Raw genomic sequence first — 97,891 nt, 5'->3', positions numbered from 1 at the left:
GCTGTCCGCTGCGGCCTCGAGCTTCTCAACGGCTGCGCTGCCACCTTCGGCCGCAACGGCGTCGAACGCCGTCGTGCGAACGGTGATGACCTTGATCGGATCGACCGATTGGACCGTTGCGATCGCGTTGCCCGCGTAGATCGGACGCTCGAACGTGTCCGGCGCATCCACGGCAGTGATGTCGCTGATCTGCGCGACGTCGAGCTTCGCGGCAATACGCGGCGTGACGTTCTTGCCCGCTGCCGTTGCCGGCGCGAGGATGTGCGAGTAGTTCTTCGCAATGGCGAGAACCGTCGCTTCGACGTTCTCGGCAAGACCCTGTTCGAGTTGCGGCGCGTCGGCGAGCAGCACCTTTGCAACGCCCGCGATCTTCGCGGCTGCGTCCGCTGCTGCTTGCGCGTTGTGGCCCGCGATCAGCACGTGCACGTCGCCACCAATCTTCTGTGCTGCTGCAACGGTGTTCAGCGTCGCGGCCTTGATCGAGTGATTGTCGTGTTCAGCGATTACCAGATTCACCAGATTCGTCATTTTCGTCTCGCTCCTTACAGCACCTTGGCTTCGGTCTTCAGCTTCTCGACCAGCGTCTTCACGTCCGGCACCTTCACGCCTGCGCTACGCTTGGGCGGCTCGGCAACCTTCAGCGTCTTCAGACGCGGCGTGACGTCAACGCCCAGGTCTTCAGGCTTGACCGTTTCGAGCGGCTTCTTCTTTGCCTTCATGATGTTCGGCAGCGTGACGTAGCGCGGCTCGTTCAGGCGCAGGTCCGTGGTGACCACTGCGGGCAGCGTGAGCGACAGCGTTTCCGCGCCACCGTCCACTTCGCGCGACACGGTAGCCTTACCGTCTGCAACCACGACCTTCGATGCAAACGTCGCTTGCGGCAGGTTCGCCAGCGCGGCGAGCATCTGGCCGGTCTGGTTCGAATCGTCGTCGATGGCCTGCTTGCCGAGGATGACCAGTTGCGGCTGTTCCTTGTCGACCAGCGCCTTCAGGAGCTTGGCGACAGCCAGCGGCTGCAGGTCTTCGTTCGACTCGATGAGGATCGCACGGTCCGCGCCGATGGCCAGTGCCGTGCGCAGCGTTTCCTGCGCTTGCGTCACGCCCGCCGAAACGGCGATGACTTCCGTCGCCACGCCCGCTTCCTTCAGACGCACCGCTTCTTCCACGGCGATTTCATCGAACGGGTTCATCGACATCTTCACGTTGGCGATATCGACGCCCGTGCCGTCCGACTTCACACGAACCTTCACGTTGTAATCGACTACGCGCTTAACAGGTACAAGTATCTTCACTTCATGCCTCCATCCACATGGAACTAGATAACGCCTTTATCCTTCAACCCGGCCACCTGCTGCGCCGAATAACCGAGCAGCGACTGCAGGACCTCCTGTGTGCCTTCGCCCAGTTGCGGCGGCGCGTGCCGCACGGGCAGGCGTTCGCCGTCGAAGCGCCACGGCGGCGCGAGCACGGGCGTCGTGCCGCTTTCGGTATGCGGATGCGGCTGCTGCGTGACGAGCCCGCCCTGCGTCGCGCGCGCCGAAAGCAGCGCCTCGCGCAAGCCGGCCACTTCGCCGCACGGAATGCCCGCACGCGCGAGGCGTTCGAGCAGGAGCTTGCGCCCACGGCTGCCCAGCTCGCGCGTGAGTTCCGGCACGAGCGTGTCGCGGTTCTGACCGCGCAGGATGTTGGTCTTGTAGCGCGCGTCGTCGGCGAGATCGGCGCGCTCGATCACTTCGCGGCAGAAGCGCTCGAACTGCGCGTTGTTGCCCACGGTGATGACGAGCGGACCATCGGCCGCATCGAACACGCCATACGGCACGATCGACGGATGTGCGTTGCCGTAGCGCGGCGGGTCTTCGCCGATCAGCAGCGCTTCGAGGCCGTAGTAGGCGGTAATCATGAGGCCGCAGTCGAACAGCGCCATTTCGATATGGCGTCCGCGTCCCGTGCGCTCGCGCTCGTACAGCGCGGCGAGCATCGCCTGCGCCGAATACATGCCCGTGAAAAGATCCACGGCCGCCACGCCGAATTTGAGCGGCGGCTGGTGGGCCTCGCCGTTCATCGCCATGAGGCCCGTTTCGCCCTGCACGACGAGGTCGTAGCCCGGGCGTTTGGCTTCCGGTCCCGTGCGGTCGTAGCCCGAAATCGAGCAATAGATGAGACGCGGGTTCTCAGCACTCAACTGCTCATAGCCAAGCCCGAGCTTTTCCATGCCGCCGAACTTGAAGTTCTGCACGACGATGTCGCTGGTTTTCGCCAGATCGCGCACGATCTGCTGGCCTTCGGGCGTTTGCAGATCGAGCGTGATCGAACGCTTGTTGCGATTCACGCTGTTGAAATACGCCGTCTCGGTCTTGCCGACTCGCACGCCCCAGTCGCGCGTGTCGTCGCCGCGGTCGGGATGCTCGATCTTGATGACTTCCGCGCCGAGGTCGCCGAGCACCATCGCGCTCCACGGCCCGGCCAGCACGCGCGAAAGATCGAGCACGCGCACGCCCGATAGCGGCAAGCTGCTTTTGTCCGTCTCCATCAACAGGCACTCCTGATTCGTTGTTGGGGCGGCGCTTCGCGCTCGCCCCTTCATGGCTTACGCCGCCTCGTGCCCCAATGCGATGTAGCGCGCGAGATGATGATCCTCGTCGCCGAGCTGATGATCGATCATCACGAGCCGCTTTGCATAGTGCGCGAGCGGCAATTCCCACGTCATGCCAATGCCGCCATGCAGCTGGATCGCTTCTTCGGCCACGCGCGCGCCAATGCGCCCGATCGTGTACTTCGCCGCCGAAAGCGCGCGCTCGCGCTGCGTGCGCGGTGCGTCGATTGCAGCCGCCGCGTTGATGACCGCAGAGCGCGCCTGCTCGATTTCGAGCAGCACGTCCGCCATGCGATGCTGCAACGCCTGGAAGCTGCCGAGGGGCATGCCGAACTGCTTGCGGGTGCGCAGGTATTCGAGCGTGAAGTCGCGTGCGATCTCCATCGCGCCCACCGCTTCCGACGCGAGTGCCACGATGCCGTAGCCGCGTGCGTGTTCGAGCGTCGCGAAGCCGCTGCCTTGCGCGCCGACGAGCGCGTCGGCGTTCACCTTCACGTTGTCGAGCGTTACTTCCGCTGCGCGGCCGCCGTCGATCTTCGCGTAGCTGCGCACGCTCACGCCCGCTGCATCGCGTGGCACGAGAAAGAGGGAGATGCCCGCTTCGTCGAATTCGCTGCCCGAGGTGCGGGCCGAAACGAGCAGCATGTTTGCGTGTTCCGCATGCTGCACGACGCCCTTCGCGCCTTGCAGCACCCAGCCATCGCCGCTTTTCTCGGCACGCGTCGTAACACGCGCGTCCTCGTAATGCGAACCCGGCTCGTCGTGCGCGAGCGCGGCGATTTGCGTACCGTCGATAAACGACGCAATGCGAGCGCGCTGCGCCTCGCTGCCCGCATGCGCGAGCGCACGGCCCACGATCAGCGTATCGAGGAACGGCTCGACCACGAGCGCGCGCCCGAGCGCTTCGAAGACCACCGCGATATCGAAGCCAGCGCCGCCAAAGCCGCCATCGGCCTCGTCGAACAGCGCGCCGATCACGCCGAGTTCGGCGAAGCGCTGCCACATGTCTGCGCTAAAGCCTTCCGTGGAGCGCGCGATTGTATCGCGCGTAGTGAAGCCGTATTGCTCCGTAGTGAAGCGGTTGAGCGTATCCGCAAGCATGCGGCGGTCTTCTGTGTGCTGGAAGTCCATGGCGTGCCTCTCAAAGACCGAGAATCATCTTGGAGATGATGTTCTTCTGAATTTCGTTGGAGCCGCCGAAAATCGACAGCTTGCGGTTGTTGAAGTATTGCGCTGCAGCGCTGGCGGCTTCGTCCGGGCCGATTGCCTCGCCCGCATAGCCTTCCTCGAGCGCTTCCTCGACGAACGGCGCCGCATACGGCCCCATCGCGCGGCGCAGCAGCGACGAAATCTCCTGGCGGATCTCGGTGCCGCGAATCTTGAGCATCGAGCTTTCCGCACCGGGCACGCCGCCGCCCGCAACGGCTGCGATCACGCGCAGGTTCGTCGTCTTCATGTTTTCCAGATCGATCTCGACTTTCGCAAGACGTGCGGCGAACTGCGGATCGTCGGCAAGCGGCCTGCCGTTGCGCGTGACTTTCTGCGCGGCGCGCTTCAGACGCGCGAGCGCCGCCACCGAAAAGCCCACGCCCGCGATGTTCGTGCGTTCGTACGTGAGCAGATATTTCGCGTAGGTCCAGCCCTTGTTTTCTTCGCCGACGAGATTTTCCACGGGCACGCGCACGTCGGTGAAGAACACTTCGTTCACCTCATGTTCACCGTCGAGCGTGACGATGGGGCGGACTTCGACGCCCGGCGTGTTCATGTCGATCAGCAGGAAACTGATGCCTTCCTGCTTGCGCACGTCGGTTGCGGTGCGCACGAGGCAGAAGATCATGTTCGCGTAGTGGCCGAGCGTGGTCCACGTCTTCTGCCCGTTCACCACGTAGTGGTCGCCGTGGCGAACCGCTGTGGTGCGCAGCGAGGCGAGGTCCGAGCCCGCGCCCGGTTCCGAGTAGCCCTGGCACCACCAGTCGGAGCCGTCGAGAATGCGCGGCAGCCAGTAGCGCTTTTGCGCCTCGCTCGCGTACTTGATGAGCACGGGACCGAGCATGTTCACGCCGAACGGCACGATGCGCGGCGCACCGGCAATCGCACATTCGTTCTCGAAGATGAACTTCTGCACGGCGCTCCATCCGGGGCCGCCGTATTCCTTCGGCCAGTGATTCGCGAGCCAGCCTTTTTCGTGCAGGATGGCGTGCCATTGCGCCATGTCGTCGCGGGTGAGGTGGCGGCCGTTGCTCACCTTGTTCGCGACGCGCTGCGGCAGGCGCTCCTTCAGGAACGCGAGCACTTCGCCGCGAAACGCCTCTTCTTCGGCGGTGAATTTGAGGTCCATGTGTGAAAGCTCCTTCAGACCGTTTGATTGAGGCTCGCGAAATTCTCACCGCGCTCCACGAGTTCGACGAGCAGCGGCGAAGGACGCCAGAACAGCGGATCTTCCTTTGCGTACGTGCGGATATCGGCGAGCACGTTGGCGAGGCCCACGGTATCGGCGTACTTCATCGGGCCGCCGCGATAGCGCGGGAAGCCGTAGCCGTAGAGCAGCGTGACGTCCACGTCGAGCGGGCGCAGCGCGATCTTCTCGAACACGACGTTCGCGCCTTCGTTCACCATCGCGGCCATGTAGCGGCGCATGATCTCTTCGTCGGTGAAGCTGCGCGGCTCGATGCCGGCGCGCTCGCGCTCAGTGCGGATGATGGATTCGACTTCGGGGTCGGGCGTGCCCGTGCGTGCGCCTTCGGGGTAGAGGTAGAAGCCGCGGCCCGTCTTCTGGCCGAACCAGCCGCGTTCGCAAATGCGGTCGGCGATCTGCACGTAGCGCGCCTTCGGGTCGCGCGTGGCGGCGCGGCGCTTGCGCGTGGCCCAGCCAATGTCGCCGCCCGCGAGATCGACGACCTGGTACGGGCCCATCGGGAAGCCGAAGTCGCGTACAGCCTTGTCGATCTGATACGGCGAGGCGCCGTCTTCCATCAGATGGTCCGCAGCCGTGCGGAATACCGCGAGAATGCGATTGCCGATGAAGCCGTCGCACACGCCGGCGCGCACCGGCACCTTGCGCAGCTTCTTCGCCAGCTCGAATGCGGTGGCGACCACGTCGGCGCTGACCTGCTTCGGCACCACGATTTCGAGCAGCTTCATGATGTTGGCGGGCGAGAAGAAGTGCAGGCCCACCACGTCCTGCGGGCGCTTGATGCTGGCCGCAATGGCGTCGATGTCGAGATACGACGTGTTGGTCGCGAGCACGGCGCCGGGTTTGCACACGCGGTCGAGTTCGGCGAACACGGCCTGCTTCACGGCCATGTCCTCGAACACGGCTTCGATCACGAGATCGGTGTTCGCGAGCGCATCGTACGAGGTGCTGCCGCTGAAGCGCGCGAGGATCTGTTCTTTCGCTTCGGGCTTCATGCGGCCCTTGGCGATGAGGCCGTCGTAGACCTTTTCCACATGTGCGCGGCCGCGAGCGAGCGAGGCGTCGTCGCGTTCGATCATCGTCACGGGCAGGCCCGCGTCGAGCACGGCCACGGCAATGCCCGCGCCCATCGTGCCGCCGCCGATCACGCCGACGGTTTCGATCGCGCGCGGTTTCGCGCTCTTCGTTTCAGGGGCTTTCTGCACTTCGCGCTCGGCGAAGAAGGCGTGCACGAGGCCCGCGCGCTGCGGGCTTTCGAGGCATTCGAGGAACTGCTTGCGCTCGAAGCGCAGGCCTTCGTCGAACGAAAGATCGAGCGCAGCCTGCACGCAATCGACGATCTTCAGCGGCGAGAAGAGACCACGCGACTTCTTCGCGGTGTCGGCGCGCGCGGCATCGATTGCGGCTTGCGCTTGCGCGCGGTCCGCGAGCGCCTGGGCGTCGCGCGTGCGGCGCACGTGCGCATGGCCAGCCAGCAGTTCCTGTGCGTAGGCGAGGCCTTCGGCGAGAATGTCGTCGCTCGCGCCTACGCGATCGACGAGGCCGAGCTTGTGCGCTTCCTGCGCGCTAGCGTGACGGCCGCTCAACATGAGCGAAAGCGCGGCTTCCGCGCCGATCAGGCGCGGCGTGCGCTGCGTGCCGCCTGCGCCGGGCAGCAGGCCGAGTTGCACTTCGGGCAGGCCGAGTTTCGCGCCGCCAACGGCCAGGCGGTAGTGCGCCGCGAGCGCCACTTCGAGGCCGCCGCCGAGCGCCGCGCCGTGAATGGCGGCGATCACCGGCTTGTGGCAGGCCTCGATGCGGTTGCACACGTCGGGCAGCGCGGGCGGCTGCGGCGGCTTGCCGAACTCGCGAATGTCCGCGCCGGCGATGAAATTGCGCCCCGCGCCGACGATCAGCACAGCCTGCACGGCGTCGTTCGCTTCGGCGTGCTCGATGGCGGCGGCGAGGCCGCGGCGCACGTCCACGCCCAGCGCGTTCACGGGCGGATTGTCCACGGTGACGAGCAGCACCTTGCCGCGCAGTTCGTGAGTAACGGGGGAGGCGTTCACGGGATCGGATGCCATGGGGGTGCTGTCTCCATAATGAGGGCCGGACTGGCGGGCCGTGCTGGTGGCCCGGGCGGCAATGTTTCATGTTCGCGTCGATTCTCAGCGCGTCAGGGGCAATTGACAATCCCATCGCTCGTTGACAGACTGTCAAAATATCTTTGACAGTGAATGTTGCCATGGACGTCAACGCGCTGACCCTGCTCGTCGAGATTCTCGACGCGGGCAATCTGAGCGAGGCGGCGCGCCGGCTCAAGATGAGCCGCGCGAACGTCAGCTACCACCTCAATCACCTCGAGAAGTCGATCGGCCTGCAGCTCGTGCGCCGGACCACGCGCCGTGTCGAGCCGACCGAAATCGGCCTGAAGCTTTACGAGCACGGCCGCTCGATCCAGAACGCACTGCTCGCTGCGCGCGAGTCGGTCTCCACCCTCGGGCAGAGCCTGCAGGGGCGCGTGCGGCTTTCGGTGCCGAGCGGCTACGGGCAGCTCGTCATGTCGGACTGGCTCATTCAGTTCAAGCGCATGTACCCCGGCATCGTGCTCGACGTGATGTTCGAAAATCGCGTGGAAGACCTGCTGCGCGACGAAGTGGATATCGCCGTGCGCGTGATGCACGAGCCGCCGCAGAACCTCGTGGCGCGCGACATGGGGCCGGTGAAGTACATCGCGTGCGCGTGCACGGAGTGGGCCGAAAGGCACGGTATGCCGCAAACGCTGGAAGACCTGGCGCGCGCACCCGTCATCACGGCAACCGTGGTGGGGCGGCAATTGCGGCTGGCAGGCTATTTGAACGAGGACCGGCACGAGGTGTTACTCGAGCCTTCGATCATTTCGGAAAACTTTCTATTTTTGCGGCAGTCGATTCTGGCGGGACTCGGCGTGGGCATCGTGCCCGACTATGTGATGCACGACGACATTCGCCAGGGCGCTGCTGTCACGTCGCTCGATGCCTGGCGCTTGAGCATTTTCGGCACGCACATGTACATGCTCTACATGCCGAACCGGCATCACACGCGGGCGGCGTCCACCTTCATCGATTATGTGCTGGGCGAGGCACGCAAGACGGGGCGCGGTGCGGACGCGTGAGAGGCGCATATTGCATTGAGCATGCCCCACGCGCCGCGTGCGACGTTCGATGGCGGCTTTTACCGGCGTAAAAGTCCACGCCTGTATTCAGGAATCCTGTGCGGCGTTGTTGTCCGGGCTCGCGTCTTGCGCTCGGTTGACGGTGGCGTCCGGCCGCCCGCGGGTGGCGGACGAAACGGCTACGCGTTGCTGAATGCCTGCCTTCGTGAGCATATGCGCGCTAATAGGCGCGGTAAGAAACAGGAACGCAGGTATCAGCACTTCATGCAGGCTCGCGAAATTGTTGTGCACGCTGAAGTAGACCACGGAAGCGAGCACGACGCCGCCCACGCCGAGCGTGGTCGATTTGGTCGGCCCGTGCAGGCGCATGTAGAAGTCAGGCAGGCGCGCGAGACCGATTGCGCCGATCAGCGTGAACGCGCTGCCGAGCAGGAGCACCACACAGACAATGGCTTCGATAACCGTTTGCATGACGAAGTCGCCCTAGTTCAATTCGATGATGTCGCCGCGCTGCAGGTACTTCGTGAACGCAACGGTCGCCACGAACCCCATCACCGCGATGAGCAGCGCGATTTCGAAGAAGACCGTCGAGCGCAGCATGATGCCGTAGACGACGATCAGCGCGATCGCGTTGATATTGAGCGTGTCGAGCGCGACGAGGCGGTCGGGCAGCGAAGGCCCGCGCACGAGGCGCACGAGCGTGAGCAGGAACGCGAGCCCGAGGATCGCGAACGACACCGGAATGACGATGGCTAGCATGCGAAGATCTCCATGAGCGGGGCTTCGTAACGGGACTTGATCAGGGCGACGAGCGCGGCCTCGTCTTCGAGATCGAGCACGTGGACGACGAGGCGCGTGCGGTCGTCGGAGAGTTCGGCGCACAGCGTGCCGGGGCTCAGCGAGACGATGCTGATGAGCGACGCCAGCGCGATTTCGTGGGTGCTGTCGAGCGGCACTTCGATGAAGGCGGGGCGCAGGCGTTTCATCGGGCCGAGCACGAGCAGCGCGACTTCGAGATTCGCCACGAGGATGTCGTAGAGCACGTGTCCGAGGAGCCGCACGAGCAGCCACGGTTTGCCGAAGCGCACGGGCGCGAGCCACAGCCCTTCGCCCACGGCGAAAGCGATCACAGTGCCGAGTACGAAGCCGAGCAGCAGGTTGCCAGGCGTTGCGTCGTTCATCAGCAATACCCAGCACACGAGCAGCACGATCGTGAGCCAGGGGTGCGGAAAGAGCCTCTTGAGCATGTCAGCTTCCTCCGCCCTGTGATGTTTGCGGCGCTTGCGCGGGCAGGATCGCGTGAACGTAGGCTTCGCGATCGAGCAACTGCGCGGCGGTGGCGTCGAGATACCGCTTGAGCGGTCCCGCGAACACCGTAGCGGCCACGACGCCCGCGAGCAACAGCGCGCACGCGGCGAGCTTGGAGCGGCTGCCGCGCGGCGCGGCGGCGGGCGCGCCGTCGTAGGCGCGGGCGGCGGGTATCGCCCACAGCAAACGCGTGCCCGTGCGGCTCAAAGCGACGATCGATAGCAGTCCGGCGATCAGCACGGCGGGCCAGAGCACGACAGCCTGCGAAAGCGGCGTGGCGGCGAGCACCATGGCCTTGCCGAGAAAGCCCGAGAGCGGCGGTAGTCCAACCGCGCCCACGGCTGCCGCGAGATAGAGCACGCCAGCGAGGTTCGAAGGCCAGGGCGCGGGACGCCTTTCAGGGGGCGCGGCCGTGGAAGGCGTTGCAACCGGCTCGCCGTCCGCTTCGGGCGTGATGGCGGGCGCGGTGGCGTCGTCGAGCGATTCGAGCGAGGCGGGCTCGCGCGTTTCGGCTGCAGCGGGCGCGGTCGGGGATTCGGTTGTTTCGGACTCCAGTGTATCGGCGAGCATGAACAGGGCGCCCGTACACAGCGTCGTGCTGATGAGGTAGTAAAGCAGCGCGCTCCACGCGAGCACGGTTTGCAGCGTGACGGCGGCAATCAGCAGACCGACCGAGACCAGCACGAGAAAGCCTGTCGTGGTCTTGAGGCTCGATACCGCAAGCGCGCCGAGCGCGCCATAGATAATCGTCGCAATGGCGAGCCACCACGCCCATTGATGCAGGAACGCGTCGAGCACGCCGCCCGCCGCGCCGAACACGAGCGCGTCGCAGCGAAGCATCGCGTAGATGCCCACCTTGGTCATGATCGCGAACAGCGCGGCCACCGGACCGATCGCGCTGCGATATGCCTGTGGCAACCAGAACGACATTGGGAACACGGCGGCCTTGAGGCCGAATACGAGCATGAGCGTTGCGCCCGCGAACTGCGCGAGCGGCAGCGACGCGGCGTCCAGATGCGCGAGCCGCTCGCCCATGTCGGCCATGTTGAGGGTGCCCGTGAGGCCATAGAGCACGCCCAGCGCAATCAGGAAGAACGACGAGCCCACGAGGTTCAGCAGCATGTAGTGCAGGCCGTTGCGCACGCGGCGGCGCCCGCCGCCGTGCAGCAGCAGCGCGTACGAGGCGATCAGCAGCAGTTCGAAGAACACGAACAGGTTGAAGAGATCGCCGGCGAGAAACGCGCCGTTCAGGCCCATCAGCTCGAACTGCACGAGCGCGCGATAGTAGCGCCCGCGCCGGGCGTCGGCGCTCGTGGTGCCGAGCAGGCAGCAGCACGCGAGCAGCGCGGTCAGCACGAGCATGAGCGCGCCGAGCCGGTCGATCTGCAGCACGATGCCGAACGGCGCGGGCCACGCACCGAGCGCATAGCTCGCAATCTGCCCCTGCGCCGCGAATTCGGCGAGCGCCACCGCGATTGGCAGCAGCGCGAGTGTAGCGATCACGTTGATCGCGCGCTGCAGGCGTTTCGCGCGCAGCGGCAGCGCGACGATCGCACCGGCCGCAAAAAGCGGAATGAGGATAGGGAGAATGAGAGCGTGGTTCATTCGCTGCGCATCTCCAGGCCCTTGCGGTGCGCCTTGTCGCCGTCGACATGGTCGGTGCCGTCTATCGCGAGCGCGCGCAGCGCGAGCACGACCGTGAAGGCCGTCATGGCGAAGCCGATCACAATGGCGGTGAGCACGAGCGCCTGCGGCACGGGGTCCGCATACTGGGCGCCCGGTACGATCACGGGCGGCCTGCCGGCGGAGAGCCGCCCCATGCCGAGCAGGAACAGGTTGATCGCGTACGAGAACAGCGTGATGCCGAGGATCACCGGCAGCACGCGCGCGCACAGCAGCAGGTAGATGCCGCTCGCGCAGAGTACGCCGAGCGTAATGGCGAAGGCGGCTTCCATCAGCTTTTCTCCACGGATTGCATGTCCTTGTCGCGTACGCCCAGGTGCGAGACGATCGTGAGCGTCGTGCCGACCACTGCGCCAAGCACGCCGAGGTCGAACAGCATGGCTGTGCTCAATTCGACTTCTCCGATCAGCGGCACATGCAAATGGCCGAACGCGCTGGTGAGGAAGGGCTGGCCGAACACGATCGCGCCCACGCCCGTTGTGGCCGCAACGAGAATGCCGAAGCCCGCGAGCGCACGATAGTTGATGCGGATGCGCGACTCGGTCCACAGCACGCCGCTCGCCACGTACTGCAGCAGAAGCGCAATGGAGATCACGAGCGAGGCGATGAAGCCACCGCCCGGCAAGTTGTGTCCGCGCAAAAAGATGAATACGGCGACGAGGATGGTGAGCGGCAACATGAGGCGCGCAAGAATGGCCAGCAGCAACGGATGCGATTGCGACGACCACGGCAGGCCGCCCGGCCCCGTGTCGGGCGACTTCAGGCGCAGGCCGCGCAGCAGTGCCTTCACGGCGAGCCCCGCGACCACGAGCACGCTGATCTCGACCATCGTGTCGAAGCCCCGGAAGTCCACGAGGATGACGTTCACGACGTTGTGGCCGCCGCTGCCCGGTAGCGCATTCGCGAGAAAGTACTGGCCGATGCCGTCGATCGGTGCGCGCGTCATCACCGCGTATGCCACGCCAGCGATTAGCGCACCGCCCGCGAGTGCGAGCACCGCATTGCGCGCCCGCGTGAACGGAGGCTGTTCCGCGCGCTGCACGACCGGCAGAAAGTAGATGGCGAGCACGAGCAGCAGCACCGTGACCACTTCCACGGAGATTTGCGTGAGCGCGAGGTCCGGCGCGGAAAAACGCACGAACGCGAGCGTGACGAGCAAGCCGCACGTGCTCAGCATCACGAGTGCATAGAGCGTATTGGCGCGTACGAGCACGACACCCACCGCCATCAGCGCCATCAGCACGAGGCCGACGAGCGTCATCGCGTCGAGTGGCGCCGAGCGGTACGCGCCGTCGAGCGCCGGCAGGGCGAGCAGCGCCGCGCCGGGCACGATCAGCATTGCCGCAACCATCCACGCGAGATACGACGGCAGCGAACGCGTTTCAAAGAGATTCACCACGTAACCCGCGGCCTTTTCGAGCTGCTGCACGAAACGGTCGAAGCCTTCGCTCGCGTTCATTTCGGAGAGCACCGAACGATGGTGGCGGAACGCGTCGCGGCGATAGAAGAACAGCAGGGCGCCGCCCACGAACGACACGCAGCTCATCAGCAGCGGCAGATTGATGCCGTGCCACAAGCTCAGGCTGTAAGTGGGCACGACGCCGCCCAGTGCGAACCAAGCCGCCGATTCGAGCATCTTGCCAATGGTCTGCTCCGGCACGAGCCCCACGAGCAGACAGATCACGACGAGAATCTCGACAGGCAGCTTCATGAAGCGCGGCGGCTCGTGCGGCGGGTAGTGCGGCAGGTCGTGCGGCGTTTCGCCGTCGAAGAACACGCCCCACACGAAGCGCAGCGAGTACGCCACCGAGAGCCCCGCCGCAATGACGGCGAGCGCGGGAATGATCCAGTTGAAGTCGCCGAGCAGTCCTTGCGCGAGCGTTTCGCCAAAGAACATTTCCTTCGAGAGGAAGCCGTTGAGGAGCGGCACGCCCGCCATGGCGAGCGACGCCACGGCGGCTAGCGCGGCGGTATGCGGCATGAAGCGGCGCAGGCCGCGCAGACGGCCGAGATCGCGCGTGCCCGTTTCATGGTCGATGATGCCCGCGGCCATGAAGAGCGAGGCCTTGAAGACCGCGTGGTTGAAGGTGTGAAAGAGCGCGGCGACGGTGGAGAGCTGCGTGTCGAGGCCGAACAGCAGCACGATGAGTCCGAGATGGCTGATGGTGGAATACGCGAGCAGCCCCTTGAGATCGCGCTGCACGAGCGCCATGGCCGCGCCGCCCGTGAGCGTGACGAGGCCGATCAGGCTCGTCACGTAGAAGAACCAGCCAGTGCCTTCGAGCACGGGGTAAAAGCGCGCGATAAGGAAGATGCCGGCCTTCACCATCGTCGCCGAATGCAGGTACGCCGAAACCGGCGTGGGCGCCGACATGGCATGCGGCAGCCAGAAGTGAAACGGGAACTGCGCCGACTTCGTGCAGGCCGCGAAAAGAATGAGCAGGAGAATGGCGGGATACAGCGGATCGCGCTGCACGAAGCCCGCATGCGCGAGCACGACGTCGAGGTCATAGCTGCCGCAAACGTGGCCGAGCAGCAGTACGGCGGCCAGTAGCGCGAGGCCGCCCGCGCCCGTGATGGTGAGCGCCATGCGCGCCCCGCGCCGCGCTTCGGGGCGTGAAGGCCAGAAGCCGATCAGCAGGAACGACACGATGCTCGTGAGTTCCCAGAAGATCACGAGCAGCAGCAGGTTGTCCGATAGCACGACGCCGAGCATCGCGCCCATGAAAAGCAGCAGCAGCGCGTAAAGGCGCGGCAGCGACTCGCTGCCGGCGAGGTAGTAGCGCGCGTAGACGAAAACGAGCAGGCCGATCGCGAGCACCAGCAGCGCGAACATGAACGAGAGGCCGTCCAGACGCAGCGCGAACGAAAGGCCGATCTGCGGGATCCAGTCGGCTTGCCAGTGCAGCACGCCATGGGTGGCCATGCCTACGCGTTCGCTGCCCAGCACCCCGAGACCGAAGAGCGCGGCCGCGAATGCAATCCAGGTGCCGGAGGCGGGCGCGTGACGCCCCGCGAACGCGACGAGCGCCGCGGCGACGAACGGTAAGACGACGAGCCACCCCATTGCCATTCGACACTCCCCCGTGAATCCGGCTGGGCGCCGGGCCGGCGCGCCGCAGTTCACGATCATAGCCGCAAACGGGGACGGAGTTCATTCATGTGGCATGAATGCACCCGCAGGGTGTCATGCGAAAGACATGTGCGTTAGCGCCTCTGACTGGAGGGCTCGTCAATGATCTTCACATCGGCCAGACGAAGGTCTCGTGAGCGCGTGTCGCCTTGCCGATGTCCACCGTACGCCGCTCCGTGTTGCCGCCATGGCTCGCGGTGATCACATAGCGGCCGTCCGGAATCGAAACGAGCATGAACGGGCCGCGCGTGCGCGTGGAAAGGAGCGGTGTGCCGTGCATGTCGGCGATCTTTACGGGGACGTCCGCGAGATATTCATTGCCGTCGGCGGATTGCCGCGCGAATTCGAGCGAGAGCGGATAGCGATGCATCGCGGCTTTGAACGCCGCCGACTGGTCGCTGCCGACGCCGCCGGACAGATACGCAATCTCGCCGCTGTGCTGGGCGGGCGGCAGCATGCCCGCCGTTGCAGTCGTGATGTCCGCATTGTCTGTTGCCGGGGTTGCCGCCCACGCACCCGGCGCGCCGAACACCACAGCGAGCGCGAGCGCCGCGCCGATCCACGGAGTTGAGCGTGCTTTCATTTTCCACCTCCATCGATTCGTTGACCGGATGCCGGCACGCGTGTCGCGTGTGCCGGACGGATCGAGGGTAGGCAGGGCGGCTTAAAAGTCGCTTAAAGCCAGCGCTTTTCACGCCGGATGCAAAGAAGGCCGTTGCCCGCGCGCGGCGGAAAACGGCCTTCGTGATTTCATGACGGCGCTTACATCGTCATTGCGGAATCATGCCCGTCAGCACATAAGCCTGAATCAGCGTCACCACGCCCACCACAGCCGCGAAGAACAGGCTGTGACGCACGGTGAAGCGAAACAGCGACGACTCCTTGCCCACAAGACCCGTTGCCGCGCAAGCCACCGCGATCGACTGCGGCGAGATCATCTTGCCGCTTACGCCGCCCGAGGTGTTGGCCGCGACGAGCAGCGTGTCCGACACGTTGATCTGATGCGCCGTGGTGTGCTGCAGCGAGCAGAACAGCGCGTTCGACGAGGTATCGGAGCCCGTGAGAAACACGCCGAGCCAGCCGAGGAACGGCGAGAAGAACGGGAACGCGGCGCCGGTGCCCGCAAGCGCGAGGGCGAGCGTGGACGACATACCCGAGTAGTTCGCGACGAACGCGAAGGCGAGCACGAGGCCGATGGAAAGCACGGGGCGGCGCAGTTCGCCGAGCGTTTCGAAGAAAGCGGCCACGGCGGCGCGCGGCTTCATGCGCAGCAGGATCACGGAGAGGATCGCCGTGATCATGATCGCGGTGCCCACGGCAGAGAGCCAGTCGAGCTTGAATACGGCTTCATAGGGCTTGGGCGTAGCGACGATCGGCGCCGTGCGCACGACGAGTTGATCGAGACCCGGCACGTGCAGGCTCAGAATCGTGCCCGCGAGCGGACCCTTCGCTGCGAAGAGCGCCTTGAACGGCTTGACGCTCCACACGGTCACGATGGCCGTGAGCAGAATGAACGGCGACCACGCGCGCACGGTTTGCGCGATGCTGTACGGCGAAGCCTGGCGGCCCGAAGCGGCCGCGCGCGAACCGCCTGCGCCGCCGCCAAAACCGCCCAGCGCAGCCGCACCGCCGCTCACCTTCACGCTCGTGCCTTGTGCAGCCCGGCGCGGCTGCCACACGTTGAGAAACGCGGCGAGCGCAACGAGGCTCACGAGCGCCGAGGTGATGTCCGGCAGCTCAGGCCCGATGTGGTTCGACGTGAAGTACTGCGTCACAGCGAAGCTGCCGCCGGCCACGAGCGCGGCGGGCCACGTTTCCTTCACGCCGCGCTTGCCGTCCATGATGAAGACGAGCCAGAACGGCACGAAGAGCGAAAGCAACGGCAGCTGGCGGCCAGCCATTGCGCCGATCAGGAACGGATCGATGCCCGTGACCTGGCCCGCGACGATGATGGGAATGCCCATCGCGCCGAACGCGACCGGCGCGGTATTGGCGATGAGGCACAGACCGGCGGCGTAGAGCGGCTCGAAACCGAGGCCGACGAGCAGCGCCGAGGTGATCGCCACCGGCGCGCCGAAACCCGCCGCGCCTTCCAGGAACGCGCCGAACGAGAAGCCGATCAGCAGCAGTTGCAGGCGCTGGTCGTCGGTGATCGAGAGCACCGAGGCGCGGATGATTTCGAATTGCCCCGTCTTCACGACGATCTTGTAGAGGAACACCGCGGTGACGATGATCCACGCGATCGGCCAGATGCCGTAGGCGAAGCCAAAGCCCGCGGAAATGAGCGCCTGGCGCACGGGCATGCCGTACTCGAAGATTGCCACGGCGAGCGCGAGCAGCAGGGTGATCGCGGCGGCGACATGGCCCTTCATGCGCAGGCCCGCGAGCGCGACGAAGAAAAACAGAATGGGAATGGCGGCGACGAACGCGGATAGCCACAAACTGCCAAGCGGTGTGTAGATCTGATACCAGGGTTGCACTACGGTCTCCTCCGACGATACGGGTAAAAAACATATGTCAGTTCGTCAGGCGCGCATTTACGATTTATTTCGCATGCCTGACGACATGAACGCTATTGCGGCTGATCGCGTTCGCGCAGCAGGTCGTGCAGGCTGCGTGGCGCGGGCTTGAGCGGCGTGCGATGCTGCGTCCAGCCCATCTGCTGTGTGGGGGCGAGGCCCCGCAGGCGCGTCACGGCCCAGCGCAGCGCGCGGTATGCGCGCGGATGCGCGAATGCGCCGCTCCAGAAGCGCCAGATGAATTGCTCGCTTCTGCTGTGATTCGCGCCCTGGCCGCGCAGAGGATGCGCGACGCTTTCCTCGGGGTCGCGGTTCGCTTCGGTGCGCAGGCGCACGAGCAGTTGCGGAATCGGAATGCGCACCGGGCAGACTTCGCCGCACGCGCCGCACAGGCTCGAAGCCGTGGGCAACTCGGCGGTCGCGTCGAGCCCGAGCAGATGCGGCGAAATGATCTTGCCGATCGGCCCCGGGTACGTCGTGCCATACGCATGCCCGCCAATGCGCGTGTACACCGGGCAGTGATTCATGCACGCGCCGCAACGAATGCATTGCAACGTGGCGCGCAATTGCTCGTCGGCGTAAGCCTGGCTGCGGCCATTGTCGAGCAGCACGAGATGCACTTCGCGCGGCCCGTCTTTCTCGCCTTCGCGGCGCGGGCTGCTGATCAGGTTGAAATACGTCGTGATTGGCTGGCCCGTGGCCGAGCGCGTAAGCAGGCTCGAAAGCGGCACGATGTGCTCGAGCTTCGCCACCACCTTCTCCATGCCCATGATCGCGATATGCACGTCGGGCACCGTGGTGGAAAGGCGGCCGTTGCCTTCGTTTTCCACGAGCCAGAGCGTGCCCGTGTCGGCGGCGGCGAAGTTCACGCCGGAGAGGCCGATCTGCGCATCCACGAAGGCACGGCGCAGCGCGCGGCGGCCCGTTTGAATGAGTGTGTCCACGTCTTCCGTAAAGGGCGTATCGGGAATGTGTTCTTCGAACAGGTGCCCGATATCGCCCTTCGTTTTGTGGATCGCGGGCATGACGATGTGCGAGGGCTTTTCGCCCGCGAGCTGCACGATGTACTCGCCCATGTCCGATTCGATGCAGTCGACTCCGCGCGCTGCGAGGTAATGGTTGAGCTCGATTTCCTCGCTCGCCATCGACTTGCCCTTGATCACGCGCGTGGCTGCGTGCCGCTGCGCGATGCCGTGGACGATGCGGTTGGCTTCGTCGGCGGTCTCGGCCCAATGCACCTGAATGCCGTTCGCGCGCAGTGTCGTTTCCAGTTGCTCGAGCAATTCCGGCAGGCGCGCAAGCGCGTGCTGGCGCACGGCTTCGCCGAGGTCGCGCAGGGCTTCGAGTTCGTCCGCTTCAGGAAACTGTGCGGCGCGCTTGCCTTGCAGGAAGTCCATCGCACCGCGAAAGCTCTTGCGCAACTGCGGGTCGTCGAGCGCCGTGCGTGCACGCTGGCGGAATTGCGCGGTCGGGACGAAATGCAGCGTGTTTTCCTGGGGCGTTTGCGTGTTCGTGCTCATTGGGCGGCTCCGTGCTGCGCACACGTTGCGTGATCCTCATCCGTTACGACGACGACCCACAGCGCGCGCGGGCCGTGCGCGCCATAAGCGGTGGTCTGCTGAATGTCCGAGGTCTTCGAAGGCCCCGAAATCATCACGAGATTGGTGGGCATGCCGCCGCTCCAGCGTTCGGCCGCCACAGCGGCGTGCAGGTCCGCATGCAGCGTGCGCGTGTGGATCAGCGCGACGTGCAAAGGCGGCACGAGCGAGACCGTGCGCGGCGCGTTCGCGTCGGGCACGACTACGAGCGTGCCCGTCGCCGCGAGGCCTGAGCGCGCGACCGTGAAGCCCGCGTCGATGGTGTCGAAGAGTTCGCTCTTCCATTGCTCGATCGGCTGCGCATAGCTGCGCGCCTGCACGGCAGGCGGGAGCGCTGCCGTGAGCGCTTGCCCTTCGGCGCATGTGGTGTCGAGCAGCAGGCTGCGCACGCCGGCAGCTGCCAGGCGCCCGGCGAGATCGGTGGCCCAGGTGGCGGCGCTCGCGCAGATCACCTCGGCGTGCGCGGCCTCGAGCATGCGCTGGAACTGCGCGACGCGTTCGTTCAGCGCAAGCGGCGCGTGTGCGCGGCGCTCCGCGAAATGCGCGTCGATGCGTGCACCGAGCGCTTCGACCGACGTGGCGGGCGCGGCGGGTGCATGGGCGCGCAGGCGTTGCAGCATGCGCGCACGCGCGCTCATCGAATCGACGCTCATGCGGCCTCCCCGCCGGTGCGGCGCCAGAGGAAGGAGGCCAGGTGCTCCACGGCGAGCGGCGCGCCCTTGTGCGCCGCCGCGTGGCCGATGTTGAGCAGGCAGCCGCAGTCGGCGGAAACGAGGCGCTCGCAGCCCGTGGCGCAGGCCGAGGCGATCTTGTCGGCGACCATCGCGCCGGAAATGTCGGGGTGCTTGAGCGAGAACGTGCCGCCAAAGCCGCAGCATTCCGATTCGCGCTCGTGGTCGATGCGCGTGACGCACGGCAGCGCATCGATGACTTCAACGCCGTGCACGCGCGTGCCCATCTCGCGCCGCGCGCCGCATGAGGTATGCAGCACGACGCGCTCTTCGGACTGCTGGACGGAGCCCTTCGCGCCATACGCGTTGAAATCGACGTTCAGCACGCGCGCGAGGAATTCCGTGAGTTCGTACACACGCTCCGAGAGTTCGTGAGCGCGCGCGGCGTTCGCGGCGTCGTCGTCGAACAGCGCGGGCCAGTGGTGGCGCATCATGCCCGCGCATGAGCCCGAAGGCACGATCACGGGCCACGGCTTTTCGAAGAGACCCAGCTGCGCGAGCGCGACCTCGCGCGCCTGGCGCGGGTTGCCGCTGCTGTACGCGGGCTGGCCGCAGCAACTCTGGCTGCGCGGGAAATGGACCGTGAGGCCCTCGCGTTCGAGCAGCTTGACCGCGTCGAGACCGGCTTGCGGCACGAACAGGTCGACGAGGCAGGTGGCGAACAGATAGACGTCGGTGGGGCGCTCGGTGGGGTATTGCCGTGGCTTCATGTCTCGCTCGGTGTCTTTGCGCGCTTTCGCGATCTGCCCTCGCGGGCCAGGGGGGCCGTGAAGGTTGAAGACAAGCGCGGGTTTGGGCGCATAATTCCCGCTTCTGGCGAGTGGTTCAAACTGGTTGGACCACCCGCCGCAAGCGACAACGAGACTCGGGATGGCACGGGGGTGGCACGAGGATGGCAATCAGGGACAGGGCGGGTACGCGCGGGCGTGTGGAAACCGTGATGCGCCGCATGGAGACGGCGCTGCTCGACGGCACGTGGCGCGCAGGAGCGAAGCTGCCCTCCGAGCGGGTGCTCGCGCTGGAGTACGACGTGGCGCGCAACACGGTGCGCGAGGCGATCCAGCGCCTGGCCGCGCGCGGCCTCGTGCAAAGCAGGCCGGGAGCGGGCGTGTTCGTGACCGACCAGCTGCGCACGGGCTTTGCGTCGCCCTGGGGGCAACTCGTGGCCGATCATCCGGCCTTGCGCGAAGACATCCTCGAGTTTCGCCGCGTGCTGGAAGGCGCGACCGCGTATTTTGCGGCGCTGCGCGCGAGCGACGAGGACATCGCGCGCATTCGCGCGCTGCTGCAGGAACTGGAGCGCACGCGCGAAGTGGACGACAAGGCCGCCGAGGCCGACACCGACGCGAAGCTGCACGAAGTGATCGCGCAGGCTTCCCACAACGCGATGTTCCTGCATCTGCACACGAGCGTGCTGGGCGTGCTGCGCGAGCACATCACGATCAACGGCACGGGGCTGCGCGTGCAGAACGAGGACGCGCCGGACCAATTGCTGCTGCAGCATCGAACGCTTTGCGATGCGATCGTCGCGCGGCGTCCCGAGGAGGCGCGCACGGCCATGCAGACGCATATCGACTTCGTGCGCACGCGGGTGGGAGAGGAGATCGGCTGGCCGGAAAGTGGTCCAACCAGTGACGGAGCCGTGCGCACCGCGCAGGCCGGCAAGACGCTGCGCAAGACCACTCGCAAGGCGCCGGGCGGCGCAGAGCAAAAGCCAACGGCTCGCGCACGGCGGGCGAACGCTGCTAAAGTCGACTGATTGGGTCGACGGGCCGCAGTGCGGGTCTCACGCGGTGCCTGGCCACCAGAGCAGGAGGAGCCGATGAACGAGAGTGCCGCGCAAATCGTGGCGTTGAGCGCCGTGACGCTGACCGTCAGCGATATCGCGCGGTCGGTGCCGTTTTACGAGGCGCTCGGCTTCGTGCAGAAAGCCGGAGCCGTAATACCGGGCTTCGCGTCGTTCGAGCTGGGCGGCGGTGCGGCGGGCGTTTGCTATCTGAATCTGCTCGAGGGGCCGCACGGCGCGGTGAACGGCTGGGGGCGCGTGATTCTCTACGTCGCCGACGTGGACGCCTTCTACGCCCGCGCGCTGGCGGCCGGCGCGAAGCCCGAATTCGCACCGCGCGACGCGCCGTGGGGCGAGCGCTATTTCCATCTCGTCGATCCGGACGGCCATGAGTTGAGCTTCGCCCGGCCGCTCCCCTGAGCCGGCCCAATGCATTTGAAATATTCGTGACACTCGCTGCGCCGATAGTGGCGCGAGTTGCCAGCATATCGACCAAGGAGAGAGTCGCCATGAATGAATTCGACCGCACGATGGACGCCGAACAACAGGATGCGCAGCAGCAGGAGGCCGAACGGCACCGCCGCCGCCGTCTGGATGAGGAACTCATCGACGCCTACGACGAAGAGCTCGAAATGGAGGTCGACGACCGGTTGCAGGAAAGCGGCCTGCAGATCAGCGACGAGGCGCGCGCGCTGCGACGCGTCTATTTCCGCGAGCTGATCCGGCTGCAGGGCGAGCTCGTCAAGCTGCAGGACTGGATCGTGAGCACGGGGCACCGGCTCGTCGTGATCTTCGAAGGGCGTGACGCAGCGGGCAAGGGGGGCGTCATCAAGCGCATCACGCAGCGCCTGAACCCGCGCATGTGTCGTGTGGCCGCGCTGCCCGCGCCGAACAACCGCGAGCGCACGCAATGGTATTTCCAGCGCTACGTGCAGCATTTGCCGGCGGGCGGCGAGATGGTGCTGTTCGACCGCAGCTGGTACAACCGCGCGGGCGTGGAGCGCGTGATGAACTTCTGCACCGACGACGAATACGAAGAATTCTTCCGCTCGGTGCCGGAATTCGAAAAGATGCTCGTGAGGAGCGGCATCCAGATCGTCAAGTACTGGTTCTCGATTACCGACGACGAGCAGGAAGTGCGCTTCCAGAGCCGTATCGACGATCCACTCAAGCAGTGGAAGCTCTCGCCGATGGACCTCGAAAGCCGCCGCCGCTGGGAGGCCTATACGCACGTGAAAGAAGTGATGCTGCAGCGCTCGCACATTCCCGAGGCGCCGTGGTGGGTGGTGCAGGGCGTGGACAAGAAGCGCGCGCGCCTGAACTGCATCCACCACTTGCTGAGCCAGGTGCCGTATCACGAGATCGAGCATCCGCAAGTCACGCTGCCGGCGCGCGTGCATCATCCGGATTACATTCGCCAGCCGGTCGCAGAGCAAATGATCATTCCGGAGATTTATTGACGGGTTGCCCGCTTTTGGCCTGATCGAAAGCAAACGCGACGATTTTGGGGTGCCCATGGCGAAGTAACATATTTGTTACTTCGCCATGGGATGCCGGCTCGACTTTTACAGTGAGCGCGTCGAACGCAGCATCTATGCGCTGCCGAAAATGCTCGCGGTGCGCTTCGTGGCGCTTGCCGAGCGCATGGAGCAACACGGTCCGAACCTTGGAGAGCCGCACACCAAAGCGATGGGTGACGGCTTGTTCGAACTCCGCCTCAAAGCGGCGGAAGGTCTTGCAAGGGTGTTCTACTGCGCAATGGTGGATCGTCGTGTCGTGATGCTTCATTGCTATGTGAAGAAGACGCAGCACAAGGAACCGGAAATTGCGTGCAAGCGGCACCAGGAGGTAAAAAGTGGGAACCTTTAGGGAAATGCGCGAGCGAGTCCTCGCTGATCCCGAGGCGCGGGCGGAATACGACCGGTTGAATCGCGAAGAATTTGCGCTGCTCGACCAGATGCTGGCTGCCCGCCATAAAGCAGGATTGAGCCAGGCACAGGTCGCCGAGCGCATGGGTACGAAAGCGCCGGCAATCACACGTCTCGAACGCGCATTGGCATCAGGCGAGCACTCGCCTTCGATCGACACATTGCGCAAATATGCGCAGGCGTGCGGCAAGACGCTGATCATCTCGATCGTCTGAATTCAGGCATTCGATGAAAAAAAGCCGGACTCCCCAAGGGGAGCCCGGCTTTTTCATGTCCGTTCGCACTCAGAACAGGTGCTTGAACACCCAGTAAAGCGCGCCCGCCAGCACGATCGATGCGGGCAGCGTGAGCACCCACGCCATCACGAGGCTGCGCACGGTGTTCCATTGCAGGCCCGAGCCGTTTGCGGCCATCGTGCCCGCCACGCCCGAGGAGAGCACGTGCGTGGTCGAGACCGGCAGGCCGTACACGTCGGCCGCGCCGATCGTCACCATCGCCACGACTTCCGCGCAGCCGCCCTGGCCGTAGCTCAGGTGCTGCTTGCCGATACGCTCGCCCACTGTGACCACGATGCGCTTCCAGCCCACCATCGTGCCGAGACCCAGCGCGATCGCCACGGCCACTTTCACCCACGTCGGGATGAATTTCGTCGCGTGGTCGATCTGGCTGCGGAAGTTGTTGATGGCCTTCGCGTCGTCGGCAGAAAAGGCCACGGCCTTCTGTTTGTCGAGCAGGCGGATCGCTTCGGAAATCACGTACATGTTGTTGCGCACGTTATCGACGACCGATTGCGGCACCGCCGCGAGCGAGCCATAGCCGTGCACCTGGTCGGCCACCTGGTTCGACAGCGCGGCGAGCGCGGGCACCGTCGTGCTCGAGATCGTACGGCTGCCGATGAAGCGCTCGACTTCGGCGCGCGGCACGGCGGGCGCGGCCACGCCGTTCGTGTAGCGTTCGAGCGCGCGCGTGGCGTCGTGTGCGACGGCGATGAAGGTCTGCGTTTGCTCGGCCGTCACGGCGCGGTTCAGCGCGTAGGCGGTGGGCACCGTGCCGATCAGGATCAGCATGATGAGGCCCATGCCCTTCTGGCCGTCGTTGGAGCCGTGCGCGAACGACACGCCCGTGCAGGTGAGAATGAGCAGCGAGCGGATCCAGAACGGCGGCGGCTCCTTGCCCTTCGGCTCGGAGTAGAGCTCGGGCACGCGCACGACCGCCTTCAGGATGAGCAGCAGGAGGCCCGCCAGCAAGAAGCCGACGATCGGCGAAAAGAGCAGCGACTTGCCCACGCCGAGCGCCTGGCTCCAGTCCACGCCGCTCGTGCCGTTGGCGCCGTGCATGAGCTGGTTCATGAGACCCACGCCGATGATCGAGCCGATCAGCGTATGCGAGCTCGACGAAGGCAGGCCGAAGTACCACGTGCCGAGGTTCCAGATGATCGCGGCAATGAGCAGCGCGAACACCATGGCGAAGCCCGCGCTGCTGCCCACCTGCAGGATCAGTTCGACGGGCAGCAGCTGCAGGATGCCGAAGGCCACCGCGCCGGTGGAGGTGAGCACGCCGAGAAAATTCCAGGCGCCCGACCAGATCACCGCGATATTGGGTGAAAGCGAGTGCGTATAGATGACGGTTGCGACCGCATTCGCGGTATCGTGGAAGCCGTTCACGAACTCGAAGCCGAGCGCGATGATCAGCGCGATGCCGAGCAGTACCCAGGGCATCGCCGAGCTTTCGCGCACCGGCGAGAGGTCGTCGGCGAGATGCATCCCCACGTACACGGCGCCGATGGCGATGACAATGAGAAATGCGAGCAGGCTGACATTGCGCCCTCGCGCGGGGGCAGTGCCCGGTTGCGGTGACAGGGAAAATTCTGGCATGGCGGGCGGGCTCCTGGGGGAGGGAGGGGGCAGAGGTTTCGCCTTCGATCCTGAACCGCCCAGGTGTCCGTTTGATGACGGTTTTGTGCCAGCCATGCCCGACGCATGTCCGATGGATCGGCGCCCTGTCCACACGCGCCATCGGTAAGAGGATTGCGTTGATGCAAAAGCGGGTTCTTTCGTTGCGCCTGCGGGTGCGCCGCTGGGCCGTCGTTCGGGCGAAGGCGGCGACACGCCTGATCGGCAACTATCCCTTTTTCGCAGGGTTATCCGGCACGCTCATCGCGACGGCGATGGCGATCCTGACCTACGCGGCGCTCTACGAGGGCCGCGCCGAAGAACTGCGCCACGCGCAGGAGAATTCGCACAATCTCGTGCAACTCATCAGCAACGACATCGCCCGCAACGTCGAGATTTACGACCTGTCGCTGCAGGCCGTGGTCACGGCCGCGCAGCAGGCGCAAACCTGGAATTTGCCCGAGGCGCTGCGCCAGCGCGTGCTGTTCGACCGCGCGACGGCGGCGTCGAGGCTGGGCGGCGCTTATGTGATCGACGCCACGGGCCATGTGAAGGCCGCGCGCAGCAACGCCCTGAATGCTTCGGAAGCCGGCATTTCGTTTGCCGATCGCGATTACTTCATTGCGCAGCAGCGCGACCCGCAAGCTGGCCTGTTCTTTTCGAAGCCGTACCATTCGCGCCTGCGCGGCGGCGTGCTCACCCTCGGCCTCACCCGCCGCATCAATGCGCCCGACGGCTCGTTCGCGGGCGTCGCGCTGCTCGGGGTGCGTCTCGACTACTTTCAGCACCTTCTGGAGCGCATCAATCTGGGGCCGGGCGGTCACCTCTTCATATTGATGCGCGACGGCACGGTGCTCGCGAGTCAGCCGCCGTCGCTGGGCGGCGCCGGATCGAACTATGCGGACCTGCCGAATTTCGCGGTCTTTTCCCGTCGCGGCGCCGGCAGCGATACGCTGCGCTCGGCGCTCGACGGCGTGGAGCGCATCTACACGTTTGCGCACGTAGGCGACTCGCCGTTCATCGTCGTTGTGGCGCCCGCCGTGGACGACGTGCTCGCCGGCTGGAGGCGGCGCAGCTATATCGCGCTGGTGGTGACCACGGTGTTCGGCGGCGCGTGGGTCGCCGTGTCATGGGTGCTTGCGTTCGCGCTGCGCGACAAGGTGGTGGCCGAGGGCGAACTCATGCGCCTGGCGGTTACCGACCCGCTCACGGGTCTTGCGAATCGGCGCGCGCTCGACAGCCGTCTCGCGGCGGAATGGCATCACGCGGTGCGCGAGCGCACGCCGCTTTCCGTGCTGTTCTTCGATATCGACCACTTCAAGCTCTTCAACGACACCTACGGGCACGCCGCCGGCGACGAGGTGCTGGCCTTCGTGGCCGGGCGCATCGCTTCGGGGTCGCGGCGCGCAACCGACCTCGCCGCGCGCTTTGGCGGCGAAGAGTTCGCAGTGGTGCTGCCGGGCACGGCGCTCGACGCCGCAACGCGCGTTGCGGAGAAGATCCGCAAACGCATCGAGTCGGACAATCTCACGCTAAGTGGTACGCACCATGGGTGCGTGACGGTGAGCGCGGGGTGTGCGAGCTGCAATCCGCCGGAGGGCGGCAGCAGCGCGAAGCTGCTGGCCGCCGCCGACCGCCTGCTGTATGAGGCCAAGGAAGCCGGCCGCAACCAGGTCCGGTCGCAGCAATGGACGGGAGAGGGAGCGCAGCCGCTGGTGGATTCCGAGGCCGGAACCCGAGGCCGTGATGCGCCCGCAACCCGGGGCTGAAGCGCGCCGGCATCTCGTGCGGCGCGCGACGCCCTCCATGCCGCTCAGCGCGCGGATTTCGACAGCCGGTGGCCGAGGCCCAGGTTCGAGACGATCTGCCACGTATAGACGCGCGAATAGTGCACGCCGAACTGCCGGCCGATCAACTCGCGCACGCGGCTGTTGGTCCACGCATCGCTCGCGAAGCCATGCTCTCGAGCGGAGCCGTGCAGGGCGCTCGCGATCCAGCCTAGCGCGGCCTGATCGAGCACAGAGGGACGGCCGCCCACGCTCATCTGCTGGAGCGCGGCCAGTCCGCCGTCCTCGACGATGGACTTGTAGCGCCTCACCGTCTGGGCGGAGAGGTGGAGTGAGTCGGCGACGCTATTCACGGTCGCGCCTTCCATCAACATCTGGCCGGCGGCCATTCTTCTCGCGACGCTCGGCAGGTTCTCGGTTCGGGTAAGCATGTGTTCACTCGTCGACGAAAGATTCCGGACACGCGGCATTGCGGATGTGCCGCTCCTGTAACCCTTCCTGCAAGCGGGTCTTGTCGCTTGCCATGAACCCCGGCGCCGGTGCGGTGACGCGAGAGCCATGACGGACGGCGAAATCGACGCCCGGTGAAGGGCGCTTGTTGCGAAACGCCTCGGTGTTCCGCAGCGGATATTAATAATTGTTTTTGTAGGGAATGTGTATAGCTAGCGGAAAAATAGTCTGCTTGACTTGTGGATAATCCTGAACTAATGGGAAAAAACAACCGGTTCGCGTTGCTCAACAATGGGGGCTGGCATTTCGCATTGATCCCGCAATGCGAAGTTTGCTCCCATTGCAGCAAGATAACCTGACTTATTTGCTCAATCATTGAAAAGCAACATTGTGCGCTGTTTTGTATGATTAATTCACCGTTCGGCGGATATTTCGCCGGATCGACTCTATTCAATATGGATTAAATCGCGGGAGTGGTGGCTGGAGATGTTTGTTAGCGTTTCAGGCTGCTGTCCGGTAAAAATCACCGCCGCCCGGCATGAGTGACGATGTCAGCGGGGCAATTTCAGGGAGTGATTTGATTTTTTTGTGCAGAATGTTTTTCGCAAACATTTCGAATCGATTCGAATGCGGATTGGATTCGAATGAACGAATGCAGAATGCCGGATTTGCCGCGCAACGTATCGCGTAGCGAAACGGGTCCCTGAATCCTGTCGGGCCGCCAAATGCGCGCGCTTTTCGTCAAGCGACGCGCGGCATGGGCGGCGGCCCGCTTTCTGGCCGCTGCGGATGAATAAAGAACTCGATGAAAAAGTAGGTCGTTTGTTGCGCCGCGCCGCGAGCCGCCGCTCGCTCGTGCCGTATGGCGCGTTTCACGCCCTGTTCGCGGGCGACGTGCCGTTGCGCGAGCGTTACGAAAAGCTCGAGGCGGCCGCGGCCGCGTTGTGCGAGCCGAGCGAGGCCGACTATGCGTCGCTGCTCTCGACCGATTCGGGCCTGCCCGGGCCGGACTTCTACACGCGCTTCAAGCGCCTGCATGCCGAGCGCTATTACGCGACGCTCGGCGCGGACCGGCACCGGATGCTGCGGCTCGCCGAAAAACGCCAGCTTGCGAACGAGGAACGCGAGCGCGTGTATGCCCACTATCTGCGCTGTGCTGCCGAAGAAGCCTGCATGAACGGCGTGTGATCCGCGCGAGCGGTGCCGCGTCGTTCTCTTGCCATTGACGATCCACGAAAAGGAGTTGCCACATGTCCACGCGCAATCGTTCTTCCGCGCCGCTGCTCGGCGCTGTTCTCGTGTTTGCCCTCGGCGTGTCGACGCCGCTGCTTGCGCAGACGGCATCCGATGCCGCGCCTGAAAGCGCGCCGAACGCCCAGCTGCAGATCGGCGAGGTTCAGACCACGGCCACGGTCGTGAGCATCGACGCGGCCACCAATTCGGTCACGCTGCGCGGTGCGCGGCGCAACCTGGTGACGGTCGCGGTCGATCCCACCATCGGCGACGTGAGCAAGCTCAAGCCGGGCGATCACGTGAATATCCTCTACAAGGAGGCATTGCTGCTGCGCGCCGAAAAGGTGGCGACGAGGGGTATCCGTTCGCGCGTCGATACGGTCGCTACCACGCCCGCTTCCGGTGGCGTGGCGGCCACGGCGCACAGCGTTCAGGTGGTTGCGACGGTGCAGAAGATCGACCGCAAGAGCCGCAAAGTCGCGTTGCGCGGACCGACCCGCACGGTCGTGGTCGTCGCGCCGCCGGACGTGCCGCTCGAATCGATCAAGGTGGGCGACAGCATTCGCGCCGACTATGTGAGCGCGACGGCGGTGCAGGTCACGCGCGACGGCCAGAAACTGCAGTGAGGCAATGACGCGTGGGCGGCGTGCCAGGCAAGGGCGCTAGTCCACGCGATTGCGGTCGCGCACGAGGATCGTGACGTAGATCGCCGTGCAGACGATGATGACGGCCACGCCGGTAATCACCTTCTGGTGGTCGAAGTTGATGAGGCCGACCACCGCGATGGCGATGCCGGCGGCGGAGCCGAGCGTGCCCATCGCGGCCACGAAAATGCGCATCTTGCTCCAGACGCGATGGCGCCGCTCGGGACCTGCGCCTTCCATAAATCGATGCAGTCGATCAAACATGGCGGCTCTTCCGGGTTGGGTAGAAGTCGGTCATGCGGGCACGATTGAATGAGCGGCCCTGACCAGTTCACGCACAGTTCAAGTATAGCCAGCCCATTATTACGCGTTCTTTCATTTGCCTGCACGCTATCGCGCCGTAACCCCGATCGCTTTTTGCGCAGGTTTAAGTTTGGCTTAATTTTCGCTCGCGATGATGGAGCCGTCGGGTCGATTTGATAGTTCGATTCGCGGTTGTTCTTCACGTCCCCTGTTGGCCGCCGATTCGTTCGGCGGCCTTTTTTTTGCCTGCCCTCGACGTTTGCTAGCGTCGAGCCGCGCGCATTCAAGCCTTATTTGTGATTGGTCGCGAGCGCGCCCGCGCTGTTCGCGCCGCCGAAAAGCTGCGTCAGATATTGCTGGTTGTTGTTCATGATCGACATGAGGTTATTGAGCGCGGTGAACTGGCTGTTGAATTTCGCAGTGAGCTGGGTGGCGCGCGCCTCGAGCAACGACGACTGCTTCTTGATGTCGTCGAGTTCCTTGTTGATGGCAGTGCTGCGCCGCTCGATGATGCCGCTCGATTGCACGTAGGGCGTGATGGCGCTGCTCAGTTTCGCGGTCATGCCGCTGCTGCCAAACAGCGCTGCAATCGCGCGATTGCCCGGTTGCAGCGCATTCTTGAACGTATCGTCGTCGATCTCCAGCTTCCCGCTCTTGTCGAGCTTGATGCCGATCTCGCCCAGCGAGTGGGTTACGCCGTCGTTGCCCTTCACGCCCGCCGATACGGCGGCCGGCAAACTCGACGCGAGCGTGCGCGCGATCGAGTCGCCGAGCAGCGCGCCCGCTTGTGCGCTGCTCGTACCGGTGGCGGCCGTGTAGGAGGTCAGCCCGTTCAGGGCGTCCACGTAGCTGTTGTACGCCTTCACGAAGTCGCGGATGGACGTGCCTGTCGCTTCGGTGTCGGGGGCGATGGTGAGCGTTTGCTTCGTGCCCACCGAAGCGCTTTCGAGCTTGATCGTGATGTCGCTCACCACGCCCTCGAGCGTGTTGCTCGCGCTCGTGACGCGCGTACCGTCTATGTGCAGTTCTGCGTCGCCGGCTGGCTCGACTTCGCGCATCTGCGAGGAAGCGAGGCGCGTATCGACGCCCGTGCCCGCCTGCACGTCGATCGCGTTGGCCGCGCCGGTTTTGTTCGCGCTCAGCACGAGGTGCTGACCGTCGGCGCCATTGACGATCGACGCCGTGACGCCGGGGTTGTCCTTCGCCCGGTTGATCGCCGCGGCGACATCGGTGAGCTTGTTGCTGCCCGCGGCGATCGTCAGATGCATGGACTTGCCGCCCATCGAAATGTCGAGGCTGCCCTCGCCGAGCGTCTCGCCCGTGGCGAAGCTATCCGAGGTGAGCTTGTGCGCGCTCGCCAGGTGATCGACCTCGACCGTGAAGCTGCTCGCCACCGCGCTCTTGCCGGCAACCGCGCTCAACCCTTTGTCCTTTTCGCTCGTCGTGACCGTGAAGCGTTGCAGCGCGGCGCCGTCCTTGAACGGCTCGAGTGCGCTCTGGAGCGAAGCGAGCGCCGACTTCAGCGTGCCGAGCGCTGAGAGCGTCGTGTTGCTGGCCGTTTGCTTCGCGCTGAGGATGGCGCTTGGGCCCGCGATCTTCGCGTTGACGAGCGCCTTGACGAGCTGGTTGACGTCGAGCGTGGAGTTGGTCGCGCCGCTGATGATCGACTGGGCGGCGTCGCTCAGCGCGCTGTTCGCGCTGGCGGTGGTGTTCGTGATCGTGCTTGCCATGAAAGAAGTCCGTTCGTTCCGGTGCGTCGAGTCGACGGAGCGCGCGAATGCGCGGCCATGCTTTCATTACGGCAAGCTTTCATGAAACTTAATGAAAGATTTGAAAAGAATTTGAAAAGTTCTGCCCCGCCCTCGCGGCGGCGGCCGGGCGCCCGCCTCAGACGTGCTCGGGGAAGCCCGAGCGGCCTTGCGTGAGATCGGTGAGCGTGCTGCGCGCGGCGTCCACGGCGGTGGCGGGCAGCTGGATCGTGAGGCGCACGGTCATGGCGTATTGGCTTTCCACGAGCGTGAACTGCTCCTGGTCGATCCAGTGACGCACGCGGGTTTCGTCGGGGTAGCCGAGTTCGACCGTGAGGCGCGCCTGCGCAATGCGCTCGACGCGCGCGGCCCCCTGCAGGGCGGTGGCGATGGCGTCGGTATAGGCGCGCACGAGGCCGCCCGCGCCGAGCTTCACGCCGCCGTAGTAGCGCACCACGGCCGCGAGCACGCCGTCCAGGTCGTGATGGCGCAGCACTTCGAGAATCGGGCGCCCGGCGGTGCCGGAGGGCTCGCCGTCGTCGGACATGCCGGACTGGCCGCCCGCGAGCAGGGCCCAGCAAACGTGCGTGGCAGTGGGATGTTCGTCGCGCAGACGGCGGATTTCAGCCATGGCCGCTTCACGGTCGGCCACGGGAATGGCGTGCGCGATGAAGCGGCTCTTGCGGATCTCGAGTTCCGCGGTGACGGGATGGGCGAGGGTGAAAGTCGGCACAGGCGGGTTGGCACGGCAGGCGAAACCACCATGTTAGCCGATGCGCACCGACCGGATTTCGACGTCCGGCCCCATATCTTGCCAGTTTGTGTAATGGATCTTTGCGCGGGATGCTAGTGACGCCCTGGCTTTCAGGCCGGATAATGCTCGGCATGACGGATCTAGCTCTGGCTGGAGCGAAGCCGAACTCCTCATTCGGTGATCCGTCATAGTCCTTTCTCTCGCGGCGCCGTTGCGGCCGACGCGAATCCCCAAGCGCACAGAAGCCAAAAAAATCCCCGGTCGGACTGAGTCACGACCGGGGGTCACAAGGCTCGCCTGTTCTCAAGAGGCAATCCCACATTACGTCCGCAAAATTGCGTCCGCAATCGGAAAAAAAACCTGGTGCGCTTCGCGTTCGGCGCGCGCTAGTGTTCTCACGGGTGCCAAAAAAAATCCCGGCCATCGCTGGCCGGGCAATGAGAATACACCGTGCGCTCCGGGGAACGAAACGCCCGACAACGTTACTAGCGGGCCGTGCGACCGGCAACACTTTCGCATTACCTTCAATTACTGACGTATGCCTTTCGGGTGGCGCCCGGCGCCCGGCGCGGCGGGCTGGAATGGCCGTGTGGCGGGCATTGTCGGAAAATTATTTCGCATGCCGAATGATATTTGCGCCTGAGTGCGCACATGGCTGAGTAAGGTGCTGAAATGCGCCGAGGCCGATCTCCCCTCGGGAAGACCGGCCTCGGTGTGCCACCTCCGGCGCCGCCAGGGAAGGCGGCCCGTCGATCAGGCGTACGTTATCAGTAACGCGGCGGGGGCGGCGGACGATGGTCGCCGTCACGATAGTGCGGGGGGCCCGGATCGTGCGGATGATGGTGCATCCACTCGTCGTGCGCCCAGTAACGGTGGCCGTCCCAATAACGGTCATCGTGCCAGCCGATCGAGACATGCGCGTCCACCGGCATCATGTGCGGTTGGCCGTATTGCGGCGTCGATTCGGCACGCAGCCCATACGGTGCGGATTGAGCGAAGGCGCTCGATGCGCCCATCAATGCGCCGCCGGCGATCAGTGCTGCGGCGATGGCGCGGGCGGGGGTCTTCCAGCTCTTGGTATTCATGAGTTACCTCCTCTTTGGTTGCGTCGTCAGTCACGCGGCATCGGGATGCCTTTGTGTTGCGACCACGGATCAAAGCTTATCGGCCCGAAGCGGAGGAAAACGTGACACCTTGTAAGCTTTCGTTTCATACGATTCTTCATGCCCGAAGGGCCGTTTTGACAGTTGGCCCTTGATGCAAAAAGGATTAAGCGCCACGCCTGACAATCGCAAACAGGTCCCGCACGGTCGCGTTGTCAACTGGCGTTACATTCGGGCGGCGCGCGCCGCCCGAATGCGTCACCTGTACCGGCCGGCGGGTGCCGGTGTCGTTTTTACCGAGGTGTTTTCGGCGCGTCTTGCGTGCCGGCCAGATCGATGGCGCTTTGCGAACCTAGTTGCGCGCGCAACTCATATTTCTGGATCTTGCCCGTGGCCGTGCGCGGCAGTTCGCCAAAGCGCACGGCGCGCGGCACCTTGAAGTGCGCGAGAAAGAGCCGGCAGTGCGCGATGATTTCCTCGGCCGTGACGCTCGCGCCAGGCCGCAATTCGACGAACGCGCAAGGCACTTCTCCCCACTTCGGGTCGGGCATCGCCACGACGGCGGCGAGCGCGACGGCAGGGTGGCGATACAGCGTGTCTTCGACTTCGATGCTCGAGATGTTCTCGCCACCCGAGATGATGATGTCCTTGCTGCGGTCGGTAATGCGCACGTAGCCGTCGGGCGTCATCACGCCGAGGTCGCCCGTATGGAACCAGCCGCCGCGGAACGCCTCTTCGGTCGCGCGCTCGTTCTTCAAATAGCCCTTCATGCAGATGTTGCCGCGGAACATGATCTCGCCGAGCGTTTCGCCGTCGGCGGGCACGGGCTCCATCGTCTGCGCATTGCGCACGCTCACGCCGCTTTGCAGGTGATAGCGCACGCCCTGGCGGGCGGCGAGGCGCGCCTGTTCCTCTTCGGGCAGCGTCTGCCAGCGCTCCTGCACCGCGCACACGGCAGCGGGACCGTACACCTCGGTCAGACCGTACACATGCGTAAGCTCGATGCCGATCGCCTTCATCTTCGCGATCACGGCCGGTGGGGGCGGCGCGCCGGCGACCATCGTGCGCACGGTGTGCGCGATGCCATCGCGATACTCGGCGGGGGCGTCGGCAAGCGCGCCCTGCACGATGGGCGCGCCGCAATAGTGCGTGACGCGCTCGCTGCGAATGAGGTCGAACACGAGCTTCGCGTCGAACTTGCGCAGGCATACGTTGACGCCCGCGCGCGCGGCGACGGTCCACGCGAAGCACCAGCCGTTGCAGTGAAAGAGCGGCAGCGTCCAGAGGTACACGGCGTGCTTGGGCATGTCCCATTCGAGGATGTTGCTCACCGCGTTGAGGTACGCGCCGCGATGGTGATAGACCACGCCCTTGGGGTCGCCCGTCGTGCCCGAGGTGTAGTTCAGCGCAATCGCGTCCCATTCGTTGCTCGGCGTCACCCAGGCGTACTCGGGATCGCCCTGTTCGAGGAACGCTTCGTAGTCGGTCGCGCGCGGGAAGAACTCGGGGTCGGCGGGCGCGATGTCGGCCACGCTGATGATCTTGAGGTTCGGAAATTCGAGCGCCGCACGTTGCGCGAGCGCCGCGAATTCGGTATCGACGATCAGCGCTTTCGCTTCGCCATGGCGCAGCATGAACAGCATGGTTGCGACATCGAGCCGCGTGTTGAGCGTATTGAGCACCGCACCGAGCATGGGCACGCCGAAATGCGCCTCGACCATTGCGGGGATATTGGGCAGCAGCGCCGCCACCGTGTCGCCGCGGCCGATGCCCGCCCGCGCGAGCGCGCTCGCGAGCCGCCGCGTGCGCGCATACGTTTCGCGCCAGGTGCGGCGGACGTCGCCATGGACCACGGCGAGGCGCTCGCCATAGACTTCGGCCGCGCGGGCGATGAAATCGATTGGCGTGAGCGGCACATAGTTGGCTTCGCGTTGTGCGAGCCCTTCTTCGTACGGGTGCAACATGGCGGTGTCTCCGGTGTCGATCGCCGATGCCGGCTCGAAAGCCGTGCCGCGGCGTGTCGCAGGTTTGTAGGTATGATTCGCGCTACCGTAGCAGGGCCGCGCACGCCAGTCTGTCGCCGGCGCGACAGAGCGGGTCGCGAGAGCGCTGCAACTCACGATCCGCTCGACAATATCGACCCAAAGATTGACCTAACTCCAGGAAAGCGCGATGTCGCAATCCATTATGCCCCCGGACGGGACACCGCCCGCCCGCGATTCGTGGCGCGAAGGCGAGCGCATCGACGCAGCGAACATGGCGCGCCTCGCCGCCTTGTTCGAGCGCTGCGTGTGGTTTCGCGCGCTTGCGCCCGAGCATCGCGAGTGGGTGCTGGCGTCCTCGCATGCCCAGGGTTATGCCGCGGGCGCGATCGTCGCCGCGCGCGAAGCCCCCTCGGACTGGTGGCTCGGCGTGAGTTCGGGCCTCGTGAAGCTGGCGATTTTCAATGCTTCAGGGCGCGGCTGCACGTTTTCGGGTGTGCCGCATGGCGGCTGGTTCGGCGAGGGGAGTGTGATCAAGCGCGAGCCGCGCAAGTACGATGTGATTGCGCTGCAACCTTCGCTCGTCATGGCCGTCGCCACCGAGACGTTCCACCGCCTCATGGACTGCAGCCTGCCGTTCAACCGCTTCGTGATCCATCAGCTCAACAATCGCATGGGCGAGTTCATTGCGCTGATCCAGAACAGCCGTCTGCTGGACGTCGACGCGCGCGTTGCGCAGTCGCTCGCGCAGATGTTCAATCCCGATCTCTACCCCGAGACGGGTCGCGCGCTCGACATCTCGCAGGAGGAGATCGGCATGCTGGCGGGCGCGTCGAGGCAACGGATCAACCAGGCCCTGCAGACGCTCGAGCGCCGGGGGCTCGTCGCGCTCTCCTATAACCGCGTGGACGTGCTCGATCTCGACGGGCTGCGCGCGTTTGGCCGCGACCAGATTTGAGGACCGCAGAAGTCCTTATCAATCTTGCGAGGAATAGAAGACTCTCTCCTGCGTAAGCCGGTTTTTATGCGTGGCCGCGCTACGTAGACTTTGCTCATCGAGTTCATACGGAGAGCAAGGTGAAGAACGCAATGCTACGCGTGGCGCTGGTTTCGATGATGGCGATCGTTCCGGCGGTGTCGTTTGCCCAGGCCAACAGTACGCAAAACACCGCGCAAAACGGCCCGGTGACGCGCGCCCAGGTGCTGCAGGAACTGGTCGATCTGGAGTCGGTGGGCTACAACCCGGCTTCGGCGAATGACGTCAACTATCCGGAAGATGTGCAAAGCGCCATGCACAGGCTTGCCGAAAAACGCGCCAACGAAGCGCGCCTCGCGCAGGCGCGCCAGCAGCAAGAACAGGTCGCGCGGTCGGGTTACGGTGCGCCGCCTGCGCAGAACGGCGAAGCCGGTGCGGCCGCCGCGGTGTCAGGCAGCGAGCCGCCGCCCGCTTATCGCCACCATTGATTGCGACGCTAACCGCGCCCAGAGCCAGGCTTCGCGCCGTTCGCGCCCTTGGCGCTCTCGGGTGCGGCCGCGACATCGGGCGGCACGCCGAGCAGTTGCAGCGTGCCTGCCGTCACACCGGAGAACACCGGTCCCGCGACCGTGCCGCCATAGAACGCCTTGCCCGCGGGATCGTCGATCATTACCGCCACGATCACGCGCGGCGCGCTCATCGGCGCCATGCCCACGAAGAGCGCGCGATAGCGGTTCTTCGCGTAGCCCGCGCCGATCTGCTTGCGCGCGGTGCCCGTCTTGCCGCCCACGCGATAGCCATCCACGTTCGCCGCGCGCCCCGTGCCGCCGTCGCTCGTCGCCATTTCCAGCATCTTGCGCATGGCGGCGGCCGTGGCCGGGGTCGTGACCGCGCGCGTGGCCAACGCCGTTGAACCGCCCGCGCCGGCTGGCGCATCGCGCAGCAGCGTGACCGGATGCAGCGTGCCGTCGCCGGCGTAGGCCGTGTAGATCTGCGCCATCTGCAGCAGCGAAGTGGAAAGGCCGTAGCCATACGCCATCGTCGCCTGTTCGATGGGGCGCCAGCGCGCCCACGGCCGCACGCGGCCAGGCGCCACGCCCGGGAACGTGACACCGGGCTTCTGCCCGAGTCCGTACTCCTGATACTTGTCCCAGATGGTTTGCGCGGGAAGATTCAGCGCGAGCTTGGCGAGTGCGATGTTGCTCGACTTCTGGATCGCTTCGGCCACGGTCATGCGGCCATGATTGGACGTGTCGTGGACCGTCGCAGGGCCGATGCGGTAAGTGCCCGGCGAGGTGTCGATGATCGTGTTCGCGTTGACCTTGCGCAGGTCCATGGCCAGCGAAACGACCACGGGCTTGATGGTCGAGCCGGGCTCGAACGTGTCGACCACGGCGCGGTTGCGCAGCTGCTTGCCCGTGAGACGCGCGCGATCGTTCGGGTCGAACGACGGCCAGTTCGCGAGCGCGAGGATCTCGCCGTTCTGTGCGTCGAGCACGACGACGCTGCCCGCTTCCGCATGGTTTTTCGCCACGGCTGCCTTGAGCTGCGTGTACGCGAGCTGCTGCACGCGGCGGTCGATGGTGAGTTGCACGGTGTCGCCGTTGCGCGGCTGCACGCGCTCGCGCGGCTCGGAGACGACGCGCCCGAGCCGGTCGCGGATCACCTCGCGCTGCCCCGGCGTGCCGCGCAGGCGCGCGTTCGCCGCAAGTTCGATGCCTTCCTGGCCGGCGTCTTCGATATCGGTGAAGCCCACCACGTGCGCGGCCGATTCGCCTTCGGGGTAATAGCGCTTCGAGTCGGCGATCAGGGTGATGCCGCCGGTGCCCATCTCGTCGATGTGCTCGGCGGTGCTGGCGTCCACCTGGCGCTTGAGCAGCACGAAGGAGCGGTCGCCGGCCACACGCCGCTCCAGCTCCGCGAGCGGCATGTCGAGCAGGCGCGCGAGCGGCGCGTGCGCGGCGGCGTCGAGCAGCCGCGGGTTCACCCAGACTTCGAAGGTCGCGAGGCTCACGGCCAGCAGCGCGCCGTTGCGATCGACGATGCGCCCGCGCATGGCGTCGAGCTCCAGCGTGCGCTGGTAGCGCTTTTGACCCTGCTTCACGTAAAAGCCGTGATTGGCGATTTGAATCCAGAACGCGCGCCCGGCCAGCGCCGCGAACGCCGCGAACGTGATGAACACAATGAACTTCGAGCGCCACGCGGGCAGGCGCGGCGCAAGCATCGGGTGACGGGTCGCGGCCGCGTGCGGGTCGCGCGGCGGTTTCCTGGAGCGGATCATCGGCAAGGCGGGGTGGCTTGACAGAATTATATTGTAAACATTGTGTAATTTAATTGAAATGATAGGTGCGCACGGCCACGAGACGATTGGGCGCGCGTTGCGCGCCGTCATGCGGCGCGAACGTTGGGAGAGAGCGGGAGGGGCGTAAAGCGAACCGGGCCGCGAAAGCGGCCCGGTGGGAAGGGAGAGGTACAGGCGGCGAAGTGGCGCCGCGGCGGGCAGAACGAGTTAAGCGTGCATCGGCAAGCGGAAGCTCGCGATCGACTCGCGCAGCACGCTCACCTGATCCTTGAGCGAATGGGCGGCGGCGGCGGCCTCTTCCACGAGCGCCGCGTTCTGCTGCGTCACCTGATCCATCTCGCCCACGGCGCGGTTGACCTGCTCGATGCCGGCGCTCTGCTCGCGCGACGCGTTGCTGATCTCTTCGAGGATCTCGTGCACGCGTCGCACCGACTGCACGATCTCGGTCATCGTCGAGCCCGCGTTGGTCACGAGCTGCTGGCCTTCGGTCACGGTGCCGGTCGACTTTTCGATCAGCGCCTTGATCTCCTTGGCGGCGGTGGCGGAGCGCTGCGCGAGGCTGCGCACTTCGGCGGCCACCACCGCGAAGCCGCGGCCTTGTTCGCCGGCGCGCGCCGCTTCCACGGCCGCGTTCAGCGCGAGGATGTTGGTCTGGAACGCAATGCCGTCGATCACGCCGATGATGTCGCCAATCTGCTGCGAGCTCGTCGTGATGTCACCCATGGTGCGCACCACGTCGTCGACCACGGCGCTGCCGCGCGTGGCGACGTCGGCGGCCTGGCTCGCGAGCGACGCCGCATGCTGGGCGCTATCCGCGTTCTGGCGCACGTTCGCCGTCATCTGATCCATGCTCGATGCGGTCTGCACGAGCGCCGCCGCCTGCTCCTCGGTGCGCTGCGAGAGATCCGTGTTGCCCGCCGCAATCTCGTTCGCGCCCACGTTGATGTTTTCCGCGCCGCTGCGCACGCGCGAGACGGTTTGCACGAGCGCCGTCTGCATCGTTGCGAGCGCACGCATCAGGCTCGCCTCGTTCGTGCCCTGCACCTGCAGGCGCAGCGTGAGGTCGCCCTGGGCGATACGGTTGGCTGCGTCCACTGCGCCTTCCAGCTCGCCGCCGATGCTGCTGCGCACGCTCTTCACCACGAGCACCATCACCGCGGTGGCGGCGGCACCCAGCAGGAAGGTCACGCCAAGCCAGCGCAGCAGGCTGTCGAAGAACTCGGCGCGTACGTCGTCCATGTACATGCCCGTCACGATCACCCAGTCCCACGGCGCGAAGCGTCGGCCGTAGCTCGTCTTGGGCACCGGCTCGCTATGGCCGGGCTTGGCCCACAGGTAGTCGAGGAAGCCGCCGTTCGGGCCGCTCGCCGCGCTCACGAGTTCGGTGAAGACGTGGGTGCCGGCCGGGTCGGTGAAGTCGGTGAGCTTCTTGCCGTTCAGCTCCGGCTTGATCGGGTGCATCAGCATGACCGCATTCGAGTCGTTGATGCTCAGATAGCCGTCCGAGCCGTAGCGGATCGAACCGATCACGGCGAGCGCCTGCTTTTGCGCGTCGGCTTCGGGCATGACGTTGCGTTGCGAGAGGCCGTAGTAGTAGTTCGTCACGCTCATCGCTTCTTCAACGAGCGTCGTGAGTTGCGCGCGCCGCTCGCGGACCATCGCCTCGCGGCTTTGCCAGGCGCCAAAGGCGACGATCAGCAGCAGGCCGATCCAGAGGATCGCGATCATCGAGCGGAGCTTCTTGTTGAGTGTCATCTTCTGCATGGTCGGTCGGGTATTCCAGAGAGGCTGCACGGCGGGCACAACGCAGGGGGAGAAACGAGGCCGTCTGTGTGTGTTTACGGCCCCCGCAAACGTGCGCGAGACCCAGGGGGAACCCTGCTTAGGCAGCGTTTCTTCATACAAATCAACGATCTTTGATCTGGCGCATAAGGGCGCATGTGACGCCGCGCTGAAACCCACGCGAAAACGCCGATAAAAGCCACAAATTTCACTGTATCTCCATGATTTGCCACTCTTTGCGGTGATCGACTGCGGATAGGAATCATTTCCGATATAGTCGCGACTTTGCACCCGGCCGGCCCGACTTCGAGGCCCCGACGAGGCCGGGATGAAGGACCTTTCCCAACGATGCGACGCGCACGGCGCAGCCCCCGCTGCCGCCCTCATGACGTCCACTGGAGTAACAAGAATGAACGCACGCGAACCCGCCCTGGTCCCCGCCGCTGTCGCCACGTCGCGCAGCGCGCGGCTGCGCCAGATGCTGACCAGCAACGAACTCGAATTCCTGATGGAAGCGCACAACGGCCTTTCCGCACGCATCGCGCGCGAAGCGGGCTTCAAGGCGATCTGGGGCTCGGGCCTCTCGATCTCTGCGCAGTTCGGCGTGCGCGACAACAACGAGGCGAGCTGGACCCAGGTGGTCGACAACCTCGAGTTCATGGCCGATGCGAGCGACTTGCCGATCCTGCTCGACGGCGACACCGGCTATGGCAACTTCAACAACGTGCGCCGTCTCGTGCGCAAGCTGGAGCAGCGCGGCATCGCCGGTGTCTGCATTGAAGACAAGGTGTTCCCGAAGACCAACAGTTTCATCGGCGGCGAAGCGCAACCGCTCGCCGACATCGACGAATTCTGCGGCAAGATCAAGGCCGGCAAGGACTCGCAAACCGACGAGCACTTCTCGATCGTCGCGCGTGTGGAGGCGCTGATCGCGGGCTGGGGCATGGACGAAGCGCTCAAGCGCGCCGAGGCGTATCGGCAGGCTGGCGCGGACGCGATCCTCATCCACAGCAAGCTTTCGAAAGCTGACGAGATTCTCACGTTCGCGCGCGAGTGGGCGGGCCGCGGGCCGCTCGTGATCGTGCCGACCAAGTACTACAGCACGCCGACCGACGTGTTCCGCAAGGCGGGCATCAGCACGGTGATCTGGGCGAACCATCAGATTCGCGCGGCTGTTTCGGCCATGCAGGCCGTCACGAAGACGATTTACGAAACGCAAACGCTCGTCGATGTCGAAGACCGTATTGCTACGGTCAACGAAATTTTCCGCCTGCAGGACGCCGACGAATACTCGGAAGCCGAAGACCGTTACCTTTCCGCTTCGTCGCGCGGCGCGGGCTCGGCGATCGTGCTGGCCGCGAGCCGCGGTTCGGGCCTCGACGCCTACACGGAAGACAAGCCCAAGGTCATGCTGCCCGTGGCGGGCAAGCCGCTGCTGCGCTGGCTCGTCGATGCGTTCAAGAAGCAGTCGGTCAACGACATCACCGTGGTGGGCGGCTACAAGGCCGAGGCCATCGACACCGCGGGCATCAAGCTCGTGCGCAACGAGCGTTTCGCACAGACGAACGAACTCGCTTCGCTCGCGTGCGCGGTTGGCGCGCTCGACAACGACACGGTCATTTCGTACGGCGACCTCGTGTTCCGCAGCTACATCCTGCGCGATCTCGTGGAAAGCGAAGCGGACTTCAGCGTGGTGGTGGATTCGTCGCCTGACTCGGAGAACAGCAGCACGCGCGACTTCGCGTGGTGCTCGGCCGCCGACGAGCGCGACCTGTTCGGCAACAAGGTGTTCCTCGAGCGGGTGGCGAGCGAACCGGCCGCGAACGGCTCGGCGGCGCATGGCCGCTGGATCGGTCTCGTGAACGTGCGTGGCGCGGGCCGCGCGAAGCTCGCGAAGAAGCTCGCGCAACTGCAAACGCGCGCCGACTTCGACACGCTCGACATGCCCGCGCTGCTCAACGCGCTGATCGCAGACGGCGAGAAAGTCGAAGTGCAATACGTGCACGGCCATTGGCGCGGTGTGAACGACCTCGAAGACTTCCGCCGCGCGGGCGATTTCGCCCACGCGCAAACGCCGCTGGGCGCGGAGGGCCAGGCATGATCGAAGCCGCACAGTTCGTCGAAGCGGCGCGCTCGCGCGGCTTCGAGTGGTACGCAGGCGTGCCGTGCTCGTACCTCACGCCGTTCATCAACTACGTGCTGCAAGACGACTCGCTGCACTACGTGAGCGCGGCCAACGAAGGCGACGCGGTCGCGGTCATCGCGGGCGTGGCGCTCGCGGGCAAGCGCGGCATCACGATGATGCAGAACTCGGGCCTCGGCAACGCCGTGAGCCCGCTCACTTCGCTCACGTGGACATTCCGCCTGCCGCAACTGCTGATCGTGACGTGGCGCGGCCAGCCGGGCGTCAGCGACGAACCGCAGCACGCGTTGATGGGCCCTGTCACGCCGCAGATGCTGGAAACGATGGAAATTCCGTGGGAGACGTTCCCCACGGAAGCGGATCAGATCGCGGCGGCGCTCGACCGCGCCATCAGGCACATGGACGAAACGGGCCGCCCGTATGCGCTCGTCATGCAGAAGGGGAGCGTCGCGCCCTACGAACTCAAGGGCGGCGGCGCCATGCCGGAAAAGCATGCGCTGCCCGTCGCGCAGACAAAGTGGACCGGAAAGACGCCTGATCAACTGGCCACGCGTCAGCAGGCGCTTGAGCGCGTGATCGCCGCGACGCCTGCCGAGTCGACGGTAGTCGTCGCCTCGACGGGTTTCTGCGGCCGCGAACTCTACGCGCTCGACGACCGCTCGAACCAGCTTTACATGGTGGGCTCGATGGGCTGCGTCACGCCGTTCGCGCTCGGCTTCTCGCTTGCGCGGCCCGACCTGAACGTGGTCGCGCTAGACGGCGACGGCGCGGCGCTCATGCGCATGGGCGTGTTCGCCACGCTCGGCGCCTATGGCCCCGCGAACCTCACGCACGTGCTGCTCGACAACGGCGCGCACGACTCGACGGGTGGCCAGGCCACCGTGTCGGGGCAGGTGTCGTTCGCGAACGTGGCTGCCGCGTGCGGTTACGCGGACGCCGTGGAAGGCGACGACCTCACCACGCTCGACAGCGTGCTCGCCGCCGCGCGCGAACGCGCGAAGGGCGCTTCGGGTGTCGCAGGCACACGCTTCGTATGCCTGACGATTCGCCGCGGCACGCCCGACGGCCTGCCGCGCCCCACGATCACGCCGCCCGATGTGAAGACGCGCCTCATGCGCCACATCGGCGCGCTCGCTTACGAGTCTGCCAAATAAGGAATTCACGATGCTGCTGCTCAACCCCGGCCCGGTCACGCTGACCGAACGCGTGCGCCAGAGCCTTCTCCAGGAAGACCTGTGCCATCGCGAAAGCGAGTTCTTCGACGTGCAGGAAGAGGCGCGCACGCGTCTCGTGGGCGTCTACGATCTCGACCCCGCGCAGTGGCAGGCCGTGCTCATGACGGGTTCTGGCACGGCTGCGGTCGAAAGCATGATCTCGACACTCGTGCCTGCGACCGGCAAGCTGCTGATCGTCGAAAACGGCGTGTATGGCGAGCGCATTACGGCCATCGCGAAGCAGTACGGCATTGCGCATGAGGTCGTCAAGCACGACTGGATGCAGGCGCCGGACCTCGCGCGCATCACGGCCGCGCTCGACGCCGACAAGGCGATCACGCACGTTGCGATCATCCATCACGAAACGACTACGGGCCGCCTGAACGATCTGCGCGCGCTGGGCGAAGCGTGCCGCGCGCGCGGCGTGCAAATGCTTGTGGACGGCGTGAGCAGCTTCGGTTCCGAAGCGATCGATTTCGGCGACGCGAGCATCGCGGCGGTGGCCGCGACGGCGAACAAGTGCCTGCACGGCGTGCCGGGCGCGGCCTTCGTGGTGGTGCGCCGCGCGGCGCTCGCACAGGCGCATAGCCGCACGTACTATCTCGACCTCAAGCGTCTTGCCACGCTGCAGGATCAGCGCAACACGCCGTTCACGCCTTCCGTGCACGCGTATTACGCGCTCGTCGAGGCGCTGCGCGAACTCGCCGATGAGGGCGGCTGGCAGGCGCGTCACGCGCGCTATGCGGCGCTTTCGGAGCAGGTGCGTGCGGGGCTCGCCGCACGCGGCATGGAGAGCGTGCTGCCGAAAGATGAATCGTCGGTCGTGCTGCGCGCGTTCCGCCTGCCCGCAGGCGTCGATTATCCGTTGCTGCATGACGCGCTCAAGGCGCGCGGCTTCGTGATCTATGCGGGGCAAGGCGGCTTGTCGGCGGAACTGTTCCGCATTTCGACGATGGGCGACATTCACGCCGCCGATGTCGAGCGCTTGCTCGCGGCGTTCGATGAAGTGACGCGCTGAACGTAAGCATGGCGAGCGAGCGGTTTCGCGCCCGTCCAAAAAAAGGCCTTGCAGCGAGTGATCGTTGCAAGGCCTTTTGTTTTGTCACGCGCGTTTGTTTGCGGATCAGTTCGTGGCGCGCTCGCGCGTGCCGATCGTGCTGGCCGTCCTGGCTTGCTTCGCGGGCTTGCGCCGCGCACGCGCTTTCTTGAGCCAGATGAGTACGCCGGTCACGCTAAGCATCGCCACGACGAGACCGGTGAAGCTGATGGCGATACGGCCCGGCAGCCCGGCGATGCGACCCGAGTGCAACGGAAACTGTGCCTGAAGGAAGATGTCGCCAGCGCTGCCTTTGCCGGGAATCTGCCTGCCGAGCACGTCGCCCGTGCGCGCGTTCATCATGAGCCAGGCGTTGCCGAGGCCCGCGTCGCCGTGATCCATGCCGGGTGCGTAGTAGCCCACGCCATACACGCCGGACGTGGGCAGCCCGAAGAGTCCGCCCGGCGGCGCCGTGATGCCTTCGCGGCGCCCCACGTCGGCGGCTTCGCTCACGATACGTTCGCGCGCGGTCGTGGCCTCTGCGGGCGTGAGCGCGGGGCCAGGCGCCACGATGCGGAACGGGTCCGGCGCGAGTGTCGAGAAAACCGACACCACCGGGCGCACGACCTGCGCGCCGAGATTCATCGAAATGGACGTGACAGCCACGACGATCAGGAGTCCCCACAGCCACACGCCGCCCGAGCGGTGCAGGTCGAAGGTGAGCGCATAACCGCCGCGCTTCACGCGAAACGCGAGCGACTTGCGCCAGCTTTTCAGGCTCGGGAAAGCGAGCACGATCGCGATGAAGCCGTCGAGCAGCCACACGATCCCCACCACGCCCATCGTCCAGACGCCGAAGTCGATGCCCATCTTCGTCGGCATGAACAGCGTGTAGTGGAGCTGGTAGAGGAACGGAATCAGGTTCTGGCGCGCAAGCGATGCCTTGCCCCACATGCGGCGCCCTTGCTCTTCACCCGTTACGGGGTCGAGTGCGACCTGATTGAAGTCGAGCGCGTAGGGCGCCTCGCTTGCAGGATCGACGCGCGGCGCCACCAGCGCGATCCAGGTATGGCCGGGCTCGACGGCAAGCGGCATGAAGGTTACGACCGCGTGCGGTTCTTCGGCCTCGAGGCGCTTGGCGAGTTCAAGCGCAGACAGCGGCGTGCCAGGCGTCGCGCTACGGAAGAACGACGGGTTGAGCAGCGCGTCGAGTTCGTGGTCCCACGCGATCACCGCGCCGGTGAGTCCGGCGAGGAACAGGAAGGCGGCGGTGCCAAGACCGAACCAGCGGTGCAGGCGGACCAGCAGCGGTCTCATGCGAAACCTCGGCTCGCCCGCCAGCGTGCGCGGGCGAACGCGATGACGATTGGGCTCACGGCAATCTTGAAAAATACTGCAAATAGGAATCGTTTGCATTCTACGGATCGACCGTCGAAGGCGCAAGCTTTGCGAAAGGCAGGGATATGGGGACGGAAGAAAGGCGGGGCGCGCAGGAAGCGCCGCGGCGCTTGCGAGCCGTCGTCGCGAGCGCCGTTACGGCCGTGAGGTGAGACGCCAGGCGCTGGCGGCCGGGCGTGCCATCAGCCGGTCAGACGGGGTCCTTGTCCGGCGGTCCCTCGGGCTGCTGGGGTTCGTCGTTGTGATGGCCCGGCGCCGGCGGGCTGAGCGGGTCGCGTTCGGGGTCCCGTGTCGGATCGGCGAGCGGATCGGGAAGCGGGTTCGTGTGCGAGCAGATCATCGCGAGGTCCTCTTGCGCTAAAGCGGACGGCTGGAAGGTGCGCGTCAGCTTATAGCCTAGGCGATCGTTTGCATGCCAGGCACTCGCAATTGAACAATCGAACCATCTCAGCGCGGGGGGCGCCGAATCAAAGCCCGTTGAGGTCGGCTGGCGTGTCGACGTCGCGCAGAATGCCGGGGTCGTCGACTTCGACTCGCGTGAGCGGGTGCGCATTCAGCAGGGCGCGTGCGCCCGCGTCGCCATCGAGCGCGACGAGCGCTGCGCGATGCGGGTAGCCGAAGCCCACGGGATGTCCGCGCTGACCGCGATAGAACGGTGCGACGAGCGACGCGCCGTCGTCCAGCGCACGCGCCACAGCTTCGATCGATGCGACGGCAATGCAGGGCATGTCGGCCAGCGCGACGATCCAGCTTTCCGCGTCATGATCGGTTTCCACGCCGGCAGCGAGGCTCGCGCCCATGCCGCGCGCGGCGTCGGGCGCGAACACGACGTCGCAGCCCGCGTCGTTGAGCACGTGCGCGAGCGTTTCCGCCCCGGGACGCACCACGGCGATCACTTTGGGCACGACACGCAGCAGCCGTTGCGCGGACTCGCGCGCGACGCATGTGCCTTCCGGCAGAGGGGCGAGGAGTTTGTTGCGCAGACCGTTGGGATCGAAGCGCGAGCCGGTGCCGGCGGCGAGCAACACGCCGGTGGCGAACGAAGCATAGGCCATGGGTGTGAACGCCCGCGAAGAGGGGGAGCAGTGATTGTGCGGCGCAAGCGCGCGCGAGGCAAGCCCCGCCCGCGCTATTTGCCTTGCGCCGCAAGGATTAGCCGCTCATGCACTATGCGGGTGCAGGATCGTCCTTGCAGGCCGCACAGTGCCGGTCATACGAGCGAATTCATCTGCGGAACGACCTTGTCGAGCGTGATCGGCAAATCGCGCACGCGCACGCCGGTGGCGTGATACACGGCGTTTGCAATGGCCGCAGGCACGCCGGTTATGCCGATCTCGCCGATGCCGCGCACGCCGAGCGGATTGAAGCGCAGATCCGGCTCGCCCACGAACAGCACGTCCAGCTCGCGGATATCCGCGTTCACGGGCACGTGATACTCCGCGAGATTGTTGTTCGCAATGCGGCCCATGCGCGTGTCGAAAAGCCCCTCTTCGTGCAGGGCCGTGCCCACGCCCCACACCATGCCGCCCATCAACTGGCTGCGCGCGGTCTTTTCGTTGAGCACGCGCCCTACGTCGTACGCGCCGACGATGTGCGCCACGCGTATCGTTCCCGTATCGGCATCGACATGCACTTCGGCGAACACCGCGCCGAATGAGTGAAACGCGTACTGCTGCTTTTCCGCGCCGGGCCTGGTCGCGACCTGCGCCTCCAAAGGCTGTCCGCCCGCGCGTGCGATGACGGCGGCGGCCGGATCGCGGCGCGAGCTGTCGCTGCGGCTCACGACCCAGCCGTCCTGCACGCTCACGTCGTCGTTGGCGAGACCGTAGACGGGCGAGCCGCGGTCCGCGCGCGCGAGCGCGACGAGCTTGTCGCGCACGGCGGTGCACGCGGCCTGCACGGCGGGCGAGACGCTTGCCGCCGACTGCGAGCCGCCCGAAACCGGCGCTTGCGGCAAGGTCGAATCGCCCAGCGCAAAGTGGATGCGACTGGGCGGGAAGCCGAGCGCGTCGGCGGCCACCTGGGTCATGACCGTGTAAGTGCCGGTGCCGATGTCCTGAGTGCCCGACGCGACCATCGCAGTGCCGTCGGGCAAGATACGCGCCACGGCGGCGGCTTCGCTGCGATTCGCGGGGTAGGTCGCGCTGGCCATGCCAAGGCCGATGAGCGTATTGCCGTTGCGCATGGCGCGCGGCGTGGCGATGCGCCGCGACCAGTTGAAGCGTTGCGCGCCCGTTTCATAGCATTGGCGCAGCGCTTTCGACGACCACGGCTTGCCGTCCTGCGGCTCGCTTTCGGCGTAGTTCTTCAGGCGCAACGCAACCGGGTCCATCTTCAGCTGCCATGCCAGTTCGTCCATGGCGGATTCGAGCGCGAATGAGCCCGTGGTTTCACCGGGCGCGCGCATGAAGGTCGGCGTGCCGACATTCAGGGGTACGACACGATGGCTCGTGCTGCAATTGGGCACCGCGTACATCATGCGTGTGATGAGGCCGGACATCTCGAGCCAGTCTTCGAACGAGGACGTGTGGGCGAACGTGTCGTGGCGGAGGGCCGTAAGCGTGCCATCCGCGCGCGCGGCGAGCGAGAGATGCTGCTCCGTGTGCGGGCGCGAGCCGACCGAGCCGAACATTTGCGGGCGCGCGAGCGCGAGGCGCACGGGGCGCCCGGTCTGCTTCGCGGCCATTGCGCACAGGCTAACGTGCGACCACGACGAGCCCTTGGAGCCGAAGCCGCCGCCGAGGAACGGCGAGATCACACGCACGTTGTCCGGCGCGATGCCAAACACGGCCGCCACTGCGTTGCGCGCGCCGCTCACGCCCTGGGTGGCGTCGTAGAGCGTGAGGTCGGGGCCGTCCCAATGGGCCAACGTCGCGTGCGGCTCCATCGGGTTGTGGAACTGCGTGGGCGTCGTGTAGACCGCGTCGAGCCGCACCGCACCTTCGTTCATGCCGGCCTCGACGTTGCCGCGCGTCGATTCGACCGGGCGGCCCATCGGGCTTGGCGGCGCGTGCGCGTCGCCCTTCGCGCGGTTGAAGTCGAGCGTGGCCTGCGTTGGCGAGTAGGCGATGTCGAGGTGGCGCGCGGCATCCGTCGCGTGTTCGAGCGTGTCGGCCACGACGACCGCGACAGGCTCGTTGCTGTAGCGCACGACGTTGTCCTGCAGCAGCGTGAGGTGGCGTCCGGCGGGCGGCTTGAGCGGCGAGCGCCCGCCGTTGGGCAGGCGCATCGCGTTCTGGTACGTCATGACGAGCAGCACGCCGGGCATGGACTGCGCACGGCTCGCGTCGATCGACGCGATCGTGCCGCTCGCCATCGTGCTGGTGACGAGCACGGCATGGGCAAGCCGCGTTTGCGGGAAATCGCTCGCGTAGAGGGCGCCGCCCGTGACCTTGAGCATGCCGTCGATGCGGTCCATCGGTTGTCCGGTCAGCGTGCTCATGCAATCTCTCCGGTGTTTTGACCTTGCGTGCCGGCTGCGGCGAGCAGCGTCGAACGAATGATTGCGCGCTGCGCGAGCCCGACCTTGAAGGCATTGCCGCTCAGCGGTCTCGCCTGGGCGAGTTCCGCCGCTGCGGCTTCGCGTAGCGTCGTCGCGCTGAGTGTTTTTCCCGCGAGATGCTGCTCCGCCACGCTCGCGCGCCAGGGCCGATGCGCGACGCCGCCCAGCGCGATGCGCGCCGCGCGTATGCGGTGGCCGTCGAGTTGCAGCGCGCTCGCGACGGAGACGAGCGCGAAAGCATAGCTCGCGCGGTCGCGGACCTTGAGATAGTGCGAGTGCTCACTGAACAAGGGCGGGGGCAAGTCGACCGAAGTGATCAGTTCACCTGACTGAAGCGTTGTGTCGAGATCGGGCCGGTCGCCAGGCAAGCGATGAAATGAGGCGAACGGAATCGAACGTTGACCACGCGGCCCGCTCACCTGCACGGTGGCGTCGAGCGCCGCGAGCGCGACGCTCATATCGGATGGATTGACGGCCACGCATTGCGCGCTCGCGCCGAGGATCGCATGCATGCGGTTGAAGCCGCCAACCGCCGCGCAGCCGCTGCCGGGCGCGCGCTTGTTGCATTGGGAGAAAGCGGTGTCGTAAAAGTACGCGCAGCGCGTGCGTTGCATGAGATTGCCGCCCACGGTCGCCATGTTGCGCAGTTGCGGCGAAGCGCCTGCGAGCAGCGCCTGCGAGAGCAGCGGGTATTGCGTGCGCACGAGCGTGTGATTGGCCGCGTCGCTGTTGCGCACGAGCGCGCCAATGCGCAGGCCGCCGTTGGGCAGCGTTTCGACTTGATCGAGCGTCTCGATGCGCGTGATGTCGATGAGCGTCACCGGATGCGCGACGCCGCCTTTCATGAGATCGAGCAGATTCGTGCCGCCGCCGATGAACACCGCGCCGGGTCGCTGCGCGGCGGCGATCGCGCCGTTCACGTCGGCGGCGCGCTGGTACGAGATGGCATCCATGTTCGTGCCTCCGTGACTCAGGCGCTGGCCGTGTGCGCGTCGCGCACGGCGGCCACGATGTTGACATAGGCGCCGCAGCGGCAGATGTTGCCGCTCATGCGCTCGCGTATTTCGGCGTCGCTCAGTTGCGCGGGGCGTGTGCGCACGTCGGGCGTGGCGGCGCTCGCCGTACCTGCTGTGAATTCGCTCAGGCATGCCGTTGCCGAGCACAACTGGCCCGGCGTGCAGAAGCCGCACTGGAAGGCATCGTGTTCGACAAAGGCACGCTGCACAGGACTCAGCGCGGCCGCGCCCGCGAGCCCTTCGACTGTGGTGATGCGCTGACCTTCGTGCATCACCGCGAGCGTGAGGCAACTGTTGATGCGCCGTCCTTCCACGAGCACCGTACATGCGCCGCACTGGCCGCGGTCGCAACCTTTCTTGGTGCCGGTGAGACCCGCATAGTCGCGCAGCGCATCGAGCAGCGTAACGCGCGGTTCGATATGCAGCGCATATTCGCGGCCGTTGATATCGAGCCTGACCGGTTGCGCGGGTGCAGGCGGCGGAGCTTGCGTTGGGGCGGTGGCCGGTGGCGCGTTCTGCGCATGCAGATGAGGCGTTGCGCTCAGTGCGGCAGCGGCAGCGGCCGATTGCAGGAAGCGGCGGCGCGTGACGTCGGCGGGCGCGCGCGAGGGGGAAGCCTGGGAGGCGTCGTCGCTATCGCACGGCGCATCGAGGGGACGTTCGTTGGACATGGCGTTCTGCGGACTCCAGAATGAAGACGGAACGTGAACCGGGGACTTCAAACGCGGGACTTCAGGCGCCGGCCGCGCGGGGTTGCGCAGGGTTTCTTCGCGCAGCGGGGTGCGTCTTTCGTGCAGCAATTCCAATGCCGCGGCCGCTCAGCCGGGCATGGCAGAACTGCAAATTGCACTTCTCGAACCCGAAAGTAAAGCGCTTGCGTGTGAATTTTTCGCTGCACATTGCTTGATGGCGCAACGCTGTCCCATGACTGACGCCAGCCCGGCGCGAAGCTGGCGCAGTGGACAGAAATGCCGTGCTGCAAGAGGAAAAAAGCGTATTGAAAGATCGCGAGCGGCGATCTGTTCTGCGAGATACTACGCGCGGTCTTCCTGGAGGTAGCGATGCACGAAGGCGATCGCCATGCTGCCTTCACCAACGGCGGAGGCCACGCGCTTGACCGGGCTCAGCCGCACGTCGCCGCAGGCAAAGATGCCGGGCACGCTCGATTCGAGCAGGTAAGGATCGCGGCGGTGCGACCAGCGCCCGGCTTTCACGGCATCGTCGCCGGTCAGCACGTAGCCGCGTTTATCGCAGGCAATCTCGGGCGGCAGCCAGCCCGTTTCCGCGTCGGCGCCAATGAACACGAACAGGCCGCCGCATTCGCGCCGGCTCACGCTTGCGCTGGCCGTGTCGAGCACGTCGATGGCGTCGAGATGCGTCTCCCCGTGCACGCCGACCACTTCGGAATTCAGCTCGACGCGCACATTCTCCTTGCCGGCCAACTGCTCGACGAGATAGCGCGACATCTTGTTCTCGAGCGATTCGCCACGCACGACGAGCGTGACGGCGCGCGCATGATTGGCGAAGTACAGCGCGGCCTGTCCCGACGAATTGCCACCGCCGATCAGATACACGTCGAGTCCGTGCGTTCCGCTCGCTTCGCTGCGCGCCGCGCCGTAATAAATGCCCTTGCCGATGAAGCGGTCGAAGCCCTCGATCGCCAGGCGCCGCCACGTGACGCCCGTCGCGAGAATGAGTGTGTGCGCGCGCACCATGTCGCCGCCGTCCAGATGGACTTCGCGCGCGGCGGTATCCACACGCGCGACGGCGCGCGTGACGAGGATCTCCGCGCCGAGCCGCCTGGCTTGCTGCAATGCGCGGCTCGCCAGTTCGTCGCCGGAAATGCCGCCAGGAAAGCCCAGATAATTCTCGATGCGCGACGAGGTGCCGGCCTGGCCGCCCGGCGCTTCACGCTCCACCACAATGGTACGGAGTCCTTCCGACGCACCATAGACAGCGGCGGCAAGCCCGGCCGGGCCGCCGCCGATGATCAGCGTGTCGTACTCCGTGAGGCGTGGCTGGGTTTGCAGCCCGAGGCGTTCCGCGAGGTCGCGCGTCGCGGGGCGGCTTAGCAGCGTGCCGTCGGCGAGACGTAACGTCGGGCAGTCCTGCTCTTCGGGGCACGGCCCGCTCCAGCGCGCTTTGAGTTCGGGCGCATCGGGCGTCATCCACTCGCAGCTGATCTGGTTGCGCGCGAGGAACTGGCGCAGATTCGCGCAGGCCGGGTCCCAGCGCGCGCCCACGAGCGTCACGCGCGTTTTCGGCGGCTCAGCGGAAAGGCCCTGCAAGCCGCCTATGCGTTCGCGCGCGAGCGCGCCCATGCGCGTGGCGACGTCGGACGAGGCGGCGGCCAGCGAGTAGTAGTGCTGCGCATCCACGCGCATGACGCGCGAGGGCAGGGCCGCGCGATACGCGCCCGGAAAGGGCGAGCTGAGCGCGAGCGGCACCTCGCCGAAGATCGTGCCGGGCAAGCGCCACCCAAGCGTGCGCTCGACGCCGTCGAACAGCTTCACGACCTCCATCTTGCCGGACAGCACGGCATACAGCGCGCGCTCGCCGCCTTCATGCACGGCGTATTCGCCGGGATTCAGATGCAGATCCGCGGAGGTTTGGGCGAGGCGTTCGAGTTCGGCTTCGGGGAGCGTGGAGAAAAGCGGGACCGCGCGGATTTCGTCTGGAGTCAGCATGGCTTCGCAAGTAGCGGGCAAGCAGGAAACGACGATGGGACAGCGGCGTGAGGACCGTGCCTGGGTGTGGCGGCGCGGCCGTTTTTTTGACGTCTCATGCAGTATAGCTGGCGCGCATGCGGTCGCTTTCCTGGGGTTTCCTGGGTATTCCTGGGTTCGCCTGGTTGTTATCGACTGACGAATTGCGCACGCGTTTCAATCGAGAGGATCGCTAACCATGCCGCCGGTAGTCAACGCGGCCACGGTTTCGCGCAGCCACACGAGCGCGGGGTCGGCGTGATTGCGCGGATGCCATGCCGCATGCATCGAAAAGCCGCGTGCCTCGAACGGCAGCTCGAACAGGTCCACGCGGTCCCGGTAGCGCGCGATGAGCCGGTAAGGCAGCGTCGCCACGTAATCCGTGCGTGCAAGCACCTCCGGCACGAGCGTGAAGTGCTGCACCGAGTGCGCCACGCGGCGGCGGCGGCCAAGCGCTTCGAGATGCTCGTCCATGAAGCCGAAGAAGCTCGCGCCGCTCGTGGAAACGAGCACGTGCTCGAGTGCGCAATAGCTGTCCAGGTCGAAGGCGGTGCCGCCGCGCGGGTGCCCTTTGCGCTGCGCCACGACGAAACGTTCGTCGTAGAGCTTTCTGGCCTTCAGCGTGGGCGGCACCTGCTGCGCGGAACCGAGCAGCAAGTCGATTTCGCCGCGCTCGAAACGCTCCGCGAGCGAACCGGATTCAATGGCGATGAACGCCAGCTGCAGCCCGGGCCCAGCCACGCGCGGCCATTCGATCATCAGCGGCAGGCCGAGCACGGCCACGCACTGGTCGCTTGCGGCGACCACGAAGCGCCGCGTGCCCGTGAGCGGATCGAAGGCCGGCTCGCGGCGCACCACGGTTTCGAGCGTCTTGAGCGCCGCATGCAGCGGCTCCATTAGTTCGAGCGCGCGCGCCGTGGGCGTCATGCCGCGGCCAGTGGCGGCGGGAATGAGCAGTGGGTCGTCGAAGAACTGGCGCAGTCGCGCGAGTTGTGCCGAAACGGCCGGTTGCGTGAGATTCAGGCGCGCGGCGGCGCGCGTCACGTTCGACTCGGCGAGCAGGGCGTCGAGCGACACGAGCAGGTTCAGATCGATGCCGGAGAGATTAATCACGGTGATAGGTGGAATGTCGGCGATTGATTTCAAGAATACGTCTCGCTCGCCTAGAGTTCAATCCGTCAGATCAGCCGTGAACACCCTTTCCACCAGGAGAAGTCATGAAAGCATGGATGCTCGATCAACCGGGCCAGCCGCTCGCGCTGCGCGAGGTGCCGCAACCCGAAGCGCGCCGCGGCGCGCTGCTGGTGGGCGTGGAGGCCGTGCCGCTCTTGAGCTACACGCGCCAGTACGTGCAGGGCAAGCTGCCCTACGGCTACCCGCCGGGGCCGTTTTCGCCCGGGACCAACGCCATCGGCCGGGTGCTTGCGGTCGGCGAAGGCGTGTATGGCTATCGCGCAGGCCAGCGCGTGGCGCTGAGCCCCTACTGGATTGCCGACGAAGCGCTGCGCGAGCCCGCTCAGGCGCTGATCGGGCTGACGGCGATCAGCCCTGACAGCGCACCGATGCTCGGCGATTTCCCGCACGGCACGCTGCGCGAGGCGGTCGAGTTTCCGGCCTCGACGGTGTTCCCGCTCGACGGCCTCGATCACGTACCTTCGGCGCGGCTCGCGGCGCTCGGCAAGCTCGTGGTGCCGTTCGGCGGGCTGCGCCGAGGCCGGCTCGCGGCAGGTGAAACCGTGGTGGTGAACGGTGCAGCCGGCGCGTTTGGCTCGGCCGCCGTGCTCGATGCGCTCGCGCTCGGCGCGGGCCGTGTCGTTGCGCTCGGCCGGCGCGCCGCGGCGCTGGCGCCGCTCGAGAAGCTCGGCGGCGGTCGCGTGGTGACGGTGGCGCTCAGCGGCGAGATGGCGCGCGACGTGGAGGCCATCCGCGCCGCCGCGAACGGCGGGGCCGATCTCGCCTTCGACATGGTCGGCCACGCCACCGACCCGGGCGCCACGCTATCGGCGCTGCGCAGTCTGCGCCGCAATGGCCGCATGGTGCTGATGGGCAGCATGGAGGTGGACTTGCCGATCAAGTATGGGGAGATGATGCTCAACAACTGGGAGTTGATGGGTCACTTCATGTACAGCGGCGCGGACTACCGCGCGCTGATCGCGCTCGTGCAGTCGGGCCAGTTGCCGCTCGATGCGATCGAAGTGGAGCGCCACGCGTTCGATGCGCTGGAGACCGCGATCGACGCGGCGGAAAAGGCCGAAGGGCTCACGTGCGTTGCGGTGTGCACGTCGTAAAGCGCACACGCTCCCAAAGCCAATCGGCCCGCAAGCGCGACTGACGCTTGCGGGCCGATTTCGTTGCGAGTGCAACGAGTTTTAGTCGATGCCGTGGAACACGGCGTCGTCCGGGCCGAGGTAGGCGGGCGGACGCCACACTGCGTCGCGCATCGAGTGCTGCACGAGATTTTCCACGCCCAGCAGCACCGCGAAGATCGCCATGCGCACCGGAATGCCGTTGTCGGTCTGGCGGAAGATCGCGAGGCGCGGATCGTGGTTCAGATCGGTCGAAAGATCGTTGGCGCCCGGGCGGCTGTCGCGCGGCAGCGGGTGCATCACGAGCGTTTCGGGGCTGCAGCACTCGTCCATGGTTGCCTGGTTGATCTGGAATTCGGGCGTGTAGCCTTCGAACGACTCGTCGGCGAAGCGCTCCTTCTGGATGCGTGTGGCGTACACCACGTCCGCGCCGCGCAGACCTGCGCGCAGGTCGTGCGTTTGCTCGACCACGTGTCCATTGGTCGAGATCTTGTCGACGATGTACGCCGGCATTTCGAGCTGCGGCGGCGAAATGAGCGTGAACTTGATGCCGCGATACAGTGCGAGCAGCTTCACGAGCGAGTGCACCGTACGGCCGTACTTGAGGTCGCCCACGAGCGCGATATGCGCGCCGTCGACGATCTTGCCCAGACGCGAGAACTCGCGCTGGATCGTGTAGAGGTCGAGCAGCGCCTGGCTCGGGTGTTCGCCGGGACCGTCGCCGCCATTGATCACGGGAATGTTCACCGCGCGCGCGAATTCGGCCACCGAGCCTTGATCAGGATGCCGAATCACCATCGCGTCCACGTAGCCGGCCATCACGCGGCTCGTGTCGTAAATCGATTCGCCCTTGGCCATCGAGGAGAACGTGAAGCCGGTCGTGTCGCACACCGAGCCGCCCAGGCGGCAGAACGCGGCACCAAAGCTCACGCGCGTACGCGTGCTGGCTTCGAAGAACAGGTTGCCGAGCACCGCGCCTTCGAGCACGCGCGAGATTTTCCGGCGGCGCGCGATGGGCTGCATGATGTCGGCCACGCGGAACAGGGCTTCGACGGAGTCGCGCGAGAACTGGTCCACGGAAAGCAGCTGCGGCTTGCCTTCGAACTGCATCTGGCTCGCGAGCGAACGCGAATCTACGCTTTGCGTATAGTCTTCGCGCGGCTCGCCATTGCCGACGATTTCCGAAACGAAGCGCTCGACGATCTCCGGCATGGCGCGCGATTCCTGCGACTCCTCGGGCAAGAGCCAGGTGTCGAGCGCGCGACGCGATACGCCGATGCGGCTCGCGAATGCGTCGCGGGTCATGTTCAGACGCCGCATGGCGTCACGGAGGAAGGCTTGTTGCGGAACGCTCATGCTGGCACCCGTGAGTTCTGGTTGATGTACGCGGTGCGTATATTAGTTCGGCGGTGCGAGAAGTCAAGTTCTTTTGTCGGAAGAGCGCTCGAGGGGCGTTACCGCGCCCGCAAAATCGCCGGTCAAGCCGTGTGGCCCTTAATTTGGGATAGCGCTTTTTGCGACGCCACGATAATCGACGTTTTGAATTTTTCCGGGCCGGCGTCCGCCGGCCGTGGCAGCCAAAGATGTCCGCTTTACCTCCCGCATTGCGCTCCCGTTGTGTGAGCGTGCGACCCGCACGGTCCTCACGGAGCCAGCCATGAAATTGCCGTGGTCCAGCTCTGCCGGTGACCTCACCAAGGGCGACGTCCGCTTCGTCACGCACGAGACAGCGCGGCGCGCTGCGATCGCCTCGGCGTGCGCGGCGGCCGTGCTTGCGCTCGCCGGCGGCGTGGCCATCGGCCATTTCGCGCGCGCTCCGGTCGCGTCCGGTCCCGCCGGGGCGAATCAGCATCACTACGTGGTCGGTGAAATCGGGCGCATGGACGCCTCCATCGCCTTGCTCGATCCGCGCATCGAGCGGCTCGCGGCAGAACTCGCGCAATTGCGCCAGTTCGACCAGCGGCTGCGCGCGCAACCGGCTCGCGGCGCTGCAACGGCACCCGCGCCCGCGCGCTCGGGCGACGAAGGCAACGACGCCGACGGTGAGGGCGGCCCCGCGCTCGCGCCGCGCCGCTGCGTGGAGGCGTCCGCCGCGCAGGCGAACGCCAAGGCAGTCAACGGCGCAATCGACTGCATGGCCGCGACGCTCTCCGCACTCGAGCAGGCCGCCGCCGAGCACGAGGCGGCATGGGACGCGTTCCCGGGCCGCCGCCCGCTCGATGGCGGCCGCAACGGCTCGCCGTTCGGCAATCGCATCGATCCGTTCACGCAGCGTCTGAGCTTTCATCCGGGCATGGACCTCGTTGCGCCGACTGGCACGCCGATCCTCGCCGCGGCGGGCGGCCGCGTGATCTTCGCGGGTCCGAAAGCGGGCTACGGCAATGCCGTCGAGATCGACCACGGCAACGGCTTCGTCACGCGTTACGGCCATGCCTCGAAGATCGACGTGCGGGTGGGCCAGATCGTGCTGCCCGAGGAGCATATCGCCGACGTGGGCTCGACGGGCCGCTCGACGGGCCCGCATCTGCACTTCGAAGTGCTCGTGCACGGGCAGCCCGTCAATCCCGCCGACTATCTTGCACTCTTCGTTGCGCCCATCAATGGCTGATCCGCGACGTACCCCGCGCACGCATACGAATGCCGATCGCGCTTACGAATTGCAGCCGGTGCGCTCGCTGGCGTGGCGCGTGGGTGGCGCGACGCTTTGGGCCGTGCTCGCCGCGACGGCCGGTGCGGGCGTGACGGCGTGGCTGCTCAAGCCGCAAGCCGAGCCGAGTTGCCCCGTGGTCGCGCCCGACGCCTTGAGCCGCGAACTCGGCGACACGCAATTGCGGCTCGAGCAGGAGCGCGCCGCGCGCGCCGCGCTGCAAACCACGGCGCAAGGCGCGCAGGCCACCATCGCGAAGCTGCAGGCCGAACTCGTGTTCCTGCGAAACCATGGCGCCGGTTCGCGCTGAGCCTCGACGAGCGCCGCACATCTTCATCGACACTCACACCACACGGTAGCTTTCCATGTTCAGCAACAAGAAAAAGCCGCAAGCCGGCATCGAGCAAACCAAGCTGGCGACGCTGATCGCACAGGACATCGCGATCACGGGCGACCTCGAATACGCCGACGGGCTGCGCCTCGACGGCCGCGTGCACGGCAACGTGTCCAGCAAGCCCGGCGCGAAAACGTTGCTCGTGCTGAGCGAGCGCGGCGCGATCGAGGGCAACGTGCACGGCTACGATATCGTGGTGAACGGGCGCATAGAGGGCGACGTGATCGCCGATCACTTCGTCGAACTGCAACCGAACGCGCACGTGGTCGGCAACATCTACTACCAGCAGTTGCAGATGGACTGCGGCGCTTCGGTGGACGGCAAGCTCACCAAGCGCGATCCCGGCAGTAGCAGCGATAGCGGCGACATGCAGAGCCTGCTGCTCGATTCGCCCCAGTTCGAGGTCCTGCCGCGCGAGTGAGCGCGAGTGAGTACGAACCGCGCGCCCGCAAATGCGCGATCTCGGTTACACTGCGCGACATGCCACGTCACCCGCTCCGTCACGATCTGCCGAATGTCACCGCCGCCACGCGCGCGGTGTCGTCGCTCGCGCAGGCCGCATCGGTGTGGCTGAAAGCCAAATCCAAAAAACAGCCGCTCATCTGACCGGAGTCTGCTGTTCCGTCAGATGTGCGACGGAACAGCCAGTCGAAGGCGCCCGGCCTTCCGCCTCACTCCCGGCTTGCTTCCCTCCTGCGCACCGCTGAGCGGACCTTCCATACGGTCGAGTTCAAAGGAAAGTCATGTCTGAGTTTTCGGGTATCTGGATTCCGCTCATTACGCCGTTCAACGCCGGCGCGGTCGATCATGCTGCGCTCGACACGCTCGTGCGCCATTACGTCGAAGCCGGCGTGGCCGGCTTTGTCGCGCTCGGCACGACCGGCGAACCCGCCGCCCTAAGCGACGCAGAAGCCGACGACGTACTCGCCACCGTGCTGGCCTCGGCCGGCGGCCTGCCGGTCGTGGCGGGCGTGAGCGGCAATCACACGGCGGCGGTGTGCGAACGCATCGCCGCGCTCAATGAGCGGCCCATCGCGGGCGTGCTGGCGGCGGCGCCTTACTACATCCGTCCGGCGCAGGCGGGCGTGATCGGCCACTTCGCCGCGCTCGCCGATGCGAGCCGCAAGCCCCTGATCATTTACGACATCCCCGCGCGCACGGGCGTGCGCATCGAGTTGCCGAGCCTGCTCGAACTCGCGGCGCACGAGCGTATCGTCGCGGTGAAGGACTGTGGCGGCTCGCTCGACAAGACCCTCGCGCTGATTCTCGACGGCCGTTTGCAGGTGCTCTGCGGCGAGGACATCGACATGTTTGGCGCGATGTGCGCGGGCGCGAGCGGGGCGATCGCGGCGTCGGCGCATTGGCGGCCGGAGCGTTTCGTGGCGATGGCGCGCGCGTTGCAGGAAGGGCGTCTCGCCGATGCGCGCGCGATCTGGCACACGCTTGTGCCGCTCGTGCGCGCGGCGTTCGCGGAGCCGAATCCGGGGCCGGTGAAAGCGGGGCTCGCAGCGTGCGGGTTGATCCGCAATGAACTGCGCGCGCCGATGACGCGCGTGAGCGGGGAACTGGAGGAGTCGCTCGCGCGGCTCGTGATTTGACACTTCCCGTGCGGCACTTCCCGTGCGGCACTGTCCATGCGGGACGGCGGCGTGACGAGATGAGATGCGGCGTGCGCGCCGCCCGAAAGCGGCGCTTCTAGCGCGCCGCGCGTGCGTTCGTGGCGCTCGATGCACGGCGGCGGCGCGTGCGCGGCCGTTCGACTGCAGCGGGTTCGCCGTTCAGCAGAATGCGGCGGCCGGGCACGTGCTGCGCGACGAGGCGAGCGATATCGAGCGCTGTGCTCTCGGCGGGCACGACCTGGCGGCGCGCGCTGTCGTCGAGCGGCGTCGTCCATTCGACGAGCCGGTAGGCGCGGCCCCACGGATGCTGCAGCGGTGTGGAGACCCGGCATGACGCCACCGTCGAAGCCGCGCCGTCGCGCAGCAGGGACTGCAGGTGCACCAGTACATCGTCTTCAACCATGACCTCGCTCCTCCTAGGCTTGCCGCACAAAAAAACGCCGCCGATGTTCCGGCGGCTCAACAGGGGTTGAGCCTATGGTTGCAGCAAAGAATTAAACCAACCTTAAGAGATGGCGCTGAGCGACGAGTGCGGCGGGCAGGGCCAATGGGGGCAGCGGTGCGTGCCCGGTGTGGGCGCGCACCGCTCAGAAAGACGCGGGTGGAGCAGCCGGCCTCGCTCGGCCGGCGTAAAGACAATCTGAAAGACGGTGGCTAGCGCGGGCAGCCAGTGCACGCCGCTAGTATGGGCGACTAGTGCTTCGTGCCATTTTGCCGGAGCGTCGCTCGCGTCTTGCGCGCGGCGAACAGCGGCAGATAGTCCTGGATGCGTGCTTGCGCGCGATATTCATTGAGCGTGTCGGCGTAGATGCGCGCGACCGTTTCCTCCGGCGTGTTGGTTTCTTCGGCGATGGTATGAACGATCTCGGCAACATCGGCGGTCTTCGTCATGACTTGGCTCCGGTCAGCGAGGAGGGGTTGGCAGGCAGGGTTTGAATTCAAGGATATCCGCGCGCGGGATACCAATTGAATCCGCCTATCGGGCGCTAGTGTCGCGGGTGTGTCGACTGCGGGATCTGTGTGAACTTTACCGGCGGCTTGCGCGCGCCCCCGCATTTTCAGGCCTTCCAGCGAAAAACGGCCACGACGAGGCGGAATGCCTGCGCCGTGGCCGCCAGTTAGCGTGCGGCCATGAGCCGCACACATGCCATGTTTACGCTGCGCTTTCGAGCGACGGATAGTCCGTGTAGCCCGTTTCACCACGCGCGTAATACGTCGAGGGATTCGGCGCGTTGAGCGGCGCGTTCAATTCGAAACGGCGCGCCAGATCGGGGTTCGCGATGAAGAGCTGGCCCCACGCGACCGCGTCGGCTTCGCCTGCCGCGAGCACGGCCTGAGCCGATTCCAGCGAGAACTTTTCGTTCGCGATGAACGGACCGCCGAATTCGGCCTTCAGTTGCGGCCCGAGACGGTTATCGCCAAGCGATTCGCGCGCAAAGACGAACGCGATCTTGCGCTTGCCGAGTTCGCGCGCCACATAACCGAACGTCGCCGCCGGATTCGAATCGCCCATCGTGTGCGCGTCGCCGCGCGGTGCGATATGCATGCCCACACGATTCGCGCCCCACACGTCGATACACGCGTCGGTGATTTCGAGCAGCAGGCGCGCGCGATTCTCGATCGAGCCGCCATAGGCGTCCGTGCGTTGGTTGGTGCTGTCTTGCAGGAACTGGTCGATCAAATAACCATTCGCGCCGTGAATTTCCACGCCGTCGAAACCGGCCGCCTTCGCGTTGACCGCGCCCTGGCGGAACGCGGCGATCACACCGGCGATTTCTTCGGTTGCGAGCGCGCGCGGCGTGACGAAGCCGCGTTGCGGACGCACGAGGCTCACGTTGCCTTGCGGCGCGATGGCGCTCGGCGCCACCGGCAGATCGCCGTTCAGGAACACGGGGTCGGACACACGGCCCACGTGCCACAGTTGCATGAAGATGCGGCCGCCCGCGGCGTGCACCGCGTCGGTCACGATCTTCCAGCCTTCCACCTGCTCTTGCGACCAGATGCCCGGCGTTTCGGCATAGCCGACGCCTTGCGGCGTGACCGAGGTCGCTTCGCTGATGATGAGGCCGGCCGTCGCGCGCTCGGCGTAGTACTTCGCCATGAGTGCGTTGGGCACGCGTACTTCGCCCGCGCGTTGACGCGTGAGCGGGGCCATGATGATGCGGTTCGGCAGCGTGAGGTCGCCGATCTGGATGGGGTCGAAAAGCGTTGCCATGTAGGGTCACCTTGTCTGCGGGCGCGGCCCGCGGGCTGAAAAGCGATACAGGAATCGAAACGGACGATGCGGCTTCAGCGGATGTTGGGTCGCTGAAGCATCACAACCGCGGCGTCACAACTGTGCGTTCATATGGGCGATAAACGCCTCGATGACCGGCTCGTTGCGCTTGAAGAACACCCACTGCCCCACGCGTTTGGACGTGACGAGCCCGGCCTTCTGCAACACGGCCAGATGCGCGGACACCGTGGATTGCGAAAGCTGGCAATGCGCGTCGATCTTGCCTGCGCAGACACCGTTTTCGAGCGGCAGCTCCTGGTCGCCGAAATGCACCTGCGGCTCACGCAGGCTCGCGAGGATCTCGCGGCGCACGGGATTGGAGAGCGCCTTGCAGATCGCGTCGACATCCAGGGGTGCAGGGGTTGTGCGGTTCTTCATTGCGGTTGCATCGTAACTGTCCGAATCATATATCGGAATTATACGATATGGGCGATGACACTCTTTTCAATAGGGTTGTCGCTGTACATCGCGCTCTCCTTCCCCGCTTTTGCATAGCTTTGGCCTATGCAAAACATCGGGAAACAATGCTTGGCAGTCGAAATTTGTCGTCAGTTAATGCGCTCAACGTTTCGAGTGGGGCGGTCGTTTCGCCCTGGCCCTGCACTTGTTTTGCACCTTCGTCGCGCGTGCCGATTTCATAAACACGCAGGCGAGCCAATGGAGATTGTTATGGCAGACAACCGCAACGCGGTTCCCCTGGTCGAGAAGCACACGATCGGCTACGTGCCCGAGAACGAGCGGCACGGCAAGGTTCGCGATCTCTTCACGCTTTGGTTCGGCGGCAATATCGCGCCGCTGCCGATCGTCACCGGCGCGCTCGGCGTGCAGCTTTATCACCTCAATCTCATGTGGGGCATTGTCGCGATCATCGTCGGCCAGGCGCTGGGCGGCATTCTCATGGCGCTGCATTCGGCACAAGGCCCGCAAATGGGCATTCCGCAAATGATCCAGAGCCGCGCGCAGTTCGGCTCGCGCGGCGCGCTGCTCGTCACGGTCATCGCCGGCATCATGTACGTCGGCTTCTTCGCCTCGAATATCGTGCTGGCAGGCAAGTCGCTGCACGGCATTCAATCGTCGATTCCCGTGCCCGCCGGCATCGTGATCGGCGCGCTCGGGTCGGGGCTCATCGGCATCATCGGATACCGCTTCATACACGTGCTGAATCGCATCGGCACGTGGGTGCTCGGCATCGGGATCGCCGTGGGCTTCGGCTATATCGTCACGCACGTGCAATCGACGGATTTCCTCACGCGCGGCGGTTTCAACTTCGCCGGCTGGCTCGCGACGGTGTCGCTCTCCGCGCTGTGGCAAATCGCGTTCGCGCCGTATGTCTCTGACTATTCGCGCTACCTGCCGAAGAATGTGGGCGTCGCGTCGACGTTCTGGGCAACGTACCTCGGCTGCGTGCTCGGCTCAACGCTCGCGTTCGTATTCGGCGCGGTGGCCGTGCTCGCGGTTCCGGCCGGCGCTGACACGATGGATGCGGTGAAGGCCTCGACCGGCGCTATCGGCCCGTTCATGCTCGTGTTGTTCCTGCTGAGCGTGATTAGTCACAACGCGTTGAATTTGTACGGCGCCGTGCTTTCGGTCATCACGTCGCTGCAGACGTTCGCATATCGCTGGATTCCGACCGCGAAGTCGCGCGCGGTGCTCTCGATCATCATCCTGACCGCGTGCTGCTTTGCGGCGGTGGGCGCGTCGAAGGACTTCGTCGGGCATTTCGTCGATCTCGTGCTTGCGTTGCTCGTCGTGCTCGTGCCGTGGACGGCAATCAATCTGATCGACTTCTATGTGATTCACAAGGGCGACTACGACGTTCAGTCGATCTTCCGCGTCGATGGCGGCATTTACGGGCGGTTCAATCCGCAAGCGCTGATCGCCTATGCAGTCGGGATCCTCGTGCAGATCCCGTTCATGAACACGCCGATGTACGTGGGTTCGTTCTCGGCGCACCTGGACGGCGCGGACCTGTCCTGGCTCGTCGGCATCATCGTCACGACGCCGCTTTACTTGTGGCTCGCCACGCGCGACACGGCGTACCGCCGCCGGCTCAACCAGCCGTCCGCGCAGGTGCAGTAAATCGCGCGGATCGCCGCCTTCGACTGATCAATGCTTGAAGCGCAAGCGCCGGATATAGCTTTCGCAGAACGCGGCGAAGCGCTTCACGACTTCGCGTTGCCGTACGGTGCTCGACGTTGCAATGCCGAGCGTCGTTGCAGGAACAGCCTCCTTGAAGCGCTTGACGACGAACTCCTCGCCATCCACGGTGCGGCACGACTCGAGCGGGAAGTTGAGAATGCTGTAGCCCAGACCGTTCGCCACCATGCCGCGCACGACTTCGGGCTGTGCGGAGCGGAACGCGGCGACCGGGCGGCTGCCTGCCGCGTCGAAAAGCGTCGAGAAGTATTCGCGGCTGTGCGGAAGATCGAGCATCACGTAAGGCTCCGGCAGCAAGTCCTTCAGCGAGACCTTCGCTGCGCGTGCGAGCCGGTGATTTTTCGGCAGGATCACGTAAGGCGGCAGCGAGACGACGGGCACGAAGGCGATGCCTTCCGCAATGTCGAGGCTATACGTGAGTGCGATATCCAGCGAGCCGTCGCTGAGCCCGCTCAGCAGGCCGTCCTGATGCGCTTCTCTCGTCATGAACGTGATCGACGCATGTTCGCGCAGGAACGCGCTGATGAGCGACGGCATGAGCGGCGGCGCAAGCGAAACGAGGCAGCCGAGCGAGACGGTGCCGGATACGCCGCCGTCGAGTTCTTGTGCCGTGAGTTGCAGTTCCTCGGCGCTCTTCAGGAGGCTGCGCGCATGCACGAGCAGATCGCGGCCCGGTTGGGTGAGCGAGAGCCCGCTTGCGTGATGGCGGATGAACAATTGCACGCCGAACGACGACTCTAGTTCGGCCAGCGCGGTCGAGATCGAAGGCTGCGAGATGTGCAACCGCTTCGCCGCAGCGGTGAACGAAAGGGTTTCCGCAGTCGCGATGAAATAGCGCAACTGGCGCAGTGAGTAGCGAATCGATACGCCGTCCATTTCAAGGAATCTCTCGTAAAGGCGCAACCTGGGCGGCCGATAGTTCACACCCGGATGCATAGGTAAATCCGATGCAGAGGATTTTATTTTAATAGTTTTTCCTATCCTGCGTCGCGCGTAGAGTTTGTTTCGACGAGCAGGACGTCATTCGCAAATTTGAAGGAGAACAGCCATGAAGGCTGACAACGTGTCCATCGACACACTGGTCATCGGCGCCGGTCAGGCGGGCGTGGCGATGAGCGAGCATCTCAGCAAGTCGGGCGTGCCGCATCTCGTGCTGGAGCGCGATCGCATTGCGGAGCGCTGGCGCACGGGCCGCTGGGATTCGCTGGTCGCCAACGGTCCCGCCTGGCACGACCGCTTTCCCGGCATGGAGTTCGAAGGGCTGGACCCCGACGCATTCGCGGGCAAGGAGCAGGTCGCCGATTACTTCGTCGCGTATGCCAGGAAGTTCAATGCGCCCATCCGCACGGGCGTGGAGGTGACGCGCGTCGAACGCCTTCAGGGACGTCCGGGCTTCGCAGTGCAGACGAATAGCGGCACGTTCGAAGCGAATCGGGTTGTCGTGGCAACGGGGCCGTTTCAGCGCCCGGTGATTCCCGCCATCGCACCGAAGGACCCGCGCCTCACGCAGCTGCACTCGGCCGACTATCGCAATCCGGCGCAGTTGCCCGCCGGCGCGGTGCTGGTGGTAGGTGCAGGTTCGTCGGGTACGCAGATCGCCGACGAACTGCGTCGTTCGGGCCGCACGGTGTACCTGTCGGTCGGGCCGCACGATCGGCCGCCGCGCGCTTATCGCAACCGCGACTTCTGCTGGTGGCTCGGCGTGCTCGGCGAATGGGACAAGGAGGTGGCAGGGCCCGGGCGCGAGCACGTGACGATTGCCGTGAGCGGCGCATATGGCGGCCAGACCATCGATTTTCGCCGGCTCGCGCATGAAGGCATGACGCTCGTCGGCGTCACGAAATCGTTCGACAACGGCGTCGTGACGTTCGAGCAGGATCTGGTGGCCAATCTCAAGCGCGGCGACGAGAACCTGATGTCGCTGCTCGACGCCGCCGATGCTTATGTCGAGCGCAACGGCATCGACCTGCCGAACGATCCTGAGGCACGCCACATCCCGGCCGATCCCGAGTGCGTTGCGCATCCACTGCGCGAACTGGATCTCGCCGCGGCCGGCGTGACGACGATCATCTGGGCAACCGGCTATGCCGTCGATTACAGCTGGCTGCATGTCGATGCGTTCGACGCGCAAGGCAAGCCGAAGCATCAGCGCGGCGTCTCGACGGAACCGGGCGTTTATTTTCTCGGCTTGCCGTGGCTGTCGCGGCGAGGCTCGTCGTTCATCTGGGGCGTGTGGCACGACGCGAAGCACATTGCCGATCACATCGGCACGCAGCGCAAGTACCTCGACTATCGCGATGCAGCCCAACGCGAACGCGTGGCGCTCGCCACGAAAAAGACGTGCGACGAATCGCACGCAAGCACCCTCAACGAAATCGGAGTGAATTGATGCCTACCCATACCCGTATCCGCATGTTCAACACGAAGGACACCTATCCAAACCAGACGCTCGACAACGATCTGTGTCAGGCCGTACGCGCGGGCAACACCGTCTACGTGCGCGGTCAGGTCGGCACCGACTTCGACGGCAAGCTGATCGGCCTCGGCGACCCGCGCGCACAGGCCGAGCAGGCGATGAAGAACGTCAAGCAGTTGCTCGAAGAAGCGGGCAGCGACCTGTCGCACATCGTCAAGACGACGACCTATATCATCGATCCGCGCTATCGCGAACCGGTCTATCAGGAAGTCGGCAAGTGGCTCAAAGGCGTGTACCCGATTTCGACTGGCTTGTGCGTGAGTGCGCTCGGCCAGCCGCAATGGCTGATGGAGATCGACGTGATCGCGGTGATTCCCGAGAACTGGACGCCTCGCGAGGCATAAGGAGCGGCGCATGACATTCTCGATCGTCGGACGTTGCCGGGAAACCGGCCAACTGGGTATTGCCATCAGTTCCTCGAGTATTGCCGTGGGCGCGCGTTGCCCCTGGGTGCGAGCAGGCGTCGGCGCGGTCGCGACGCAGAATGTCACGCTGCCCGCGCTTGGGCCCCGAATCCTCGATCTGATGGAGCGGCAGGAGCTTGCGCCGCATATCGCGTTGAAGCAGGCCCGCGATGCCGATGCGTTCAACGCGTATCGGCAAGTCACGGTGATCGACGCGCAGGGCCGCACCGCGTACTTCACAGGCGAGAACGCGCTCGGGGTGCATCATGCTTCGGCCGGTGATCAATGTGTTGCAGCGGGCAATATGCTCGCCGCGCCGCAAGTCATAGATGCGATGGTGCGTACATTCGAGCGCACTCAAGGGCTGCTTGCCGAGCGTCTGCTCGCTGCAATGCATGCCGCGGTGGAGGCGGGCGGCGAAGCGGGCCCGGTCCATTCGGCCGCGCTCAAGGTCGTCGACACGCAGGTCTGGCCAATCGTGGATTTGCGAGTCGATTGGGCCGACGACGATCCCATCGGCCAACTCGCGCAGCTGTGGAAAGCGTATCTCCCGCAGATGCAGGACTACGTCACGCGCGCGTTGAACCCGACCGCGGCCCCAAGCTATGGAGTGCCAGGCGATGAGTGATCGCTCCAGCCGCGCGCTGCTTGAACGGCTGATCGGCTTCGAGACCGTCAGCCGCGAATCGAATCTCGAACTGATCGCGTTCGTGCAGCGCTATCTCGCGGATCTTGGTGTCGAATGCGAGCTGTTTCATAACGCCGAGCGCACGAAAGCCAGCCTCTATGCGACTATCGGTCCGCGCGACAAGGGCGGCGTCGTGCTGTCGGGTCATACAGACGTCGTGCCCGTCGAGGGCCAGGCGTGGACCGTCGACCCGTTCCGCCTCACAGAAAAGAACGGACGGCTTTACGGGCGCGGCAGCGCGGATATGAAGGGCTTTCTGGCATGCGTGCTCGCGGCGGTCCCCAGGTTCGCCGAGCGCAAGCTGAACGTGCCGGTCCATATCGCGTTTTCATACGACGAAGAAGTGGGCTGCCTCGGTGTGCGCCCGATGCTCGCGGAGCTCGAAAAGCGCGCTCACAAGCCGCGTTTGTGCATCATCGGCGAGCCGACGGAAATGAAGCCTGTGCTCGGCCACAAGGGGAAGCTCGCCATGCGCTGCCGCGTGAAGGGCGCGGCGTGTCACTCGGCGTACGCGCCGTATGGCGTGAACGCCATTCAATACGCGGCCCGACTCATCAATCGGCTGGAGAATATCGGCGAAGAACTCGCCCAGCCCGAACATCACGACGAACGTTTCGATCCGCCGTATTCGACGGTGCAAACGGGCGTCGTCACGGGCGGACGCGCGCTGAATATCGTGCCTGCCGAGTGCGAGTTCGATTTCGAAGTGCGCGCGGTGCCGGGCTTCGAGGCGCAAACGGTGGCTGAGCAGATCGAGTCGTATGCGCAGGCGGAACTGCTGCCGAAAATGCGCAAGGTTCACGCCGATGCCGATATCCGCTTCGAGCCCTTGAACGCTTATCCTGGCCTGGCAACACCGCCGGATAGCGAGGCGGCGCAGCTGCTCGCCGTGATCAGCGAGCTGCGCGACTTCGGCACGGTTGCGTTCGGCACCGAGGGCGGATTATTTACGCGCGCGGGCATTCCCACCGTCGTATGCGGGCCTGGCAGCATGGAGCAAGGCCACAAGCCCGACGAGTTCGTGAGCGTCGATCAACTCGGCCGCTGCGATGCGATGCTGGCGCGGCTTGTCGAGCATATCGCGCGCGCGTAGCGCTTTTTACGCGGTCGCCCGCTGTGCAACCGTGGCCGCGACCTTCACGCGGCTCACGTACGCCAGCGCGGACAAACTGATCATGGCGGTCGTGATCAGCCAGTAGCTCGGCGCGCTCTTGTCGCCGGTCGCACTCAGCATCCACGTGACGATGGCCGGCGTGAAGCCGCCGAATACGGTCACGCCGATGTTGTAGCCGATCGACATGCCGGTGGCGCGCGTCGCGGCCGGGAAGATCTCCGCCATGAGTGCGGGCACGGCGCCGAAATAGATCGACTTCAGCAGCGCCAGCCACGCAATCAGCACGAAGAGTGGCACCGCACTCGCGTGGCTGGTCGCCCAGGCGAAGCCCGGGTAGGCGCTCACGAGAAAGAGGAGCGCGACGCAGGTCATCTGTGTGCGCCGTCCGATACGGTCGGAAAGATGCCCCGCGAACGGCGTGACGACAGTGAGAATCACGCCGCCTGCCATCGTCGCCGCGAATCCGGTTGCCGCAGGCAGATGCAACTGGCGGATGGCGAACGTGGGAATGTACTGCAGCAGGTAGTTGACCGCTGTCGAGACAGTCATCAAGCCGATTGCCGTGAGCACGAGCCGCTTTTGGTGACCCAGTACTTCTCGCACGGGCGTTTCGGTACGCTCGGCGTGCTTGAAGTCCTCGGCGTCTTCAATGTAGCGGCGCAGGTAGAGACCCGCCGGGCCAATCAGCAGTCCGAAGAAGAACGGCAGACGCCACCCCCAGGCTGCGAGGTCGGCAGGCGCCATGAGGCGGGCGAGACCATAGCCGAACGAGGCCGCGAGCAGCGTGGCGAGCCCTTGCGTGGCGAACTGCCAGCTGGCGAGAAAGCCGCGCCGGTGTGGCGCATGCTCGATCAGCATGGCCGTGGAGGCGCCAAACTCGCCGCCCGCCGAAAAGCCCTGGATGAGCCGCGCGGCAAACACCGCGAGCGGCGCGGTCACGCCGATCGTTTCGTAGCCGGGTATCAGCGCGATGATCGCCGTGCCGACCATCATGAGGCTGACCGAGAGCATCAGCGCGGCCTTGCGTCCGCGGCGGTCGGCATAGGCGCCGAGCACCGCGCCGCCAAGCGGGCGCACGAGATACGACGCGCCGAACGTGCCGAACGTGAGCAGCATCGACACGGTTTCGTTGACGGCCGGAAAGAAATGCTTGCCGATGTACACCGCGAAGAACCCGTAAATGGCGATGTCGAACCATTCGAGCGCGTTGCCGGCGGAGGTGGCGATGACGAGCCTCGCAAGGCTCACGGGTTGCTTTGCTGACATGGCGGCGGGCACATTTATGTGGTCTTCAGGCGAGGGCGTCGGTGGGTTGCGTCGATGCGCGCGTCCTGGCGAGACGCGCGGCGTCGTCGCCCAGGTCCCACCAGAGTCCGGCCATCACCGCGAGCGCCTCGCGCGCGACGGAGCCGAGCAGGTGTTCGTTCGGCGCGTGCTGCGCGCAAGCCGGATACGAGTGCGGGACCCACAGCGTCGGCAGTCCGAGCGTGTACGCGAAGACGTCGTTGGGCACCGTGCCGCCGAGGTTCGGCAACAGCGCGGGCTTCTTGCCCGTCGACGCGCGCAGCGAGTCGAGCGCCCAGTGCACCCAGGCGTCGTCGGGGTCGAGCCGCGTGGCAGCGGAGGTCTGCGTGACACGCACTTGCACGTCGTCAAAACCAAGCCGCGCGAAGTGCGCTTCGAGATGCTCGCCCACGCGCGCGGCGTCCGTGCCCACCACGAAGCGCAACTGGCAGGTGGCCTTGGCCGTGGGCGGGATCGCGTTGACGGGCGCATCGGGATTGCCGGTCTTGAACGCAAGCACTTCGAGCGTGTTCCAGGCGATCACGCGCTCGGTGGGCGTGAGGCCGGGCTCGCCCCAGTTGGGATCGATCGCGGGGGCGTCGTCGTCGCCGCCGAGCACAATGTCGGCGAGTGCTTCGCGCACGCTGGCCGGCACCGGCGGCGGACGCAACCCGTCCACGACGATGGCGCCGCGCCGGTCGACAAGGCTCGCGATCGCGTGCGAGAGCACGACACCCGGATTGCGCAGCGCGCCGCCCCAGTTGCCCGAGTGATGCGCGCCCTTGCGCAGATCGACAAGCAGTTCGAACGTCACGCCGCCGCGCGAGCCGAGGAAGAGCGTGGGCCGCTCGGCCAGCACGCGCGGGCCGTCCGAGGCGATGAACACGTCTGCCGCGAGTGCTTCGCGATTGGCGGCGCACACGGCGTCGAGACCCGGCGAGCCGATTTCCTCGCCGGTTTCGAAGATCAGCTTCACGTTGTAGCCGAGCTTGCCGCCGCGCGCGTCCAGCACCGCGGCGAGGGCCGCGAAGTTCACCGAGTGCTGGCCCTTGTTGTCGGCGGTGCCGCGACCATACCAGCGGTCGCCTTCCACGGTGACGCTCCAGGGCGCGAGACCTTCGCGCCACTGTTCGTCGTAGCCGCGCACGACGTCGCCGTGGCCGTAGGTCAGCACGCTCGGCAGCGCGGGGTCTTCGAGGCGCTCGGCGATCAGAAACGGCGCGCGCGAGCTGGCGGGATTCTCGACCACGCGGCACGTGAAGCCGAGCGGCGTGAGGGAAGGCATTACCTCGTCCGCGAGATAGGCGACGAGCGCACGGGCCTGCTCGGGATTCTGGCTTTCGGTGCGAAAGCCCACGCGGCGCTGGAGGTCGGTGAAGAACGCGCCGGAGTCGTAAGCGCGCAAGGCGCGGTCGATGGCGGTTTGTCGGGTCTCGTTCAAAAGGGCTCCTCTCATGCCTGGGTGCGGGGAATGAAAGCAGTCTAGGAACGCCAAAAATTCGCAACAATTTCAAAATTTGCGGATAGCATTGCCAAAATGGCAACGCAAGGACACTGAACGGATACGCCGATGCTTCATGGAATCGCCTTGCGCTACTTCGTCGAGGTCGCGCGCACGGGGTCGCTGGCGGCGGCTTCGGAAAACCTGCACGTCGCCGTATCGGCGATCAGCCGCCAGATCAGCAAGCTGGAGGAGGACGTGGGCACGGCGCTCTTCGAGCGCATGCCGCGCGGCATGGTGCTGACCGAATCGGGCGAACGGCTGGCCGAGCACGCGCGGCGCGCGCTGCTGGAGGGCGACGCGGTGCTCGCCGAGATCGCCACGGCCAAGGCGCTCGGGCACGGCATCGTGCGCATCGGCTGCACGGAGGGCTTTACGCGCTCGTTCCTGCCCCACGTGCTCGCGCAACATCACGCCACGGCGCCGCACGTGCATTTCAATCTGCGCTCGGGCACGCCGTCGCAGGTCGAGCAGTGGGTCGCCATGGGCGAGGCCGATCTGGGGCTCGCGTTTTCGAGCGGCGATCCGGCGAAGGTCTACGTGCAGTACAGCGCACAGGCGCCGGTTTGCGCGTTGCTCGATCCCGGGCATCCGCTCGCGCAACGCGATTCGCTGAAGCTCGCGGACCTGCGCGACTATCCCGTCGCGCTGCTCGAACGCGGCAACACGGCGCGGCAGCTATTCGACGAGTGCTGCGCGCGCCATGGCATCAAGCTCGAGCCCATTCTCACGAGCAACAATTCGAGCGCCTTACATGCGTTCGCGGCGCTGGCCGGCGCGATCACGCTCGGCAGCCGGCTTTCGCTTGCGGGCCTCGCGGACGATCTTTCGCTCGTGGCGAAGCGCTTCGACGAGCCGACGCTCAACCAGCGCAATCTGTGCGTGATGACGATGCGCGAGCGGCGGTTATCACGCCCTGTCGAAGGTGTGCTAAGCGCGTTGATCACGGCGATCGAACAAGCGCTGTGAGGACTCGGGGCATCAGCGCTTTCCGGCGCGCCCCGTCATGCGGCCGAGGATGTCCACGCGCTGCACCAGTTGATGGTAGATCACCGCGAGCACGTGCCCGGCGATCAGCACGTACGTGAGATACGCGAGCCAGTAGTGAACCTTCGAGCCGAGATGGCCGAGCGCCTTGTCTGCCGGCACGACGGCGGGCACCTGAAACAGCCAGAACCAGTTCACCGGATGGCCGCCGCCATACGAGTTGAGATATCCACTGATCGGCATGGCAAACAGAATCAGATAAAGCAAGCCATGGCCGATATGCGCGAGCTTCCGCTCGAAGGCCGGAATGCGCTGCGGCAGCGGCGGTGCGGTGCCCGAAAGCCGCGTCACCACGCGGATCAGCGTGAGCAGCAGGACGGTCATGCCAATCGATTTGTGGAAAGTCATCCAACTGCCGCGCGACGGGTCGTGGCGGTCCATCGTCGTCATGTACCACGCCACCGGGATCACCACGAACATGCAAAGCGCGGTCAGCCAATGCAGCACGCGCAGCGTCAGGCTGTATGCCGGGGCTGCGAAGGAAAACGCAGAAACAGAGTGCGGAGTTCGGGACATGGTCGAGGCCTTTTAAAGGTCGGATCGACAAAGCCTGCCACAAAAATGCCGCTGCGGAGCGTCTCCCGCGAGTGCGGTTTTGTTAGGCCTCGTTACAACGCCGGCCTTCAAAAATTAATGTGGATGATAAGTCAACCATAAATTCTCAATGGATTTCCCTTATGTAGACATCAATTAGCCTGCCGATAACTGCGAAGATGTGATTCGATCTGTCTGCTGCGCCCCAATCGTAAGTTGAATTGTCAATCAGGAGTCGGGAATCCCATGTCCAGCAGTTTCGCAGAAGCCCCGTTCGACGGGGCGTACGCTCCGGCCAGTGCCGCCCGCCGGGCAGCGGTCGTCGAGAGCCCGCTCATGAATGCGCGCAAACGCGCCGATCGCGCTTGCGCGCTGGTCAACTGGATTCTTCTGGCGGGGGCCTTGGGTGTCGGCTGGCACTTCAACGCACTCGCGCCCGTGCTCGTCGTCGGGCTGCCGCTCGCGCTCGTTTCCACCGTGCTCGCGCTTGCCTTGCCAGGCCTCAAGATCACCAGAATGGGTTCCGCACTGACCTTCATGGGCGGCGCGGCCCTGTTGATCGACGTGGGAGGCGGGCAGGACGAGTTTCACTTCGTGGTGTTCATCCTCCTTTCGCTGCTGCTCGCGTATCGCGACGTGCAGGTCGTCCTGCTCGCGACCGCTTTCATCTCCGTTCAGCAACTCGCGTTCAACTACTTGCAGGCGTGGGGCTGGCCCGTCAGGGTCTTTTCGCAAACGGGTTTCGACGTCGTGGCGCAGCACTGGGCGTTTCTCTGGCTTCAAACCTTGTTTATCGCGGCGATTTCGGCGCGCCAGGAGCGCGACGCCAATATCGCGGGCGAACTCGCGGCCATGTCGGAGGGGATCGGGCAGGCGTCGGGCTACATCACGCTGGGCGAGCAAGCGAGCCGGCCGTCGAGCGACGTGGCCGGCGCTTTTCACGCCACGCTGGCGGCCGTGCGCAAGACGCTGCTGCAGGTGCGTGACAGCGTGGGTGAGGTTTCGGAGTCGGTTGCCGGCACCAGCGCGCGCAATGCCGTGCTTTCGGATCGGACCGAGCAGCAGCGCCGTTCGCTCGAAAGCATGGTCGCGGCCATGGAGCAACTCAAGCAAAGCGTGCACGAGAGCGTCGATCACGCCATGGCGGCCAGCGCGCTGGCGGACTCGGCGAGCGAGGTCGCGTCCCGGGGGCGCGGGGCGATCAAGGCGGTGATCGATACGATGGGCGACATTTATCGCTCGTGCGACCGCATTACCGACATCATCGGCGTGATCGACGGCATCGCGTTCCAGACCAACATTCTTGCGCTCAACGCTTCGGTCGAGGCCGCGCGCGCGGGCGATCAGGGGCGGGGGTTCGGCGTGGTCGCGGAGGAGGTCCGCACGCTGGCTCAGCGCAGCGCCGCCGCCGCGAAGGAGATCCGGGCGCTGATTGGCGAGTCGGTCGAGCGCGCGCGCACGGGCAATGGCCTCGTCGAAAGCGCGGGCAACACGGTGGGCCAGGTGCTCGAGGGCGTCACACGGCTGTCGTCCATCGTTCACGAGATGGCGACTGCCGCCGGCGCGCAGCGCGCGGGCATCGACCAGATGGGCGAGAACATCGCCGGTATCGACGTGGCGATACGCGAGAACGCGGCGCACGTTGCCGACACCGTCGAGCAGGTCAGGCAGCAGCATCGCCAGACCGAACTCCTCGCCAGCGCGGTCCAGGTGTTCAGGCTCGATTGAGTGCCACATCGCGTCGCATTTTCGGGGCGCGACCGCGAAGTTCGAGCAGGGGTCCGTTCCGTCGGACTATTTTGTTACACCTCTTACGGCGCTTGGCCAGTGGCGTTACAAAGACCTTTCACATTGGCCGCTATACTCGGTTCCGTCTCAAAAACGTAAGAGAACAACTATGTCGAAGAAACTCATCCAGATGGTTGCCGTTGCTGCGCTGACTGCTGCGGCCTCGCTGCCGGCGCTGGCCGGCGATATGAACAACGCACTGGGTGGCGCGCTTGGCGGCGTCGCCGGCGCGGCTTTGGGTGGCGCAGTGGGCGGCAGCACCGGCGCCGTGATCGGCGGCGCGGTGGGTGGCGGCGCGGGTGGCGCGGTCACTTCGAATCGTCGCGAGCGCACGGGCGCCATCATCGGCGGCGCGCTCGGCGGCGGCGCGGGCACGGCGGCGGGCAACGCCATGGGCGGCCGCACCGGCGGCCTGATTGGCGCAGCGGTGGGCGGCGGCGCAGGTTCGGCGCTCGGCGGCAATATCTCGCGTTCGAACTCCTACGCCGACGACTATTCGCGCGGCTATCACGGCAAGCGCCACAAGCACCGTCACTACGACTAAGCACAGCTTGCAAGGCGCAGCGGCTGCTGCGCCTCGTTGTTTCGCGCCGCCGCATCCGGTGGCGCACGCCGGGCCGCTCTGGCCCGCGCGTCACTTCCTCTTTGCTTGAGCCTGACGTCATCCGCATGCCGGGTGATGACGCCTTCGTGCCATTTGATTCGGTATGCCAGGCAATCGTCAAGACTTCAGCATGCGTCATTCCGGCCGCAGTTTGCGTCGCCATGAGCCATGCGGCAGCTCCTTGTCGCGCTCGGCGGCGGCAAGCGCGGCGCGCAGTTGCGTGCGGTTCAGTGGAATGCAATAAGCCGGTTTGGCGCGCTCGAAGCGCCAGCTGTCGGCGAGCGCACCCGTGTCGAGCGCGTCGAAATCGAGCTGCGCATGCAACGCGGCCACGAGCGCCTTCGCCTGCCCATCGTCTCCGGCAACGGGCAGCGCGCGGCGCCCGCCCTCGACAGGCGGCCGCTCTTCGCGCGGCAGGTCGTACGCGAGAATCGCATTGAACGCCTTGACCACACGTGCGCCATTCAGGTGCTGCGCAACGTGCTCGCTCGTGGCGGCGCGGTATTCGTCGAACGCGGCGATGGCGCCGTCGCGCGCCGGGTAGTAGTTCATGGTGTCGATGACGACTTTACCGGCGAGTGTTTCGACCGGTATCTCGCCGAGCGCGGACAGCGGCAGCGCCACGATCACGATCTCGCCGAAGGCAGCGGCCTCCTCCAGCGTGCCCATACGGCAACCCAGCGCTGCCGCCTCTCCCGCGCGCGCCTCGGGATGACGCGACGAGAGCATGACCTCATGCCCCGCCTGCACGAGCAGTTTGCCTAGCGTCGAGCCGATCTCGCCCGCGCCGAGAATGCCGACAGCCAATCGATGTTCACGATGTTCGTTCATGGGAATCCCCGAGTTTCGTCATGGAGACCTCAGCGTAGCGCTGAAACTCCCATGCGATAATCGGCTATCCAGGTGAAACACTTGAAATGGCGGGTTTCTAATCGTGGACAAATTGACCAGCATGACCGTGTTCGTGAAGACGGCCGAATCCGGTTCGTTCACGGCGGCGGCGCGCATGCTCGCGATGACGCCGCAGATGGCGGGCAAGCACGTCGACGCGCTGGAAAAGACGTTAGGCGTGCGCCTGCTCCAGCGCTCGACGCGCAAGCACGCACTCACGGAAGCGGGCCGCGCCTATTTCGAAGCCTGCCGGCGTGTGCTCGACGAGGCGGCGGCGGCGGATGCCGTCGCGCTCGCGCAAACCGCCCACCCGCAAGGCACGCTGCGCGTGACGGCGCCCGTTTCGTTCGGCGCTTTTCGGCTTGCGCATGAAATCAAGGCCTTTCTCGCGGATTGCCCGGACGTGAAAGTCGATCTCGTGCTGAGTGACCGGCAGTTCGATCTCTTGCAGGACGGGTTCGATGTCGCGTTTCGCATTGGCGCGCTGCCCGATTCGCAACTGGTCGCGCGAGCGCTCGCGCCCTATCGGCTCGTGCCGTGCGCCGCGCCGTCCTATCTCGCCGCGCATGGCACGCCGGCGCATCCGCGCGAACTCGCGCAGCACGTGTGCCTCGATTACGCGTTCGACAGCTTTCCGGCGCCCCAAACGTGGATCTTCAAGGACGGCGACACGCAGATCGAAGTCGAGCCGCGCGGCCAGCTGCGCAGCAACGACACGCGCGCGCTGATCGCGGCGGCGGAAGCAGGCGTGGGCATCGTGCTCGCGGGCGAGCCGAACCTGGCGCCTTCGGTGGCGGCGGGGCGGCTCGTGCCGCTGCTCGAGGCGTACGCCGCGCCGGTGCGGCCCATGCATCTGCTTTACGCGGATCGCCGCGCGCAGGCGCCCAAGCAGCGCGCGTTCGTGGCGTGGGCGCTGGCGTGCTTTGGCGGGGCGGGCAACGTCACCGGCACGCGGGCGGCGCCGGTGTCACCTCGCGTTCGTCGTTCCGCGCGCAAGCCGCGTGCATAGCTCACATCGCCCACATCGCCCACATCGCGCACGCAGCGTAGTCAGGCCTCGCTGCGGAAGGCGGCGTTGAGCGTCGCGCCGGGCGCCGCGCCTTCGAAGCCGTCGAAACGCCCTTCGGTGAGCCGTTGAGCCGCGTGCATGAAAGCGCCCCATGCGGTGCGGGCGAGCGCACCGCCAACGCTCACGCGGCGCACGCCGAGTGCGGCGAGATCGTCCAGCGTGAAGGCCGACTTCGCACCGATCAGCACGTTCACCGGCTTCGGCGCGACTGCGCTCACGACGGCCACGATCTGCTCGCGTGTCTGGATGCCGGGCGCGTAGAGGCAGTCCGCGCCCGCCGCTGCATACGCCTGCAAGCGCGCGATGGCGTCGTCGAGGTCGGGCACGCCCGCCACGAAGTTCTCGGCGCGGCCAACGAGCAAGGTGTCGCCGCCACGCGCATCGATAGCGCGGCGAGCGGCCCGCATGCGCTCGACAGCCACCTCGATCGGCAGCAGCGGTGCTGCGTCGTCGCCAGTCGAGTCTTCCACGGAAAGCCCGGCGACACCGGTCTCGACGGCGAGGCCCACGCTTGCTTCGACGCCTGCGGGATCTGCGCCGAAGCCGCTTTCGAAGTCGGCGTTCACAGGCAGGTCGGTGGCCGCGACGATCTCGCGCAGGTGCGCGAGGATCGCGTCGCGCGGCAGGGTGTTGTCGGCATGGCCGCGCGACCATGCGAACCCGGAGCTGGTGGTCGCGAGCGCCTTGAAGCCGAGGCCCTGGAGGTAGCGCGCGCTGCCCACGTCCCACGGGTTCGGCAGTACGAAGCAACCGGCGGCATGGAGTGCGCGAAATTCGGCGCGTTTCTCGGCAATGGTGCGGGCGGGTCCTGACATGGCAAGTCTCCTCCTGGCTCGTGGTGGGCGGCGGGCGTGTGCGCGGGAATGCGCATTCTGTCGCGCCGGTCTTCGATTGTGACCGAATTTACGGATTTCCGAGTCGGGCGGCACACGCTTGCACAGCAAGTTCGTGTAAAGATCAGGATGGCGAATTAAATGAACGCCTACGAAAACGATCACATTCAGCGGCGCGAAACGAGGAAAAGAAAGGCGCAGCCGTTATGATATGCGTTCTTTTTATTTTGCCGTCCAGCCGCGATGTCCAAAACCAGCGCTCCGAAAGCCTCGCCGCCCCGCATGTCCGATGTCGCCCGTCTTGCGGGCGTTTCGAAGATGACGGTGTCCCGCGTGATGGCGGGGCGCAGCGCGTCGGAGGCGACACGCGAGCGCGTGCAGCGCGCCATCGACGAACTGGGTTACGTGGCCGACGCGGCGGCCGGCGCGCTCTCCTCTGGGCGCTCGTCGTTTGTCGCCGTGCTCGTGCCGTCGCTTTCGAGTTCCAACTTCTCGGACACCGTGAGCGGCCTTACGGCCGTGCTCGAGCCGCAGGGGCTCGAACTGCTAATCGGCGACACCGACTACTTCCTCGACCGCGAGGAACGACTCGTGCGCCAGATGCTGCGCCACCAGCCGCGCTGCATTGCGCTCACGGGCGCGCAGCATACGGACGCCACGCGCACGCTGCTGCAGCGCTCGGGCGTGCCGGTCGTCGAGATGTGGGACTTGCCCGCGGAGCCGATCGACATGGCCGTGGGCTTTTCCAACGTGAGCGCGGCGCGCGAGATGGTGCGCTATCTCGCGGACAAGGGCCATCGCCGCATTGGTTTTCTTGGTGGCGCGGGCGATCTGGACCGGCGCGGCCTCGACCGCCTCAAGGGCTATCAGATGGAGATGAAGGCGCTCGGGCTCGACAGGCACCGCGTCGTGCAACTGGGCGGCTCGCCGGTCACGATGAGCCACGGCGCGCCTGCCATGGCCGAGCTGCTCGAGCGTTGGCCCGACACAGAGGCCGTGATGTGCGTGAGCGACATGTCGGCATTCGGCGCGATTATGGAGTGCCAGCGGCGCGGCCTGAGCGTGCCCCGCGATATGGCGGTCGCGGGCTTCGGCAACTTCGAGATCGCGGAGTGCTGCTATCCGGCGATCACCACGATTTCGGTCGATGCCTACGGCATTGGCCAGCGCACGGGCGAGGCGATCGTCGCCGCCCTCGCGGCAGCGGACGGTGCGAGCGCGCAGCATCCCGTGAAAACGCGCATTCAATACACGGTCGTGCCGCGCCAGAGCGCTTGAGCATGCGAGCGCGCGGCGGCACGAGCGTCGTCACAGCCCCTTGGCGATGCGCTGCGCCATCTCGACCACCGCAATGGCCAGACGCTTTTCGCGGCGCGTATCAAGCCGCTCCAGCGGCAGGCTCGCGCTGACCGCCACGCGTTTGCCTAGCGCCGTCACGCCCACGAACGCCGCGAAACACGCAATCCCCGCCGTCACTTCTTCCCGCTCGTGCGCAAGGCCGGAGCGGCGTATCGCGGCGAGCGCCGCAAGCAGGTCCGGCTTGCGCGTGATGGTGTTGGCCGTCACGGCGGGAAGCTGGCGCGGCAGGATCGCGCCGACCTCTTCATCGGGCAGGCTGGCGAGCAGCGCCTTGCCCAGCGCGCAGCAGTGCGCGGGCAGCCGCGAGCCGAGATCGGAGATGAGACGTACGGGCCGCGCGGGGTCTTCGCGCGCGAGATACACGACTTCGGCGCCATCCAGCACGGCAAGCTGAACGACTTCGTTATGCGTCGCGACGAACACGGTCGCCTCCTGGCGGAACACTTCCTGGAGCCGGTCGTGCCGCACGTAGGCGCTGCCGAGTTCGAACAGCGTGAGGCCGACGATATAGCCGTCGGCGCGTTTTTCGATCCAGCGCCGGCGTTCGAGCGAGTCGAGCATCAGGTAGAGCGTGCTGCGCGAAAGGCCGGTGGCCTGCGCGATGGCCGACGCGCGCAGCGGGCCTTTTGCGTGCGCGAGCACGTCGAGAATATCGTGTATGCGCCGCAGCGCCGGGACTTCGTAAGGTGAGGACATGGAGCTGCGCGCCGCAAATAAGATCATCCAGCAGGCTGGAAATACTAACATCACGTTGGACACGTGCATGAGCGCGTCGACATTTCTCAGCGGCATCGTTCCTTGGTATCGTTGCAGACGCGTTGCACACACGAATCAACAGGAACGGTTTGAATGCCCAGGCGCGCGATGCGCGCCGCATGTTCGGGAGAGTCGCGGAAGATGAAGTATTCGAATCTGGTCGAGCGGTTGCAGGGCCGTCGCACGACGGCGTGGGAGATCCATCACGCGGCGGTGCAGGCCGCTGCGCGGGGCGAGGACGTGATCGTGCTGAGCGTGGGCGACCCCGACTTCGGCACGCCCGCGCCCATCGTCGAGCGCGCCGTGGCCGCGCTGCGCGAAGGCGATACGCACTACTCGGCCATCATGGGCCGCGAGCCGCTGCGCGAGGCGATTGCGCGCGAGCACGCACTGCAAAGCGGGCGCGCGGTCGGTGCGCAGAACGTGATTCTCTGCGCGGGGGCGCAGAACGGTTTGTTCGCCTCGTCGCTCTGTTTGCTGGAAGCCGGCGACGAAGTGCTCGTGCCCGAGCCGATGTACTTGACCTACGAGGCCGCGATTCGCGCGTCGGGCGCCACGCTCGTGCCGGTGCCCGTCGATCCGGAGACCGGCTTTCATCTCGACTGCGACGGACTCGAGGCCGCCGTCACGACGCGCACTCGCGCGATCTTCTTCGCGACGCCGTGCAACCCCACCGGCGCGGTGATGCCGCGCGCGCACCTCGAACGCGTCGCGCAATTAGCCCGGCGGCACGACCTGTGGGTGCTCTCCGACGAGGTTTATGCCGACCTCACGTTCGAGCGCGAGCACGTGAGCATCGCCGCGCTCGACGGCATGGCGGAGCGTACGGTCACGCTCGGCAGCCTCTCGAAGTCGCATGCCATGCCGGGCTGGCGCCTTGGTTGGGTGATCGCGCCGGAAACGATGATCGCGCATCTGGCGCGGCTCGCGCTCTGCATGCTGTACGGGCTGCCCGGCTTCATTCAGGAGGCGGCAATCACGGCGCTCGACAACCGTGCGCAGATTGTCGCGCAGATGCGCGAGATCTATCGCCGCCGGCGCGACATCGTCTACGAGCGGCTGGCGGGCGTGCCGGGACTCAAGTGCCTGTTGCCGGAAGCAGGCATGTTCATGATGATCGACATTCGCGGCACGGGCCTCGACACGCAGGCGTTCACCTGGCAGCTTTTCGAGGCGCAGAAGGTGTCCGTGCTCGACGCGAGCGCGTTCGGGGAAACCGCAAACGGCTATGTGCGGCTTGGTTTCGTCGTGGACGAAGCGAGGCTCGTCGAGGCCTGCGAGCGTATTGCGGCCTTTGTGCAGGAGCGCGCTGCAGCCGCGGCGCGCTAGCGGGCTTCGCAGCGGGTTTCAAAGTACAGGCGGGTGGGCTCGAATAGTTCGGCAGGCAACGCGTCGCGCGTGAACCACGCCCACCGCGCGCACTTATCGGGCTCGGCGACGACCGGCGTGCCCGCCGCGGCAGCCTCGACGAACAGTGTCACATGGCGCACGCGGCCGGCTTCGAGCCAGCCGCTGGCCCAGCCCGCCGCGTGCGCCTCGATCAGTTCCAGGCCGGTTTCCTCGCGCAGCTCGCGCGCGGCCGCGGCGAGCGGATCTTCGCCGGGGTCGACCTTGCCTCCCGGGAAGGCCCACGTGTCGCGTCCCCATGTGCTTTTGCGCAGGCCGAGCAGCCACGCATCGCCGTTGCGTACGACGACGCCCACGCCGAGCACGGTGACGGCAACGCCGATGTCATCAGTCATGTTTTGCGGATATTGATTGGGAATCCGAATTGTTTGGGAAATCGATCGTTCGCTGCGCACTCGTCAAACTTGCGGGGCGCGCAGCGAACCCGTGCCGATTCAACGCTCGCCGTCGAGCAGGTCGTTGAGCATTTCGTCGAAGGCGGCCTGGGCGTCTTCCAGTTCCTGGAGTGCCATATCGAAGGTCTGCAGCGCGAATTGCGACGGACGGCCGTCGCCTTCCGGCGGAAACTGCGACTGCAGCGAGGTAAACGCCGACTTCACGCGCTGGGTCGCGGTCAGCACGCGCTCCATGGCGGCGGCTTCTTCGGCTCGTGCCTGTTCTGGGGTCATCGAAAGCTCCGTTCTTACGTGTTTGATGTTGGGTGTGTTCAGGGCAGGGGCAGTCCGCCCTCGGCCTTCACTTCGCGCAGCGACAGCGCCGATTCGACCGACGTGACGCCGGGCAAGCTGCGCAACTGGTCGCGCATGAAGGTGCCGTAGTCGTCGAGATCGCGGGCCACCACCTGCAAAATATAGTCCGCCGTGCCGGATACGTTGTGGCACGACAGAATGCGCTCGATCGCCAGCACCTCGCGCTCGAAGCGGTCGGCAAGCGCGCGGTCGTGCACGGCAAAGCGCACCGAGACGAATCCCACCACGCCGTAGCCGAGCGCACGGCGCGAGAGCACGGCCCGGTAACGCTCGATATAGCCGTCCTGTTCGAGACGCTTGAGGCGCCGCGCGCAGGGCGTTTCGCTCAGGCCGACGGTTTCGGCGAGCCGCGCGTTCGGCATGCGACCGTCGGTTTGCAGCGCGCCGAGTATCGCCCGGTCGAGTTTGTCGAGGTCGCTCATGGCGGGGAGGGGAGTTCTGGTGAAGATTCGGAAATCTTAGCGCATTCCGCCAATCTCTGGTGTGCGCGGTATGAAAAACGCCAGAAATCGCTCTGCATGTAGCGGCAAGATAGAGCCTCTTTCACACGAGGCCAACATGATTTCCGCCCACCTGCTGTTGATGTTCATCGTCGCCCTGATTATTGTCTGCGCGCTGCCCGGCGCCGACATGGCGCTCGTGATGCAGACCAGCATGAGCCGCGGCACGCGCAGCGGCTTCGCGGCGGCCTGCGGCCTCGCGCTCGCACGCGCGACCCAAGTGACGCTTTCCGCCTGCGGCCTCGCGGCCTTGCTGCGCAACGCGCCGTGGCTTTATGAAGTGGTGCGCTACGTGGGCGCGGCGTATCTCACATGGATCGCCGTGCAGATCTTCCGCGCGCCGGCGTTCGCCATGCCGGAACAGGAAGGGGTGGCCGTGGCGCGGCCGCGCCGTGCCGATTTCACCAAGGGGTTGCTAACGAACCTGCTGAACCCGAAGGCGCTGCTGTTCTGCTCGGTGTTGCTGCCGCAGTTCATCCGGCCGGAGGCGGGCTCGGTCTGGCTGCAGGTTTCGGTGCTGGGCGTGTTGCTGGTGGCCGTATGTGCGCTCTTCGACGTGATCTACGTGCTGGGCGCCGCGCGCATCGCCGTATGGCTGCGCCGCCATCCGCTCGCGCAAACGGTCCAGAAGTGGGCGTTCTCGTCCGCGTTGATCGGCTTCGCGCTGCGGCTCTCGCTCGATTGACGCTTCTGGCGTGCAGGACGGTCGTGTGAAGGCGTGCGGCGCGCAAGGCGCCGCACGCTTTTTTATGGCTCGCGTTTTAGCGCCGCGCGTTAGCGCGCGCCCAGGTAGTCGAGCTTGCCCAGCTCCACGCCGTTGTGGCGCAGGATGTCGTAGGCCGTGGTGACATGGAAGAAGAAGTTGGGCAGCACGAAGCCCAGCAGATAGCTCTGGCCCGTGAATTCGATCGGACCGGTGCGCATCTTGAGCGTGATGCTGCGCGCTTCCGTGCCGTCGATCTGCTCCGGCTTGAACGTATTCAGATAGTCGATGGTCTTCTGGAGACGCGCGTGCAACTCGTCGAACGTGACTTCGACATCTTCGAACTTCGGGGGCTCCACACCGGCGAGGCGCGCGGCGCAGCCCTTTGCCGTGTCGGTGGCGATGTAGATCTGGCGCGTGAGCGGCAGCATGTCGGGGAAGAGCCGTGCGCCCGTCAGCACGGAGGGGTCGATCTGCTTTTCCGCCGCGTGTGCCTGCGCCTTGCCGATGATGTTCTGCAGATTGGTGAGGCCGCGCACGAGCACGGGCACCGATGCTTGATACATGGAAATGGACATGGGGTTTCCTCGTTTCTTCGAATGCGCGCGATGCGCTCCGCTTTGGAGCTGACCGGGCGGCCCATTATGCGCTATCGCGTCGCGTGCTGCCATCGGCCTAACGGCCAGGGCATCTTCGCCGGTCGCATAGATTACCTGGGATTACAGATCAAAAATTTCTTGTGAAGCGTTGAGTTTGCGAGCGCTCGCGGGGAGGGCGTGCGAGCCGTCGCGCGACGCGCGACACTGCGCGCCTCTTTGCCGATGTGCGCAATTGCCCCGATAAATATTGATTGTGGTCTAATAACCCCGGACCAACCATCCTTTCCGCATCGTGCAGCACGATGCGCTCAACCATGAACGCAGAAAAGGCAGCAATACGCCGCATCGCGCGCCGCATGGCAGAAGGCATTGTTTGTCGCACTGGCGCGCCGCAGTGGCGCACACGAGTGCTGCGCATTACGCTGCTGGCGCTCGCAACAGGCAGCGTGGCGCAGGGCGCATTCGCGCAAGATCCACGGCTTCTCGATACACGTGTCACGCAAGAGTCGGTGACTGACACGATCTGCCGCCCGGGCTATGCTGACACCGTGGCGCCGCCGTTCGACCAGACCATGGCGCTGAAGGACCGCATGCTCGCCGCGCGCGGCATCGACGCCGACGACGGCGTGGGCTACGCGCTCGACCGGCATGTGCCGATCGTCCTTGGCGGGTCACCGGACGCCACGGCCAATTTCGACCTGATTCCGTGGGGCGGTCATACCGGCGAGCGGCGCAAGTCGCTGCTGACCGTCCGCCTGAAGCGTTGCGTGTGCGCGGGGCGCATGACGCTCGCCGAGGCGCAGGCTGCAATCACCGGCAACTGGGTGCACCAGTACGATCGCCTCACCCGCATGGACTGCGGCGGATCCGCCGACGACACGACCTCGGCGAGCCGCGACGACGGGTCCTGAAGCGCCAAACCGGTTCGCGATCAGCGCCTCCTCGGGCACGCTGATTGCGAACCGGGTCGGGCATGCGCGGTGGGCAATCCGTTGCTCGTCCGCTGCCAGACAATATGCCGCAGCACACCGCTCAGCAAATGCGACTATGCTGACATTCATCAACAAAAAAGGGAGTCACAACAATGCTTACTTCCAGCCTTTTGCTGCTTGGCGTCGCTGCCGTGCTCGGCCAGGTGGCGTGGACCCGTTCGCGCGCTCGCGCGAGCCTGCAGCCCGTACGCGTACGCGCGTCGCAACCGCGCCGGTTCCGCTGAGCGCGGCACGCCAGGTCCGAAGTTCTCGCGAGGTAGGCCGCCATGCACGTGACCGTCTGGAATGTTCCCGAATCCTGCAGCGAGCAGGACGTGCGCAGCTTTTTCGAGCGCGAACTCGGCAAGTACGCCAAGGGCATTACCGTTTATGACGCGGGCACGCCGAACGCGCACGCGGACCTCGAACTCGACTCCGACCTGCCCTATGTGGCCGACGCCGTGGCGCACGAACTTCAATCCCGCCGCCTCGCAGGCGTCGCGCTAAAGGTGAGCGCGCCGCCGTTCGAAGACGACGAGCCGCCGAAACACCCACGCAACTGATCGCCCCCGCAACTGAGCTTCAGCGCGCCTCGTACGGCGTGTAGGGCAGCGAGCGCTTGTGGCGCGTCGCCTCGTAGAAGCGAAAGATCGTCTCGTACGCGTGTTCGCTCACCGGCTTGCCTTCCAGAAAGTCATCGATCTCGTCATAGCCGATCCCGTAGGCGTCTTCGTCAGGATGCAGCGGGCGCAACGTTTCCAGATCCGCAGTGGGCGTTTTGTCCACCAGCGTGGCCGGTGCGCCGAGCAAACGCGCGAGCGCACGCACGCGTCGCTTGTTCAGGCCCGCGAGCGGCAGCACGTCAGCGCCGCCGTCGCCGAACTTCGTGAAAAAGCCCATCAACGATTCCGCCGCGTGATCCGTGCCGATCACGAGTCCCGCGCGCGCGCCTGCCACCGCGTACTGCGCGATCATCCGCTCGCGTGCCTTGATGTTGCCGTGAACCTTGTCCTGCGCGCTCTCGTCGGCGAACGCGAGACCGCTCGCCGCGAGCGAGGCGAGCATCGCGTCGGCGGCGGGGCGCATGTCGACGGTCAGGGTTTCGTCGGCGGCGACGAAGGCAAGCGCGGCGGCCGCGTCCGCTTCATCGCGTTGCGTGCCGTAGGGCAGACGCATGGCGATGAAGCGTGCCGCCGTCTGGCCCTGCGCACGCAGGCTTTCCACGCTCAGTTGCGCAAGGCGGCCCGCCGTCGCGGAGTCGATGCCGCCGCTGATGCCGAGCACGAACGTCTGCAGTCCGCTCGCTTGAAGGCGCTGCGCGAGAAAACGCACGCGGCGCCCGATTTCGGCTTGCGCGTCGAAATGCTCCGCGACGTCCAGTTCGGCGATGATGCGTTGCTGGCGGGCGAGGCGGTCGGCTTCGGCGTTGGTGTCCGGTTGGGCATCCGGTTTGGCGGCCATGGGCGGTTCCTCAATTGGCTGCGCACGCGACTTGCGCGCGCTGTCTGCGTTGTCTGGTTTAATGTCGGGTCGTCGTGGCGCTGTCAGCGACGCCGCATAGCACGGCGCTCGACGTATCCGACTTCATAGAAGACGCACAATCAGCCGGACTCACGATGAACGACGAATTTTTGCGGCGCATGGGCGCTCGCTTGCGAGACGGCGTCCGGGGCGACGCCTCGAACCTTCCCCATCATAGAACGCAGTGGTTTGGCGCGCAGGCGCACCGCGCAGTGGTGGCCGCGCTCTGCGCCTCGTTTTGCGCTGTGTGGGCGGCAAGCACGGCTTACGCCGCCGACGGCGTGACGGCCTCCAGCACGCACGTTGCTTCCGGCGCATTGCGTAGCGCGCCGGTGCGGGCAGCGTCGAAGCCTGTCGCTTCGGGCGCATCCGCAGCGTCGGGCGCGTCTGCGGCTCGGCCTGTTGCCCAAGCCGCATCCGCCGCTTCGGGGCCAGCGCCCGCATCGGCAGCCTCGGGCGCTTCGGGGGCGTCGACCGCGCCTTCTGCTTCCTCGGCTTCCGCCGCGTTAGCTGCATCCGCGCCGCCCGCGCTCGTGCTACCCGTTCACCGGACGCTCACGCCAGAGGAGGCCGCCGAAGAAACCCGCGGTGCGCTCGAAATGCGCAAGCGCTTCGCGCGCGACGTCAACCGGCGTCTGCGTGTGCCGCTCGCCGACCAGCGCGCCTACGGCCAGCGTTTGCAGGCGGCGCTCGAAGAGAAGGACCTCGGCGCGCTGGCGGGCGAGTTCGTCATCCTCGTCGATCGCAGCGCGAATGTGCAGGCGCTCTTCATCTACTTCCGGGCCATGCCCAACGAGCCTTGGCTCATGATTGGCGCGTCGCCAGTCGCGACCGGACGTCCCGGCGAGTTCGACCACTTCCTCACGCCGCTCGGCGTGTTCGAGCACACCCCGCAGAACATGGACTTCCGCGCGGAAGGCACCATGAACCAGAACAACATACGCGGGTACGGCCGGCGCGACATGCGCATCTATGACCTCGGCTGGGTGGACGGCGAACGCGGTTGGGGCAAGGGCGGCTATTCGCAGATGCGCTTCCAGATGCACGCCACCGACCCCGACCGTCTCGAGCCGCTGCTCGGCATCCGCCACTCGAAGGGCTGCGTGCGGATTCCGGCCACGCTCAATGCGTTCATCGACCACAACGGGATCATCGACGCCGAATACCAGGCGCTGGTCGACTCGGGCAAGTCGCTATGGGTGCTCCACTCGGATCGCGAGATCACGCCGTGGGCGGGACGCTTTATCGTCGTGGTCGATTCGGAGCGCAAGACGCGCCCGGCGTGGTCGCCCGCGCCAGGCGGCAAGGCGCGCGCGAAGGTGCCGGCCGGCGCCGACACCGCAGACTGAGCGCGCGATCCGGCGGGGGCGCGGCCCCCGCGCGCGATTGAAGCGCGCTAGGCGCGCCGCGCAATCAGCACGCCTGCGAGCGCGACGCCGAAGCCCGCTATCTGCATGGGCGTGAGCGTTTCGCCGAACAGCAGCCAGCTTTCGAGCGCCGCGAGCGGCGGCGCGAGAAAGAGCAGCGCCGTGGCGCGGGCGGCGTCGCCGTGGCGCACCATCCACACGAGCAACGTCACGCCCGCGCCGGAAAGCATCGCAATGCCCCACGCCAGCGAGAACCACAGCGTCGGCGTGGCGATCCAGCGCGTCTCGCCGAGCACGAGCGCGAGCACCGCGGCCACAATGGCCGCGCCCAGGTTCTGCACGGCGCTTGCGCTGCGAATGTCGGCTTGCGCGAGCGAGGTCTTCTGGTAAAGCGTGCCCGCCGTGATCGATCCGACCGATACCACCGCGACCACCACCACGAGCAGCGGATTCACGTGAGCGTGGGGCGGCGTGGCGGCGGCAGCCGCAGCGGCGTCGGCGATCGCGCCACCGGCCGCGTGCATGGCGGCATACAGCTTCGGGCTCAGCACGAGCACGACGCCTGCGAGGCCGAGCGACATGCCCGACCAGCGCCGCGGCGGCAGGCGCTCGCCAAACATGCGCGCCGCAATGGCGGCCGTCAGGAGCGGCTGGAGCGCGCCGAGGAGCGCCATCACGCCCGCGCTCAAGCCCTGTGCGACCGCCCAGTAGCCCGCGCCCAGATACACGCCTTGCAGCAGCGCGCCAGCGAAGAGATGCTTGCCGATTTCGCGTCCGCGCGGCCAGGGCGCGCGCATCGCCAGCGCGACGATCGCAAACAGCGCTGTCGTGCCGGTGAAGCGCGCCAGCAGGAAGAGGTTGGGATCGGCGTAGGGCGCAATGGCGCGCGCGACGACGAAACCCGTCGACCACAGGACGACGAAAAGGGCAGGGGCGAGAGTGGCGAGCATCGGTGTCGAAAAGGGCGCGCTGGCGCAACGCCTGAGAAACACGAAAGGCCCGGAGTATCGCGCGATGCGCAGGTTGCAGTCTTGTTCAGGACTGCACTCGCTTGGGGGCGTGCCGATCGATGTATCGAATGCAACTAACCGCCTGGCCCGATCGGCAACCGCGAACGCAAACCACGCGTAACCGGACACGCTAGCAGCAACTAGCTTCCAAACAACACCGCCGTCACGCCAATCAAGCCGCCGCAGACCGCGCAGGCGAGCAGCAGTGCGCGCGTGCGCCGATGCTCGCGGCGCCACGCATCGAGCAACGCAGCCTGCTGCGCGGCGTGTCCCGCAGCGCTGCCGTGCCCGGGCTTCGCGTGGTGCTCGAGGAAGCGAAACACCATCTGCGGCACGCGAGGTGCAATTTGCGCGAGGTGCGGCAACTCCTGCGAGAGCCGCCGGATCCAGCCGTGATGACCGAGATCCTGGCGCGCGATGTCGGCGAGCGTGTGACGTGCAATGCCCCACGCATCCACGCCTGGATGAATCGAGCGCGCCAGTTCCTCCGCCTGGCCGAACGCGCGCTGCGCCGCCACGAGTCGCGGCGAGACTTCGCCTCCGAACGGCTGCACGGAATGCAGCAGATGATGGAACAGCGCGCCCGCGCTGCGCTCGTCGGTGTCGCTCGCGAAATGCGCTTCGCTGCGCGTACGCAATTCCGCCTCGATCTGTTCGGTGCGCGCGTGCGTGGGCACGTGGCCCGCCACGTGATGCAGCGTCGCGAGCCGGCCATAGTCCTGTTCGAACAGCGCGGTTGCGCCGTGCACGAAGAATTCGCGCTCTGGTGAGGAAAGGCTCGTCATCAGCGCCGCGCCCGCGAGCACGAGGCGCCCGCGCGTCTGCGGCTCGACGCTCACCGCGACCCGCCTCGCGTCGAGGGCCGCATGAAAGAAGCCGTGTTCGAACGCCTGGCGCGTGACCACTTCGATCAGATGCGCCGCCACCTGCGTCACGTTGATGTGATGCTCGGCAAGTCCGGCGATATCGGTCGCGCGCACGGTGTCGATGTGCTGCACCGCGAGCGTCTGCGGGGTGCAGAGGTCCCAGATCACGTCGGGCACGACGATACGCGGGTCGTCGCCGAGCTGGTGGCCGCTCTGGCTCAGGTTCGCGGCCTGGGCGCGCAGATCGAAGCGCCGCTGCAGATCCTCGCGCAGCGCCTGCGCGAGCGCGTGCAGCTGCAGCTTGCGCGCGGCGCGCGAAAAGCGCTCGATCCAGCGGGCTACGCCGCACAGGAGCGCGGCGTCATCGTCGACTTCCTGGACCTGTTTCGTGCGCAGCACGCGTAGCGTGATGGTCTGGTGGCCGTTCACCGGCAGCGCGAGCCGCGCGAGGTGCGTCTGCTCGCACCAGCCGTTGTGGGCCGGCGCGGGGTCGATCCACGTGAGCACCGTTTCAGGCGGCTTGCCGAGCGCGGCGCGCAGCGTGGCGTTGAGCGCTTCGCCCGCGAGCGGTTCTTCGAAATGCTCGATGGCGTCGATCGCGTCATGCAAGGTCGCGCCCGCGAGTTCGGGGCGCGTGGCGAGCGTTTGCGCGAAGGCCGTGGCGAGCGGGGCGAGACGCGGCAGCGAACCATGCAGGCGCGAGGCGAGACGCGGGTCGCCGTGCAGGCTCGAGGCGAGCGTGAGGAACCAGTGCAGCTTGTGATGCTCCGGCGCTGCGAGCCAGATCAGCCTGAAGCCATAACGCAGTGCACAAAACAGCAGACGCAATTGACGAAGTCGTGAACGCATGAATTCCAATGGTCGGCAAAGCGGGCGTCGCGTGAGCGCGCGGTCTCCACGAGATTAGCAGGGATGCTCGCGGGATGGCAGCGCAGGCTCGTTGCGCGCATGCGTAATACAATACGGCGGCTTTTCCGGATTCGCGTCGGATGCACTTCGAATGCACGCCGGATTCACTTGATTACCCGCGTCTTTATCCACGCACGACCCGCGCCCACCGAGATGCTCGCTGAACAACGTCACCAATACATCCTCTCGCAAGTGAACCGGACGGGCGCGCTTTCCGTGGCGGATCTCGTGCGCGAACTGCGCGTTTCCCGCGAGACGATCCGGCGCGACCTCAACACGCTCGCGGAGCGCGGGCTGCTCGTCACGACCCACGGCGGCGCGCTCTCCAGCGACCGCCGCGAGCCCGATCTCGACGTGCGCGAAGCCGCCAACGCGAGCGCCAAGCGCGCGATCGGCGAACGCGCGGCGGAGTTCGTGCCCGACGGCGCCTCGGTCATCATCGATTCGGGCAGCACCACGCATGCGCTCGCGCGTGCGCTCACCGACCGTCATCGGCTCACGGTCTACACCAACGACTGGCGCATTGCGCTCCTGCTCGGCCGCCGCAACGAGAACCGCGTCACGCTGCTCGGCGGCGAGCTGTCCGATCACGAGGAAGCGACCTTCGGTCTCGACACCGTTCAGCAGCTCGCCCAGTACCACGCCGATTTCGCGTTCGTCGGCGCGGGCGGCATCACCGCCGACGGCTGGCTCACCGACTACTCGCGCATGGTCGCCGAGGTGCGCAGCCGCATGCTCGCGGCCACGGCCTGCGCGATCGTCGTCGCCGACCATTCGAAGTTCGGGCGCGTGACGCCCGTGCGCATCAACGGCTTCGAGCAGGCGCGCTACGTCATCACCGAGCTGGCGCCCGAAAAGAGCGTCGCTCGCGCCATCACGGCGCGCGGGCCCGAACTCGTCATCGCCTGAGTCTTCTTGCGGCGCCGCGCGCGCCGCGTTTGTTTTTGCACATGTAGACAAAGCCTATGCCAGCCGCCAACGCGCGAGCGGCGGAATCTGCTCGGCTATGTGGCTTGTCGAATATTGGCGAATTGTGGAATTTTTTGACAAACGCCACAATCGTCATGCGCGTGTCATCAAAACCTGTGATTCTTGCGGGGCCCGTCCAGATGGGCCGGTCAGCGAGGCGAGCGGCAACGCCAAGCCTTCGTCAGGCCAGCTGGTTCAGGTGGAAAGTGTCGGATTGTAGACAATCTGCAATCCGCGACGCGAGACCACCGGGAGGCGGGCAATGACAGGCGGCGCAGTCCGCCGAAGTTCGGATTGTTCAGCTCAGTTCGATCCATTCAATCACAAACGCATCGGGTATCCCGAGCATCTGGTTTTGCCTTCGGAGAGTGACATGAACCACACGAATTCCCATCGCGCGGGTTTTGCACGCAAGCTGTTGCCGATCGCGGCCGCCGCGGCGCTGCTGGGCGCTGCCGCGAGCGCGCACGCTGCCGACGCCGTCGTGCTGTACACGGCCGACGGCCTCGAAAATCTCTACAAGGACGTGCTGCCGGCCTTCGAAAAGAAGGAAGGCGTGAAGGTCAACATCGTGACGGCGGGCAGCGGCGAAGTGGTGAACCGCGCGAACGTCGAGAAGGACTCGCCGAAGGCCGACGTGATCGTCACGCTGCCGCCGTTCATCCAGACGGCGCAGCAAAGCGGCCTGCTGCAGCCGTACCAGAGCGTGAACTACAAGAACGTGCCGGCGATCGCGAAGGCGACGGACGGTTCGTGGGCCACATTCGTGAACAACTACTTCTCGTTCGCGATCAATCCCGATGTCGTGAAAAACGAGCCCAAGACGTTTGCTGACCTGCTGCACCCGGACTACTCGGGCAAGGTCGCGTACTCGAACCCGGCCACGGCTGGCGACGGCATGGCCGTGATCATCCTCACGACCTCGCTGATGGGCGAAGACAAGGCGTTCGACTACCTCAAGAAGCTCGAACAGAGCGCGAAGTTCCACACCAAGGGCACGGGCTACCTCGACGTGCTGCTCTCGCGCAACGAAATCTCGGTGGCCAACGGCGACCTGCAGATGGATCTCGACGACGCAGCCAACGGCGGCCTCTCGCTCAAGCCGATCTTCCTCGCGGCCGACGCTGGCGGTCATCCCACGACGTTCCAGCTGCCGTACGCCATCGGCCTGATCAAGAACGGCCCGAACCAGGCGGAAGGCAAGAAGCTGATCGACTACCTGATGTCGACGGAAGTGCAGTCGAAGGTCCCGGACATCTTCGGCATTCCGGGCCGCACGGACGTGGCGCTCACGGGCAAGAACGGCGAAGCGGTCAAGCAGGCCATCAAGGGTGTGAAGCTCATTCCGGTGGACTGGAACCAGGTGATGGCGAAGAAGGCCGACTGGACGGCGCGCTGGAAGAGCGAAGTGATCGGCTCGTCGGACAAGCAGCTCGAAGTCGTGAAGCCGAAGTAAGCAACCGTACTTGCAGGAGATGAACCCGGTGAATACCGCAAGCCTCGCGCCGGCCGGCATGGCCCGCGCGCTGCCGGACGCGTCCGGACTGACTGATGCCACGGACGCGCCCGGCGCCGCGGGCGTGCAGATCGACCACCTGAGCGTGCGCTTCGGCGCGCGCACTGTCCTCGACGATCTGTCGCTCACGATCCGCCGCGGCGAACTGCTGACCGTGCTGGGCCGCAGCGGCTGCGGCAAGACGACCTTGCTGCGTTTCATCGCCGGGTTCATCGAAGCCGATGGACTCGCGGGCTCGCTCACCGTGGCGGGCCGCGACCTGACCCATGTGCCGCCGCATCAGCGCAACCTGGGTCTGCTGTTCCAGAGCTATGCGCTCTTTCCGCATCTCTCGGTGTTCGAGAACGTCGCGTTCGGCTTGAAGGCGCGCCGCGTGCCGTCGCGCGACATCGCGCGCCGCGTGGCTGAGGCCCTCAAGCTCGTGCAGCTCGGCGACGCGGGGCACATCATGCCCGCGCAGCTCTCGGGCGGCATGCAGCAGCGCGTGGCGCTCGCGCGAGCGCTCGTGATCGAGCCGGACGTGCTCCTGCTCGACGAACCGCTCTCGGCGCTCGACGCCAATCTGCGTGCTTCGGTGCGCTCTGAATTGAAGGCGCTGCACGAGCGCTTGCCCGATCTGACGATCGTGTGCGTAACGCACGATCAGGACGACGCGCTCGTGCTCTCCGACCGCACGCTCTTGATGCGCGATGGTCACATCGCGCAGCTCGGCACGCCGCAGGAACTCTACGACACGCCCAACGACGCTTACGTGGCGCGTTATCTCGGCGCGGCGAACCTGCTGCCGCCGAACGTCGCGTTCCCGGTGGGTGACGCGCGCCACGGCGTGCGCGACAAGCTCGCGTGCCTGCGGCCTGAAAGCCTGCGCGTCGTGCCGCTCGGCGAAGGCTCGCTGCACGGCACGATCGAATCGGTCGAATGGTATGGCTCCGTGCTTTCGGTGCCGGTGCTGCTCGACGCGATGCCGAACGAACCGGTGCTCGTCACCATGCAGCGCGGCCACGGCATGACGCCGGCGAAAGGCATGCGTGTGTCCCTGCGTTACGAGGCTGACGATGTCGTCCTTATCAACCCCTGATTCCTCCCTGGCGCTGCCCGGCGCCGAAGCGCACGCGGCCGCCGTGCGCCGCCGCGAACGGCGCGCGCAATGGCATATCGCGTTTCTGCTCGTGTTCGTGCTCGGGCCGCTCGTCGTCTATCCGCTCGTGCGCCTCGTGCTGCTGAGTCTTTCGGGCGCGCACGGCCTGAGCTTCCACGCGTACGAGACGTTCTTCGGCAATCCCGATTCGCGCGGCGTGATCGCCACGACCTTGTGGATTCTGTTTCTGAGTGCCGGTCTCGCTTCCGTGCTTGGTGTCGCACTTGCGGCGCTGCTGTTCTTCAAGCCATTTCCGGGCGCAGGGCTCGTCACGCGCTTTCTGGAACTGTTCGTGGCGTTCCCGTCGTTTCTCGTCGCCTTCACGCTGATCTTTCTGTATGGCTCGCAGGGCTCCGTAAGCATCGGGCTGCAGCGGCTCTTTCATTTGCAGGCGCCGCCGCTCGACTTCCTGTTCGGCATCGGCGGGGTCGTGCTCGCCGAAGTGGTGTTTTACGCGCCATTCGTCGTGCGCCCGACGCTCGCTGCGTTCGCGCTGCTCGACATGCGCCTGATCGAAGCCGCACGCAGTCTCGGCGCGAACACACGGATGGTCGCCCTGCGCGTGATCCTGCCGCTCGCGTGGCCGGGCATCGCCGCGGGCACGATCCTGTGTTTCCTGCTGACGTTCAACGAGTTCGGCATTTTGCTCGTGCTCGGCAGCGCGCACCTCATCACGCTGCCGGTGGCGATCTACAGCTCGGCCACGGTCGATCTCGATCTGCCGACGGCCGCGGCTGGCGCCGTGGTCATGCTTGCCATGTCGCTTTCCCTGTATGCGCTGTATCGGCGCGTGAATCGCCGCAGTCATGGAGGCGCGCGCAATGTCAACTAATCCTGCCGCCGGTTCCGAACGCATCGCGCTGCCGCCCAAGCATCTTCGTGCGCGGCCCGTGGAGCGCAGCCTCTTTGCGCGTTTTGCGAGCGCGGCATTGCTTGGCTTCGCGGCGCTGTTGTGCTTCTGGCTCTTCGTGTTGCCGGTGATCGTCGTCGCGTTGTCGAGCGTCGCATCGCACTGGTCGGGCACGATCTTGCCCGATGGCTTCAGCACGCGCTGGTTCGAGCGCCTCGGCTCCTCCGACTTTGATGCGCTCGCAACGAGTCTCGAAATCGGCTTCGGCGTCGCAGTGCTCGGCACGGCGCTCGGGCTGTGGCTCGCACTCGCGCTCGAAGGGCGCGACCGGCGGGGTCTGGGCGCGGTCGCCGACACGCTTGCGATGGTGCCCAACGGCGTGCCGAGCGTGGTGCTTGGCCTCGCGGTGCTGATCGCTTATCACAAGGCACCGGTGGATCTGTCGAGTTCGGCTGCGATCGTCGTGTTCGTGCAGCTCGCACTTGTACTGCCGTTTTGCTATCGATGTGCGGCCGCAGCGCTGCGGCCCGAGCTGACCGTGCTGCGCGAAGCGGCAGCGAGTCTCGGCGCGCCGCCTTCGATGGTGCTGCGCCGCGTGGTGCTGCCGCAACTCGTGCCGGCTATCCGTGCGAGTCTCGCGCTCGGTTTCGCGCTGTCGCTCGGCGAACTGGGCGCAACGCTCACGGTGTATCCGCCGGGCTTTGCGACGGTGCCGATCGTCGTGGTGGGCGCGGTCGAGCGTGGGTACTACCTGCCGGCTTCGGCGCTCTCGCTGGTCCTGTTGCTCGTTTCGCTGGCGGCGCTGCTGCTCATCGCAGCGCGTGCGCCGCGCCGGCGGCCGGACTGAGTGGGTGGATGCCATGCGGTTCCATGCGCCGCAGGCGCGTAACAGACGTGCAAGGCTGGACGTGCAAGATTCGATGACCAATGAGCAGGGGAGTGGCGCTGCGGGCGATATGGGCCGCGATCCTCAGGCGTTGTCCGACACGACGCCGCTTGCGATGGTGCGCCAGCATTCGCTCACGGCGCTGGTGCGCGACGAGATCGAGCGGCGCATCGCGGCAGGCGTGCTGGCGCCCGGCGACAAGCTCAATGAAGCCGACTGGGCGGCTCGTCTGGCCGTATCGCGCGGACCCGTGCGCGAGGCGTTCCGCGCGCTCGAGCAGGCGGGCCTCGTGCGCAACGAGAAGCATCGTGGCGTGTTCGTGCGCAGCGTTGGCGCGGCGGAGGCCCAGGAGTTGGGTGAGGTGTGCGCGGCATTGCGCGAAGCGGCGTGCCGGATGCTCGCGCCGCGCATTGACGCGGCGCAGGTCGCCGAGTTGCGCGAGCACCTGAACGCGATGCGGGACGCGGTGGTCGCCGAGAAGGCGGAGGCCTTCCTGCAAGCGCGCGACGCGTTTCGCGGGTCGCTCGTCACGGCGGCTGGCAACGCCAGGTTGCGCGAGACCTATGAGCGCACCGTGAGCGAATTGCGGCTCTCGTTGCAGTGTGCCGCGCCGGCGCACAGCGCAATGGACGCATCGTACGCGGGGCATCGGGCGCTGTTGAGCGCGCTCGCCTCGCGCGACGCCGATGAATCGGCCAATCGCATGCGCGAATCCTGTGGCGACTGAGCGCGGCAGGAACGATGAGTGGCGGCCCGGTGCGGGCCGTCGCCGCATTCACATAGTTGAGGAGTAGAAGATGGCACTGAGCCTCGCGGACATTCGTGGGCTGTTCGAGACGTACGGCGCGCTGGCCTATAGCGGCGAGCCGGTCACGCAACTCGAGCACGCGCTGCAAAGCGGCGCGCTGGCGGAAGAAGACGGGGCGAGCGAAGAGCTGACCGCGGCGGCCTTCCTGCACGATCTGGGTCACCTGCTCAATCGTCAGGGCGAAACGCCGACCGAACGCGGCATCGACGATCTGCATCAGTACTATGCGCTGCCGTTCCTGCGGCCCGTGTTGCCAGATAGCGTGCTGGAGCCGATCCGCCTGCACGTCGATGCGAAGCGCTATCTTTGCGCAGTCGATGAAGCGTATTTCGGCTGCCTCTCGGCAGATTCGGTGCGCAGCCTCGAATTGCAGGGCGGCATCTTCAGTGCAGATGAGGCGCGCGATTTCGCTGCGCGCCCTCACGCGGAAGACGCGGTGCGCCTGCGCCGCTGGGACGATCTCGCGAAGGTGGCCGGCAAACCGACGCCGGGCCTCGACCACTATCTGCAGCTCGTCGAACGCGTCATGCAACGCCACGTTTGAGGCGATTGCACTTACGCGTTTCTCCGGATTTCACGAG

Annotated in this window: 92 protein-coding genes and 3 pseudogenes; 43 read left to right on the top strand and 52 right to left on the bottom strand. The window is 65.9% G+C overall.

The genetic code is table 11. The features are described from left to right. From U5A57_RS34200 to U5A57_RS34175, 6 genes and pseudogenes are all read right to left on the bottom strand, one after another. Positions 1-519: pseudogene (locus tag U5A57_RS34200) on the bottom strand (electron transfer flavoprotein subunit alpha/FixB family protein); the annotation flags it as partial. A gap of 23 nt (positions 520-542) precedes the next feature. After that, positions 543-1,292 (bottom strand): electron transfer flavoprotein subunit beta/FixA family protein, encoded by a 750-nt coding sequence (locus U5A57_RS34195; protein WP_321916083.1) that lies wholly within the window; start codon positions 1,290-1,292, stop codon positions 543-545. Between the two features lie 23 nt (positions 1,293-1,315). Next, a complete protein-coding gene (locus tag U5A57_RS34190) occupies positions 1,316-2,530 on the bottom strand; it encodes a CaiB/BaiF CoA-transferase family protein (protein ID WP_321916082.1) in 1,215 nt (404 codons plus the stop codon). Between the two features lie 57 nt (positions 2,531-2,587). Then, positions 2,588-3,724: an acyl-CoA dehydrogenase family protein gene (locus tag U5A57_RS34185; RefSeq protein WP_321916081.1), complete on the bottom strand. Its 1,137-nt coding sequence runs from the start codon at positions 3,722-3,724 to the stop codon at positions 2,588-2,590. A gap of 10 nt (positions 3,725-3,734) precedes the next feature. Then, positions 3,735-4,931 carry an acyl-CoA dehydrogenase family protein gene (locus tag U5A57_RS34180; RefSeq protein WP_321916080.1) on the bottom strand — a complete coding sequence of 399 codons (1,197 nt, stop codon included), beginning with the start codon at positions 4,929-4,931 and terminating at the stop codon, positions 3,735-3,737. A 14-nt stretch (positions 4,932-4,945) separates the two neighbouring features. Then, positions 4,946-7,069, bottom strand: a complete 2,124-nt coding sequence (locus U5A57_RS34175) for a 3-hydroxyacyl-CoA dehydrogenase NAD-binding domain-containing protein (protein ID WP_321916079.1) — start codon at positions 7,067-7,069, stop codon at positions 4,946-4,948. Positions 7,070-7,230: 161 nt separating this feature from the next. Here U5A57_RS34175 and U5A57_RS34170 point away from each other — a divergent pair, with 161 nt between their 5' ends. Further along, the gene (locus U5A57_RS34170) at positions 7,231-8,139 is read left to right on the top strand and encodes a LysR family transcriptional regulator (protein ID WP_321916078.1); all 909 of its coding nucleotides are present in this window, start codon (positions 7,231-7,233) and stop codon (positions 8,137-8,139) included. A gap of 87 nt (positions 8,140-8,226) precedes the next feature. Here U5A57_RS34170 and U5A57_RS34165 read toward each other — a convergent pair whose 3' ends face one another. From U5A57_RS34165 to U5A57_RS34115, 11 genes are all read right to left on the bottom strand, one after another. Then, positions 8,227-8,610: a Na+/H+ antiporter subunit G gene (locus tag U5A57_RS34165; protein ID WP_321916077.1), complete on the bottom strand. Its 384-nt coding sequence runs from the start codon at positions 8,608-8,610 to the stop codon at positions 8,227-8,229. 12 nt (positions 8,611-8,622) lie between these two features. After that, complete coding sequence (locus tag U5A57_RS34160; protein WP_069261755.1) at positions 8,623-8,898, bottom strand: K+/H+ antiporter subunit F; 276 nt, start codon at positions 8,896-8,898, stop codon at positions 8,623-8,625. Next, entirely contained in the window at positions 8,892-9,386 is a 495-nt protein-coding gene (locus tag U5A57_RS34155) for a Na+/H+ antiporter subunit E (RefSeq protein ID WP_321916076.1), read from the bottom strand. The genes U5A57_RS34160 and U5A57_RS34155 overlap by 7 nt, the downstream gene beginning before the upstream one ends. 1 nt (position 9,387) lies before the next feature. Continuing rightward, a complete protein-coding gene (locus U5A57_RS34150) occupies positions 9,388-11,052 on the bottom strand; it encodes a monovalent cation/H+ antiporter subunit D (RefSeq protein ID WP_321916075.1) in 1,665 nt (554 codons plus the stop codon). Further along, a complete protein-coding gene (locus tag U5A57_RS34145; RefSeq protein ID WP_321916074.1) occupies positions 11,049-11,402 on the bottom strand; it encodes a Na+/H+ antiporter subunit C in 354 nt (117 codons plus the stop codon). The genes U5A57_RS34150 and U5A57_RS34145 overlap by 4 nt, the downstream gene beginning before the upstream one ends. Then, complete coding sequence (locus U5A57_RS34140) at positions 11,402-14,203, bottom strand: monovalent cation/H+ antiporter subunit A (protein ID WP_321916073.1); 2,802 nt, start codon at positions 14,201-14,203, stop codon at positions 11,402-11,404. Before U5A57_RS34140 ends, U5A57_RS34145 begins: the two co-directional genes overlap by 1 nt. Before the next feature lie 169 nt (positions 14,204-14,372). Beyond that, positions 14,373-14,846 carry a carboxypeptidase regulatory-like domain-containing protein gene (locus U5A57_RS34135; protein WP_321916072.1) on the bottom strand — a complete coding sequence of 158 codons (474 nt, stop codon included), beginning with the start codon at positions 14,844-14,846 and terminating at the stop codon, positions 14,373-14,375. A 187-nt stretch (positions 14,847-15,033) separates the two neighbouring features. Beyond that, on the bottom strand, positions 15,034-16,743 hold the full coding sequence (locus U5A57_RS34130) for a lactate permease LctP family transporter (RefSeq protein ID WP_321916071.1): 1,710 nt from the start codon (positions 16,741-16,743) through the stop codon (positions 15,034-15,036). A gap of 92 nt (positions 16,744-16,835) precedes the next feature. Then, positions 16,836-18,302 (bottom strand): LutB/LldF family L-lactate oxidation iron-sulfur protein, encoded by a 1,467-nt coding sequence (locus U5A57_RS34125; RefSeq protein ID WP_321916070.1) that lies wholly within the window; start codon positions 18,300-18,302, stop codon positions 16,836-16,838. Next, entirely contained in the window at positions 18,299-19,018 is a 720-nt protein-coding gene (locus U5A57_RS34120) for a LutC/YkgG family protein (protein WP_321916090.1), read from the bottom strand. The genes U5A57_RS34125 and U5A57_RS34120 overlap by 4 nt, the downstream gene beginning before the upstream one ends. Before the next feature lie 11 nt (positions 19,019-19,029). Then, positions 19,030-19,821, bottom strand: coding sequence for a (Fe-S)-binding protein (locus U5A57_RS34115; RefSeq protein ID WP_321916069.1), 792 nt, complete (start codon positions 19,819-19,821; stop codon positions 19,030-19,032). A 230-nt stretch (positions 19,822-20,051) separates the two neighbouring features. On the opposite strand from U5A57_RS34115, the pseudogene U5A57_RS34110 reads away from it, so the two are divergent. From U5A57_RS34110 to U5A57_RS34090, 5 genes and pseudogenes are all read left to right on the top strand, one after another. Continuing rightward, positions 20,052-20,714: pseudogene (locus tag U5A57_RS34110) on the top strand (FadR/GntR family transcriptional regulator); the annotation flags it as partial. A gap of 219 nt (positions 20,715-20,933) precedes the next feature. Beyond that, positions 20,934-21,317 carry a VOC family protein gene (locus U5A57_RS34105; RefSeq protein WP_321916068.1) on the top strand — a complete coding sequence of 128 codons (384 nt, stop codon included), beginning with the start codon at positions 20,934-20,936 and terminating at the stop codon, positions 21,315-21,317. A 110-nt stretch (positions 21,318-21,427) separates the two neighbouring features. Further along, on the top strand, positions 21,428-22,357 hold the full coding sequence (gene ppk2, locus U5A57_RS34100; protein WP_321916089.1) for a polyphosphate kinase 2: 930 nt from the start codon (positions 21,428-21,430) through the stop codon (positions 22,355-22,357). Positions 22,358-22,442: 85 nt separating this feature from the next. Then, complete coding sequence (locus tag U5A57_RS34095; protein WP_321916067.1) at positions 22,443-22,766, top strand: type II toxin-antitoxin system RelE/ParE family toxin; 324 nt, start codon at positions 22,443-22,445, stop codon at positions 22,764-22,766. 4 nt (positions 22,767-22,770) lie between these two features. Continuing rightward, positions 22,771-23,040, top strand: coding sequence for a helix-turn-helix domain-containing protein (locus U5A57_RS34090; protein WP_415764697.1), 270 nt, complete (start codon positions 22,771-22,773; stop codon positions 23,038-23,040). A 69-nt stretch (positions 23,041-23,109) separates the two neighbouring features. On the opposite strand, the gene U5A57_RS34085 is transcribed toward U5A57_RS34090, so the two are convergent. Next, positions 23,110-24,699 (bottom strand): inorganic phosphate transporter, encoded by a 1,590-nt coding sequence (locus U5A57_RS34085; protein ID WP_321916065.1) that lies wholly within the window; start codon positions 24,697-24,699, stop codon positions 23,110-23,112. Between the two features lie 161 nt (positions 24,700-24,860). On the opposite strand from U5A57_RS34085, the gene U5A57_RS34080 reads away from it, so the two are divergent. Next, positions 24,861-26,486, top strand: coding sequence for a sensor domain-containing diguanylate cyclase (locus U5A57_RS34080; protein WP_321916064.1), 1,626 nt, complete (start codon positions 24,861-24,863; stop codon positions 26,484-26,486). A gap of 44 nt (positions 26,487-26,530) precedes the next feature. On the opposite strand, the gene U5A57_RS34075 is transcribed toward U5A57_RS34080, so the two are convergent. Further along, a complete protein-coding gene (locus U5A57_RS34075; protein ID WP_028202557.1) occupies positions 26,531-26,935 on the bottom strand; it encodes a helix-turn-helix domain-containing protein in 405 nt (134 codons plus the stop codon). Between the two features lie 808 nt (positions 26,936-27,743). Between U5A57_RS34075 and U5A57_RS34070 the strand changes: the two genes are divergently transcribed. Together U5A57_RS34070 and U5A57_RS34065 are read left to right on the top strand one after the other, a co-directional pair. After that, positions 27,744-28,142 (top strand): hypothetical protein, encoded by a 399-nt coding sequence (locus tag U5A57_RS34070; protein ID WP_321916063.1) that lies wholly within the window; start codon positions 27,744-27,746, stop codon positions 28,140-28,142. A 62-nt stretch (positions 28,143-28,204) separates the two neighbouring features. After that, entirely contained in the window at positions 28,205-28,813 is a 609-nt protein-coding gene (locus U5A57_RS34065; RefSeq protein WP_321916062.1) for a hypothetical protein, read from the top strand. A 36-nt stretch (positions 28,814-28,849) separates the two neighbouring features. Here the strand turns inward: U5A57_RS34065 and U5A57_RS34060 are convergent, their stop codons facing one another. The 5 genes from U5A57_RS34060 to U5A57_RS34040 form a co-directional block, all read right to left on the bottom strand. Continuing rightward, on the bottom strand, positions 28,850-29,095 hold the full coding sequence (locus U5A57_RS34060) for a DUF2964 family protein (protein WP_321916061.1): 246 nt from the start codon (positions 29,093-29,095) through the stop codon (positions 28,850-28,852). Positions 29,096-29,424: 329 nt separating this feature from the next. After that, entirely contained in the window at positions 29,425-30,864 is a 1,440-nt protein-coding gene (gene fliD / locus U5A57_RS34055; protein WP_321916060.1) for a flagellar filament capping protein FliD, read from the bottom strand. A 157-nt stretch (positions 30,865-31,021) separates the two neighbouring features. After that, positions 31,022-31,615 carry a YigZ family protein gene (locus U5A57_RS34050; RefSeq protein WP_321916059.1) on the bottom strand — a complete coding sequence of 198 codons (594 nt, stop codon included), beginning with the start codon at positions 31,613-31,615 and terminating at the stop codon, positions 31,022-31,024. Between the two features lie 788 nt (positions 31,616-32,403). Then, entirely contained in the window at positions 32,404-32,721 is a 318-nt protein-coding gene (locus U5A57_RS34045; protein ID WP_321916058.1) for a hypothetical protein, read from the bottom strand. 311 nt (positions 32,722-33,032) lie between these two features. Continuing rightward, complete coding sequence (locus U5A57_RS34040) at positions 33,033-34,703, bottom strand: acyl-CoA synthetase (protein WP_321916057.1); 1,671 nt, start codon at positions 34,701-34,703, stop codon at positions 33,033-33,035. Between the two features lie 223 nt (positions 34,704-34,926). Here U5A57_RS34040 and U5A57_RS34035 point away from each other — a divergent pair, with 223 nt between their 5' ends. Next, entirely contained in the window at positions 34,927-35,679 is a 753-nt protein-coding gene (locus U5A57_RS34035; protein ID WP_321916088.1) for a Crp/Fnr family transcriptional regulator, read from the top strand. A gap of 119 nt (positions 35,680-35,798) precedes the next feature. Then, positions 35,799-36,185: a DUF4148 domain-containing protein gene (locus U5A57_RS34030; RefSeq protein WP_415774690.1), complete on the top strand. Its 387-nt coding sequence runs from the start codon at positions 35,799-35,801 to the stop codon at positions 36,183-36,185. An 8-nt stretch (positions 36,186-36,193) separates the two neighbouring features. Here the strand turns inward: U5A57_RS34030 and U5A57_RS34025 are convergent, their stop codons facing one another. Together U5A57_RS34025 and U5A57_RS34020 are read right to left on the bottom strand one after the other, a co-directional pair. Continuing rightward, on the bottom strand, positions 36,194-37,978 hold the full coding sequence (locus U5A57_RS34025) for a penicillin-binding protein 2 (protein WP_321916056.1): 1,785 nt from the start codon (positions 37,976-37,978) through the stop codon (positions 36,194-36,196). A 228-nt stretch (positions 37,979-38,206) separates the two neighbouring features. Further along, complete coding sequence (locus tag U5A57_RS34020; protein WP_321916086.1) at positions 38,207-39,754, bottom strand: methyl-accepting chemotaxis protein; 1,548 nt, start codon at positions 39,752-39,754, stop codon at positions 38,207-38,209. A gap of 436 nt (positions 39,755-40,190) precedes the next feature. Here U5A57_RS34020 and aepX point away from each other — a divergent pair, with 436 nt between their 5' ends. The 3 genes from aepX to U5A57_RS34005 are packed head-to-tail and all read left to right on the top strand — an operon-like array spanning position 40,191 to position 44,156. Continuing rightward, complete coding sequence (gene aepX / locus U5A57_RS34015; protein WP_321916055.1) at positions 40,191-41,882, top strand: phosphoenolpyruvate mutase; 1,692 nt, start codon at positions 40,191-40,193, stop codon at positions 41,880-41,882. Further along, the gene (gene aepY / locus U5A57_RS34010; protein ID WP_321916054.1) at positions 41,879-43,078 is read left to right on the top strand and encodes a phosphonopyruvate decarboxylase; all 1,200 of its coding nucleotides are present in this window, start codon (positions 41,879-41,881) and stop codon (positions 43,076-43,078) included. The genes aepX and aepY overlap by 4 nt, the downstream gene beginning before the upstream one ends. Before the next feature lie 10 nt (positions 43,079-43,088). Next, a complete protein-coding gene (locus U5A57_RS34005) occupies positions 43,089-44,156 on the top strand; it encodes a 2-aminoethylphosphonate aminotransferase (RefSeq protein WP_321916053.1) in 1,068 nt (355 codons plus the stop codon). A gap of 105 nt (positions 44,157-44,261) precedes the next feature. Here U5A57_RS34005 and U5A57_RS34000 read toward each other — a convergent pair whose 3' ends face one another. From U5A57_RS34000 to U5A57_RS33970, 7 genes are all read right to left on the bottom strand, one after another. Then, positions 44,262-45,491, bottom strand: coding sequence for a PepSY-associated TM helix domain-containing protein (locus U5A57_RS34000; RefSeq protein ID WP_321916052.1), 1,230 nt, complete (start codon positions 45,489-45,491; stop codon positions 44,262-44,264). 548 nt (positions 45,492-46,039) lie between these two features. After that, the gene (locus tag U5A57_RS33995) at positions 46,040-46,627 is read right to left on the bottom strand and encodes a nucleotidyltransferase family protein (protein WP_321916051.1); all 588 of its coding nucleotides are present in this window, start codon (positions 46,625-46,627) and stop codon (positions 46,040-46,042) included. Positions 46,628-46,782: 155 nt separating this feature from the next. Next, positions 46,783-49,014, bottom strand: coding sequence for a xanthine dehydrogenase family protein molybdopterin-binding subunit (locus U5A57_RS33990; protein WP_321916050.1), 2,232 nt, complete (start codon positions 49,012-49,014; stop codon positions 46,783-46,785). Continuing rightward, a complete protein-coding gene (locus U5A57_RS33985) occupies positions 49,011-50,027 on the bottom strand; it encodes a xanthine dehydrogenase family protein subunit M (protein WP_321916049.1) in 1,017 nt (338 codons plus the stop codon). Before U5A57_RS33985 ends, U5A57_RS33990 begins: the two co-directional genes overlap by 4 nt. A 17-nt stretch (positions 50,028-50,044) precedes the next feature. Then, entirely contained in the window at positions 50,045-50,761 is a 717-nt protein-coding gene (locus U5A57_RS33980; RefSeq protein WP_321916048.1) for a (2Fe-2S)-binding protein, read from the bottom strand. A 363-nt stretch (positions 50,762-51,124) separates the two neighbouring features. Beyond that, complete coding sequence (locus U5A57_RS33975; RefSeq protein WP_321916047.1) at positions 51,125-52,777, bottom strand: FAD-dependent oxidoreductase; 1,653 nt, start codon at positions 52,775-52,777, stop codon at positions 51,125-51,127. A gap of 195 nt (positions 52,778-52,972) precedes the next feature. Further along, positions 52,973-53,941: a LysR family transcriptional regulator gene (locus U5A57_RS33970; RefSeq protein ID WP_321916046.1), complete on the bottom strand. Its 969-nt coding sequence runs from the start codon at positions 53,939-53,941 to the stop codon at positions 52,973-52,975. Between the two features lie 71 nt (positions 53,942-54,012). On the opposite strand from U5A57_RS33970, the gene U5A57_RS33965 reads away from it, so the two are divergent. Next, the gene (locus U5A57_RS33965; RefSeq protein ID WP_321916045.1) at positions 54,013-55,083 is read left to right on the top strand and encodes a zinc-binding dehydrogenase; all 1,071 of its coding nucleotides are present in this window, start codon (positions 54,013-54,015) and stop codon (positions 55,081-55,083) included. A gap of 81 nt (positions 55,084-55,164) precedes the next feature. On the opposite strand, the gene U5A57_RS33960 is transcribed toward U5A57_RS33965, so the two are convergent. Next, positions 55,165-56,457 (bottom strand): aspartate carbamoyltransferase, encoded by a 1,293-nt coding sequence (locus tag U5A57_RS33960; RefSeq protein ID WP_321916044.1) that lies wholly within the window; start codon positions 56,455-56,457, stop codon positions 55,165-55,167. Between the two features lie 301 nt (positions 56,458-56,758). Between U5A57_RS33960 and U5A57_RS33955 the strand changes: the two genes are divergently transcribed. The 5 genes from U5A57_RS33955 (at position 56,759) to dapA (ending at position 59,740) form a co-directional block, all read left to right on the top strand. After that, positions 56,759-57,709, top strand: a complete 951-nt coding sequence (locus tag U5A57_RS33955) for a M23 family metallopeptidase (protein ID WP_321916043.1) — start codon at positions 56,759-56,761, stop codon at positions 57,707-57,709. Beyond that, positions 57,702-58,058, top strand: coding sequence for a hypothetical protein (locus U5A57_RS33950; RefSeq protein ID WP_321916042.1), 357 nt, complete (start codon positions 57,702-57,704; stop codon positions 58,056-58,058). The genes U5A57_RS33955 and U5A57_RS33950 overlap by 8 nt, the downstream gene beginning before the upstream one ends. A gap of 55 nt (positions 58,059-58,113) precedes the next feature. Beyond that, entirely contained in the window at positions 58,114-58,563 is a 450-nt protein-coding gene (locus tag U5A57_RS33945) for a polymer-forming cytoskeletal protein (RefSeq protein WP_321916041.1), read from the top strand. After that, positions 58,560-58,748: a hypothetical protein gene (locus U5A57_RS33940; protein ID WP_321916040.1), complete on the top strand. Its 189-nt coding sequence runs from the start codon at positions 58,560-58,562 to the stop codon at positions 58,746-58,748. The genes U5A57_RS33945 and U5A57_RS33940 overlap by 4 nt, the downstream gene beginning before the upstream one ends. A 137-nt stretch (positions 58,749-58,885) precedes the next feature. Next, the gene (dapA, locus tag U5A57_RS33935) at positions 58,886-59,740 is read left to right on the top strand and encodes a 4-hydroxy-tetrahydrodipicolinate synthase (RefSeq protein ID WP_321916039.1); all 855 of its coding nucleotides are present in this window, start codon (positions 58,886-58,888) and stop codon (positions 59,738-59,740) included. A 193-nt stretch (positions 59,741-59,933) separates the two neighbouring features. Here the strand turns inward: dapA and U5A57_RS33930 are convergent. From U5A57_RS33930 to U5A57_RS33915, 4 genes and pseudogenes are all read right to left on the bottom strand, one after another. After that, positions 59,934-60,164, bottom strand: a pseudogene (locus U5A57_RS33930) (DUF2866 domain-containing protein); the annotation flags it as partial. A 290-nt stretch (positions 60,165-60,454) separates the two neighbouring features. Beyond that, positions 60,455-60,652: a DUF3562 domain-containing protein gene (locus U5A57_RS33925; protein ID WP_158760939.1), complete on the bottom strand. Its 198-nt coding sequence runs from the start codon at positions 60,650-60,652 to the stop codon at positions 60,455-60,457. 262 nt (positions 60,653-60,914) lie between these two features. Then, complete coding sequence (locus U5A57_RS33920; RefSeq protein WP_321916038.1) at positions 60,915-61,976, bottom strand: alkene reductase; 1,062 nt, start codon at positions 61,974-61,976, stop codon at positions 60,915-60,917. A 114-nt stretch (positions 61,977-62,090) separates the two neighbouring features. Further along, a complete protein-coding gene (locus U5A57_RS33915; RefSeq protein ID WP_321916037.1) occupies positions 62,091-62,414 on the bottom strand; it encodes a metalloregulator ArsR/SmtB family transcription factor in 324 nt (107 codons plus the stop codon). 291 nt (positions 62,415-62,705) lie between these two features. On the opposite strand from U5A57_RS33915, the gene U5A57_RS33910 reads away from it, so the two are divergent. Beyond that, complete coding sequence (locus U5A57_RS33910; protein ID WP_321916036.1) at positions 62,706-64,115, top strand: cytosine permease; 1,410 nt, start codon at positions 62,706-62,708, stop codon at positions 64,113-64,115. 27 nt (positions 64,116-64,142) lie between these two features. Here U5A57_RS33910 and U5A57_RS33905 read toward each other — a convergent pair whose 3' ends face one another. Continuing rightward, the gene (locus U5A57_RS33905) at positions 64,143-65,069 is read right to left on the bottom strand and encodes a LysR family transcriptional regulator (RefSeq protein ID WP_321916035.1); all 927 of its coding nucleotides are present in this window, start codon (positions 65,067-65,069) and stop codon (positions 64,143-64,145) included. Positions 65,070-65,241: 172 nt separating this feature from the next. Here U5A57_RS33905 and U5A57_RS33900 point away from each other — a divergent pair, with 172 nt between their 5' ends. The 4 genes from U5A57_RS33900 to argE are packed head-to-tail and all read left to right on the top strand — an operon-like array spanning position 65,242 to position 68,854. After that, positions 65,242-66,582, top strand: a complete 1,341-nt coding sequence (locus tag U5A57_RS33900; RefSeq protein ID WP_321916034.1) for an NAD(P)/FAD-dependent oxidoreductase — start codon at positions 65,242-65,244, stop codon at positions 66,580-66,582. Further along, a complete protein-coding gene (locus tag U5A57_RS33895) occupies positions 66,582-67,013 on the top strand; it encodes a RidA family protein (RefSeq protein ID WP_321916033.1) in 432 nt (143 codons plus the stop codon). Before U5A57_RS33900 ends, U5A57_RS33895 begins: the two co-directional genes overlap by 1 nt. Before the next feature lie 10 nt (positions 67,014-67,023). Next, positions 67,024-67,701, top strand: a complete 678-nt coding sequence (locus tag U5A57_RS33890) for a DUF1028 domain-containing protein (protein ID WP_321916032.1) — start codon at positions 67,024-67,026, stop codon at positions 67,699-67,701. Beyond that, a complete protein-coding gene (argE, locus tag U5A57_RS33885; protein WP_321916031.1) occupies positions 67,694-68,854 on the top strand; it encodes an acetylornithine deacetylase in 1,161 nt (386 codons plus the stop codon). Before U5A57_RS33890 ends, argE begins: the two co-directional genes overlap by 8 nt. A gap of 6 nt (positions 68,855-68,860) precedes the next feature. Here argE and U5A57_RS33880 read toward each other — a convergent pair whose 3' ends face one another. Then, a complete protein-coding gene (locus U5A57_RS33880; protein ID WP_321916030.1) occupies positions 68,861-70,141 on the bottom strand; it encodes an MFS transporter in 1,281 nt (426 codons plus the stop codon). Positions 70,142-70,166: 25 nt separating this feature from the next. Further along, entirely contained in the window at positions 70,167-71,600 is a 1,434-nt protein-coding gene (locus U5A57_RS33875) for a M20 family metallopeptidase (RefSeq protein ID WP_321916029.1), read from the bottom strand. Positions 71,601-71,729: 129 nt separating this feature from the next. Here U5A57_RS33875 and U5A57_RS33870 point away from each other — a divergent pair, with 129 nt between their 5' ends. Further along, complete coding sequence (locus U5A57_RS33870; RefSeq protein WP_321916028.1) at positions 71,730-72,629, top strand: LysR family transcriptional regulator; 900 nt, start codon at positions 71,730-71,732, stop codon at positions 72,627-72,629. 12 nt (positions 72,630-72,641) lie between these two features. Here U5A57_RS33870 and U5A57_RS33865 read toward each other — a convergent pair whose 3' ends face one another. Beyond that, the gene (locus U5A57_RS33865) at positions 72,642-73,223 is read right to left on the bottom strand and encodes a cytochrome b (protein WP_321916027.1); all 582 of its coding nucleotides are present in this window, start codon (positions 73,221-73,223) and stop codon (positions 72,642-72,644) included. 264 nt (positions 73,224-73,487) lie between these two features. On the opposite strand from U5A57_RS33865, the gene U5A57_RS33860 reads away from it, so the two are divergent. Next, positions 73,488-74,969 carry a methyl-accepting chemotaxis protein gene (locus tag U5A57_RS33860; protein ID WP_321916026.1) on the top strand — a complete coding sequence of 494 codons (1,482 nt, stop codon included), beginning with the start codon at positions 73,488-73,490 and terminating at the stop codon, positions 74,967-74,969. A 169-nt stretch (positions 74,970-75,138) separates the two neighbouring features. Beyond that, complete coding sequence (locus U5A57_RS33855) at positions 75,139-75,573, top strand: hypothetical protein (protein WP_321916025.1); 435 nt, start codon at positions 75,139-75,141, stop codon at positions 75,571-75,573. Positions 75,574-75,768: 195 nt separating this feature from the next. Here the strand turns inward: U5A57_RS33855 and U5A57_RS33850 are convergent, their stop codons facing one another. Continuing rightward, positions 75,769-76,464 carry an NADPH-dependent F420 reductase gene (locus U5A57_RS33850; RefSeq protein ID WP_321916024.1) on the bottom strand — a complete coding sequence of 232 codons (696 nt, stop codon included), beginning with the start codon at positions 76,462-76,464 and terminating at the stop codon, positions 75,769-75,771. 103 nt (positions 76,465-76,567) lie between these two features. On the opposite strand from U5A57_RS33850, the gene U5A57_RS33845 reads away from it, so the two are divergent. After that, a complete protein-coding gene (locus tag U5A57_RS33845) occupies positions 76,568-77,533 on the top strand; it encodes a LysR family transcriptional regulator (protein WP_321916023.1) in 966 nt (321 codons plus the stop codon). Positions 77,534-77,574: 41 nt separating this feature from the next. On the opposite strand, the gene U5A57_RS33840 is transcribed toward U5A57_RS33845, so the two are convergent. Then, on the bottom strand, positions 77,575-78,408 hold the full coding sequence (locus U5A57_RS33840) for an isocitrate lyase/phosphoenolpyruvate mutase family protein (RefSeq protein ID WP_321916022.1): 834 nt from the start codon (positions 78,406-78,408) through the stop codon (positions 77,575-77,577). Between the two features lie 300 nt (positions 78,409-78,708). On the opposite strand from U5A57_RS33840, the gene U5A57_RS33835 reads away from it, so the two are divergent. Next, entirely contained in the window at positions 78,709-79,704 is a 996-nt protein-coding gene (locus U5A57_RS33835) for a LacI family DNA-binding transcriptional regulator (protein ID WP_321916021.1), read from the top strand. Positions 79,705-79,734: 30 nt separating this feature from the next. Here U5A57_RS33835 and U5A57_RS33830 read toward each other — a convergent pair whose 3' ends face one another. Beyond that, a complete protein-coding gene (locus tag U5A57_RS33830) occupies positions 79,735-80,481 on the bottom strand; it encodes an IclR family transcriptional regulator (RefSeq protein ID WP_321916020.1) in 747 nt (248 codons plus the stop codon). Positions 80,482-80,682: 201 nt separating this feature from the next. Here U5A57_RS33830 and U5A57_RS33825 point away from each other — a divergent pair, with 201 nt between their 5' ends. After that, on the top strand, positions 80,683-81,870 hold the full coding sequence (locus U5A57_RS33825) for a pyridoxal phosphate-dependent aminotransferase (RefSeq protein ID WP_321916019.1): 1,188 nt from the start codon (positions 80,683-80,685) through the stop codon (positions 81,868-81,870). Here the strand turns inward: U5A57_RS33825 and U5A57_RS33820 are convergent. The 3 genes from U5A57_RS33820 to U5A57_RS33810 form a co-directional block, all read right to left on the bottom strand. After that, on the bottom strand, positions 81,867-82,283 hold the full coding sequence (locus U5A57_RS33820; RefSeq protein WP_321916018.1) for a nucleotide triphosphate diphosphatase NUDT15: 417 nt from the start codon (positions 82,281-82,283) through the stop codon (positions 81,867-81,869). The two genes, U5A57_RS33825 and U5A57_RS33820, sit on opposite strands and share 4 nt — an antisense overlap. 99 nt (positions 82,284-82,382) lie before the next feature. Beyond that, positions 82,383-82,616, bottom strand: coding sequence for a hypothetical protein (locus tag U5A57_RS33815; RefSeq protein ID WP_321916017.1), 234 nt, complete (start codon positions 82,614-82,616; stop codon positions 82,383-82,385). 38 nt (positions 82,617-82,654) lie between these two features. Next, positions 82,655-83,119: an Lrp/AsnC family transcriptional regulator gene (locus U5A57_RS33810; RefSeq protein ID WP_254320690.1), complete on the bottom strand. Its 465-nt coding sequence runs from the start codon at positions 83,117-83,119 to the stop codon at positions 82,655-82,657. Between the two features lie 136 nt (positions 83,120-83,255). Between U5A57_RS33810 and U5A57_RS33805 the strand changes: the two genes are divergently transcribed. Continuing rightward, entirely contained in the window at positions 83,256-83,882 is a 627-nt protein-coding gene (locus U5A57_RS33805; protein ID WP_321916016.1) for a LysE family translocator, read from the top strand. 89 nt (positions 83,883-83,971) lie between these two features. Here the strand turns inward: U5A57_RS33805 and U5A57_RS33800 are convergent, their stop codons facing one another. After that, on the bottom strand, positions 83,972-84,478 hold the full coding sequence (locus tag U5A57_RS33800; RefSeq protein WP_321916015.1) for a DUF1993 domain-containing protein: 507 nt from the start codon (positions 84,476-84,478) through the stop codon (positions 83,972-83,974). Positions 84,479-84,813: 335 nt separating this feature from the next. Here U5A57_RS33800 and U5A57_RS33795 point away from each other — a divergent pair, with 335 nt between their 5' ends. From U5A57_RS33795 to U5A57_RS33785, 3 genes are all read left to right on the top strand, one after another. Beyond that, a complete protein-coding gene (locus tag U5A57_RS33795) occupies positions 84,814-85,410 on the top strand; it encodes a hypothetical protein (protein ID WP_321916014.1) in 597 nt (198 codons plus the stop codon). 173 nt (positions 85,411-85,583) lie between these two features. Then, positions 85,584-85,715 (top strand): hypothetical protein, encoded by a 132-nt coding sequence (locus U5A57_RS33790; RefSeq protein WP_321916013.1) that lies wholly within the window; start codon positions 85,584-85,586, stop codon positions 85,713-85,715. A 42-nt stretch (positions 85,716-85,757) separates the two neighbouring features. Continuing rightward, positions 85,758-86,033, top strand: a complete 276-nt coding sequence (locus tag U5A57_RS33785) for an RNA-binding protein (protein WP_321916012.1) — start codon at positions 85,758-85,760, stop codon at positions 86,031-86,033. 19 nt (positions 86,034-86,052) lie between these two features. Here the strand turns inward: U5A57_RS33785 and nadE are convergent, their stop codons facing one another. Next, positions 86,053-86,931 carry an ammonia-dependent NAD(+) synthetase gene (gene nadE / locus U5A57_RS33780; protein ID WP_321916011.1) on the bottom strand — a complete coding sequence of 293 codons (879 nt, stop codon included), beginning with the start codon at positions 86,929-86,931 and terminating at the stop codon, positions 86,053-86,055. Between the two features lie 179 nt (positions 86,932-87,110). Between nadE and U5A57_RS33775 the strand changes: the two genes are divergently transcribed. Further along, on the top strand, positions 87,111-88,340 hold the full coding sequence (locus U5A57_RS33775; protein ID WP_415774691.1) for a L,D-transpeptidase: 1,230 nt from the start codon (positions 87,111-87,113) through the stop codon (positions 88,338-88,340). A gap of 47 nt (positions 88,341-88,387) precedes the next feature. Here the strand turns inward: U5A57_RS33775 and U5A57_RS33770 are convergent, their stop codons facing one another. Together U5A57_RS33770 and U5A57_RS33765 are read right to left on the bottom strand one after the other, a co-directional pair. Next, entirely contained in the window at positions 88,388-89,308 is a 921-nt protein-coding gene (locus tag U5A57_RS33770; protein ID WP_321916009.1) for a DMT family transporter, read from the bottom strand. A gap of 200 nt (positions 89,309-89,508) precedes the next feature. Continuing rightward, complete coding sequence (locus tag U5A57_RS33765; protein ID WP_321916008.1) at positions 89,509-91,083, bottom strand: ABC1 kinase family protein; 1,575 nt, start codon at positions 91,081-91,083, stop codon at positions 89,509-89,511. 213 nt (positions 91,084-91,296) lie between these two features. Here U5A57_RS33765 and U5A57_RS33760 point away from each other — a divergent pair, with 213 nt between their 5' ends. From U5A57_RS33760 to U5A57_RS33730, 7 genes are all read left to right on the top strand, one after another. Then, entirely contained in the window at positions 91,297-92,052 is a 756-nt protein-coding gene (locus tag U5A57_RS33760) for a DeoR/GlpR family DNA-binding transcription regulator (protein WP_028202504.1), read from the top strand. A 433-nt stretch (positions 92,053-92,485) separates the two neighbouring features. Beyond that, positions 92,486-93,568: a 2-aminoethylphosphonate ABC transporter substrate-binding protein gene (gene phnS / locus U5A57_RS33755; protein ID WP_321916007.1), complete on the top strand. Its 1,083-nt coding sequence runs from the start codon at positions 92,486-92,488 to the stop codon at positions 93,566-93,568. A 28-nt stretch (positions 93,569-93,596) separates the two neighbouring features. Beyond that, positions 93,597-94,706: a 2-aminoethylphosphonate ABC transport system ATP-binding subunit PhnT gene (gene phnT, locus U5A57_RS33750; RefSeq protein ID WP_415764330.1), complete on the top strand. Its 1,110-nt coding sequence runs from the start codon at positions 93,597-93,599 to the stop codon at positions 94,704-94,706. After that, the gene (locus U5A57_RS33745) at positions 94,684-95,598 is read left to right on the top strand and encodes a 2-aminoethylphosphonate ABC transporter permease subunit (protein WP_321916006.1); all 915 of its coding nucleotides are present in this window, start codon (positions 94,684-94,686) and stop codon (positions 95,596-95,598) included. Before phnT ends, U5A57_RS33745 begins: the two co-directional genes overlap by 23 nt. After that, entirely contained in the window at positions 95,588-96,463 is an 876-nt protein-coding gene (gene phnV / locus U5A57_RS33740) for a 2-aminoethylphosphonate ABC transport system, membrane component PhnV (RefSeq protein WP_321916005.1), read from the top strand. Before U5A57_RS33745 ends, phnV begins: the two co-directional genes overlap by 11 nt. Before the next feature lie 109 nt (positions 96,464-96,572). After that, positions 96,573-97,229, top strand: coding sequence for a GntR family transcriptional regulator (locus tag U5A57_RS33735; RefSeq protein WP_321916084.1), 657 nt, complete (start codon positions 96,573-96,575; stop codon positions 97,227-97,229). Between the two features lie 70 nt (positions 97,230-97,299). Continuing rightward, on the top strand, positions 97,300-97,854 hold the full coding sequence (locus tag U5A57_RS33730; RefSeq protein ID WP_321916004.1) for a phosphonate degradation HD-domain oxygenase: 555 nt from the start codon (positions 97,300-97,302) through the stop codon (positions 97,852-97,854). Positions 97,855-97,891: the final 37 nt, after the last annotated feature.

It is taken from the genome of Paraburkholderia sp. J11-2 (assembly GCF_905220185.1).
In the GTDB taxonomy this organism is placed as follows: domain Bacteria; phylum Pseudomonadota; class Gammaproteobacteria; order Burkholderiales; family Burkholderiaceae; genus Paraburkholderia.
The sequence above is the reverse complement of the archived record's forward strand: the minus strand, read 5'-3'. Positions and strand labels throughout refer to the sequence as shown.

What these genes read in the sequence shown, in the direction of transcription:
- U5A57_RS34190 (WP_321916082.1), bottom strand. Translation starts at nt 2,530, where the DNA reads ATGGAGACGGACAAAAGCAGCTTGCCGCTATCGGGCGTGCGCGTGCTC.
- U5A57_RS34185 (WP_321916081.1), bottom strand. Translation starts at nt 3,724, where the DNA reads ATGGACTTCCAGCACACAGAAGACCGCCGCATGCTTGCGGATACGCTC.
- U5A57_RS34180 (WP_321916080.1), bottom strand. Translation starts at nt 4,931, where the DNA reads ATGGACCTCAAATTCACCGCCGAAGAAGAGGCGTTTCGCGGCGAAGTG.
- U5A57_RS34175 (WP_321916079.1), bottom strand. Translation starts at nt 7,069, where the DNA reads ATGGCATCCGATCCCGTGAACGCCTCCCCCGTTACTCACGAACTGCGC.
- U5A57_RS34170 (WP_321916078.1), top strand. Translation starts at nt 7,231, where the DNA reads ATGGACGTCAACGCGCTGACCCTGCTCGTCGAGATTCTCGACGCGGGC.
- U5A57_RS34165 (WP_321916077.1), bottom strand. Translation starts at nt 8,610, where the DNA reads ATGCAAACGGTTATCGAAGCCATTGTCTGTGTGGTGCTCCTGCTCGGC.
- U5A57_RS34160 (WP_069261755.1), bottom strand. Translation starts at nt 8,898, where the DNA reads ATGCTAGCCATCGTCATTCCGGTGTCGTTCGCGATCCTCGGGCTCGCG.
- U5A57_RS34155 (WP_321916076.1), bottom strand. Translation starts at nt 9,386, where the DNA reads ATGCTCAAGAGGCTCTTTCCGCACCCCTGGCTCACGATCGTGCTGCTC.
- U5A57_RS34150 (WP_321916075.1), bottom strand. Translation starts at nt 11,052, where the DNA reads ATGAACCACGCTCTCATTCTCCCTATCCTCATTCCGCTTTTTGCGGCC.
- U5A57_RS34145 (WP_321916074.1), bottom strand. Translation starts at nt 11,402, where the DNA reads ATGGAAGCCGCCTTCGCCATTACGCTCGGCGTACTCTGCGCGAGCGGC.
- U5A57_RS34140 (WP_321916073.1), bottom strand. Translation starts at nt 14,203, where the DNA reads ATGGCAATGGGGTGGCTCGTCGTCTTACCGTTCGTCGCCGCGGCGCTC.
- U5A57_RS34135 (WP_321916072.1), bottom strand. Translation starts at nt 14,846, where the DNA reads ATGAAAGCACGCTCAACTCCGTGGATCGGCGCGGCGCTCGCGCTCGCT.
- U5A57_RS34125 (WP_321916070.1), bottom strand. Translation starts at nt 18,302, where the DNA reads ATGAGCACGAACACGCAAACGCCCCAGGAAAACACGCTGCATTTCGTC.
- U5A57_RS34120 (WP_321916090.1), bottom strand. Translation starts at nt 19,018, where the DNA reads ATGAGCGCGCGTGCGCGCATGCTGCAACGCCTGCGCGCCCATGCACCC.
- U5A57_RS34115 (WP_321916069.1), bottom strand. Translation starts at nt 19,821, where the DNA reads ATGAAGCCACGGCAATACCCCACCGAGCGCCCCACCGACGTCTATCTG.
- U5A57_RS34105 (WP_321916068.1), top strand. Translation starts at nt 20,934, where the DNA reads ATGAACGAGAGTGCCGCGCAAATCGTGGCGTTGAGCGCCGTGACGCTG.
- ppk2 (WP_321916089.1), top strand. Translation starts at nt 21,428, where the DNA reads ATGGACGCCGAACAACAGGATGCGCAGCAGCAGGAGGCCGAACGGCAC.
- U5A57_RS34095 (WP_321916067.1), top strand. Translation starts at nt 22,443, where the DNA reads ATGGGATGCCGGCTCGACTTTTACAGTGAGCGCGTCGAACGCAGCATC.
- U5A57_RS34090 (WP_415764697.1), top strand. Translation starts at nt 22,771, where the DNA reads ATGCGCGAGCGAGTCCTCGCTGATCCCGAGGCGCGGGCGGAATACGAC.
- U5A57_RS34085 (WP_321916065.1), bottom strand. Translation starts at nt 24,699, where the DNA reads ATGCCAGAATTTTCCCTGTCACCGCAACCGGGCACTGCCCCCGCGCGA.
- U5A57_RS34080 (WP_321916064.1), top strand. Translation starts at nt 24,861, where the DNA reads ATGCAAAAGCGGGTTCTTTCGTTGCGCCTGCGGGTGCGCCGCTGGGCC.
- U5A57_RS34075 (WP_028202557.1), bottom strand. Translation starts at nt 26,935, where the DNA reads ATGCTTACCCGAACCGAGAACCTGCCGAGCGTCGCGAGAAGAATGGCC.
- U5A57_RS34070 (WP_321916063.1), top strand. Translation starts at nt 27,744, where the DNA reads ATGAATAAAGAACTCGATGAAAAAGTAGGTCGTTTGTTGCGCCGCGCC.
- U5A57_RS34065 (WP_321916062.1), top strand. Translation starts at nt 28,205, where the DNA reads ATGTCCACGCGCAATCGTTCTTCCGCGCCGCTGCTCGGCGCTGTTCTC.
- U5A57_RS34060 (WP_321916061.1), bottom strand. Translation starts at nt 29,095, where the DNA reads ATGTTTGATCGACTGCATCGATTTATGGAAGGCGCAGGTCCCGAGCGG.
- fliD (WP_321916060.1), bottom strand. Translation starts at nt 30,864, where the DNA reads ATGGCAAGCACGATCACGAACACCACCGCCAGCGCGAACAGCGCGCTG.
- U5A57_RS34045 (WP_321916058.1), bottom strand. Translation starts at nt 32,721, where the DNA reads ATGAATACCAAGAGCTGGAAGACCCCCGCCCGCGCCATCGCCGCAGCA.
- U5A57_RS34040 (WP_321916057.1), bottom strand. Translation starts at nt 34,703, where the DNA reads ATGTTGCACCCGTACGAAGAAGGGCTCGCACAACGCGAAGCCAACTAT.
- U5A57_RS34035 (WP_321916088.1), top strand. Translation starts at nt 34,927, where the DNA reads ATGCCCCCGGACGGGACACCGCCCGCCCGCGATTCGTGGCGCGAAGGC.
- U5A57_RS34025 (WP_321916056.1), bottom strand. Translation starts at nt 37,978, where the DNA reads ATGATCCGCTCCAGGAAACCGCCGCGCGACCCGCACGCGGCCGCGACC.
- U5A57_RS34020 (WP_321916086.1), bottom strand. Translation starts at nt 39,754, where the DNA reads ATGACACTCAACAAGAAGCTCCGCTCGATGATCGCGATCCTCTGGATC.
- aepX (WP_321916055.1), top strand. Translation starts at nt 40,191, where the DNA reads ATGAACGCACGCGAACCCGCCCTGGTCCCCGCCGCTGTCGCCACGTCG.
- aepY (WP_321916054.1), top strand. Translation starts at nt 41,879, where the DNA reads ATGATCGAAGCCGCACAGTTCGTCGAAGCGGCGCGCTCGCGCGGCTTC.
- U5A57_RS34005 (WP_321916053.1), top strand. Translation starts at nt 43,089, where the DNA reads ATGCTGCTGCTCAACCCCGGCCCGGTCACGCTGACCGAACGCGTGCGC.
- U5A57_RS34000 (WP_321916052.1), bottom strand. Translation starts at nt 45,491, where the DNA reads ATGAGACCGCTGCTGGTCCGCCTGCACCGCTGGTTCGGTCTTGGCACC.
- U5A57_RS33995 (WP_321916051.1), bottom strand. Translation starts at nt 46,627, where the DNA reads ATGGCCTATGCTTCGTTCGCCACCGGCGTGTTGCTCGCCGCCGGCACC.
- U5A57_RS33990 (WP_321916050.1), bottom strand. Translation starts at nt 49,014, where the DNA reads ATGAGCACGCTGACCGGACAACCGATGGACCGCATCGACGGCATGCTC.
- U5A57_RS33985 (WP_321916049.1), bottom strand. Translation starts at nt 50,027, where the DNA reads ATGGATGCCATCTCGTACCAGCGCGCCGCCGACGTGAACGGCGCGATC.
- U5A57_RS33980 (WP_321916048.1), bottom strand. Translation starts at nt 50,761, where the DNA reads ATGTCCAACGAACGTCCCCTCGATGCGCCGTGCGATAGCGACGACGCC.
- U5A57_RS33975 (WP_321916047.1), bottom strand. Translation starts at nt 52,777, where the DNA reads ATGCTGACTCCAGACGAAATCCGCGCGGTCCCGCTTTTCTCCACGCTC.
- U5A57_RS33965 (WP_321916045.1), top strand. Translation starts at nt 54,013, where the DNA reads ATGAAAGCATGGATGCTCGATCAACCGGGCCAGCCGCTCGCGCTGCGC.
- U5A57_RS33960 (WP_321916044.1), bottom strand. Translation starts at nt 56,457, where the DNA reads ATGAGCGTTCCGCAACAAGCCTTCCTCCGTGACGCCATGCGGCGTCTG.
- U5A57_RS33955 (WP_321916043.1), top strand. Translation starts at nt 56,759, where the DNA reads ATGAAATTGCCGTGGTCCAGCTCTGCCGGTGACCTCACCAAGGGCGAC.
- U5A57_RS33950 (WP_321916042.1), top strand. Translation starts at nt 57,702, where the DNA reads ATGGCTGATCCGCGACGTACCCCGCGCACGCATACGAATGCCGATCGC.
- U5A57_RS33945 (WP_321916041.1), top strand. Translation starts at nt 58,114, where the DNA reads ATGTTCAGCAACAAGAAAAAGCCGCAAGCCGGCATCGAGCAAACCAAG.
- dapA (WP_321916039.1), top strand. Translation starts at nt 58,886, where the DNA reads ATGTCTGAGTTTTCGGGTATCTGGATTCCGCTCATTACGCCGTTCAAC.
- U5A57_RS33925 (WP_158760939.1), bottom strand. Translation starts at nt 60,652, where the DNA reads ATGACGAAGACCGCCGATGTTGCCGAGATCGTTCATACCATCGCCGAA.
- U5A57_RS33920 (WP_321916038.1), bottom strand. Translation starts at nt 61,976, where the DNA reads ATGGCAACGCTTTTCGACCCCATCCAGATCGGCGACCTCACGCTGCCG.
- U5A57_RS33915 (WP_321916037.1), bottom strand. Translation starts at nt 62,414, where the DNA reads ATGAAGAACCGCACAACCCCTGCACCCCTGGATGTCGACGCGATCTGC.
- U5A57_RS33910 (WP_321916036.1), top strand. Translation starts at nt 62,706, where the DNA reads ATGGCAGACAACCGCAACGCGGTTCCCCTGGTCGAGAAGCACACGATC.
- U5A57_RS33905 (WP_321916035.1), bottom strand. Translation starts at nt 65,069, where the DNA reads ATGGACGGCGTATCGATTCGCTACTCACTGCGCCAGTTGCGCTATTTC.
- U5A57_RS33900 (WP_321916034.1), top strand. Translation starts at nt 65,242, where the DNA reads ATGAAGGCTGACAACGTGTCCATCGACACACTGGTCATCGGCGCCGGT.
- U5A57_RS33895 (WP_321916033.1), top strand. Translation starts at nt 66,582, where the DNA reads ATGCCTACCCATACCCGTATCCGCATGTTCAACACGAAGGACACCTAT.
- U5A57_RS33890 (WP_321916032.1), top strand. Translation starts at nt 67,024, where the DNA reads ATGACATTCTCGATCGTCGGACGTTGCCGGGAAACCGGCCAACTGGGT.
- argE (WP_321916031.1), top strand. Translation starts at nt 67,694, where the DNA reads ATGAGTGATCGCTCCAGCCGCGCGCTGCTTGAACGGCTGATCGGCTTC.
- U5A57_RS33880 (WP_321916030.1), bottom strand. Translation starts at nt 70,141, where the DNA reads ATGTCAGCAAAGCAACCCGTGAGCCTTGCGAGGCTCGTCATCGCCACC.
- U5A57_RS33870 (WP_321916028.1), top strand. Translation starts at nt 71,730, where the DNA reads ATGCTTCATGGAATCGCCTTGCGCTACTTCGTCGAGGTCGCGCGCACG.
- U5A57_RS33865 (WP_321916027.1), bottom strand. Translation starts at nt 73,223, where the DNA reads ATGTCCCGAACTCCGCACTCTGTTTCTGCGTTTTCCTTCGCAGCCCCG.
- U5A57_RS33860 (WP_321916026.1), top strand. Translation starts at nt 73,488, where the DNA reads ATGTCCAGCAGTTTCGCAGAAGCCCCGTTCGACGGGGCGTACGCTCCG.
- U5A57_RS33855 (WP_321916025.1), top strand. Translation starts at nt 75,139, where the DNA reads ATGTCGAAGAAACTCATCCAGATGGTTGCCGTTGCTGCGCTGACTGCT.
- U5A57_RS33850 (WP_321916024.1), bottom strand. Translation starts at nt 76,464, where the DNA reads ATGAACGAACATCGTGAACATCGATTGGCTGTCGGCATTCTCGGCGCG.
- U5A57_RS33840 (WP_321916022.1), bottom strand. Translation starts at nt 78,408, where the DNA reads ATGTCAGGACCCGCCCGCACCATTGCCGAGAAACGCGCCGAATTTCGC.
- U5A57_RS33835 (WP_321916021.1), top strand. Translation starts at nt 78,709, where the DNA reads ATGTCCGATGTCGCCCGTCTTGCGGGCGTTTCGAAGATGACGGTGTCC.
- U5A57_RS33830 (WP_321916020.1), bottom strand. Translation starts at nt 80,481, where the DNA reads ATGTCCTCACCTTACGAAGTCCCGGCGCTGCGGCGCATACACGATATT.
- U5A57_RS33825 (WP_321916019.1), top strand. Translation starts at nt 80,683, where the DNA reads ATGAAGTATTCGAATCTGGTCGAGCGGTTGCAGGGCCGTCGCACGACG.
- U5A57_RS33820 (WP_321916018.1), bottom strand. Translation starts at nt 82,283, where the DNA reads ATGACTGATGACATCGGCGTTGCCGTCACCGTGCTCGGCGTGGGCGTC.
- U5A57_RS33815 (WP_321916017.1), bottom strand. Translation starts at nt 82,616, where the DNA reads ATGACCCCAGAACAGGCACGAGCCGAAGAAGCCGCCGCCATGGAGCGC.
- U5A57_RS33810 (WP_254320690.1), bottom strand. Translation starts at nt 83,119, where the DNA reads ATGAGCGACCTCGACAAACTCGACCGGGCGATACTCGGCGCGCTGCAA.
- U5A57_RS33805 (WP_321916016.1), top strand. Translation starts at nt 83,256, where the DNA reads ATGATTTCCGCCCACCTGCTGTTGATGTTCATCGTCGCCCTGATTATT.
- U5A57_RS33800 (WP_321916015.1), bottom strand. Translation starts at nt 84,478, where the DNA reads ATGTCCATTTCCATGTATCAAGCATCGGTGCCCGTGCTCGTGCGCGGC.
- U5A57_RS33795 (WP_321916014.1), top strand. Translation starts at nt 84,814, where the DNA reads ATGAACGCAGAAAAGGCAGCAATACGCCGCATCGCGCGCCGCATGGCA.
- U5A57_RS33790 (WP_321916013.1), top strand. Translation starts at nt 85,584, where the DNA reads ATGCTTACTTCCAGCCTTTTGCTGCTTGGCGTCGCTGCCGTGCTCGGC.
- U5A57_RS33785 (WP_321916012.1), top strand. Translation starts at nt 85,758, where the DNA reads ATGCACGTGACCGTCTGGAATGTTCCCGAATCCTGCAGCGAGCAGGAC.
- nadE (WP_321916011.1), bottom strand. Translation starts at nt 86,931, where the DNA reads ATGGCCGCCAAACCGGATGCCCAACCGGACACCAACGCCGAAGCCGAC.
- U5A57_RS33775 (WP_415774691.1), top strand. Translation starts at nt 87,111, where the DNA reads ATGGGCGCTCGCTTGCGAGACGGCGTCCGGGGCGACGCCTCGAACCTT.
- U5A57_RS33770 (WP_321916009.1), bottom strand. Translation starts at nt 89,308, where the DNA reads ATGCTCGCCACTCTCGCCCCTGCCCTTTTCGTCGTCCTGTGGTCGACG.
- U5A57_RS33765 (WP_321916008.1), bottom strand. Translation starts at nt 91,083, where the DNA reads ATGCGTTCACGACTTCGTCAATTGCGTCTGCTGTTTTGTGCACTGCGT.
- U5A57_RS33760 (WP_028202504.1), top strand. Translation starts at nt 91,297, where the DNA reads ATGCTCGCTGAACAACGTCACCAATACATCCTCTCGCAAGTGAACCGG.
- phnS (WP_321916007.1), top strand. Translation starts at nt 92,486, where the DNA reads ATGAACCACACGAATTCCCATCGCGCGGGTTTTGCACGCAAGCTGTTG.
- U5A57_RS33745 (WP_321916006.1), top strand. Translation starts at nt 94,684, where the DNA reads ATGTCGTCCTTATCAACCCCTGATTCCTCCCTGGCGCTGCCCGGCGCC.
- phnV (WP_321916005.1), top strand. Translation starts at nt 95,588, where the DNA reads ATGTCAACTAATCCTGCCGCCGGTTCCGAACGCATCGCGCTGCCGCCC.
- U5A57_RS33735 (WP_321916084.1), top strand. Translation starts at nt 96,573, where the DNA reads ATGGGCCGCGATCCTCAGGCGTTGTCCGACACGACGCCGCTTGCGATG.
- U5A57_RS33730 (WP_321916004.1), top strand. Translation starts at nt 97,300, where the DNA reads ATGGCACTGAGCCTCGCGGACATTCGTGGGCTGTTCGAGACGTACGGC.